Source organism: Pseudomonas khorasanensis, assembly GCF_014268505.2.
In the GTDB taxonomy this organism is placed as follows: domain Bacteria; phylum Pseudomonadota; class Gammaproteobacteria; order Pseudomonadales; family Pseudomonadaceae; genus Aquipseudomonas; species Aquipseudomonas khorasanensis.
On sequence record NZ_JABWQP020000009.1, the window covers coordinates 1 to 115043 of the forward strand.

Sequence of the window (115043 nt, forward strand, 5' to 3'; positions counted from 1 at the left end):
CGATTTGCAGCTAAATTACACATAAAAAACCCGGCCAATCGGGGCCGGGTCAGGAAGACGGTGGCTATATCACTCTTGTTCGGCAGGCTTGACCAATCGCTTCTCCAGTTCGCGGCAAGCGTCCTGGATCATGTCTTCTGTGATCGGGACTTCGCGGCCGTGCTCATCAATGATGGAGCAACCCAGGGACTGATCGGGCTGGGTGCGGATTACTTCAATCTTGTCTTCGCTGCTGTGTTGCAAGGACATGGCCTGTCTCCTCATCAGGTTGTGTGCCTAGGTTAAAACCGCCTCGTGACCAGGCTGTGACAACTCCCTGCGGTCTGTCGGCGGGCGGCATCTCTACTCAAACAGAAATGACCGCCCGTCTCAACCGCGACCTTAGACCAATCGTTTCTAGCAACCGGACATCACGGGCATATTTAACCTGACTCATTGTGATTTACAGAGTTCCACCCCATCTGAGTGTGTAGGCTGGCCCTATTCATCAGCGCAGACGTGAATTTCATGATTTCGATGCTTTCCTCCCGGCACCGGCGCGCCTTGCGCCTGACCAGTCATTTTCTCCTGCCGTACCGCTGGCATGCCTTTGGCGCCTTGCTCGCCCTGATCGTCACTGCCGGCATCACCTTGTCGATGGGGCAGGGCATCAAGTTGTTGGTCGATCAGGGCTTTATGACCCGGTCGCCGCATCTCCTCAACCAGTCCATTGGGATTTTCATGTTGTTGGTGTTGGGACTGGCGGTGGGCACTTTTGCCCGTTTCTACCTAGTGTCCTGGATCGGCGAGCGCGTGGTCGCCGACATCCGTCGTCAAGTGTTCAATCATCTTGTGTACTTGCATCCGGGTTTTTATGAGGACAACCGCAGTTCGGAAATTCAGTCGCGCCTGACGGCCGACACGACGTTGTTGCAATCGGTGATCGGCTCGTCACTGTCGCTGTTTTTGCGCAATCTGTTGATGGTAATCGGCGGTGTCGTGCTGCTGTTCATTACCAACCCCAAACTCACCAGCATCGTCGTGATTGCGCTGCCGCTGGTGATCGCGCCGATCCTGATTTTCGGTCGACGTGTACGCAATCTGTCGCGCCAGAGCCAGGACCGCATCGCCGACATTGGCAGCTACGTGTCCGAAACCCTCGGCCAGATCAAAACCGTTCAGGCTTACAACCATCAGGTGCAGGACGAGCAGCGTTTCGCCTCGACTGTCGAGCAAGCGTTCGAGACGGCACGTAAACGGATTTTTCAACGGGCATGGTTGATCACGCTGGTGATCGTGCTGGTGCTGGGCGCGGTGGCAGTGATGCTGTGGGTCGGCGGCATGGATGTGATGGCCGGGCGCATTTCTGCGGGAGAGCTGGCGGCGTTTGTCTTCTACAGCCTGATCGTCGGCAGTGCGTTCGGCACGTTGAGTGAAGTGATCGGCGAGCTGCAGCGCGCTGCGGGCGCCGCGGAACGGATCGCGGAGTTGCTGCGCTCGGAAAACATCATCCAGCCACCCATCACTGGACTGGTAACGTTGCCGGCGCGGGTCAAGGGTGAGATCGAACTCAGCGACGTGCGTTTTTCCTACCCGTCGCGTCCAGAAAGCTATGCGGTCGACGGTCTGAGTCTTACGGTCAAGGCGGGCGAAACCCTGGCATTGGTGGGGCCGTCCGGCGCGGGCAAGTCCACGGTTTACGATTTGTTGCTGCGCTTCTACGATCCGGGGGAGGGCCAGATTCTGCTCGATGGGGTGCCGCTGACCCGTCTTGATCCGCTGGATTTGCGTCGCTGTTTTGCGCTGGTCTCGCAAACGCCTGCGCTGTTTTTCGGGAGCGTGGAAGAGAACATCCGCTACGGTTGCCCGGCCGCCACGCTGGAGCAGGTCAAGGAAGCCGCGCGAATTGCCCACGCCCACGATTTCATCGAACAAATGCCTCAGGGCTACCAAACCCATCTCGGCGATGGCGGTCTTGGACTGTCCGGCGGGCAGCGTCAGCGACTGGCAATTGCTCGCGCTTTGCTGGTAGACGCGCCGATCCTGCTGCTGGACGAAGCTACCAGCGCCCTCGACGCGCAGAGCGAACACCTGATCCAGCAAGCCTTGCCAACGCTCATGGAAAATCGCACGACGCTGGTCATCGCGCACCGACTGGCTACGGTGAAAAACGCTGATCGTATTGCGGTGATGGATCAAGGCAAGTTGGTAGCGGTGGGCACGCATCAGGAATTGATTGCGAGCAATCCGCTGTATGCGCGGCTGGCGGCGTTGCAGTTCAATGATGGTCAAGCAGGCGACCTGTAGGAACGGCCGAAGGCTGATCTTTGACATAAAAATGCCCGCATGTAGATGCGGGCATTGTTTTGAAGCAACAATCGCAGCTTCTGCCTAACCGGACTACCGGTTACTGGTCATCAAAATAACGCTCATGCCAATCCACCAACGGCTGTGGCGAGTTGAGCTTCTGGCCGTAGATGACCGAATACGACAGCACGTTCTGCACATATTGCCGGGTTTCATCGAACGGAATGCTTTCCACCCACACGTCGAAACTCAGGTGGTCAGCGCCGCGCAGCCACTGGCGAACGCGTCCGGGGCCGGCGTTATAGGCGGCGGAGGCGAGCACGCGGTTGCCGTTGAACTGGCTGTGCACCTGGCTGAGGTAGGCGGCGCCGAGCTGGATGTTCTTGTCCGGAATGAGCACTTGCTGTGGCGAGGCCAGCGGAATGCTGAACTTGCGCGCGGTTTCCTTGGCGGTGCCGGGCATCAATTGCATCAGGCCGCTGGCGCCGACGCTGGAGCGGGCATCGTCCATGAAAGCGCTTTCCTGGCGAGTGATGGCAAACACCCAGCTCGAATGCAGACCACGCACCTTGGCTTCCCGCACGAGCGTGTCGCGGTGTGCCATCGGGAAGCGGATGTCCAGATCGTCCCAGTATTGCGCCTGGCTGATGGTGCGGATCGCGGGGAAGTACCACTTCAGGTCGTACGCCAGTTTGGCCTGGGCGACCATCTCATCGCGGTTGAAGTGGCGGCTGACGTGGTACCACTCGCGGCGCCCGTCAACGATCTGCCCGCGTGCATGAAACTCCAGAGCGCGGCGCACGCCGGGAGTGTTGCGCACTTTGTTGATCAGCGCCTGGCTGAGCACCAGCGGCTTGTTGTTCAGCGAATAGGGTGACTGTGAACGGTCGGCGGCGAGGAAACCGTAGAAATCCCGCTCCCGTGCGAGATTCTTGTACAGGGTCAACGCTTGCGGGTTCTTTGGCTGGGCCAGCTCCAGGCTACGCGCCTGCCAGTAGCGCCAGCGGTTGGTGGTGGCCAGGTCTTGCGGAAGACGTTTGGTCAGTTCGTAGGCGTCGTCCCAACGGGCCAGACGCAGCAACAGACGCAGGCGCCATTCCGAAACAGTGTTGTCGCGCAACTCTGGATCGTACTTCGTCATCACGTCCAGCGCGCGGCTGTCGAAACGGCGCGCCAGGGTCAGGCCGATTTCACGGGCGATCGCTACTTTTTCATCCCGTGAGAAATGCATGCTGCTGGCGTAACCGTCGAGCAGGGCCATCGCCTTGTCCGGATCCTGACGAGCCAGGCGGCGCAGGCCAAGGCTGACGACATCGGACATTGGCTCATCGGCCGGGCTGAAGCGCGAAGGCTGATTGAGCAACTCGGGTTTCTGCGCCACATCCACCAGCAAGCGACCGCGCGGGGCGAGGGTGGTCAGGCCGTTGATCAGGCTGTTGGCCAGCGGATAGTTACGCGCCTGCGCCGCGAGCTTGGTGCGCTCCCAGCGTTTCTGTTCGGTGAGCTGGCCGTCGGCGGCCCAAATACCGAAAAGCGTGTCACAGGCCGCGGGCTGCGATTTGCCGGTCAGCCAGAGCTTTTCGGCGTTGGCGTAGCCTTCGGCTTTTTTGTCGTGAGTGATCTGATACTGCGCATTTAGGCAGTCAAGTTCGGTGAAATTCAGTTTCGGGTCGTAGTATTTGACGAAGGTCGCCCAGTCGCCACGGTCGGCGAGCCAGCGCAACCAGCGCAGCTTCATCCAATTGGCCTGGGGCAGGTCACCGTGTTCGGCGAGGAATTTCTCGATCTCCGCATTGCTTGCGGTTTTCAGTCGCGCGGTGAGTTCGTCGTAAGCCAGGTACGGTTCCAGTGGGTAGTCGGCCAGCGCCTGGCTGTATCGAAAATACGGGCCGGTATCGCCCTTGGCCAGCGCGCGCTTGGCTTCATCGTAGTACTGGCGTTGAGTTGAAAGGTCCACCGCCTGGGCGGATTGAGCAGCAGCGGCGGTTAGTAGCAAGCAGGACAAAACACTGAAAAGGCGACTGCGCATGAGACATCCGGGCAGAGAAATCATGACAAGTGCTGACCGAAATCCGCACTGAATTGTCTGTAGCTTAGCCTTTTGCCAGCAAGCGGCGAAAGCTTTGCGAGCCTCCCTGAACAAGTTCGCAACAAATGTTGTGCAGAGTGCTCTGACAGACAAATTGCCGGCCTGCTGAAGCCTCAAGTCAGGTAGAATGCGCCCCCGGTTTTTGGAGAAGCTCATGACCCTGCTCAAATTCAGCGATGTGTCCCTTGCGTTCGGCGCTATGCCGTTGTTGGACAAGGTGTCCTGGCAGATCGCCCGTGGTGAGCGGGTGTGCATCATCGGCCGCAACGGCACTGGCAAATCCAGCATGATGAAACTGGTCAAGGGCGACCAGAAGCCCGATGACGGCTCGGTGTGGCGTGCCCCCGGTCTGAAAATCGGCGAATTGCCGCAAGAGTTGCCAGTGGCCGACGAGCGGACGGTGTTCGACGTGGTTGCCGAGGGACTCGACGGTGTCGGCGCCTTGCTCGCCGAGTACCATCACCTGAGCCAGAACATCGTCACCGACGCCGATCTGGACAAGCTGATGCACGTTCAGCACGACCTTGAAGCGCGTGATGGCTGGCGCTTGCAGACACTCGTCGACAGCACCCTCAGCCGCCTGCAGTTGCCGGCCGACAAGACGCTCGCCGAGCTGTCCGGCGGCTGGCGCCGTCGTGTACTGCTGGCGCAGGCGCTGGTGTCCGAACCTGATCTGCTGCTGCTCGACGAACCGACCAACCACCTGGACATCGGTGCGATTGCCTGGCTCGAAGAAGCACTGAAAGATTTCCAGGGCGCCGTGCTGTTCATCACGCACGACCGTTCCTTCCTGCAAAACCTCGCCACACGCATCCTCGAACTGGATCGCGGTGGCCTGATCGACTGGAACGGCGACTACGCCAGTTTCCTCGTGCACAAGGAAGCGGCGCTGGCGGCTGAAGAAACCGCCAACGCGCTGTTCGACAAGCGTCTGGCCCAGGAAGAAGTGTGGATCCGTCAGGGCATCAAGGCTCGACGTACCCGTAACGAAGGCCGCGTGCGTGCCCTGAAAGCCTTGCGCGTTGAACGCAGCGAACGTCGCGAGCGGACCGGCAAGGCCAACATTCAGCTGGAAACCGCCGACAAATCCGGCAAGCAGGTCATGGTCCTCGATAATGTGAGTTTTGCTCACCCGGGCGGGCCGTTCCTGATCAAGGATTTCTCGATGGTCCTGCAGCGCGGCGACCGTATCGGCCTGCTCGGTGCCAACGGCACCGGCAAGACCACGCTGCTGAAACTGATGCTCAGCGGTCTGCAACCGACCAGCGGCAAAGTGGAAGAGGGCACGCGGATCGACGTGGCTTACTTCGACCAGTTGCGCCATCAGCTGGATCTGGAAAAAACCGTTATCGACAACGTCGCCGAAGGTCGCGACTTCATCGACATCGACGGTCAGAGCCGCCATGTGCTCAGTTATCTCGGCGATTTCCTGTTCAGCCCGCAGCGCGCCCGCACACCGGTGAAGGCGCTGTCGGGTGGCGAGCGAGCGCGTCTGCTGCTGGCTAAACTGTTCAGCAAGCCGGCCAATCTGCTGGTGCTCGACGAACCGACCAACGACCTCGACGTGGAAACCCTCGAGCTGCTTGAAGAAGTGCTGCTGACATTCAACGGCACTGTGCTGATGGTCAGCCACGACCGGGCATTCCTCGACAACGTGGTCACCAGCACCCTGGTTTTCGAAGGGGAAGGCAAGGTGCGCGAATACGTCGGTGGCTATCAGGACTGGATCCGTCAGGGCGGTTCGCCGCGTCTGTTGGGCGTGACCGAAAGCAAGTCGGGCAAGGCAGACCTGAATTCGGCAGTGGTTACGGCTGAGCCGGCGCCGGTGGCAGCGCCCGCCGCTGCACCCGCTGCGAAGAAGAAGTTGAGCTACAAGCTGCAGCGCGAGCTGGAAGCCTTGCCGGGCGATATCGACGCCAAGGAACAGCAGATCGCTGCGGTTGAAGCCGAAATGGCTGAAGCCGGGTTCTATCAGCGTCCTGCGGCGGAAACGGCGAAAGTGATTGCTTCGCTGGAGCAACTGCAGGCTGAGCTGGATGCGTTGGTGGAGCGTTGGGCCGAGCTGGATGTCTGACTGATCCGGCGATAAAAAAGCCCGGCCTCATTTACGTGAGGCCGGGCTTTTCGCAGGCGTCGCCGACGGGCTCAGCGTTTGACCAGGTGCACTGCCAGCACATCGCAAGGTGCGCCATGCAACACGTCGTTTGCGGTTGAGCCCAGCAGTAGCGCCAGACCATGACGGCCATGACTGCCGACCACGATCAGATCGCATTGTTGTTCCTTGGCGAAGTGATGAATCTCCTGGCGTGGCTGGCCGTAAGTCAGGTGGCAGTTGGCGCCTTCGAGTTCAGGGTACTTGGCTTTCAGTTTTTCGAGGCGTTCCTTGGCCTGATCAAATTGCTGCTGTTGCAGTTGTGACAGATCCATCGGCACGTCGCCGCCGAAAGCCATCGCCATCGGTTCAACGATATGCACCAACGACAACTTCGCGCCGTTGCTCACCGACAGTTCGCGGGCGCGGTGAATGACGGGGTCGCACTCTTCGGTCAGGTCTACGGCGACCAGGATGTGGTGGTAGGGCATGAGGCGCTCCTCGCAAAGTTCAATATTGTTGAGTATGGCTGGTTTCAAGCACATTGGTTCCGAAGCGGCTCAATGGGCTCATCAAAAAACGGAGTACAGATATGACGGTCTGGATAGTGGTGTCAATCCTGTTGGTGGTTTTAAGCCCACTGGCGTGGTTGCGCCCATCACGCGCGCAGAGTGGTCGAATCGCCCTGCGCATGGAAGCGCGTCGTATGGGGCTGGCCATGCAACTGGCGCCGCAGGAGTGGCCGCACTGGTTGTCTCAGGAACCGCCGAACCCCTGCGCCCAATACCATCGCCCGCGCCGTGGCAGCCAGCCGGCATGCTGGTCCTATTGGCAGAAAACCCCGGGCGTGTGGGTCAACCAATGGCAGGAAATCTGTGAAGACCGGACGCTGCTCGATTATTTCGAAACGTTGCCGGCCAACGTTTTCAAGGTCGAGGCGGACAAGCAGATGATCGCCTTGTATTGGGGCGAGAAGGGCGAGGCGACGGTATTGCAGAATATCGACGCGACGCTGAAAGCGCTGGCGTGATACGTGGACTTTTCTCACTGCAACGGTGTGAAACGTCCGGCAGACACGCAATAAAAAGCCCGACATGATTCGTCGGGCGGGTTGGCCAGGCAGGCCGGAAACTTTTTCGCTGCTGGTGATTCTCTTCCTTCGCCAAATTTCCTTTAGCCTTTCCTAGCGTAGCCTTGTAAACGGGGCGCCGCCGGGGATTAGGGCGACTTTTCTAATTATTGATTCTATGAATGACTTGCCATGCGGGCGTGTGTTGTTGCTCATCATGGTGCAGAAATGACTGCAAAGTCGCTTTTCAGCCCGAATTTAGGGCGATTGACAATTGTCAGAAATTCCGTGAAGGTGACGTACCCGAATCAAACGGGCGTATGAATTGAGCGTTTGTCTTACAGACTGCTCCTACAGAATCCCGACTATCGCGTTGGCGGGTGTGCCGGGTGAATGGGTTATCAGCTTCGACGCCCAAGCGTCGTACTGAACCGTTTACTTGCGTCCGACGTGTACTGTTCAGCTTCCATATCGTGGAGATCAGTTGATGATTTACGAAGGTAAAGCCATCACGGTTAAAGCTCTTGAAAGTGGCATCGTCGAATTGAAATTCGACCTCAAGGGTGAGTCCGTCAACAAGTTCAACCGTCTAACCCTGAACGAACTGCGTCAGGCGGTAGACACCATCAAGGCAGATGCTTCGATCAAGGGCGTGATCGTCAGCAGCGGCAAGGACGTGTTCATCGTCGGCGCCGACATCACCGAATTTGTCGACAACTTCAAGCTGCCGGATGCCGAGCTGGTTGCTGGCAATCTCGAAGCCAACAAGATCTTCAGCGATTTCGAAGACCTGAGCGTGCCGACCGTCGTCGCCATCAACGGCATTGCCCTGGGTGGCGGTCTGGAAATGTGTCTGGCGGCTGACTATCGCGTCATGTCGAGCACGGCCAAGATCGGCCTGCCGGAAGTCAAACTGGGCATCTACCCAGGCTTCGGCGGCACCGTGCGTCTGCCGCGTCTGATCGGTGTCGATAACGCCATCGAATGGATTGCCGCCGGCAAGGAAAACCGTGCCGAAGACGCTTTGAAAGTCAGCGCCGTCGACGCCGTGGTTGCTCCAGAGAAGCTGCAGGAAGCTGCCCTTGAGCTGATCAAGCGCGCCATCTCCGGCGAGTTCGACTACAAGGCCAAGCGCCAGCCGAAACTTGAAAAAATCAAGTTGAACGCCATTGAGCAAATGATGGCTTTCGAAACCGCCAAGGGCTTCGTGGCAGGTCAGGCCGGCCCGAATTACCCGGCGCCAGTCGAAGCCATCAAGACCATCCAGAAAGCCGCGAACTTCGGTCGCGACAAGGCGCTGGAAGTCGAAGCTGCCGGTTTCGTCAAACTGGCCAAAACCTCGGCCGCGCAGAGCCTGATCGGTCTGTTCCTGAACGATCAGGAGCTGAAGAAAAAGGCCAAGGCCTACGACGAGATTGCCAAGGACGTTAAGCAGGCTGCCGTACTCGGCGCTGGCATCATGGGTGGCGGCATCGCCTATCAGTCGGCTTCCAAAGGCACGCCGATCCTGATGAAGGATATCAACGAGCACGGTATCGAGCAGGGCCTGGCCGAAGCCGCCAAGCTGCTGGTTGGCCGCGTTGATAAAGGCCGCATGACCGCCGCGAAAATGGCGGAAGTGCTCAACGGCATTCGTCCAACGCTGTCCTACGGCGATTTCGGTCATGTGGATCTGGTTGTCGAAGCTGTCGTCGAGAACCCGAAGGTCAAGCAAGCCGTACTTGCTGAAGTCGAAGACAAGGTCAAAGAGGACACCATCCTCGCATCCAACACATCGACCATTTCCATCAGCCTGCTGGCCAAGGCCCTCAAGCGTCCGGAAAACTTCGTTGGCATGCACTTCTTCAACCCGGTGCACATGATGCCGCTGGTGGAAGTGATCCGTGGCGAGAAGTCCAGCGAACAGGCGGTTGCGACCACCGTTGCCTACGCCAAGAAAATGGGCAAGAACCCGATCGTCGTCAACGACTGCCCGGGCTTCCTCGTCAACCGCGTACTGTTCCCGTACTTTGGCGGTTTCGCCAAGCTGGTCAGCGCCGGTGTGGACTTCGTCCGTATCGACAAGGTCATGGAGAAATTCGGCTGGCCAATGGGCCCAGCGTACCTGATGGACGTGGTCGGCATCGACACCGGCCACCACGGTCGTGACGTCATGGCCGAGGGTTTCCCGGATCGCATGAAGGATGACCGTCGCTCGGCCATTGACGTACTTTACGAGGCCAAGCGTCTGGGTCAGAAGAACGGCAAGGGCTTCTACGCCTATGAGGCCGACAAGAAAGGCAAGCAGAAGAAAGTCGCCGACCCGTCGGTGCTGGAAGTGCTCAAGCCGATTGTTTACGAGCAGCGCGAAGTCACTGACGAAGACATCATCAACTGGATGATGATCCCGCTGTGCCTGGAAACCGTGCGTTGCCTGGAAGACGGCATCGTTGAAACCGCCGCCGAAGCCGACATGGGTCTGGTTTACGGTATCGGGTTCCCTCCGTTCCGTGGCGGTGCGCTGCGCTACATCGATTCGATCGGTGTCGCCGAGTTCGTTGCCCTGGCTGACCAGTACGCTGATTTGGGCGCGCTGTACCACCCGACCGCGAAGCTGCGCGAAATGGCCAAGACCGGCCAACGCTTCTTCGGTTAAGTGCCCCCAACTAGAGTGAGAGTGAACGTATGAGCTTGAATCCTAGAGACGTCGTGATTGTCGACTTCGGTCGTACTCCGATGGGCCGCTCCAAGGGCGGCATGCACCGCAACACCCGCGCCGAAGACATGTCGGCGCACCTGATCAGCAAACTGCTGGAGCGCAACGCCAAGGTCGATCCGGCTGAAGTCGAGGACGTGATCTGGGGCTGTGTAAACCAGACCCTGGAGCAGGGCTGGAACATTGCGCGCATGGCGTCGCTGATGACCCAGATTCCACACACGTCTGCCGGCCAGACTGTGAGCCGTTTGTGCGGCTCGTCGATGAGCGCGCTGCACACCGCTGCGCAAGCGATCATGACCGGCAACGGTGACGTCTTCGTCGTCGGCGGCGTCGAGCACATGGGCCACGTCAGCATGATGCACGGTGTCGATCCGAACCCGCACATGTCCCTCTACGCGGCGAAAGCCTCGGGCATGATGGGTCTGACTGCAGAGATGCTCGGCAAAATGCATGGCATCACCCGTGAACAGCAAGACGCCTTCGGCGTGCGTTCCCACCAGTTGGCCCACAAGGCAACCGTGGAAGGCAAGTTCAAGGATGAAATCATCCCGATGCAGGGCTACGACGAGAATGGTTTCCTGAAACTGTTCGACTACGACGAAACCATTCGTCCGGAAACTACCCTGGAAAGTCTGGCGGCACTCAAGCCTGCCTTCAATCCAAAGGGCGGCACTGTGACTGCCGGTACTTCGTCGCAGATCACCGACGGTGCGTCGTGCATGATCGTGATGTCGGCGCAGCGTGCGCAGGATCTTGGTATCCAGCCGATGGCGGTGATTCGCTCGATGGCTGTGGCGGGTGTGGATCCGGCAATCATGGGCTATGGTCCAGTGCCAGCGACACAAAAAGCCCTGAAGCGTGCCGGCCTTGGCATCAACGATATCGACTTCTTCGAGCTCAACGAAGCTTTCGCCGCACAGGCCCTGCCAGTGCTGAAAGATTTGAAAGTGCTCGACAAGATGAACGAGAAGGTTAACCTGCACGGCGGTGCAATCGCCCTGGGTCACCCGTTCGGTTGCTCCGGTGCGCGTATTTCCGGCACTCTGCTGAACGTGATGAAGCAGAATAGCGGCACCTTCGGGGTGGCCACTATGTGCATTGGTCTCGGCCAAGGCATCTCCACGGTCTTCGAACGCGTTTAAGCGTTTCGTCGATGGAAGCCGGGGCCAAGTGCCCCGGTTTTTGTTTTTGCGGATTTATTTTGTTTTTATTTTTGAAAAAAATTTAGCGAGGGCCAAACCATGCCGATACAACCTGGGCTCTATCAACATTACAAAGGTCCGCAGTACCGCGTATTCAGTATTGCGCGGCATTCCGAGACCGAAGAAGAAGTGGTCTTTTACCAAGCCCTGTATGGCGATTACGGCTTTTGGGTTCGCCCATTGAGCATGTTCGTCGAGTCGGTCGAGGTTGACGGCGAGCAGGTGCCACGCTTTGCTTTGGTGCAGGCCGAACCAAGCATTTTTGACAAGGCATGAGGCGGGCGCGCAGACAACCCTGCGCTTGACCTCACCTTGTATCAACTATATATAGCGGTGCCGCGTCAGGCGCCAACCGCCTTTCACTTCTAGAATTCAGGAATTTTCTGATCCATGGGCAAATCGCTGGTCATTGTGGAATCCCCGGCTAAGGCCAAGACCATCAACAAGTATCTGGGCAACCAATACGTGGTGAAGTCGAGTATCGGCCATATCCGAGACCTGCCCACCAGCGGTTCGGCTAGCGCCAGCAAAGAGCCAGCCGCCAAGCGCGGCAAGGCTGCCGCGGGCGAAGGTCCGGTGCTCTCGCCGAAAGAGAAAGCGCGCAAGCAGCTGGTCTCGCGCATGGGCGTCGATCCCGATCATGGCTGGAAAGCCAAGTACGAGATCCTTCCAGGCAAGGAAAAGGTCATCGAAGAGCTGCGCCGGCTCGCCAAGGATGCTGACACCATCTATCTCGCAACCGACTTGGATCGCGAGGGGGAAGCCATTGCCTGGCACCTGCGCGAAGCCATTGGTGGCGACGACAGTCGCTACAAGCGTGTGGTGTTCAACGAGATCACCAAGAAGGCCATTCAGGAAGCGTTTTCCAAGCCAGGTGAACTCGACATTGATCGCGTCAACGCGCAACAGGCGCGCCGCTTCCTTGATCGCGTGGTCGGCTACATGGTTTCGCCACTGCTTTGGGCGAAAATTGCCCGTGGCTTGTCCGCTGGCCGAGTGCAATCGGTTGCCGTGAAACTGGTGGTTGAGCGTGAGCGCGAAATCCGCGCCTTCAACCCGGAAGAATACTGGGAAGTGCACGCCGATCTCGGCACCACCAAAGGTTCGACCGTGCGTTTCGAAGTCGCCCGCGAGAAAGGCGAGGCCTTCAAGCCGCTCAACGAAGCCCAGGCCATGGCCGCGCTGGAGAAGCTGAAGTCTTCGAGCTACAGCATCGTCAAGCGTGAAGACAAACCGACCAGCAGCAAGCCGTCAGCGCCTTTCATTACGTCTACCTTGCAGCAAGCAGCGAGCAACCGCCTGGGCTTCGGCGTGAAGAAAACCATGATGATGGCCCAGCGTCTGTACGAAGCCGGCTACATCACTTATATGCGTACCGACTCGACCAATCTCTCGGCTGATGCCGTGGCGATGGCGCGTACGTACATCGAAGACGAGTTCGGCAAGAAATACCTGCCGGAAACGCCGAACGTCTACAGCAGCAAGGAAGGTGCTCAGGAAGCTCACGAAGCGATTCGTCCTTCAGACGCCAATACGACGCCGGCCAAGCTGGCGGGTATGGAACGTGACGCTGAGCGCCTGTACGAGCTGATCTGGCGCCAGTTCCTCGCTTGCCAGATGCTGCCGGCGCAATACCTGTCCACAACCGTAAGCGTGGGTGCTGGCGACTTCGAGCTGCGCGCCAAGGGCCGTATTCTCAAGTTCGATGGTTACACCCGCGTCATGCCGCAAATAACCAAGCCAGGTGACGACGACGTTCTGCCCGATATGGCGCAAGGCGACGTGATGAAGCTGATCAAGCTTGATCCATCCCAGCACTTCACCAAGCCGCCGGCCCGTTACTCGGAAGCCAGTCTGGTGAAGGAAATGGAGAAGCGCGGTATCGGCCGTCCTTCGACTTATGCGGCGATTATTTCGACCATTCAGGATCGCGGCTACGTAACCTTGCACAACCGTCGTTTCTACTCGGAAAAGATGGGTGACATTGTTACCGAGCGTCTGTCGGAGAGCTTCTCCAACCTGATGGACTACGGCTTCACCGCCGGCATGGAAGAAAACCTCGATGACGTGGCCCAGGGCGAGCGAGACTGGAAAAACGTGCTGGACGAGTTCTACGGCGATTTCAAAAAGAAACTCGAAGTAGCGGAAAACCCGGACAGCGGCATGCGTGCCAACCAGCCGGTCATGACCGATATCCCGTGCACGACCTGCGGCCGTCCGATGCAGATCCGTACTGCATCCACTGGCGTGTTCCTCGGCTGCTCGGGCTACAGCCTGCCGCCGAAAGAACGCTGCAAGGCGACCGTCAACCTGGTGCCAGGCGACGAGATCGCTGCAGATGACGAGGGTGAGTCCGAGTCTCTGGTATTGCGCGGCAAGCATCGCTGCCCGATCTGCAGCACGGCGATGGACGCGTACCTGCTGGATGAGAAGCGCAAGCTGCACATCTGCGGTAACAACCCGGATTGCGCCGGTTATGAGATTGAGGAGGGCAGCTATCGCATCAAGGGCTACGAAGGTCCGAGCCTGGAATGCGACAAGTGTGGCAGCGAAATGCAGCTCAAGACTGGCCGTTTCGGCAAGTTTTTCGGTTGCACCAATCCGACCTGCAAGAACACCCGCAAACTGCTGAAAAGCGGTGACGCGGCGCCGCCGAAGATGGACCCGGTGAAGATGCCTGAGCTGAAATGCGAAAAGGTCAACGACACCTACATCCTGCGTGACGGCGCCTCCGGTCTGTTCCTGGCGGCCAGTCAGTTCCCGAAAAACCGTGAGACTCGCGCTCCGCTGGTGATTGAGATTCTGCCGCACAAGGACGAGATTGATCCGAAGTATCACTTCCTGTGCGAGGCGCCACAGAAAGATCCTGATGGCCTGCCAGCGGTTATCCGTTACAGCCGCAAGACCAAGGAGCAATACGTGCAGACCGAAGTTGATGGCAAGCCTACTGGCTGGAAGGCCTACTACGACGGTGGCAAGTGGACGGTTGAAGACAAGCGCAGCGCAAAGGCGAAGGCTGAGTAAGCGTTAGCCTGAAAAGCGAAAAGGCCGCATGAAACCTCCGGGATGTCATGCGGCCTTTTTGTTTTGTGCTTGCGGTGGCGACGGCTGTTCCATGACACTGTCCGGCCTGTATGAAGCAATTATTTCGTTGTGGAGGCTGCCGTCATGGCCCACGAACTCTATACCCGTACCAACCAGAAGATTTATTTCGCCGGCCTGTCGCTGGAAGCCCTGGCGCGCGCTGAAGAGGGGCGGGCGATGAATTCTTTGGCGTTGATTCAAGCCGGGCGCGAATCAGCGTTGTTCCATCTTTACGGCGCTTTGCTGGGTTTGTGTCATGAGATCGCCGGTTTCTACCGTCTGCCGCAGGCCAATGCGCCAAGGGCGGAGGAGCTGTTGAGGCGAGAGGTGCTGGAGTCGATAGCGATTCCGGAGCTCGCGGAAATGGTCGAGCTGGCCGGTAACCCGGAAACCTGGCTGGCCAAACTGCTGGCGGCGCACGCGGCGCTGTTTCAACCTCCAAGGGTGCCACACAAACCGAAAGGGGACGTGACGCAGCCGCTGATTCAGGCCGTCAATCTTGATGAAGAACAGGTTTCAGAAGAGCTCAGCCGAGAAGACCTCGAGAGCTGGATGCAGAACCTTAAAGCTTTGGCGATCCGCTTCCGTGAAGGCTTGAACGAATGCTGAGGGCGATTGACGCGGTGGCAATCGGAAACATGCTGCTGGTCAAGATCCTGAGCGAAGCTCGAATGATGTCTATATAATCGCAGCCTTTCGTGGAGAACAGACTTATATGCCAACGTCCTTTCTAGAAATTGTCGAGTTACCAGACGGCCGAATCGAACTGCGCAGGGCTGAGGACGAAGGTTCTCTGGTGACGCTGGATTTCTCCGAGGATGCCAAGGCGTTCCTTCAAGGTCAGCACGTCGAAATTGCCAAGGCGATGTTGAGCGTCGGCGTACAGATGGCGGGGCGTATGGTTGAGGGCGAGTTTGATAAGGAAGAGGGGCCGCGGGTTCTTCATTGATCCGCGCCTTGTTTTGTCTCGGTCGCTTGCGCTTCAGATCGGCTTCTCTGTCCTTGGAGAAGCCCTGCGCTTCAAACAGCGCGCATTATGAATCATCAACCCAAACGAATATTCAAACTCTGTGCGTCGCCCGTGCGTGCAGCGCTGATCAACTGCTGCCGCAAATTGGCATTCAGCGGATTGAGCCAGGTAACCACGGTGTGGCTGCGGCCCAGGCGCAAAGCTTCGCACGCCAGTTGCTGAGCACTTTGAGTGCCGCGCGGTTGCAGTAGCAGAATGCGCTCGCGGTTCAGTCCGGCCTCACGCAGCCAGATTTGAGTCAGGCTGGCGGGTGGTGCGATGAGTGTCAGCCACCGGGCGTCCTGATTTTCGCTGAGTTCGCGAAGGATCGGAGCAAGCAGATTCAAGCAGTTCCCGGCCGCGCCCCGCAGTGACAGCTCACTGAATGCGTCAGGTTTGGCATTCCATTCACGCTCGTCCACGTCTTTCAGGATCGGCGCCATGGGTTGCGCCAGAAACGCTTCGAATAAAGGCAGTTGTGTTTGCTGAGGTGTTTGTGGGAACTGCATAAAGCCTCCTTTAGCGGCGAATGACGCCGACGCTCAAGCCTTCGATCACCAGTTCCTGATCTTTCAGGTCGACTTCGATAGGGGCGAACTCGGGATTTTCGGCGATCAGCCAGACTTTGCTGCCTTCGCGCTTGAAGCGTTTGACCGTCACTTCGTCGCCGATGCGGGCAACGACGACCTGGCCGTTACGCGCTTCGCGAGTGGTGTGCACTGCCAGCAGGTCACCGTCGAAAATGCCGATGTCCTTCATGCTCATACCGTGAACACGCAGCAGGTAGTCGGCACGAGGATGGAAAAAGGTCGGGTTGATGTTGCAGGATTCTTCAATGTGCTGCTGGGCAAGGATCGGCGCGCCGGCAGCCACCCGGCCAATGATCGGCAGGGTGGAATCGTCGGCCTTGGCCTCGAAACCGGGAATGCGGATGCCGCGAGACGCGCCCGGGGTCATCTCGATCGCGCCTTTGCGGGCCAGCGCCTTGAGATGTTCTTCCGCCGCATTTGGCGATTTGAAGCCCAGCTCCTGAGCGATTTCCGCACGGGTTGGCGGGTAGCCGTTGTCTTCGAGGCAGCGTTTGATAAAGGCCAGAATCTCGGCTTGGCGTGGCGTCAGCTTTAGCATAATGATCGCTCTGTCTTTTTATACAGTGACTGGGATTATATACAGTGAAACGGTCTTGGCAATGGCCGTTTTTTCGCCGACCGCCGAGTGGTCGTCAGGCACGCTTATTAATGCTGCTGCCTTGTGTGGTTAAATAGCTGACCGACCATTCCCAAAACGGACTGGCAGGCTTGACAAGGCAAAGGCTGAAACGTATGTTTCAAACAAGTGTTTGTCAGGCGGAGTAGCCATGGCCCAGTCGGAAACCGTTGAACGCATTCTTGATGCTGCCGAGCAGTTGTTCGCGGAGAAAGGATTCGCTGAAACCTCATTGCGTTTGATCACCAGCAAGGCTGGCGTCAATCTGGCTGCGGTGAATTATCACTTCGGTTCGAAGAAGGCGCTGATCCAGGCCGTGTTCTCGCGTTTTCTGGGACCGTTTTGCGTCAGCCTCGATAAAGAGCTGGAGCGCCGTCAGGCCAAGCCTGAAAACAAGCCGACGCTCGAAGAACTGCTGGAAATCCTCGTCGAGCAAGCCCTTGTCGTGCAGCCACGCAGCGGTAACGACCTGTCGATCTTCATGCGTTTGCTTGGCCTCGCGTTCAGCCAGAGCCAGGGCCACTTGCGTCGTTATCTGGAAGATATGTACGGCAAGGTGTTCCGCCGCTACATGCTGCTGGTCAACGAAGCTGCGCCACGCATTCCACCGATCGAACTGTTCTGGCGCGTGCATTTCATGCTCGGCGCGGCGGCGTTCAGCATGTCCGGGATCAAGGCCTTGCGAGCGATTGCCGAGACCGATTTCGGCGTCAATACGTCCATCGAACAAGTGATGCGTCTCATGGTGCCGTTTCTCGCTGCGGGTATGCGCGCTGAAACCGGCGTCACCGATACAGCCATGGCCGCCGCGCAACTGCGTCCGCGCAGCAAATCCGCGCCAGTTGCCGCCAAGGTTTGACCTCGCACGGGTGGGCGTAGCGGGTTGTATCCGCTAAGCTAGCCGCCCATGCCGACTCCCGTACTGAACCCGATCCGCATGAACCCTGCTGACCGACCGGCCACTGCCCTCGATCGCGAGCTCATGCCGACCGGGTTCTTCGTTTTCAAGGAATGCTTATGACTGCTGGCCTGCAAGGCTCGTTGATGGTGGACGTCGCCGGTACCTGGCTGACGGCCGAAGATCGCCAACTGTTGCGTCAGCCCGAAGTGGGCGGCCTGATTATTTTTGCTCGCAATATCGAGCATCCCCGCCAGGTGCGCGAGCTCAGCGCAGCCATCCGCGCCATTCGCCCGGATTTGCTGTTGGCGGTGGATCAGGAAGGCGGGCGCGTGCAGCGTCTGCGTCAGGGCTTCGTCCGGCTGCCGGCCATGCGCGCCATCGCCGACAACCCGAATGCCGAATACCTCGCCGAGCAATGTGGCTGGATCATGGCAACCGAAGTGCTGGCGGTCGGGCTTGATCTGAGTTTCGCCCCGGTGCTGGATTTGGACTATCAGCGCAGCGCCGTGGTCGGCACCCGTTCTTTTGAAGGCAATCCCGAGCGCGCTGCGTTGCTCGCCGGCGCGTTCATTCGCGGCATGAACAGCGCGGGCATGGCTGCCACCGGCAAGCATTTCCCGGGACACGGCTGGGCCGAAGCCGATTCGCACGTCGCTATCCCGAACGACGAGCGCAGCCTTGACGAGATCCGCGCCAACGACCTGGTGCCATTCGCCCGTTTGAGCAAGCAGTTGGCGGCAGTCATGCCGGCGCACGTTATTTATCCGCAGGTCGATTCACAGCCCGCCGGTTTCTCCCGGCGCTGGCTGCAGGACATGCTGCGTGGCGAATTGCAGTTTGACGGCGTGATCTTCAGTGACGACCTGTCGATGGCCGGCGCCCATGTGGTCGGTGATGCTGCCAGCCGTATCGAAGCCGCGCTGAGCGCCGGTTGCGACATGGGCCTGGTGTGCAACGATCGCGCGGCGGCTGAACTGGCCCTGAGTGCCGCCCAGCGCATGAAGGTCAAGCCTTCCTCGCGCATCGCGAAGATGCGTGGTCAGGCCTTCGCCAGCACCGATTATCGTCAGGACCCGCGTTGGCTCACCGCCCTCGGCGCGCTCAAAGACGCTCAACTGATCGATTAAGGATTTTTCGTTATGACCGTTTACGCAATCATCGGTGGCACTGGCCTGACTCAGCTGGAAGGCTTGATCATTCGTCAGTCGCTGGCAGTCGATACCCCTTACGGCGCGCCGTCGGCCGAGGTGCAAATCGGTGAATATGCTGGCAAGGAAGTGTTGTTCCTGGCTCGTCATGGCCACCCGCACCGCTTTCCGCCACACAAGGTCAACTACCGCGCAAACCTTTGGGCATTGAAGCAGGCCGGTGCCGAAGCGATCATCGCAGTGAATGCCGTAGGCGGCATTCATCCGGCGATGGGTACCGGGCATTTTTGCGTGCCGCATCAGATCGTCGATTACACCAGCGGCCGCGAGCACACCTATTTCGCGGATGATCTGGAGCACGTCACTCACATCGATTTCAGCTTCCCGTACAGCGAGCCGTTACGTCAGCAACTGATTGCCGCCGTGGCCGCCGAAGGCTGCGAGTACAGCGATCGAGGCGTGTACGCCTGCACCCAGGGACCTCGTCTGGAAACGGTCGCCGAGATCGTGCGACTGGAACGTGATGGCTGCGACATTGTCGGCATGACCGGTATGCCGGAAGCCGCGCTGGCTCGCGAACTGAATCTGGATTACGCCTGTCTGGCATTGGTGGTCAATCCGGCAGCCGGCAAGACCACCGAAGTCATCACCATGGCCGAAATCGAACAGGCATTGCACGATGGCATGGGCAAGGTGAAGTCGACACTGGCGCGGGTGCTGGCCGGCTAAGGACTGTCCATGAGCATTCTCATCGAGCGGCTTAAAGGGCTGGAATGGACTCGGGCATTCAACAGCAAGGCGCTTGCCAAGGCCCGCGCTTATGCCACTGATGACCGGGTAGAGATCATCGAGATCGATGACAGAAAGATCGAGGCGTTCTGCGTCGGTTCAGAGCTTCAGGCGTATGAGCAAACCATTTACCTGTCCGAAGATCGGTTGGGATCGGTTAGCTTGCGATGCCTGTGCAGCTGTCCGGTTGCACTGGACTGCAAGCACAGCGCGGCGGTGATCTACCACCTGCTCGGCACGGGTGAGGATGCGTCTGACAATGACGCACAGGTTTCCCTGGGTCGGGCGCTGGAGCATTGGCTCTCAACAATTCCTGGGCCGGCCAAGCCCGCTGAAGAAAGTGCGCAAACCGCAGGCACGCGTCTGTTTTACAAACTCAAGCCGACGTCGGTGAGCGGCAAGTGGCTGCTCGATATTTTCAAGGTCAACCAGCTCAAGAGCGGCGAATTGCGCGAAGTCAAACCGATGTACTCGCTATCGGAAATGCTCATGCGCCAGCCCGGCTACCTGTCCGAGCTGGACCTGCGCATCGCCAGGCTGCTGGTCGCCATGCATTCCCATCACGCCTATTACAGCGGCTACCCGCTGGAAGGCAGCAGCGGTGCCGAACTCCTGGAAATGCTCCTGCGCACCTCGCGTCTGTTCCTCGACTTCGAAGACCTGCGGCCACTGACGCTGGGCGTGAAGCGCGTGGGCCAATTCGCCTGGGCTGAACAGGCTGACGGTGGGTTCCGAGCGCAATGGAGCAGTGCTGAAGCCGTGCGAGAAACGGTACTCGCGCTGGAGCCGCTTTATTACCTCGATCGTGAACAGCGACAGGTTGGACCTCTATTCACTGAGCTGGAAGAAAAACTCGCCTGCCACCTTGCCCTGGCACCGGACATTCCGGCCCGTCAGGCCATGCAATTCAGCCATCGCATGAGCGCGGCGACCAAAATCCCGCCGCCACATCAACTGACCGAACGAATCATCGATGACGTGCTGCCGCACCCGCAACTGACCCTGGTCAGCGGTCGAGAACGCTCACGCTGGGAATACGTATTGGAGCATCGCGCCGCTCTGGTGTTTACCTACAACGGTCATCCGGCGGTGGATCGCAACCCTGAAGTGATGATCCTCAACGGCAGCGAAACCCAGCGCATTCAACGCCAGCCTGAGCTGGAAAAGAAACTGCGCCAGAACCTGCAAAAACATGGTTTCAAGAAAGCCACGCGCAAGAGCACTCTGGATCGTCCCGGCGAGATGTTTACGTTGGCGGATGATTCGGCATGGCTCGGGTTCATGCATGAAGGGCTGGCCACACTGCGCGCCGCGAACTGGCAGATCGAGATCAGTCCCGGTTTCCATTTCAATGTGCAGCCGGTTGAGCAGTGGTACGCCGAGGTCGAAGAAGAGGCAGGGCATCAGTGGTTTGATTTGCAGTTAGGCATCGTCGTCAATGGCCAGCGCTACAGCCTGTTGCCGATTCTTCTGCACTTGTTACGCACCCAGCCGCGTTTGCTCGACCCGGTCAATCTGGCGCAACGCAGCGATGACGAAAAACTGCTGATCGAACTCAAAACCAACGGTTTTGGCGACTCGGCAGGCGCCAAGGTCGCGTTGCCGCTGAGTCGGGTCAAACCGTTGATGGCGACACTGGGCGAACTGTATCTCGGAGGTCAACAGGGTGATGCACTGCGCTTGACCGCCCCGGACGCGGCGCGCCTGAGTATGCTCGACGGTGTGCCGCTGGATTGGCAGGGCGGCGAACGGCTGCGCAACTTTGCCAAACGCCTGCAGAACTCCAGCCACAGCCACGTCGCCGCACCGGTCGGCCTTAACGCGCAGCTGCGTCCGTATCAGCTCGAAGGGCTGAACTGGATGCAGACCCTGCGCGAGCTGGAAGTCGGCGGCATTCTGGGCGATGACATGGGCCTGGGCAAAACCCTGCAGACCCTGGCGCATCTACTCGCGGAAAAACACGCCGGACGCCTCGATTGCCCGGCGCTGGCGGTCATGCCCACCAGCCTGATTCCCAACTGGCTCGACGAAGCCGAGCGCTTCACCCCGCAGTTGAAAGTATTGGCGCTGCACGGATCCGGGCGGCAAAAGGATTTCGCCAATCTGGCCGAATACGATCTGGTGCTGACCACCTACGCCTTGTTGCCCAGGGATCTGGAGGTCCTGCAGCCGCAGTCGTGGAGTGTGCTGATTCTCGACGAGGCGCAAAACATCAAGAACCCGCTCAGCAAAGCCGCTCAGGCCGCGCGCGACCTGCAGGCGCGACAGCGCTTGTGTCTGAGCGGCACGCCACTGGAAAACCACCTCGGCGAGCTGTGGTCGCAGTTCCATTTCCTCATGCCCGGCTGGCTCGGCGATAGCAAGTCCTTCAATCGTGATTACCGCACGCCGATCGAGAAGCATGGAAATGTGCAGCGTATGCAGCACCTGACAGCGCGGATAAAACCGTTTCTACTTCGCCGCAAGAAAGATCAGGTCGCCACGGAGTTGCCACCGAAAACCGAAATCATCCATTGGGTCGAGCTGAGCGACGGGCAGCGTGATGTCTATGAAACAGTGCGCGTGGCGATGGACAAAAAGGTCCGCGACGAAATCGCCCGCAGTGGCGTGGCGCGCAGTCAGATCATCATTCTCGATGCACTGTTGAAGTTGCGTCAGGTCTGTTGCGATCTGCGTCTGGTCAATATGCCACTCACGGCGAAGGCCTTGCGTTCAGGCAGCGGCAAGCTGATCAGCCTGATGGAAATGCTTGAAGAGTTGCTTGGCGAAGGCCGGAGAATTCTGCTGTTCTCTCAGTTCACGTCGATGCTGGCGCTGATTGAGCAGGAGTTGCAGCAACGAGGGCTTGGTTATTCGTTGCTGACAGGCGACACCACAGACCGTCGCACGCCGGTCAAGGATTTCCAGGGCGGCAAAGTGCCGTTATTCCTGATCAGCCTCAAGGCCGGGGGCACGGGTTTGAACCTGACGGCGGCGGACACGGTGATCCACTTTGATCCCTGGTGGAATCCTGCAGTGGAAAATCAGGCCACTGACCGGGCGTATCGTATCGGCCAGAACAACCCGGTGTTTGTATACAAGCTGATCGCCAAAGGCACGGTCGAGGAAAAAATCCAGGCGCTGCAGCAGGAGAAGGCTGCGCTGGCGGGGGCGGTGCTCGAAGGTGGCACGACGGGTGGCTTCAAGCTGGAGCAGGGCGATATCGAGGCGTTGTTTGCGCCGCTGCCGGTTTCCAGAGGTTGACGGGTTTGAATCGCGGTGTGGCCATTCGCGAGCAGGCTCGCTCCCACATTTGATCTTCAGTGAATCTGGATCGTGTGGGAGCGAGCCTGCTCGCGAAAGCTATCTAACCAGCAACGCCGATTTCAGCGCTTGTCGATCTTGTCCGGCAATGGCGCAAACAGCGCTTCAATATCGTCGCTCTGCAGCTTCCAGTCCCCGGCCTTGCGCCCGTCCAGCACGCCCGCCGCCAAGTCGGACTTTTCCTTCTGCAGGTGCTGAATTTTTTCTTCCACCGTGCCCCGGGCAATCATCTTGTAAACGAACACCGGTTTTTCCTGGCCGATCCGGTACGCCCGGTCAGTCGCCTGATTCTCGGTCGCGGGGTTCCACCACGGGTCGTAATGAATCACCGTATCCGCTTCGGTCAGGTTCAAACCCACACCGCCAGCCTTCAGGCTGATCAGAAAGATCTGACGCTTGCCGCCCTGGAATTCCTTCACGGGTGTGCGCCGGTCACGGGTCTGGCCGGTCAGCAAGGCATAGGCGATTTTGCGCTTTTTCAGCTCTTCCTCGATCAGTGCCAACATCGACGTGAATTGGGAAAACAGCAAGATCCGGCGGCCTTCTTCGAACAGCTCTTCGAGCATTTCCATCAGGCTGTCGAGCTTGCCCGAGGTGCTGCCGCGAGCCGGCAGGGTCGCGTCGTTGACCAGGCGCAAATCGCAGCAGACCTGGCGCAGCTTGAGCAGCGCTTCGAGGATGATGATCTGGCTGCGCGCCACCCCTTTGCGGGTGATCTCGTCGCGGACCTTCTTGTCCATGGCCAGACGCATGGTTTCGTAGACATCGCGTTGCGCTTCGTTGAGTTCGACCCAGTGGATGATCTCGGTCTTGGGCGGCAGTTCGGTGGCGACCTGCTCTTTGGTACGGCGCAGCAGAAACGGTTTGATCCGACCGTTGAGATGCTGAAGCCTGACTTCGCTACCGCGCTTCTCGATCGGAACGCGGTAATCGGCGTTGAAACTTTTGACATCGCCGAGCCAGCCCGGCAGCAAAAAGTGAAACAGCGACCACAGCTCGCCCAAGTGGTTTTCCAGTGGCGTACCGCTCAGGCACAGGCGCTGGCGCGCGTTCAATTCACGAGCGGCCTGGGCCGCTTTGCTGTTCGGGTTCTTGATGTATTGCGCTTCGTCCAGCACCAGCACGTGCAGCGGTTGTTGCGCCAGACGCTCGACATCCTTGGGCAGCAGCGCGTAAGTCGTCAGGATCAGGTCGTAATCGGCCAAATGCTCGAAGTGCTTTTTACGGGTGGCGCCATACAGCGCCAAAACCCTGAGCTGCGGCGTAAAGTGCGCCGCTTCATCGAGCCAGTTGGGGATCAGGCTGGTCGGCATCACCACCATGCAAGGACGATCCAGGCGACCGGCGTTTTTCTCGCTGAGAATATGTGCCAGGGTCTGTAGGGTTTTACCCAGGCCCATGTCGTCCGCGAGAATCCCGCCGACTTCCAGTTGCCGCAGTGATTGCATCCAGCTCAAACCGTCGAGCTGGTACGGACGCAGCGTCGCATTTAAACCTTCCGGCGCTTGGGCGTTGAAATCACGTATGTCGCGCAGACGTTGCGCAAATGTGCGGATCTGCTCGCCGCCTTCCCAGAGCAGAGGGATGCCTTCCAGCGAGTTGAGGCGGGTGGCGTCAGCCTTGCTCAGGCGCAGGGTGGTTTCGCCGGGCTCTTGCAAGTAGAACTCGCCAAGCGTGGTCAGCACCGGCTTCAAGCGGCCGAGCGGCAAAGCCACCTGAAGCGGGCCCTGCTCGCTGTTGCGTTGCGGAATGTTGACCAGAATCAGCTCATCATCACGGCGGCGCGCAAGGCGTTCCGGGTTTAGAATTTCGGTGTGCGAGCGCATCAGGTTGAGCAGGATCGGCAGCAGGCTGAGGCGTTCGCCGTTGACGATGATGCCCAGCTCCAGATCGAACCAGTCGCGTTCCGGCGCCTGCTCGACCGTGGCGTACCAGTCGTCCACGGCGGTCAGGTCGAAACCGAATTCCTCGTCGATCTGCAATTCCCAGCCTTGCGTACGGAGCTTGGGCAGATCATTGAGCGTGAAGGTCAGCCAGGCACTGTCATTGACCATCTCGTACAGCTCGCCAGCGCTTTCCGGCAGCGCTTTGCTTTGTCGTGTGGCGATACGAAAACCGAGGATTCGTAGCTGCTCGCGGTAGGACTGTTCGATGTCCGGATGACGTTTTATCCGCAGGGTCTGGGTTTCCTGGCGGATAAGAATGTCGCTGTTCTTCTGCCCGCTGACATATTCATCCAGATAACTGAACGACAGCGCCGCTCGGTGCTGAATGTAGCGCTGCATCTTGCCGTTGCGCGGTTCGAAGGCGCTGAACTCGACACTCGCCAGCCATAGGCGGGGCATCGGTTGCACATTGTCCACCAGCACTTGCGGCGGCGCTTTCGGGCCGCGGTTTTCCAGTACGGCCTGAAGTTTTTCCAGCAGCTCGGCATCTTGCGCGGCAGCGGGATACTCCAGCGTTTCCTGGATTTTCAGCAGCACGGCGGCGCAGTGTTTGCAGTTGCTGCGCACCGGGCAGGTGCAGGTGGCGTCGACCAGCAACAGAGTGGCTTTGGCTGATTCGCGCAGATGAATGGTCTGCCGATAGACGCTGCCGCCAGAGCCTTCGCAACTGGCGGTGATGGTCGCATCGCCGACCTGGGCGATGCGCACCCGATTCTCCAAAGCGTAGCGGCGGCCGCGCTCCAGGCTCTGCTCTTTGAATCGGCTGACCCACGAGGGGGCCAGCGGTTTGCTCAGGGGCGGGGACATAAGGACTTCGATCAGTCCGGAACGACTTCAGGCGCTTCCCGTGGGGCTGGGGCCGTCAGGGAAGTGATCTTGATAAGCAGGGCCAGGTGGCCGTTGTCGAGGTAGTTGAGCTGGCCGTTCTTGGTGTGGCTGTCCTGACGCAGGCGCTCGCTGGCGGTGACCAGACCATTGGCGTCGATTTGATTGACCCAGAAGTCGGCAGTCACGTCGGTGAAGCGGCCGAGTTTCATTTCCAGCGTGCCCTCGATGGGGAACTGGCCGAACTGCTCCTGGCCGTCGCTGACGGCGACTTTCGCCGGTGCTTCGCCCAAGGTCTGTTGCCAGGCTTTGTGCATCAGCACGGTGTACTCGCCGCTGGCGGTGAGTTTGGTGACCACATCATTCAGCGCTGGCGTGCGCTGGCTGTCGTCGGCCAGACGTTGGGCGCCCGCCGCCCAGTCTTCCGGCGCGGCGCGGCTGATGATGGCCGGCACGGCATTCTGGCGCACCAGAATCATTTCGACCTGATACGTATCATCGGCAAACGCCGTCGGTGCTACTAAAGTGAGTAGCAAAGTCAGAGAGCGGAACAGGCGCATTGGGCGTCCTTCAAGCGGATTTCGGGATGAGGCGCTCAAACAGCGCCTCCACAGTATTAAAGCGTTCTTCCGGGCGCTCCATCGGCACCTGGAATTTGAACATCGTCGCGCCTTCGAATTTGTAGCGTTTGGGCTGCGTCTGGATCAGCTTGATCAGGGTCATCGGGTCGACCGGCGTCTGGGCTTCGAACTCGATGCGCCCGCCCTGCGGCCCGCCATCGACTTTCTTGATGCCAAGTTTTTCCGCCTGCAATTTCAACGCGGTGATGCGTACCAGATTCTTTGTCGGCTCCGGCAACAGGCCGAAGCGGTCGATCATCTCGACCTGCAGATCCTTGAGCCCTTCTTCGTCGGTCGCGGACGCGATGCGTTTATACAGAATCAGGCGTGCATGCACATCGGGCAGATAATCTTCTGGAATCAGCGCGGGCACGCGCAAATTGACCTCCGGCCCACCGCCAAGCGGTTGATCGAGGTTCGGCTGTTCGCCCTTGCGAATCGACTTCACTGCGCGCTCGAGCATTTCCATGTACAGCGTGAAACCCACTGCCTGAATCTGCCCGCTCTGACCATCGCCCAGCAGTTCGCCGGCGCCGCGGATTTCCAGGTCGTTGGTGGCCAGCACGAAGCCGGCGCCAAGATCCTGAGTATTGGCGATCGCCTCCAGGCGCTTTTCCGCGTCCGAGGTAATCTGCTGGCGCGGCGGCGTCAGCAGGTAGGCGTAGGCCTGGTGATGACTGCGACCGACCCGGCCGCGCAACTGGTGCAGTTGCGCCAGACCGAACTTGTCGGCGCGCTCGATGATGATGGTGTTGGCGCTCGGCACGTCGATGCCGGTCTCGATGATGGTCGAGGCGATCAGCACGTTGAAGCGCTTGTGATAAAAGTCGCTCATCACTTGTTCGAGTTCGCGCTCGCGCATCTGCCCGTGGCCGATGCCGATGCGTGCTTCGGGCACCAGTTCGGCGAGGTCGGCGGCGCATTTCTCGATGGTCTTCACATCGTTGTGCAGATAATAAACCTGACCGCCACGCAGCAGTTCGCGCAGCAGGGCCTCTTTGACCGTGCTCTTGTTCTGTTCCATGACGAAGGTGCGCACCGACAGGCGTCGCGCCGGTGGCGTGGCGATGATCGACAGGTCGCGCATGCCCGACACCGCCATGTTCAGCGTGCGCGGAATCGGCGTGGCGGTCAGGGTGAGAATGTCGACTTCACTGCGCAGGGCCTTGAGCTGTTCTTTTTGACGGACACCGAAACGGTGCTCTTCGTCGATGATCACCAGGCCCAGGTTTTTGATCTTGACGTCGTCGGACAGCAGCTTGTGCGTGCCGATCACGATGTCGATCTTGCCCTCCGCCAGATCGGCGATCGCCGCATTCACTTCCTTGGCCGATTTGAAGCGGCTCATCACTTCCACAGTCACTGGCCAGTCCGCGAAGCGGTCGCGGAAGCTGTTGTAATGCTGCTGGGCGAGCAGGGTGGTCGGCACCAGAATCGCCACCTGACGACCGCCATGCACGGCGATGAACGCGGCGCGCATGGCCACTTCGGTCTTGCCGAAACCGACGTCGCCGCAGACCAGCCGGTCCATCGGTTTCGGCGCGAGCATGTCCTCGCGCACGGCTTCGATGGTCGATTGCTGGTCTGGCGTTTCTTCGAACGGGAACCCGGCGCTGAATGTCGCATAGTCGGCTTTGGGGTCAGCGAATGCGTAACCTTCGCGAGCGGCACGACGGGCATAGATGTCGAGCAATTCGGCGGCAACGTCGCGAACCTGTTCGGCGGCCTTGCGCTTGGCTTTTTGCCAGGTTTCGGAGCCGAGGCGATGCAGCGGAGCTAGGGAATCGTCGCTGCCGGTGTAGCGCGCAATCAGATGCAGGTTCGCGACCGGCACGTAGAGCTTGGCGTTCTCGGCGTATTCGAGGGTGAGGAATTCGGCGGCCTGGTTGTCGATTTCCAGAATCGTCAGGCCCAGGTAACGGCCGACGCCGTGATCGATGTGCACCACCGGCGCGCCTTCGCGCAGCTCGGTGAGATTCTTGATCACCGCGTCGCTGCTGACGTCACTGCGCTTCTCGCGACGGCGACGCTGCATGACTCGTTGGCCGAACAGCGGGCTTTCGGCGATCAGCGCCAGCGCTGGGTCGTCGAGCACCAAGCCTTCGTCGAGCGGCGCGATGGTGATCGCCAGGCGATCCTTGCTGGCGACGAAGTCCGGCCAGCTGTCGACGGTTTTCGGGCGCAGCTTCAGGCGTTCAAGCAGCTCCAGCAAAACCTCGCGACGGCCCGCCGATTCGGCGGTAAACAGCACGCGACCGGGGAACTCTTCGAGGAAGCCTGCCAGCGCCGCCAGCGGCTGCGTAGCCTTGGCTTCAATCGCCAGATCCGGCAAGGCGTGCGCCGGGAAGCGTTCGCGACCGACGCCACTTTCAACGTCCTGCTGACTGGCGACGACGCGTGGCCAGTTCTTCAGGCGCGCAAAGCAGTCTTCCACCGGCAGGAACAGTTCGGCAGGTGGTAATAAAGGGCGAGAGGGATCGACGCGGCGTTCTTCATAACGATTGCGCACGTCATTCCAGAAGTTCTCTGCCGCCTGTTCGATGCCCGGTAGCGAGAACACCTGGGTGTCCTGAGGCAAGTAGTCGAACAGGGTCGAGGTTTCGTCGAAGAACAGCGGCAGGTAGTACTCGATACCGGCCGGGGTGATGCCACTGCTCAAATCCTGGAAGATCGGGCAGCGACGGAAATCGACGTCAAAACGCTCGCGGAACCGTGCCTTGAAACGGGTGACCGCGTCTTTCTGCAGCGGAAACTCGCGGGCCGGCAGCAGTTTGACCGAGTCAACCTTGTCGATCGAGCGCTGGGTTTCCGGGTCGAAGGTGCGCAAGGTTTCTATTTCATCATCGAACAGGTCGATGCGATAAGGCAGTTTGCTGCCCATCGGAAACAGGTCGATCAGTGCGCCGCGTACGGTGAACTCGCCGTGCTCGTAGACCGTATCGACATAGCGATAGCCGCTGGCCTCAAGCCGGGCGCGCATTTGTTCGACGTCGAGCTTCTGGCCGATGTCCAGCACAAGGCTGCTGCCAAGCAGGAATTTGGTCGGCGCGAGTCGATGCAGGGCGGTGGTGATCGGCACCACCAGCACACCGTGGGCCAGCTCCGGCAGCCGATAAAGGCTGGCAATGCGTTGGGAAATGATGTCCTGGTGCGGCGAGAACAGATCGTAGGGCAGCGTTTCCCAGTCGGGGAAATGCAGAACGGGCAAATCCGGGGCGAAGAAACTCAGCTCCTGTTCCAGCCGTTCGGCGCTTTGGCTGTCGGCAGTCAGCAGCAGGGTGAAGCGCTTGGCAGCGCTGGCAGCCTCGGCAATCGCCAGGCTGAGGGCAGCACCGGGCAGATTGCCCCAATGCTGTTTACCTGCCTCGGCAGGGAGTAGCGGTAGACGCAGAACAGGCACGGAAGGTTGAGCTCCAGGCGTTGCGACAAAGTCGGTAATTGTAGCGGCCTCCGGTGCCGCCTGTCAGTTGCAGACTACGTCTATCTTTGTCGTTTGGACGAAATGTAGTGGTAACCATAAAAACGAGCACTTTTTTCAGGGTTATGTAGTGCCAAATCGAGACGGTGTTTCGGAGGGTTACAGACATCGTCTAACAGTCGTCGAAAAATTGACTGCGCTGAAAGCCCCGGTTTTATTGGGCTGGAGAGAGGCGTAAATTTTTTGAACGGGATTTTGTTACCGATTGCGCGACAAGCGCGCATTGCTGAAAGAGGTTGTGGGCGGCATAATGTAGCCCCTTTTTTCTGCCCCTACATGTGGAAGGTTACCGTGACTCAGAAGCCCGACCAGTGTCTTGGTGAATGGATCGACCGTGAAGCACTCGCAGAAGCGATGATCCCGCTTATCGGTCAGCTCTACCGCAATAACAACGTGGTGAGCTCGATCTATGGCCGCAGCCTGATCAACCAGTCTGTCATCGCGATTCTCAAAGCTCACCGCTTTGCTCGCCACCGTTCTTCCGACGACAGCGAACTCTCCGTCCACGAAACATTCCCACTGCTCAAGGCCATGAGCGAGCTCAAGCTCGGCGCGGCGTCGGTGGACCTGGGCAAGCTGGCGTTCAAATTCCGCAACGAAGGCAACGGCCGCAGCGCCGAGCAGTTCGTGCGTGAGGAAATGGCTGACGTGGTTGGCCAACAGAACGCCTCGGCCCGCAAAGGCACCGACGTTGTGCTGTACGGCTTCGGTCGTATCGGCCGTCTGCTGGCGCGCATCCTGATCGAGAAAACCGGTGGTGGCGACGGCCTGCGTCTACGCGCCATCGTTGTGCGCAAGGGCGCCGAAAACGATCTGACCAAACGCGCCAGCCTGCTGCGTCGCGACTCGGTGCATGGTTCGTTCAACGGCACCATCACTATCGACGAAGAAAACAACACCATCACCGCCAACGGTAACCTGATCCAGGTGATCTACGCGAAGAACCCGACTGAGGTGGATTACACCCAGTACGGCATCAAAGACGCACTGCTGGTGGACAACACCGGTGTATGGCGTGACGCCGATGGCCTGGGTCAGCACCTGGCATGCCCGGGTATCGACCGCGTTGTTCTGACTGCGCCTGGCAAGGGCAAGCTGAAGAACATTGTTCACGGCATCAACCACGGTGAAATTACCGCTGACGACAAGATCGTGTCCGCCGCTTCCTGCACCACCAACGCCATCGTGCCGGTGCTCAAGGCAGTCAACGACAAGTTCGGCATCATCAATGGTCACGTCGAAACCGTTCACTCGTACACCAACGACCAGAACCTGATCGACAACTTCCACAAGGGCGATCGCCGTGGCCGTAGCGCCGCGCTGAACATGGTCATCACCGAGACCGGTGCTGCCACCGCTGCTGCCAAGGCCCTGCCTGAGCTGGCCGGCAAGCTGACCGGCAACGCGATCCGCGTGCCGACGCCAAACGTGTCGATGGCCATTCTCAACCTCAACCTTGAGAAAGCCGCCACCCGTGAAGAGATGAACGAGTACCTGCGCTACATGGCGCTGCACTCCGAGCTGCACAAGCAGATCGACTTCGTCAACTCGCAGGAAGTGGTGTCCACCGACTTCGTTGGCTCGCGCCACGCCGGTGTGGTCGATGCTGAAGCGACCATCGTTCAGGACAACCGCGTTGTTCTGTACGTCTGGTACGACAACGAGTTCGGCTACAGCTGCCAGGTGGTTCGCGTGATGGAAGACATGGCTGATGTAAATCCGCCAGCGTTTCCGCGCTAAGCCTCAGGCTTGAATGAAAACGCCCCGACTGTGTCGGGGCGTTTTTCTTTGTGGTTCTTTCAGAGTTTTGTTGCCTGTACAGGCCTCTTCGCGAGCAGGCTCGCTCCCACAGGGGATTTTCTGAACGACACAGATCCAATGTGGGAGCGAGCCTGCTCGCGAAAGAGGCCTGTCAGGCGTTACCAGCCACAGCGGCATGCGCGGTGCGCAATTCATGCCGGTTGCCACGGAACAACACGAGCGTCGCAATCAACCCCAGCACCGCCGCACCACTGAGCCAAATGCCCGGTGCAGCCTTGTTGCCGAGCACATGAATCAGATACGTGCACGCCGCCGGCGTAAACCCGCCGAACGTCGCCGTCGCCAGGCTGTAGGCCAGTGAGAACCCGGTTGTACGCACCTCCACCGGCATGATTTCGGTCAGCGCCACCACCATGGCGCCGTTGTAGGAGCCGTAGAGGAATGACAGCCACAGTTCGACAATCAGCAAATGGCTGAAGCTCGGGTTCGCCACCAGCCACGACAGCGCCGGATAAGCCGTCAGAATCGCCAGAATAGTCGCCGCCAGCAGCAAGGGTTTTCGTCCGACTTTGTCAGACACGGCGCCCATCACCGGCAGCCAGAAGAAGTTCGACAAGCCGATGCACACGGTTACCAGCAATGCATCGAGGTCAGACAGATGCAACTCGGCCTTGCCGAACGTCGGGGTGTAAGCGGTGATCAGGTAGAACGACACCGTGGTCATCACCACCAGCGCCATGCCGGCGATGACGATGCCGAAGTTCTGGCCGATCGAGCGGATGATTTTCCGTAGGGTAGGGCGGTGGGTACGCGCCTGGAACTCCGGGGTTTCCTCCAGGGAGCGGCGGATGAAGAAAATCACCGGCACGATCATGCAGCCAATCAGGAACGGCACGCGCCAGCCCCATTCGCCCATTTGTTCCGCGCTTAGCCAATGGTTGAGGCCGACGCCGAGCAAACCGGCGAACACCACCGCCGCCTGTTGGCTGGCCGACTGCCAACTGACGAAAAAGCCTTTGCGTCCAGGTGTAGAGATTTCCGCCAGATAAACCGAGACGCCGCCCAGTTCCACGCCCGCCGAGAAGCCTTGCAGCAGACGTCCGAACAACACCAGCAGCGGTGCCGCCACCCCGAGCGTCGCGTAGCCTGGCACGCAGGCGATCAGCACGGTGCCGGCGGCCATCATCGCCAGGGTGATGATCAGGCCTTTGCGCCGACCGTGGCGGTCAATGTAGGCGCCGAGGAAGATCGCCCCGAGCGGGCGCATCAGGAAGCCGGCGCCGAACGTGGCCAGCGACAGCATCAGCGAGGCGAACGCGCTGTCGGCAGGGAAGAATGTTCTGGCGATGGCTGTGGCGTAGAAGCCGTAGACCATGAAGTCGAACATTTCGAGGAAGTTGCCGCTGACAACGCGAAAGATCGCTTTGCCTTTGCCCGTGGTCGAGGACATGGTCGGTTACTCACTGTTTCAATTTTTTAAAAGACATGCAGCCGTGCGGGAGCAAGCGGGCGCTGTAGTTCATAATGGCCGCCGCGGTTTTGCGGGGAGATGAAGAATTGTTAACTGGACGCTGGTGGGGGCTTGTGATGCTGGCGGCGCTGTGCGCCGGCTGTGGCAACGGCGATTCCATGGAAAGCATCGGCGGTCCGACGATGGGCAGTACCTGGTCGGTCAAGTACGTGCGCCATGCCGGCCTGGCCGATCCTGCGCAAGTGCGTGGCGAGGTGGAAGGTATCCTCGGCGAAGTCGATCGGCAGATGTCGACCTACCGCAGTGACTCCGATATTGAACGCTTCAATGCGTTGCCCGCCGACAGCTGCCAGACCCTGCCGGCAGCGGTGCTCAATTTGATCCGGGTCGGCGAACAGCTTTCAATCCAGAGCGAAGGTTCCTACGACCTCACCGTGGAGCCGCTGATGAATCTCTGGGGTTTTGGTCCGCAAGGGCGTGAAGAAACAGTTCCTGATCCAGCAGCCCTGGCCGAAGTCATGCAGCGGGTCGGCCACCAGCATCTGCGCATCGAGGGCGAGCGGTTGTGCAAGGACGCTGCCGTCGAGGTCGATTTCAACAGCATTGCCGCCGGTTACGCCGTGGATGCCATCGCTATCAGACTGCAAGCCATGGGGATCGACAATTACCTGGTCGAAGCCACGGGCGAACTGAAAGCCAACGGTAAAAAGCTCAACGGCTCGCCATGGCGCATAGCCCTCGAGGAGCCTCGCGATGACCGGCAAGTGGCCGAGCGCATCATTGATGTCGATGGCTACGGCGTATCCACCTCCGGCGATTACCGCAGCTATTTTCTGCAGGACGGTCGGCGTTATTCCCACACCTTGGATGCACGTAGCGGGCGACCGGTCCTACACGAGCTGGCGTCAGTCACGGTGATTCATCCTTCAGCGCTGATGGCCGATGGACTATCGACGCTGTTGCTGATTCTCGGGCCGGAAAAGGCGCGGGACTATGCCCAAAAAAATGACATTGCTGCATTCTTTGTCTTGCGTGCCGATACAGGTTTCGTCACCGGTACCAGTCAAGCGTTCGAGCAGCTTATGGCAGCAAAAAACTGAGCGCAGACAAGACGAAAGCTGGCGTTGTAGTGCAGGCAAAAGTAGCCTACGACGCGACCAAGGGTTAATGTGCGCGGCATTGACGCTTCTATAGACTGTGTCCGGGTTCTTTACTGGCCCCCAATTGTTCCTTCGCGCCGCCGTTCGGCGTGATTTAGCCGCCGGTGCTGCTGGCACTGCGGCCTGTTCTGAGGAGTACGCATGGCTGTCTACAACTACGACGTGGTGGTGCTGGGTTCCGGCCCGGCGGGAGAAGGCGCGGCAATGAACGCCGCCAAAGCAGGGCGCAAGGTCGCGATGGTCGACAGCCGTCGTCAGGTCGGCGGCAACAGCACCCACCTCGGCACTATCCCGTCCAAGGCATTGCGTCACTCGGTGCGGCAGATCATGCAATTCAACACCAATCCGATGTTCCGCGCGATCGGCGAGCCGCGCTGGTTCTCCTTCCCGGACGTATTGAAGAGCGCCGAAAAAGTCATTTCCAAACAAGTCGCTTCGCGCACCGGCTACTACGCCCGTAACCGCGTCGACGTGTTCTTCGGCACCGGCAGCTTCGCCGATGAGCAAACCATTGAAGTGGTCTGTGGCAACGGCGTGGTCGAGAAACTGGTGGCCAAGCACATCATTATCGCCACCGGTTCGCGCCCGTATCGTCCGGCCGACATCGATTTTCACCACCCGCGTATCTACGATAGCGACACCATCCTCAGCCTCGGCCACACCCCGCGCAAACTGATCGTTTACGGCGCCGGCGTGATCGGCTGTGAATACGCTTCGATCTTCAGTGGTCTGGGTGTGCTGGTCGAACTGGTGGACAACCGCGGTCAGTTGCTGAGCTTCCTCGACTCGGAAATCTCCCAGGCGTTGAGCTACCACTTCAGCAACAACAACATCACGGTGCGCCACAACGAAGACTACGACCGCGTCGAAGGCGTGGACAACGGTGTGATCCTGCATTTGAAATCCGGCAAGAAGATCAAGGCCGACGCCTTGCTCTGGTGCAATGGCCGTACCGGCAATACCGATAAGCTGGGGCTGGAGAATATCGGCGTCAAGGTCAACAGCCGTGGCCAGATCGAAGTCGACCAGAGCTACCGCACCTGTGTCGAAAACATCTACGGTGCCGGTGACGTGATCGGCTGGCCGAGCCTTGCCAGTGCCGCACACGACCAGGGTCGTTCGGCCGCCGGCAGCATCGTCGACAATGGCAGCTGGCGTTTCGTCAACGACGTGCCGACCGGCATTTACACCATTCCCGAGATCAGCTCGATCGGCAAGAACGAGCAGGAGCTGACCCAGGCCAAGGTGCCATACGAAGTGGGCAAGGCATTCTTCAAGAGCATGGCGAGGGCGCAGATCGCCGGCGAGCCGCAAGGCATGCTGAAGATCCTGTTCCACCGCGAAACCCTGGAAGTACTGGGCGTGCACTGCTTCGGTTATCAGGCGTCCGAGATCGTCCACATCGGTCAGGCGATCATGAACCAGCCAGGCGAACTGAACACCCTGAAGTATTTCGTCAACACGACGTTCAACTACCCGACCATGGCCGAAGCCTACCGGGTAGCCGCGTACGACGGCCTCAACCGGCTTTTTTGACGGGCTCCGGCCGGTGGCCTGAGCCGGCCGGGGAGACCGATTTCAGCAATTCTCAAGGGTGGCAGTGGCCAAACCGGGAAAGTCTGTAATCAGGCTGTCAACGCCGAAGTCGGCGAGTCTGCGCATCAGCGCAGGCTCGTTGACGGTCCACACCGACACGTGCAGGCCCTGACGCTGCGCCTTCTGCAGGCGTTCCGGCGTACACAGCGTCCAGTTCAACGCAAGAATCTCACAGCCATAGCTGGCCGCAACCTTCAGCGGATCGAGCCAAGCGTACTCGGCCACCAGGCCTCGCGACACGTCGGGCACCAGATCCACTGCCGCTTTCAGCACTTCGCGCGAACTCGAAGTGATCGTCACCTTGTCGAGCAGGCCGTGGCGCTGGGCCATTTCACGAATCGCCAGCACGGTAGTCGCAGCACGCGTGCGCGAAGCGCTTTTGACTTCCAGCTGCCAATGCTCGAAATCACACTTCTCGAACAACTCTTCCAGCGTCGGAATCGGGCACGGCTTGATCCAGCCCGGGCCACCCTTGCGCGCGTCGTAGGTCACCAGCTCTGCCGCCGTGTGTTCGACGACCTTGCCGCGCCGGTCGGTGGTGCGCTTGAGCGTCGGGTCGTGAATGACCATCAACTCGCCATCCTTGGACAGGTGCAGGTCCAGTTCGCAACGGCGCACGCCGTGCTTGAGACATTCCTGAAAACTGCTCAGGGTGTTTTCCGGTGCTTCGCCCTTGGCGCCGCGGTGGCCGTAAATGAGGGTCACGGTTCTTCCTTAATTTAAATGCCTGATTCGTTCTGCTCGCGGGCCAGACGTCGTTCCTGGGCCTGTTTCTGCAGGATATAGCGGGCTAGCAACTGGCGCTGGGCATCGGTCAGGTGTTCGAACTCGGTGCCGACGTCGTAGCCATCGCCCTTGGGATCGCAATGAGTGACGCGGGCGCGCAGCAGAAGACCGAGGGCCTGAGGCATCAGCACCAGTTTCACCGACAGGTGTGCACCGGTGGCAATCGGCGTCGGGTACTGAAAGTCGATTCCGCCTTCGGAAATGATCACTGGCTGCGGCTCGCCGATGTGGCCGAGCACGGTCAGCGCGACCACCTGGCTGAGCAGGTCGATGCGTTTGTTCTGAGATTTGAGGAACGCGGCGATGGCCCGGTCGCGCTCGCTGATCTGGCGCAACAGGTGTTGCGACTCGAATTCGCTCAGGTGCAGTTCACTGAGCAGGTTGAAGAGAGGGGAAGCATCCTGCAACACTTCCTGGCCTGCGGCTTCGGGAGCGGACAGGGGCCGAATTTCCAGTGCGATCGTGTCCTCGATACGGTAGTATTCGCGGCGATCTTCTTCATCTAATGTCGACATGGCGAACCCATGGTAGCGGCGGTGGTCTGAGTGTAAAGCTGGTTATCGACCCCCGCCACAAGGACGTTCCTTTTCCCTCCGAACAAGCCCCGACATGTTCAGACCTCTCTTCGTATTTATCGGCACGCGTTATACCCGTGCAAAGCGTCGCAATCATTTTGTGTCATTCATTTCCCTGACTTCGATGATCGGGCTCGCCCTTGGCGTGGTCGTGATGATCGTCGTGCTGTCGGTCATGAACGGCTTTGATCATGAAATGCGCACCCGCGTGCTGGGCATGGTGCCCCACGCTACTCTTGAGACCGGCGAGCCGATCAACGACTGGCAAAGCCTGGCCAGCAAGGTCAAGCAGAACCGGCAGGTGGCGGCGGTTGCGCCGTTCACCCAGATGCAGGGCCTGCTGACCAACAATGGTCAGGTGTCCAAGGTGTTGCTCAATGCCATCGACCCTGCGCTGGAACGTGATGTGTCGATCATCGACAACTTCATGAAGCAGGGCAAACTCGATGATCTGACGCCGGGCAGCTTCGGCATCGTCATCGGCGACAAGGCCGCGAAAAAGCTCGGCGTCGGCATCGGTGACAAGGTCACTTTCGTCGCTCCCGAAGTCAGCGTGACCCCGGCCGGGATGTTCCCGCGCATGAAGCGCTTCACCGTGGTCGGCATTTTCCATGTCGGCGCCGGTGAGCTCGACGGCTATCTGGGCGTCACCAACCTGCAGGATCTGGCGAAGATGCACCGCTGGAAGCCTGATCAGGTGCAGGGCTTGCGTCTGAAGTTCGACGACCTGTTCCAGGCGCCGCGCGAGGCGTGGAACATTGCTCAGCAACTTGGCGAAGACCGTTATTACGCCCGTGACTGGACCCGCACCCACGGCAACCTGTATCAGGCGATCCGTATGGAAAAAGCCATGATCGGCCTGCTCTTGCTGCTGATCGTCGCCGTGGCCGCGTTCAATATCATTTCCACATTGGTGATGGTGGTGAACGACAAGAAGGGTGATATCGCCATTCTGCGCACCCTCGGTGCGACGCCGGGTACGATCATGCGAACGTTCATGGTGCAAGGCACGGTGATCGGCGTGGTCGGCACGGCAATTGGCGCGGTGGTGGGGATTCTCGCGGCGCTTAACGTCAGCGCGGCGATTTCGGCGCTTGAAGGGCTGCTCGGTCACAAGTTCCTTAATGCTGACGTGTATTTCATTGATTATCTTCCCTCGCAGGTGCAGAGCCAGGACGTCGTCATGGTCTGCGTCGCTGCGTTGGTCCTGAGTTTCCTCGCCACCCTGTATCCCGCCTGGCGTGCCGCGCGCACCCAGCCGGCGGAGGCGTTACGTTATGAGTGAGTCGGGCATGAGTGAACAAGCAATTCTGAGCTGTCGTAACCTGGGCAAGTCCTACGAGGAAGGCCCGGAGTCGGTACAAGTGCTGGCCGGCCTGCAATTGGAGTTGCACCCGGGCGAGCGTGTGGCGATTGTTGGCAAGTCCGGATCGGGCAAAAGTACATTGCTCAACCTGCTCGGCGGCCTCGATACGCCGAGCCAGGGCAGCGTCTGGCTCGACGGTGAAGAACTCTCGGCGTTGAGCGAGAAGAAGCGTGGCCTGCTGCGCAATCGTGCCCTTGGCTTCGTTTATCAGTTTCACCACCTGCTGCCGGAATTCACTGCGCTGGAAAACGTCTGCATGCCGCTGCTGATCGGCAAGACTGCGATCCCTGAAGCCCGTCAGCGCGCCACGGCGCTGCTGGAGCGTGTCGGTCTGGGTCATCGCCTGGAACACAAACCGGCGGAACTGTCCGGCGGCGAGCGTCAGCGCGTGGCCATCGCCCGCGCCCTGGTCAACAACCCGGGCCTGGTCATGCTCGACGAGCCGACCGGCAACCTCGATCTGCACACCGCCGAAGGCATTCAGGACCTGATGCTGGAGCTGAGCACTTCGATGCGCACCGCGTTCCTGGTGGTGACGCACGACATGAACCTGGCTCGCCAGATGGATCGCGTCCTGCAGTTGCAGGAAGGCTGCCTGACCCCCATCTGACTGGCTGAAACCCGGCGCCCGTAAAGGCGTCGGGTCTTTTATTTTTATACGGTGCCCCAGCGAATGTTCAGACCGTTATCGATCTTTATCGGCACGCGCTATACCCGCGCCAAGCGCCGCAATCGCTTTGTTTCGTTCATTTCGATGACCTCGATGATCGGCCTCGCCCTCGGCGTGTTGGCGATGATCGTGGTGCTGTCGGTGATGAATGGCTTCCAGCGCGAAATGAGCTCGCGCATCCTCGGCATGGTGCCTCACGCGACCATCGTCGGCGTAAAGCCGATCGATGACTGGCAACCGGTGGCCGCCGCCGCGATGAAAAATCCCGAAGTGACCGCCGCCGTGCCGTTCACCGAAATGGAAGGCATGCTCTCTTACAAGGGCTCGATGCAGCCGATCCAAATCAGCGGCGTCGATCCGGCGCAGGAAGGTAAGGTGTCGATCGTGGCCCAGCACATCGTGCAGGGCCGTCTCGATGCGTTGAAGCCAGGCGAGTTCGGCGTGGTGATCGGTGAAATCACCGCGCGGCGTTTCCGTCTCAATGTTGGCGACAAAATTACCCTGATCGTCCCGGAAGTCAGCACCGCGCCGGGCGGCATCACGCCGCGCATGCAGCGCCTGAACGTGGTTGGCGTGTTCAAGGTTGGCGCCGAACTTGACGGTTCGATGGGCCTGATTCACGTCGCAGACGCCGCGACCATGCAGCACTGGCAGCCAAATCAGGTGCAGAGCGTGCGTCTGGCGGTGAAGGATCTGTACGCGGCGCCAAAGGTGGCCTCGGACATCGCCAGCGGGCTCGGGGCGCAGTTCAAGGCTGACGACTGGACCCACACCCAGGGCAGTCTGTTCAGCGCGATGAAAATGGAAAAAACCATGATCGGCCTGCTGTTGCTGATGATCGTCGCCGTGGCGGCGTTCAACATCATTGCAACGCTGATCATGGTGGTGAACGACAAGGGCGCAGACATTGCGATCCTGCGCACCATCGGCGCCACGCCTCGACAGATCATGGCGATCTTCATCGTGCAGGGCACGGTGATCGGCATTGTCGGGACCTTGATTGGAGGCGTACTGGGCGTGATTGCGGCGCTCAACGTCAGTGAACTGGTCGGCTGGTTCGAGCGTGTGACCGGCCAGCATATCTTCAGTTCGGACGTGTATTTCGTCAGCAATCTGCCGTCCGAGTTGCAGGGCGGGGATGTGCTGTTGATCTGCTCGGCGGGCTTCATTTTGAGCTTTCTGGCGACGGTGTATCCGGCGTGGCGGGCGGCGAAAATTGAACCGGCTCATGCGTTGAGATATTCGTAACCTTTAAATCGCCTTCGCGAGCAGGCTCGCTCCCACGGGGAAACGCATTCCAACTGTGGGAGCGAGCCTGCTCGCGAAGGGGCCCGACCTGCTGGCCTCACTTCTTCTTGGGCAACTCAATCACAAACCGTGTACAGCTCCCCTCCGATTCGCAACGAATCGTCCCGCCATGGGCACGCACGATCGAATGAGTAATCGCCAAGCCAAGTCCCGCATGTTCGCTGCTGCCTTCCTGACGCGCCGGATCGGCTCGATAAAACCGGTCAAACAAGCGTGGCAATAACTCTGCCGAAACTCCCTCACCACTGTTCTCGACGCAAATGCGCACCGCGTTCGGCTGATCGACAATGGCCAGGCGAACGTAACCCTCAGCCGGCGTAAACCGCAGCGCGTTATCCAGCAAGTTCGACAAGGCCCGGCGCAGCATGCCGCAATCACCGTCGATCTGCGCATTACCCTCGCGACTCAAACTCACGCCTGCGTCTTCCGCCAGCGGCGCAAAAAACTCCAGGAGCATATCCGCCTCATCCGCCAGGTCGAGCGGTTCACGTTTGGGTATCAGCAAACCGTGATCAGCCTTCGCCAGGTAGAGCATGTCATTGACCAGTTGCGCCATCCATTGCAGTTCTTCGAGGTTGCTGTGCAACGCTTCGCGGTAATCCTCGAGCGCCCGTGGGCGGGTGAGGGTGACCTGGGTGTGGGTCAGCAGGTTCGACAGCGGCGTACGCAATTCATGGGCGATGTCGGCGGAGAACGCCGACAGCCGCTGAAAGGAGTCGTCGAGGCGCGCGAGCATGGCGTTGAAGCTGTGGGCCATTTCAGCAAGCTCTGGCGGCATTTGCCCTTCAGGCAGTCGGGCGTTCAGCGAATCTGCGGAAATCCCACGGGCCACCGCGCTCATGCGTCTTAACGGGCGTAACCCGCTGCGTGCGGCCCAGGCGCCCAACAGGGCAGTGGCCAGCGCGGAGAGCCCAACGGTCAGCCAGATCAGATGCTGCATGCGCTGGAGAAAATGCTGGTGGTGCGTGATATCCAGCAACAAGGTCAGGCGCGGCGAGTCCGCCGCGTCCGGGTAGAGCGGGGCGTTGAGTACGCGGTAATCGGTGCCATCGCTGCTGATTGTCGACAAACCCGGTTGCAGCGGCAGGTTCTTCGGAATCTTCACCGAGCTGTCGTACCAGTGCTGGCCGTCGCCGCTGGTGATGCGCAGTGAAAGATCGGCCTGACGACTCAGTTCGTCGGCCAGCCGCGCTTCACGCTGGCCGGGCTGGAGGTCCTGCAAGGCGCGGCGCACGCCGATCAGTTTGCCGTCCAGTTGTTGCTGGTCGAGTTCGATGAAATGCGCCTCGCTGGCGCGATTGAACAATACGCCGGCGACCAGCGAAACCACGGCGGTGCAAGCGGCAAACAGCAGGGCAAGGCGCGAACTCAAGGACAGGCGGCGTATCACAGCGAACGCTCTTCAAGGACGTAGCCCATGCCGCGCACGGTGTGGATCAGCTTGTTGGGGAAGTCGTCGTCGATTTTCAGGCGCAAACGGCGGATCGCCACTTCGATGACATTGGTGTCGCTGTCGAAATTCATGTCCCAGACTTGCGAGGCGATCAATGATTTCGGCAGCACCTCGCCCTGACGACGCAGCAGCATCTCCAGCAAGGCGAATTCCTTGGCGGTCAGGTCGATTCGCTGGCCGCTGCGTTCGACCCGACGGCGGATCAGGTCCAGGCGCAGATCAGCCAGTTGCAGGCTGGTTTCCTGCGCGAGGGTATTGCCGCGACGCAACAGGCTGCGCACCCGGGCGAGCAGTTCGGAGAACGCGAACGGTTTGACCAGATAATCGTCGGCGCCCAGTTCGAGGCCATGAACCCTGTCCTCCACCGCGTCTTTGGCCGTCAGAAAAAGTACCGGTGTGTCGAGGCCCGCACTGCGCACCGCTTGCAGGATCTGCCAGCCACTGCGCCCGGGCAGCATGACGTCGAGGATCAACAGCGAGTAGTCCCCGCTCAACGCCAGTTGCTGGCCACTGTTGCCGTCGGCCACCAGTTCGGTATTGAACCCGGCCTCGGTCAGGCCCTGACGCAGGTATTGGCCGGTTTTTGTTTGGTCTTCGACAATCAACAGTTTCATGGGCGACTCAGCTGGCTCGGGATGCAGGAGGAGGCGAGGGCTTTATACCGTGAGACTGGACGATAAGCGCCAAGCTGACAAAGTTGTAATCTGCCTGTCAGGTCGATGCCAGCGCCGGGTGGCTAGAGTGTCCCACAAGCTCAATCCTCTCTTGTTGGAGCATGACCATGTTTTTGCGTACACCCCTGACGTTGGCTTTCTGTCTGCTGACGTTGAGTTCGCCCGCCTGGGCGACGCCGGCACACACCTATGCCTTCGGTCAACCGGCGCCGGCCAGCCAGGCCTCGCGCAGTGTCGAAATCGTCATGGGCGACATGAGCTTCGATCCAAAGAACCTGCAGATCAAGGCCGGCGAGACGGTTCGCTTTGTTCTGGTGAACAAAGGCCAGTTGTTGCACGAATTCAACCTCGGCGATGCGGCGATGCATGCCAGCCACCAGCAGGAAATGTTGCAGATGCAGCAAAGCGGCATGCTAACGCCGACCGGCATGAAAGAAACGTCCCACGACATGGCAGGCATGGATCACGCCGCGATGGGCCACGGCATGAAGCATGACGACCCCAACAGCGTACTGGTCGAGCCGGGCAAGACTGCCGAGTTGACCTGGACCTTCAGCAAGGCCACGAGCCTGGAGTTTGCCTGCAATATTCCCGGGCATTATCAGGCGGGCATGGTCGGCAAACTGACAGTCAGTCAGTAAGCACTCAAAGGCGCGGGCAAAGGCTGGTAGAATCCGCTGATTATTCAGTCAGGTTTCCGTCATGCATCCCGCAGCCGAACACTCGCCGCTGGGCAAATCCAGCGAATACATCGCCACGTACACGCCGTCCCTGCTGTTCCCGATTCCGCGCACCGCGAAATGGGCCGAGCTGGGCCTGACCGCCGAAACCCTGCCGTACAAGGGCGTCGATTTCTGGAACTGCTTTGAGCTGTCATGGCTGCTGCCATCGGGCAAACCGGTGGTGGCGATCGCTGAATTCAGCATTCCGGCTGACTCGCCGAACATCATCGAGTCCAAGTCGTTCAAGCTGTATCTGAACTCGCTGAACCAGACGCCGTTCGCCGACGTCGCGACGCTGGAAGCAACGCTGGTCAAGGATCTGTCTGCTGCTGCCGGCAAACCTGTGGGCGTGCGAGTTCGCAGTTTGAAGGATGTGGAGGCCGAAGGCGTCGTCGCGTTGCCGGGCGTGTGCATTGACGATCTGGATATCAGCGTCAGCAATTACGAACATCCGCGCCCGGAACTGCTGCGTTGCGATGAGTCGCGGATCGTCGAGGAGAGCGTGCACAGTCACCTGCTCAAATCCAACTGCCCGGTCACCAGCCAGCCAGACTGGGGCAGTGTGGTGGTGCAATATCGCGGCGCGGCGCTGGATCACGCCAGCCTGCTTGAATACATCGTCAGCTTCCGCCAGCACTCCGACTTCCATGAACAGTGCGTGGAGCGGATTTTCCTCGATCTGCAGCGGTTGTTGAAACCCGAGAAACTGACGGTATTCGCACGCTATGTGCGGCGTGGTGGGCTGGATATCAATCCGTATCGCAGCACTGAAAGCATACAGTTGCCGAACCATCGTCTGGTGCGTCAATAACTCCAGATGTAGAAAATCGAACGTGGGAGCGAGCCTGCTCGCGAATGCGTCAGATCAGCCGACATCTGCATCGAATGACACTCCGCTTTCGCGAGCAGGCTCGCTCCCACAAGGGGCTGTGCAAATTTTCGGAAACTAAAAAGCCCTGCCATCGCTGGCAGGGCTTTTTTTGTGCGCTGGGGAATCAGATCCCCATGCTGCCCAGTGTATTGACGATATTGCGCAGGGTGCCGGCAATGGTCGGGTGATCGACTTCGAAACGTTCGACTGCCAGATTCACCCCATCGACGATGCTGGCGTCCTGAGTCGCGGCCTCCAGTTGGATTTGAGATTCAACCTGCTCCATCAGCGCATGCAGATCCTTACGCTCGACTTCCGACAGCGGTGGATTCTGCTCCAGCTGATCGCGCAGGGTATCGAGCTGTTTTTGCAGTTCTTGAGCGGGCATGGTGGTTTCCTTTCATCAATAGGCACTGGCATTGACCGCAGCCGCGCGCCAAAGGTCTATGGCTGACCTTTAGATTAATCCACTCTCGATCACCCTGCATGATCCCGATCAGGGCTTTTCGCCTTTCTGGCGGCGCAAGTTGATGTCCGCAAGGCACGTCTCGAGCTCGCCCAGATGATCGATCACCGAATGCACGCCCAACGCAAACAGCTGCACGGTTGCCTTGCCGCGCAGATGTTCGCGTTCCTTTTGCGAAAGGGCCTGCCACTCGCTGGGGCTCAGGCCGCATAGCGAACCGCAGGAAGCGAGACCAATCGTCCATAAACCGGCGTTCAGGCCGGCCTGCAACAGGCGCGGCTCTCCGCTGACCAGTACGCAACCGTCGAGGCTGCCGACGTTTAATTCCATCAACGCTTGCCAGCAGGCATTCGGCGCTGGCCACGGATTCATTGTTGCCGAATGTTGCGCAGGTTTGATCCACGCCGGCAGTTGGGCTGACAAAGGTTGGGTGAGGGCAGGGGGAAGTTCATCGAGCCACGCGCAGGGAATCTGTTGGCGTTGCAAGCTTTTCAGACTGTCGAGCGCGCCCGGTGTAGCCTCGGCACTCTCCGGCAGCGCAATTTCCTGTCGCAGGGCGCGCGCACCGAAATCCACCAGGCAACCGCTCAGGCCGAACAGCACCGCAGTCAGAGTGGGTGCGTCGACGGGCAACGTTTCGGCGTGAGTCATGGCAGCGTCCCTGAAATAACGCTCAAGACTAGGACTTGGCGATGACAGTTGCGTGACAGGCCTGTGAAAGTGGGCGTAGGAAATTTCCCGCATATCCCTACAGCGACGGACTGCCCAAATCGCCGATTACGCTTATACTAGCGGCCTCAATGCCCGGGCCGAGAGGTCCGCGCCAGTATCAAATCCAAGGAGTTTTTCTATGCGCTGGAGCCCATCGCTCGCTCAGCTAAGTGTATGTGCCGGTCTGCTGCTGGCGCCGTTCGCCACCCAGGCGGCAACGGAAGAAGACCCTTGGGAAAGCGTCAACCGTCCGATCTTCCAGTTCAACGATTTCGTTGACACCTACGCCTTGAAGCCGCTGGCGCAGGGTTATCAGTTCGTCACGCCGCAGTTCGTCGAGGACGGCATCCACAACATGTTCCGCAACGTCGGTGACGTCACCAACCTGGCGAACAACATCCTGCAGGCCAAACCGGCTGCCGCGGGCGTGGATACCGCACGACTGATTTTCAACACCACGTTCGGCCTGCTCGGCTTCTTCGACGTCGGCACCCAGATGGGCTTGAACCGCAGTGACGAAGACTTCGGCCAGACGCTCGGCTACTGGGGCGTGGGCAGCGGTCCTTACGTGATGCTGCCGCTGATGGGACCAAGCACCTTGCGTGACGCACCGTCGAAATACGTCGACGGATTCACCGGCCCATACCGCTACATCAACGACGTGCCGGTGCGTAATTCGATTTTCGGCCTGAACATCGTCGACACCCGTGCCAGCCTGCTGTCCAGCGAGAAGCTGATCAGTGGTGACAAATACACCTTCATCCGCAACGCTTACTTGCAAAACCGCGAGTTCAAGGTGAAGGACGGCCAGGTCGAAGACGATTTTTGATCGCGATCGCTGAATGGAAAGGGCGACCCTCGGGTCGCCCTTTTTCGTCCACGCCAGAGCATCGCCAATCACCGCTGCTACCTTCCATCGGGTTACGCTTGGGACGGTTCTTATAACTCCCGGTGATTTGACAAACAAAGTCGTCAAGCGACAATCGGCGCACGCTTGAAACGCTCTGCGGATGGGAGTACCGTCTGCGCCTTAGAAGGGCACCTCTGCATAACCGCGTGCCAAGCCAAGGCTTGAAAACGGGGCAGCAGAGAGGCTAGAAAGCGAATCCAGTAGTGTGCGCAGGGCCGTTGCCCCGCCAGCTACGCCAACCTAATTCTGGCGCCGTTTGCCCACATGCCAAAAACCAGTGCCACGCTGCTGATAATCGATGATGACGAGGTAGTGCGCGCGAGTCTCGCGGCCTATCTGGAAGACAGTGGTTTCAGCGTTCTGCAGGCCGGCAACGGTCAACAGGGTCTTCAGGTATTCGAGCGCGAAAAGCCCGATCTGGTCATCTGCGATCTGCGTATGCCGCAGATGGGCGGTCTCGAACTCATCCGTCAGGTCACTGAGCGCTCGCCGCAGACGCCGGTCATTGTCGTCTCGGGTGCCGGGGTGATGAACGATGCGGTCGAGGCCTTGCGCCTGGGCGCGGCGGATTACCTGATCAAGCCTCTCGAAGATCTGGCTGTGCTCGAGCACTCCGTGCGCCGGGCCCTGGATCGCGCACGGCTGCTTCTGGAAAACCAGCGTTACCGCGAGAAGCTTGAAAAAGCCAATCGCGAGCTCGAAGCCAGCCTGAACCTGCTCCAGGAAGACCAGAACGCCGGTCGCCAGGTGCAGATGAACATGCTGCCGGAAAGCCCGTGGAGCATCGACGAATTCAACTTTGCACACCAGATCATCCCGTCGCTGTACCTGTCGGGTGATTTTGTCGACTATTTCCGCGTCGACGAGCGTCGGGTCGCGTTTTACCTGGCGGATGTTTCCGGTCATGGCGCTTCGTCAGCCTTCGTCACCGTGCTGCTGAAGTTCATGACCACGCGTTTGCTGTTCGAATCCAAACGCAATGGCACCTTGCCGGAATTCAAGCCTTCGGAAGTGCTCGGTCATATCAACCGGGGGCTGATCAGTTGTAAGCTGGGTAAACACGTCACAATGGTCGGTGGAGTCATCGACGAGGAGACCGGTTTGTTGACCTATAGCATCGGCGGGCATCTGCCGTTGCCTGTGTTGTACACGCCTGACAGTGTTCGTTATCTAGAAGGTCGTGGTTTGCCGGTGGGGCTTTTCAACGAAGCCACCTACGAAGACCACGTGCTTGAGCTGCCGCCGACGTTCAGCCTGACGCTGATGTCTGATGGCATTCTGGACCTTTTGCCAGAAGCAACGCTCAAAGAAAAAGAGGCTGCTTTGCCCGAACGGGTGAAGTCAGCGGGCGGCAGCCTGGATGGTCTGCGGCAAGTGTTTGGTTTGGCCACGCTAGGGGAGATGCCGGATGATATCGCCCTGTTGGTGTTGAGCAGGAATCTTTAATGAGTACCGGTAGAATCCAGTTCGCCGAGCAGGACGGCACCTTCGTCCTGAAGTTCGTCGGTGAAGTTCGCCTGACCCTGTGTTCGGCGTTGGATGCGACTATTGAGAAAATCTTCACCGCGTTGAATTTCAACGCGATCGTGATCGATTTGACCGAAACCCGCAGCATCGACAGCACAACCCTGGGCCTGTTGGCCAAATTGTCGATCCTGTCGCGCCAGAAGGTCGGCCTGTTGCCGACGGTTGTCACCACCCACGAAGACATCACCCGACTGCTGCAGTCGATGGGCTTCGAGCAGGTGTTCAACATCGTCAACCATCCGGTCCCATGCCCGGAGTGCCTGGACGACTTGCCGGACCAGGATCAGTCCGAAGAAGTGGTGCGGATCAAGGTGCTGGAAGCGCACAAGATCCTCATGGGCCTGAACGATTCCAATCGTGAGGCGTTCCATGACCTGGTGAATGCGCTCGAAAGACACTGATGGCTCTGTGGTGAAGGAGCAAGCTCCCTCACCACAGGTGATGCTGCCAGGGAGTTGCGAGTACACAAAAAAGGGCGAACCCTCACAGGTTCGCCCTTTGTGCATTTCACACCCTCAAATCACAGCTTGGCCTGCAACAGGGCCTCAAGCTTCTCCTGGTCGCGAGCAAACTGACGAATGCCTTCAGCCAGTTTCTCGGTGGCCATCGCGTCTTCGTTGGACAACCAGCGGAATTGCGCTTCGTTTAGGCTGACGCGGGCTTCGCCGGCATGACCCGGAGCCAGTTTGCGCTCCAGCTTGCCATTATCTGCGGCGAGCTTTTCGAGCAGTTCCGGGCTGATGGTCAGGCGGTCGCAACCGGCCAGTTGTTCGATTTGGTTGAGGTTGCGAAAGCTCGCGCCCATGACCACGGTTTTGTAGTCATTGGCCTTGTAGTAATTGTAGATGCGGGTCACCGACTGCACGCCCGGATCATCCGCGCCGGTATAGTCGTTACCGTTGGCTTTTTTGTACCAGTCGTAGATGCGGCCCACGAACGGCGAGATCAGGAACACGCCGGCATCGGCGCAGGCGGCGGCCTGGGCGAAGGAGAACAGCAGCGTCAGGTTGGTCTGGATGCCTTCCTTTTCCAGCACTTCGGCGGCGCGAATGCCTTCCCAGGTCGAGGCGATCTTGATCAGCACGCGGTCACGGCCGATGCCGGCCTTGTCGTACAGCTCGATCAGGCGATGCGCGCGCTTGAGCACTGCGTCCTTGTCGAACGACAGACGTGCATCCACTTCGGTGGAAATACGGCCAGGAATGACCTTGAGAATTTCGCCACCGACCGCAACGCCGAAACGATCGCTCGCCAGGCCGACATCGCCTTTGCAATCGCTGACGCAAGCGTTCAGCAACTCGGCGTAACCGTGAATGGCCGCCGCTTTGAGCAGCAGGGAAGGGTTGGTGGTGGCGTCGACCGGTTTGACCCGGGCGATCGCTTCGAAGTCGCCAGTGTCGGCAACAACGGTGGTGAACTGTTTGAGTTGTTCCAGCTTGGAAGTCATGGGCGTGCTCTATCCTATGGGTCTGATGACATTACCCGAGCGCTGACGGGCACTCAAGGGTGCGTAAGTGGATCGATGGCCCCTGCGGCAACAACCTGAAAACGATTGTTTGAAAGGCGGGGCGCGCTGTCGATGAATACGATGCCAAAACAGCCCACAGGTTCAAAGCAACCGACCTGTGAACAGGTCGGTTGCCCGTGACCTAATCGGCCTTCAACAACGGCTCGATCGACAATCTCGCCGGTTTTGCCTGTCCGTCGGACGTCAGCAGGCCGAAGTTCTGCTCGCGTTCGTTGCTGCCAGAAACACTGTTGCGCCATTCATAGATAGAGGTAAGAGGAATCTTGAGCCGTCTGACGTCGCCGATAAACGTGTTGATCCTGGTCGCTTGCCCCTCGATGCCGCCATTGGACGCGAGTGCCGAAACCCCCCATTCACTGATGACCCCTGGCAGATTGAAATTCTGTTGGATAAAGGTCTGCGCGTTGCTGATCTGCGTGGCGGTCATGCCATAGGGATGATAGGAAACCGCGTTCAGGCATTTGGGGTATTCGCTGACGATCCGGTTCATTGCCACTGTCGACGCCGAGCCAGCGGTTGGCGGCCGGGCGAAGCCGAAACCGACGCGCGGCGTTGATTGCGGTTGGCCTTCGAAGGCTTTGCACATACCGGCCATGAACGGCACGAACGTGGTGTCGAAATTGCGCGTCGGCCAGTAGGTTTCCAGGTCTGGCTCGTTCCAGATTTCGATCGCCACCAATTGCGAGCTGTAGGACTTTTCAAGGCCCGTCACCGCGTTGGCAAACGCCCCGCCAGCGGTCGCCAGCTCGGTCGGCGTAGTCGCCGGTATGGCCTTGATGGCGCGCACGGTCAGCAGCACGGGCAACCCGGCCGAACCGGCGGCGGCGAAGGCATCGCTGACCTGTTTCTGATAACTCTTGGCGGTCAGGCTGTCGCTCCATACGCCAAAGCGCACGAAACTGAAGCCTGCCGCTTTGATTTGTTCGGCATCGGCGGCGGTGAAGCTCTGGATCTTCACCTGAACGCCAATGGTCTTGGCTGGAAGATTAGGGAACAGCTCACTGGCGTGAACCTGACTGGTTGCGCCCAACGCCATCAGGGCGAGGGCGCCGAGTTTTTTCAGTTGTGCTGATTTCATGTCTGCTCTCCTGAAGAGAAATGACAACTACGAATATTTATCCCGTTACCCAATTTTCGATAAGGGTGATGGCACTTAGTGCATGAATGTTATTTTTTGTCAGGAAAGAGACAGCTGAAAATCACAGTTATTTTTAGTCCGCTAATTGTGGTTGGGGCGGCTTAAAACGCTGTGGTACTTAATGCTCCTGTACTAACAGGGCGAAGCTATTTCTGAGTGCAGGAAAGTCGTGAGGGTTCATTAACTTTCACCGCATGTTGGCTGTTTGATATTACACAGGAAAGCAAGACTTGTTCAAAAAGATCCTCGTTGTCTGCGTGGGCAATATATGCCGAAGTCCGACGGCAGAGTTACTGCTGCGCAACGCGCTGGGCTCGTCAGCCATCACGGTGTCCTCCGCCGGCCTCTCTGCACGCGTGGGCGAGGGCGTGGAAGCGTCGGCCCGCCAGGTTCTGGAAGAGCATGGCCATAGCGCTGAGACTTTCAAGGCCCGGCAACTGACGTCGGACATCGTTAATGACTCGGACTTGATTCTGGTCATGGAAAAAGCGCACGTAAATCAAGTGCTGAAGATTGCCTCTCACGCCAGAGGCAAAGTGTTTCTGCTCGGCAAGTGGCAGAGCGAGCGCGAAATACAAGACCCGTATCGTCAAGGCAAGGCCGCTTTTGTTCATGCCCACGCATTGATTGAAGATGCTGTTAGTTCATGGGCGCAGCGCCTCGGGCATTGATGAATATTCTTCAGAACAGTGAATGGTAAGAACAGACTTATGCAGTTACCGTCCGTAAACGGCACCCGCGACAGTGATCAAGACAGTATTGATCTGCTCGGCATCTTCGGCAGCCTGATCGACCAGAAATGGCTGATCGGTGCGCTCACCGGTGCCTTCATGGTCACCGGCGTCGCTTATGCGGTTCTGGCAACGCCGGTGTACCTGGCGAACGCGCTGGTGCAGGTCGAACCGAAAAAGAACGACATGCTCGGCTTCTCCGACCTCAACAGCATGCTCGGTGGGCAATCGCCGTCGGTGACCGAAATCGGCATCATCAAATCCCGCGCGGTGATCGGTAAAACCGTTGACGATCTGCGCCTTGATATCGATGTCACGCCCAATACCTTTCCGCTGATTGGCGGCTTCCTCTCACGTCGCTATCGCGGCGACAGCGAGTCCAGCGTTGCGCCGGCACGGTTCGGTCTGAGCAGCTACGCCTGGGGCGGCGAGCGGCTGGAGTTCAACCGGCTCGAACTGCCTAAAGATCTGCTCGGCAAGAAACTCACGCTGATTGCAGGCGAGCAGCAGCGCTTCCAGCTCTTCGATGAAAACGACAATCTGCTCGCCGAAGGCGTGGCGGGCGAAGCCTTTGCCAACGATGGCGTGGAAGGGCAGGTCGCGCACCTGGCGGCCAACCCCGGCACGCGTTTTCAAGTGGTGCGCAACCCGAGGATCGTGACGATTCAGGGCTATCAGGACGCGCTGGATATTTCCGAACAAGGCAAGGAGTCGGGGATTATTCGTCTGGCGCTGGCGAGTCCCGACGCGGCGGAGGCGGTGAAGATTCTCAACAAGATCGCCTCGCTGTACGTTGAGCAAAACGTGCGCCGGACTTCGGCCGAAGCCGCGCAGAGCCTGGCGTTCCTGCAAAGCCAGTTGCCCCAGGTCAAACGCGATCTGGCCAAGGCCAGCGACGCGTTGAATGCCTATCAGACGCGCGGCAAGACCGTGAACATCTCGCTGGAAACCCAGTCGGTGCTCGGCCAGTCGGTGGCCCTTGAAACACGCATTTCCGAGCTGAAAATGCAGCAGGCGGAGCTCGACCGCAAGTTCACCAAACAACACCCGGCCTACCGCGCGCTGATGTCGCAGATCGGCGAGCTGACCCAGCAGCAGAAGTCCCTCGAAGGCAAGGTTCAGGATCTGCCGGCTACCCAGCAGGAACTGCTTAATCTGACCCGCGACGTCGAAGTGGCCTCGCAGATTTACACGCAGTTGCTGAACAAATCCCAGGAGCTGGACATCGTCCGCGCCGGCGCCGTCGGCAACGTGCGTCTGATCGACACCGCCGATGTCGACCTGACCAGCCCGATCAAACCGAAGAAACCGCTGATCGTGCTGATCGCAACGCTGCTCGGTGCATTCGTCGGCGTGGCGCTGGTGCTGCTGCGCAAATCCCTGAGCCGTGGCCTTGAAGGCCCCGAAGGCATCGAGCAATTGGGCCTGCCGGTGTACGCGTCGATTCCCTACAGCGCCTTGCAGGAGGAAGAAGACAACAAAAAGGGCCGCGCCCGTGATGGCGTCGACAAGCCCGCCTATCTGCTGGCGCTACGCAATCCCACGGATCTGTCCATCGAGTCGATCCGCAGCCTGCGCACGTGCCTGCACTTCGCCGGTCTGGATTCGACCAACAACCGCATCATGATTTCCGGGCCGAGCCCGCAGGTCGGCAAGACGTTTGTCTCGTCCAACCTCGCAGCGGTCATGGCCCTGAGCGGTCAGCGCGTGGTGCTGATCGATGCCGACATGCGCAAAGGGCACCTGCACAAAACCCTCAACACACCGATCACCAACGGTTTGTCCGACCTGCTGGTCAAGCGCTGCACGCTTGAGCAGGCGATCAATAAAGTCGAAGTCGACAACCTGCATTTCATCAGCCGTGGCCAGGTGCCGCCCAATCCTTCGGAATTGCTGATGCACGCCAACTTCCGCGAGCTGTTGGCGCAACTCAGCGAACGCTACGACCTGGTGATCATCGACACACCGCCGCTGCTGGCGGTGACAGACGCCGCGATTGTCGGCCGTGAGGCCGGCATCAGCCTGATCGTGACCCGTTTCGGGGTGAACCCGGCCAAAGAGATCGAACTGACCATCCGCCGCTTCGCCCAGAACGGCATCGAGTTGAAAGGCGCGGTGTTCAACGGCGTCGAGAAACGTGCGGCCAGCTATTACGGCGGCACCGGTTATTACAACTACGAATACGCGTCCGACAAAACCTGATGGTTGCCGATTGTTCCTTCCTGTTTGAAGTGGGTGAGTTGTGAAAAAAATATTGCACGTGGCCGAGACGATCAAAGGTGGCGTCGCGACGGTGATCCGCACGATTTCGGCATCGCCCGAAGGTGACGCGGCGAATTACCAATGGGTCTATCTGGTCCCGGAGGATCAGGCCAGGGAACTGCACGGCATCGCGCCGCAGCAGGTGCGCACTTTTCCCCGCAGCGGGCGCAATGTGCCGTCGCTGCTGCGTTTCGCCTGGCGCCTGACCCAAGTGCTGATCAAGGAAAAACCTGACGTCGTGCATTTGCATAGCACCTTTTCCGGGGTGATAGGGCGCTGCGTGTGCGTGCTGTTGCGGCCGTGGCGCAAGCCGAAAATCGTCTACTGCCCGCACGCCTTTTCGTTCCTGATGGAAAGCTCGCCGACCAAACAGAAAGCCTATGCGTGGATCGAGCGTGTCCTGCAGAAGGTCACCGACGTGATCATTTGCGTCAGCCAGTACGAGCTGGATAAAGCGGCGCGGTTTGGCATCGAGCGCAAGCGCATGAAGCTCGTCTACAACGGCATTCATCGCAAGGAAGACATGCCGAAAAGCGCGGGGAGCGAGCCGATTCATCTGTTGTTCGTCGGGCGCCTCGACTATCAAAAAGGCTTCGACGTGCTGCTCAAGGCCTACGCCAAGGTCAATCGCAGCGACCTGAAACTGACGGTCGTCGGCAGTGCCGTCAACGAGGATTCGGTCGAATGCCCGCCGATGGACTCGGTTGAATATCTGCCGTGGGTAACGCCGACGGAAGTGCAGGCGCTGTATCAAAAAGCCGATGCGCTCATCGTGCCCAGTCGCTGGGAAGGTTTTGCCATGGTGCCGCTGGAAGGCATGGCGATGGGGCTGCCGGTGATTGCGAGCAACTGCACCTCGCTGCCTGAGCTGGTCACCAACGAGGTGTCCGGCTACGTCTTTCCGTCCGGCGATCACCAGGCGCTGGCCGATGTGCTGACGATCATCCAGAAGCCGCGCCTGCTCGACCTCGGCAATGAAGGCCGGAGCATCGTGCGCGAACGCTTCAGCGCCGCGTTGATGATCCGCCAGACCTACGATCTGTATCACGCTCCCACTTATTAAGTAGAACTCAGCTTATGAACGTAACGATTTTGCATGGCTACAGTGCGTCCAACTCCGGTGACGGTCTGCTTGTCGATCTGGCCATTGCCCTGGTGCAGCGCAACTTTGGCGAGGACACCTCGATCAACGTCGTGGCGTCCGATCCTGAGTCCTTCAGCTATTTGCCGCACCCGCGTTTTGATGCGCCGGTAATGGCCGCCAAAGGTCTGGGTCGGGTCAAGCAGGCTGTGTTCCTCAATCAGTCCTACGCGGGGCTGGCGGATCTGCTGAAAAAAACCGACCTGATCGTGGGCGTGGGCGGCGGCTACATGCGTTCAAAAAGCGCGTTCGAGCACATCAAATTGAAGCTCGGCCACGCCAAGCAACTGGAAACCGCGATCCTCAGCAAGGTGCCTTCGGTGTACCTGCCGCAGAGCATCGGCCCGTTCCATGGCGAAAGCGGCAAGATCGTCGAGCATTACGCCAGCGCCGATGCGGTGTTCGTGCGCGACAATCGCTCTTCGGCAATTTTCGACGCTTATGAAAACGTCTATCGCGCGCCGGACCTGGCCGTTCAATCACTGGCGAGCAAGATTCTTCAGCAACCGAAATTCACCCGCTGCGCGGCCTCGCCGGCGACGGTGTGTGTAGTGCTGCGCAAGCCGCCGGAGTGGAGCAAAGAGAAGAAGGTCGCTTACGTGGCCAATCTGAAATTGCTGCTGCAGCGCCTGAAGAACAAAAGCAAAGTGGTCTGCGCCGTGCAAAGCGCTGTACGCGGCAACGATGACGGCGCGTTCTACCGCGAGCTGGGCATCAGCGAAGACCTGTTGTCCTTGAAGGCGACCATCGCCAAATACCAGCCGGACCTGGTCATCTCGGTGCGCTTGCACGGCGCCATCGAATCGCTGCTCTCCGGCGTCCCGGCCTACCACATCAGCTACGAGCGCAAAGGCTTCGGCGCCTATCAGGACATGGGCGTGGAGGACTGGGTGATCAATGGCGGCGACATCGATGTCGACACCATCATCAATACGGTCTACGCACCGAATGCCCTGTCGGATTTCGGCAAGCGTCTGACTGACACCTGCCGAGAGATTGAAGCAAAAACCGTGGCCATGGACGAGATCATCAAGGGTGTCGTTCGATGATATTTCGGCTGTTGCTTCGCGGCGGAGCCTTGGGCGCGAAGTTCTTGCTGGTGTTGGCCATCACTCATTACCTGGGTTATGAGGCGTTGGGCTTTTACGGCGTGGTGGTCGCGGCGTCGTTGATCGCCTCGAAGTTTTACAGCGTCGGGTTCAGTTCTGAAATCAATCGGCTGATCAGTGTCGGCGGCAGTTCGCGGCGAGTGGTCGATAAAGTCCTGCTGCTGTATCTGGCGGTGGGGCTGTTGTTGTCGGTGCTGACCGTACTGATTTATTCCCTGTTCCAGTCGGTGGAAGCGACCGCCACGCTGATCCTTTGCGTGACGCTGGTGCTGCTCACCGAGCATCTGTCGTTCGAAATCAATTCCTTCGTGTTTTCGGCGCAGAAAGCCACGGCCGGCGCCTTGCTGTTCTTCATCAAGACCGGGCTGTGGGCGGTGTTGGCGGTAGGTGGAATGATGCTCGGCTGGGTCGCCGGCATAGCCAGTGTGTTGTGGCTGTGGGTGGCTGCCAACGTGCTGGTGATTGTCGCCGGTTACCTGATTGTGGCGAAGGTGCACAAGGGTCGCGAAGCGGCAGCGCTGGACACCGCGACCGTGTGGAAGGCCGGATTGCCGTTCTATCTCGGCACCGGTTTGATCGCGCTGAGTCAGTACGCCGAGCGCTTTCTGATCATTGATCTGGAACCCTATGCCAGCCTCGGTAAATACGTGTACGCGTGGTCGGCGGCCAACACCTTGCAGGCGTTGTCGTATGCGGTGGTGGCAGTGGTTGGCATTCCGATGCTCGCCAAGCGTTTTCAGGCTGATCAGCAGGCATTTACGGTCAAGCAACTGTTCGTGAATAAATGGGTGCTGCGCTCGCTCGCGGTGTCCGCCGTCGTGGCCGTGGCGATCTATGTGTTTTTCAACGTGGTGCTCGATTACGTCGCCACCAGCGTTCCGCGCCCCGATAACGCCATCCTCGCTGTGCTGATTTTTTCCTTCGCTTTGCGCGCGATCGGCGACATCGTCTGGGGCGGTTTGATTGCCTCGAAAAACAGCCGGGTATCGCTCGCCAGCGCGGCGATTTGTCTGCTGATTTCGGTGCCGGTCAGTTATTTGCTGATCAAGCATTACTCGATCTATGGCGCCGCGTGGGGCAACGTCTTTGCGGTCGTTGTACAGCTCGGCGTGATTGCGTTGTTGACCCATGTCAGCGGCAAGAAGAAGGCTGCCCTGTCATGGGCCTGAAGTTGCCGCGCATCGAATTTCGCGGGCGCGCATTCGATTCTTCGATCTCGTTTCTGATCCTCTTCACCGGGCTGTTTCTGTCCGTCGCGATGCCGCTGCTGGTGCCCCGCGATCCCGGGCCGGATGCGATGACCTTGTGGTCGTCCTATGCCCGTGCCGACAACTGCAATTTCTGGAACCCGTTCTCGCCGGATCGTTCGTCCTACGAGTGTTCGGCGTTCCTGCTGCGGCCCACCGGGATCAACCTGACCAATGCCTGGGCCTATGGCATGTTCTGCAATTTCTTCCTCACGGCGATACCGGTGGTGGTGTTTCGGCGCATGCCGCTGACCATCTTCGGCACCCTGTGCCTGTGGGGCATCGTGCGTTCGTTTTTCCTTGAGAACCTGACCAAGGAAATCATCGTGTCGGTGGCGGTTCTGAGCATTCTGCTCAGCTCGTTGACGCGCAAATATCGCGGCGGCTTTTTCTTTTCGGCGGTGATCTATGGCGTGCTGATCCGGCCGTACTGGATTCTGTTTTCGCTGTCGTGGGTCGGTGTTTGCGTGATGAAAAAATACGTGTCGCGCTTCACCTTCTTTTTGATGCTGTTCCTGTTCTACCTGGCGGTGGCGATGGCGATTCAGATCGCACTCGGCTTTCCCGTGTCGTCGATCCGTGCCAGCAACAACGAACTGCGCACGGCGGGCGAAGAGGGCTCCAAGTCGCTGATCGTTTCATGGCTCAGCGGCAGCGACTTCGTGTCTCAGGCGCTGGATTCGATGATTATTTTCTTCCGGCTGTCGTTCCCGGTGGAGCTGATTCTGTTGTCCGGGCCGGGGCAGGTGATCTTCGTCGCGCTGATGATCATGACCGCGCTGCTGCTGTTCAAAGTCATCACCTCGACCGATTACAAAGGCGCGCCGATCCAGACCAAACCCAAGGAACTGATCGCGATTCCGCTGGCGTTTCTGTTGGTGCAAGGCTTGTTCGAGCCGGACTTCGGCTCCTTCGCCCGACACTTCTCGATGGTGGTGCCGGTGTTGTTCGTGGGACTGGGGTTGATGCTGCGCGCAAACAAACCGACGCAGGTCGAATCAAGAATTCTCACTTAAGGCAGGTGCTCTATGTCGAGCAATAAAAAATCCCTGGAGATTGAAACCCTGCGCGGCCTGGCGTGCCTGCTGCTGGTGCTCTATCACGTCATCGGCCCGCTGGGTGGCGGCTTGAAAATCGACATCGGTTCGCCGTTCAGGGTGATCGCCGATTCGATGGTGTACGTGCGCATGCCGCTGTTCACCTTCATTTCCGGGTACATCTATTCGATCTACAAAATCCGCGGTAATGACTTTCCCTCGTTTTTCTCCGGCAAGGTGCGGCGCCTGATCGTGCCGCTGTTTTGCGTCGGCGTGCCGTTCTCGGTGTTGCAAGCCGTCGGGCCGGGGGTGAACAAGGACGTCGGCGTGATCGATGCCTTGTTGTCGTTCTGGGTGCCAATCAATCACTTCTGGTTTCTGCAGGCAGTGTTCATCATTTTCATGTTCGTCGGCTTGCTGGAATGGCGCGGCATGCTGCGTTCGGCAACGCGCCTGTATGGGCTGTTCGCGTTTGCGGCGCTGTTGTTCTTGCTGCCGCCGTTCCCGCTCGACGCGTTCGGCATCAACGGTGCAATTTACCTGCTGCCGTTTTTTGTCGCGGGGATGATTGGCCAGGAAAATGTCGATGCGTTGAAGCAGCGCTTCAAGGTGATCGGGCCGCTGCTGTTCGTGTTGATTTCGCTGACGCTGCTGTATGTCGCGGCGATCGATCGCGAGCTGATTGTTGACCGGCGCAGTGTGATAGGCCTGACTGTCGGCTGTGTGTCTTGCATAGCCTTGCTGTCGAGTGACATGCGTTCGAAGGCGCTGACCTGGCTGGGCGGGTATTCCTACGCGATTTTCCTGTTCCATGTGCTGTTCGCCGCGACTTCGCGGTTTGTACTTGGGCGGCTTGGCGTGAAAGATGAAAGCCTGCTGGTGCTCGGTGGTCTGAGTTGCGGTTTGCTCGGGCCGGTGGTGTTGGCGATGGTGTTCAGTCGCTTCAATTTCACCTCTGTGCTGTTCCTCGGAGAGCGCGCGACGAAGCGGAAACCGTTGGCGCCGATCACCCCGGTAGTACAAACGCAATCATCCCTGTAGGCGCTGCGGCACGCTGCGATCTTTTGCTGTTGCTTGCAAAGATCACAAGATCGCAGCCTCGTTTCACTCGTCAGCTCCTACAGTGGATCTGTGCAAGTCACGCCATCTCCGCTCGCGAAGAGGCCATCACAGACAAAGGAAATATTGAATGTTGCCAGTAGATGACGCGCAACCAGTCGCCGCGTCGGTAATCGAAGTCGGCGATGCCCGCGAGCGTTTCGCGCAGTGGCGCGAGGGCAAGGCCGGCAAGGTGTTGTCGGTCTCGGTGATCGGCGACAGTTATACCGCCGGGCAGGATTTCTACCTGAACAAGCTGGTGCAGCGGGTGGCGGGGGAGGTGGGGTTCGCCGGGCCCGGTTATATCGGTTTCAACCACGGCGCGGCGTTGGGCGGCACGCATTTCAAGTACACCCGCAGCAGCGAGAAATATTTCGGTGGCGACTGGAAAGTTTCAGGCCTGGGCCAGGCGAGCCCGGACAGCCGCACGGTGACCGGCAAACCGGGCGCCTGGTTGCAGGTCGACGCTGGCCCGACATCCACCCTCGATACCGCCGTCACGCAGGCGAAACTGCTCTATCTGGGCAACGGCGAGAGCAGCGAAATCCGCTACCGCTGGACCACCTCGCAAGACTGGCGGCCGTTAAAACTCGAAGGCTCGGGCGTCCAGGAGATCGCACTCCCCGGCGCACCCAGCGCCGCAGACTGGTCCTTCAAATTGCAAGTGGTGAAAGGCGCGCCCACCCTGTTCGGCCTGTGGATGAGCAACGATAAGGCGGGCGTGCGGGTGTCGAAGCTCGCGGCCTCCGGTGCGGCGTCCGCCGACTTTTATCACAAGGATCCGCAGTGGCAGACGCAGTGGAAAACCGTGGTGTCGAAAATCCCCGCTGACGTTTACCTGATCATGCTCGGCGGAAACGATCAGGGTTTTGGCGTGAAGCCAGCGCAGTATTTACAGAACGTGCAGGGGCTGGTGAGCATGCTGCGCGAGATTCAGCCGGCGGCGAGTATCAACTTGATCATGCGCCAGGACACGACGCGTTCCAGCGCTTATCCCATGTCGGCGTATGCGCAGGCGCTTGAGCCGTGGGCGCGCGAACAGCGTCTGGGTTACGCCAATCTGCAATGCGCGTTCGGCCCCGACGTCAAACGCTACGCCGCTGCGATGATCGGCCCGGACAAGATTCACCCGCTGCCGGCCACGGGCGGGAAGGTGATAGCCGATTATTTTTATGGCTGGATAACTGGCACGAGTACCGGGTGCGACGACTCGCCACCCTGATCATTCCCACGCTCCGCGTGGGAACGATCATTGTCGGCAGCTCCTACAGGGGGCTGAACGTGTCGACTTCATGCAGCAGCTCGTCGAGCTTCTGCGGCATCAACCGGGTATCGCAACGGGTTTCCACGTTGATGATGATCGCCGGGTCGTTGCAGCAGATCCGCACGCGAAAGCGCCAGTCGCTGAAGATGACTTTCAGGCCGTCGCGGTCATCCATTTCCAGCGCCCGGTCACCGTACAGCGCCTTCAGGTGAGCGATCAGGGGATAGGGGTCGCGCATCGGCCGACGAATATCTCCCGAGGCGGGAAACACGCCGATCCGCTCCACCAGCAGAATCGTGCCCAGCCAGGTTTCGTTGGCGCTGGGCAGCGGTTGATGGCGCGACAACCAGCTCATCACCCCGAGGTTGCCCACCTCACGTTCAATCTCTGTCGAATGTTGTGCAATGTTCATGGTTGCCTGCCTGTGGGGAGTGGAAAGCCGTCTCAGCGGCCCTTGAGGTACACGTTCTCGTAGCAGAAGTTGGTCGCCTGCAGATAACCCTCGGCGTCGCCGCAGTCGAAGCGCAGACCTTTGAACTTGTAGGCCAGCACGCAGCCGTTCTGCGCCTGTTTCATCAACGCGTCGGTGATCTGGATTTCGCCGCCCTTGCCCGGTTGGGTGTCGGCGATCAGGTCAAAAATATCCGGCGTGAGGATGTAGCGACCGATGATCGCTAGGTTCGACGGCGCGTCTTGCGGTGCCGGTTTCTCGACCATGTTGTTCACACGGTAGATGCCGTCGGAAATCAGCTCGCCGGCGATCACGCCGTACTTGTGGGTCTGGTCGGCCGGGACTTCCTGAATGGCGACGATCGAGCAGCGGAATTTCTTGTAAAGCTGGATCATCTGCGAGAGCACGCCGTCGCCCTCCAGGTTCAGGCACAGGTCGTCGGCCAGGACCACGGCGAATGGCTCGTCGCCGATCAATGGACGACCGCTGAGAATCGCGTGGCCCAGGCCCTTCATTTCCACTTGGCGGGTGTAGGAGAAGGTGCAGGTGTCGATCAGCTCGCGGGTGCCCGCCAGGAACTTCTCTTTTTCGGTGCCGCGAATCTGGTGCTCAAGTTCGTAGCTGATGTCGAAGTGATCTTCCAGCGCGCGCTTGCCCCGGCCGGTGACGATGGCCATGTGTTGCAGGCCGGCGTCCCGCGCTTCTTCAACGGCGTATTCGATCAACGGCTTGTTGACGATCGGTAGCATCTCTTTGGGCATGGCTTTGGTGGCCGGCAAGAAACGCGTGCCGTAGCCGGCAGCGGGGAACAAACATTTACGAATCATAAAAGCATCCTGGACAGTCAAGGAACACAGGCGACGGTTGCAGGCCAAGAGGAATGGCTGCAAGTTCAATGAAGTTGAAGGCTTACTTTAATACCTGAATCAGGTCGTTAATGGCAATTAGTTGCGGGGTTAAAAGGTGGCAATGTTAGTAGATGTCGGTCGCAGCGTTATCAGTTATTTTTAGTCGGTATCTGTTGATAGTGAAGAGTGCGCGGGGAGTGCTAATAAGTACCCGGCAATACAGTTTGCACTGGCAAAATATTTATTGCCAGTGGTTGAACTAATTTTGCTTGATGTTGTTGTCGCCTTGTTTGTGTGGCGTGCTCCACATATCCGCCAGGCAGGGCTTGACACGCTACCCGTACTTATTCAATGACGGACCGCGCTATGAAGATTCTGGTAACAGGTGGCGCCGGCTATATCGGCTCGCATACCACACTTGCATTGCTTGAAGCAGGTTATGAAGTTGTCGTTCTGGATAATCTCTGTAACAGCAGCGATGCGGCACTCCACGCGGTAGAAGCCATTTGCGGCAAAAGTGCCTGGATGATTCGCGGCGATGTCTGCGACCGGGCCTTGCTTGACCGCATCTTCCGAGAGCACAAGATCGACGCCGTCCTGCATTTTGCCGGGCTGAAGGCCGTGGGCGAGAGCGTGCGCAAGCCGCTCGAATACTACGAAACCAACGTCGGCGGCAGCATCACCCTGTGCCAGGCGATGGCGGCGGCGGGGGTGTTCCGGCTGGTGTTCAGCTCCTCGGCCACGGTGTATGGCGAACCCGAGGACATGCCGATCCGCGAGGATTTTCCTACGGGCAATCCGACCAATCCCTACGGCCAGTCCAAACTGATCGTCGAGAACGTGCTCCGTGACCTCAGCCAGGCGGAGCCGCGCTGGAGCATCGCGTTGCTGCGCTACTTCAACCCGATCGGCGCCCATGCCAGCGGGCATATGGGCGAAGACCCCAACGGCATTCCGAACAATCTGGTGCCTTATATCAGCCAGGTGGCGGTCGGCAGCCTGCGCGAGCTGTCGATCTTCGGCAACGATTACCCGACAGTCGATGGCACCGGCGTGCGTGATTACATCCACGTCGTCGACCTGGCGGACGGGCATTTGAAGGCGTTGCAGTCAATCAGTGAGCGCGCCGGGATCCACACCTGGAACCTCGGCACCGGCGATGGTTACAGCGTGCTGCAAGTGCTCCACGCGTTCGAACAGGCCTGCGGGCGGCCGGTGCCGTACCGGATGATGCCGCGCCGTGCCGGTGACATTGCCGAGAGTTTTGCCGATGCTTCGAAAGCGGCGAAAGAACTTGGCTGGAAAGCCACGCGCAACTTGCACGACATGGTTACCGATACATGGCGCTGGCAATCGAATCATCCCAACGGCTATTCGGGATGATGGCTATTTAGCTCAATGTTATTTTCAGTCAGCTTGTTAGATAACGTCGGGAAATTACACTGGCAATGCCTTTTGCAAGTCCGTAGATATAAACCTGCCGTTCGACTTTTATCAGTTGGGTAAGACTGTGAAAGAACGACGGATCTTGTTCGCGCTCTTTGCGGACTTGAACGCTACCACCTCTAACACAGACCGGTTTTTTAACAGGTCGAATGTTAGAAAGGAGTTGATATGAAAAAAGTGATGGCAGTTGCCCTGTTGACGATGTTGAGCAACTGGGCTGCCGCAGCTGAAGCGCCGCTGACAGCGGTGACCAATGTAGGTGGCAGTGTGGCGGCTTCGCAAGCGCCCGCCGCCAGTACTGCAATGGTTGCCAGTGCTGTAGCGGCGTCCAACAGCGGTGGCAGTGCCAACGGCGGTACCACCGGTACGACGGGTACCACCGGTACAACCGGCACGCAATAACTAACAGGAACATTTGTTAGTGCAGTACAGAGTCGCCCGACGCAAGTCGGGTGACTTTGTTTTTTGGATTCGCCCTTGAATAGCGTAGTGCCATTATGACTCGTAGTGTTTATCTTTTAATGTTGGCAAGTCTCGCTTTGCAAGGTTGCATGTTTTCCCCCGGCCAATACCTCAGCACCAGCGACATCACCCGTCAGGGCGCCAGCGAAAGCAGCCGGGTCGAGCTGATCCCGATCACCCCCAAGCTGATCGCCATGAACCGTGCCACACAAAAGCGTGAGTCGGTTCCGCCTGAGTTGCTGGTGACGCCGGCCGAATATCGCATCGGCAACAATGACGTGTTGTACATCACCGTTTGGGATCACCCGGAGCTGACCGCTCCCTCCGGCGCGCAACAACAGATCGATGCGAACGGCCGCCTGGTGCGCTCCGATGGCACGCTGTATTACCCCTATATCAAGGAAGTCCAGGCCGCTGGCCGGACCATCCAGCAACTGCGCTCCGACATCGAGCAACGCCTGTCGGCGTTCATCGCCGAGCCCCAGGTGGATGTCGCGGTGTTGCGCTTCGCCAGCCAGAAAGTCGTGGTCACCGGCGCGGTGTCCAAGGCTGGTCCGCAAGCGATTTCGACCAATCCGCTGAGCGTGGTCGAGGCCCTCGGTTCCGCCGGCATCGACACCAACAATGCCGATCTGTCTGGCCTGTTGCTGACGCGCAACGGGCGTGTTTATCCACTGAATCTCGACTCGCTCAACGAGCAGGATTCCGAACTGCAGAACATCTACCTCAAGGGCGGCGATCAGCTGTATCTGCCCTACAACGACAACAAGCGCATCTACGTCATGGGTGAGGTCAACCAGCCTCGTGCGCTGAGCTTCAAGACCGCGACGATGAACCTTTCCGACGTGCTCGGTTCGGTCGGTGGCCTGAGCCAGACCAGTTCCAACGGCAACGCCGTGTACGTGATTCGCGGCGTGGAAAACCTCGACGTCGAGCCGGCGAAAATCTACCAGCTCGAGGCCGAGTCGCCGACCGCCATGGCGCTGGCTTCGCACTTCCAGGTGCGGCCTCAGGATGTCGTGTATGTCGGTCCGGCCAACGTCACGCGCTGGAACCGTTTCATCAGCCAGTTGGTGCCGTCGGCGTCGATTGTTGGCACCGGGGCTTCGGCAGCGAAGAACTGGAGCGAATACAGCAACAACAGCAAATAAGGCCGCCCGACTGTGAACATCTTGAAAGTGGGCGTCTGCCTGATGGCGGCCTCGTTGCTGTGCGGCTGTAATCCGCTGATGAGCGCGTCGCTGAATAACCTCAAGGCCGCTGTTGTCGGCCCCGATGAGGTCGATGTGACGCCGGCCGAAGTGGCCGGGGTTAACTATCCGCAACTGAAACTGACCACACCGTCCGGCTCCGGGGTGCTGGCGCTGGTGCGCGAGCGTGAAGACCTGCAGTTCTGGGTTGCATCCGGCAAGCAGGTGTTGCTGCTACGCGATGGCCTCGCCGTGCGCAGCATCGGCCTCGGTCTGGAAGGCGATCTGGACGGCACGCGGCTGTCCGACGATTCGCCGTTCAAGCACGGCCTGCATCAAGTCGTCGATGGCTTCACCACGAAGCGCTGGATCGATCTCTACAAGGGCCAGGAAGTCGGCGTTATCGTCAACAGCCGCTTCTCGCGCCGTTCCACCGAGACCCTGGAAATTCTCGACAAGGCTTACTCGGTGCTGCGCGTCGACGAGCAAATTGACGCGCCCGCCATCGGCCTGAGCGCGACCAACCGTTACTGGGTCGATCCCCGTGACGGTTTCATTCTGCAGAGCGAGCAGCAACTGACCTCGCAACTGCGCGTCAAGCTTGTGCAATTGACCCCTGATCGCAGGCATCTGCCGTGAAGCGCCTCGGACTGTTATCGGCGTGCCTGGTATTGATCGTGGGTACGAGCCAGGCCGCCGTCACGGTGTCCGGCGACGTCGCCAATCCCGGGCCGATCGAACTGCCGCCAGGTGGGCGTCTGTTTGATGTGATCAGCGAGGCGGTGCCCAACGCCGAAGGTTACTGGCTGGCGGGCGGCTTGTTGCGCCAGTCGCTGGTCGAGGAACAGACGCGACTCAAGGTCGGCGTGCTGTTCGATCTAGACGTGCTGCACCGGATGGCAACCTTGTTCGACCGTCCTGGCCGCGCGGCACTGGCGCAGCGCATTGCCGAAGAAGTGCGGCAAATGCCGGTGACCGGGCGGCAAATTGCCGACCTTGATCCGGTGGCGGTGGAAGTCGGTTTCGCCCGCAACATTCGTCTGGATAACGGCGATCGCTTGATCTATCCGAAACGGGTCGACGAAGTGCAGGTGCTGGGCGCGGTCGCCGAGCCGTGCCGCCTGCCGTATCAGCCGTTGCGCGAGGCCCGGGAATACCTGCGAGGCTGCGCGGTGCTCGATGACGCCGAGGCCGATTACCTGTGGCTGATCCAGCCCAACGGCGTTTCTCGGCGCGTGGGCATTGCTCACTGGAATCGCGAATCAGGGCAGTTCCCCGTGGCCGGCAGCAAGATTCTGGTGCCGATAAAAAATGATGATCTTGATCCGCCTCTTCCTGAACTGAATCAGCAGTTGGCCGAATTTATTGCCACGCAGCTGGCCGAGGTGGTTCGTTGAAGTTTCGTTTTGCAGCTGTGTTTTTATTGCCCTGTGGCCTGGCTCACGCCGAGCCGCGCATTACCCAGAACGACTTCGGTGGCGCCGGCCTGTTGCAGACGCCGACGGCGCGCATGGCCCCGGCCGGCGAGCTGAGCGTCAACGCCAACCGCACCGACCCCTACAGCCGCTACAGCGTGTCATTGCAGCCGCTGGACTGGCTCGAAGGCTCGTTTCGCTACACCGCGATCACCAACCGGCCGTACGGCTCGGAGGCCCTGAGCGGCAGCCAAAGCTACAAGGACAAGGCGGTCGATGCCAAAGTCCGCCTGTGGCAGGAAAGCCACTGGGCGCCGGAAGTGGCGCTGGGCTTCCGCGATATCGGTGGTACCGGTTTGTTCTCCAGTGAGTTTCTGGTCGCCAACAAGCGCTTCGACAATTTCGATTTCAGCGCCGGTATCGCCTGGGGCTACATCGGCAATCGCGGCGACATCGACAACCCGCTGGGCTATGTCAGTAACCGCTTCGATACCCGGCCGGCGCTTGAGGGCACCGGTGACGTCAACTCCGGCTCGTACTTTCGTGGTCGGCCGTCGTTATTCGGTGGCGTGAGCTACCAGACACCGTGGGATCGCCTCAGTCTGAAGCTTGAGTTCGAAGGCAACGACTACAAAAACGAACCCAAGGACAACGAGATCAAGCAGGACTCGCCGATCAACCTGGGCGCCGTGTTCAAAGTCACCGATTCGATCGACCTGAGCGCCGCGTGGGAGCGTGGCAACACCGCCATGTTCGGCGTGACCTTTCATACCAATTTCGTCAGCCGCAAGGCCCCGGCCAAAACCTACGATCCAACGCCCGAACCGCTGCCGACGAAGGCGCCGGCGACGTCGATGGAACAGGTCAACTGGGCCGACGTGTCGCGACGCCTGCAGCAGAACGCGGGCTATAAGGTCGAGCGCATCAGTCAGCGCAATTCCGAGCTGATCGTTTATGGCGAGCAGCAGCGTTATTTCCATTCGTCCAAGGCCGTTGGGCGGGCGAGCCGGATTCTCGACAACAGCGTCAACGACGACATCGACTGGTTCACCGTGGTCAACAAGCGCTACGACTTGCCGCTGGAAGAAACCAGCCTGCCGCGCCAGACCTTTCGCGAGGTGATCAACAATGAGGAGCCGTTGCAGTCGCTGCACCGCACCACCGAGATCAACCCGGCGATGCCGCGCAACGAGAAAACCCTCTACACCGAAGCGCCACAACATTTCAGTTATGGCGTGGGTCTGGGCTTCAAGCAGAACGTCGGCGGCCCGGACGGTTTGCTCTATCAATTCAGCGCTGACGCGGATGCGGAATATCGCTTCAACCGCAACACCTGGTGGAGCGGTTTGCTCAGCACCAACCTGGTCAACAACTTCGACAAGTTCGTCTACGACGCGCCGAGCGGCCTGCCGCGTGTGCGCACGGATCTGCGTCAGTACCTGACCACGTCCAACACCACCATGCCGTTGTTTCAGCTCAGCCATGCCGAGCAGTTGGATAAAGATTTGTATGGCATGGTTTATGGCGGTTATCTGGAGTCGATGTTCGCGGGTGTCGGTGCCGAAGTCCTGTACCGCCCGGTCGGGGAGCGCTGGTCGGTGGGGGCGGATCTGAACTGGGTGCGTCAACGTGATTTCGACCAAGGCTTTGCATTGCGCGATTACTCGGTCGTGACCGGGCATATCACTGGCTATACCGATCTGCCTTTCGACACCCTGGCGGCAGTCAGTGTCGGTCGTTATCTGGCAGGAGACTGGGGCACGACCGTGGACATCTCGCGTGAGTTTTTCAATGGCGTGCGGGTCGGCGCCTGGGCGACGATCACCACGGCCAGCAGCGCCGAATATGGCGAAGGTAGCTTCGACAAGGGCCTGTATCTGTCGATTCCGTTCGACGAAATGATGAGCATGTCGACCATGCGCCGCGCCAACCTGGTCTGGGCTCCGCTGACCCGTGACGGTGGCGCCAGGTTGAGTCGCAGTTATCAACTGCACTCGATGACCGATAGCCGGGAAGGGGACATGTTCTATCGCAACTTCGAGAAGATCACCGAGTAAGCGCTGGCCTTCCAGACACGCACAAAACCTCTGTAGCAGCCAGACCCCAGATCTTGGCCGTGTACCGATGATCATTCCCACGCTCCGCGTGGGATGCCTCTCCGACGCTCTGCGTCAGTTCCGGGACGCAGAGCGTCCCTCGCTGCATTCCGTGGGAACGATCGGCGCGATGCCCCGTGTAGGAGCGAGCCTGCTCGCGATAGCGTCCGGTCAGCGACATCGTTGCCGCCTGGTACACCGCCATCGCGAGCAGGCTCGCTCCCACATTGGACGGTGGCGCACTACGGATCGTGGCCGTGCTCCCTCAACGGTTGTGTCGGCCCCAAGAACCTGACCCACCCCAAATCCCGCCCACAAAAAAGGGGACTTTCGTCCCCTTGCGGCCTGAAGCGCTAACCTCAGTAAATATCTTTCGACAGCAACGTAAACGGTGTCTTGACCAGGATCTTCAGATCCAGCCACAACGACCAGCTGTTGATGTACTGCAAGTCAATTTCCACTCGCTTCTGCATCTTGTCGATGGTGTCGGTTTCGCCACGGCAGCCGCTGATTTGGGCAAGCCCGGTGATCCCCGGTTTAATCCGGTGGCGCGCCATGTAGGCAAGGATTTTGCCCGAGTAGTAGTTGTTGTGCGCTACCGCATGGGGACGCGGACCGACCAGGGCCATGTGCCCTTGCAACACGTTGAACAGTTGCGGCAATTCATCCAGCGAAGTACGGCGGATAAAGCGGCCGACGGCGGTGATGCGCGAGTCATTACGGCTGGCCTGCTTTACTTCGCGGTCATCGTGGACACGCATCGAGCGGAATTTCCAGACCTTGATCACCTTGCCGTTCCAGCCATGGCGATCCTGCTTGAAAAACACCGGGCCGGGCGAGTTGATTTTCACCGCCAGGGCGATGATCAATAGCAGTGGGCTCAGCGCTATGATCGCCAGGAACGCCACGGTTTTCTCAACCAGACTTTTGCTCAGGGCAGCCGTCGGGCGACTGGTCAGCGGGCTTTCATTCAAGTAGATCGCCGGCAGACCGTCCACGACTTTCACCGAATGGTTGAGCAGGGTCAGACTGTTCAAGTCCGGAACCCACACCACATCGACGTTGGCCCCCAGCAGATCGACATACATCGCTTCGATCTTTGCTGCTTCGCTTAGCGGGAGGGTGATGTACAGACGGCGGATGTCGTGGGTTTCGATCAGTTGCAGCAACTCGTCCTGAGCGCCAACGACGCGCGGTGCATCCGATGCGAGAACAGGTTTGTCACCGTTGCTGACGAGGCCGATCAGCGGCAGGTTTTCCAGCTGGCTGAGTTTCTTCGCCAGGCCCAGAGCCAGTTCGCCCGTACCGACGATCAGCGTCCTGTGTTCGCTTTTACGTGAGCGCTGGTAGTACTTGGAAAACGCATGCAGCGGAGCGTACAGAAACGCCTGACCGAGGAAACCATACACCGCCCAGCTCAGAATCACCTGACGGGAAAACAGCTCATCGGCTTGGCAGACGAAAGCGATGCAGGCCAGCGCGGCCATGGTCATCGACCAACCCATGAACAGGCGGCCCAGACCGGTCAGGTAGTTGTCGCGTTTGCGATAAACACCGCTGAACGTGTAAGCCGGCACCGAGGCCAGGACGGCGAGGGTGGCGCACATTCGGTAGTAGAACGCGACAGTGCCGGTGTGCTGTTCGGCGAGGATGAACAGCAGCGTCACAATGAAGCCCTGTGCCAGCGCCCATTGGCCCCAAAAGGTCAGTCCCTTGAGGCCCGTGCTTCGATTAATACTAAGAGAAAGATCCATACGATATCCCCAAAAGACGTCCATTCAGGTTTCAACAGTTGAAAGCCGAGTTGTTATGCAGACTTATTGTTTTTGTTCTAGCGAGTGTCCTGAGGTAACAACATCGAGAGCCGAACTGTCGTCAGTCAATAGACTAAGTTATTGCCTGGAATGGTGTCTGACGAGTTCTAACAAGATGGCACAATGCCAACTTTTTAATATTTAAATAGAAGAGTGTTAGAAAAGGTCGCAGAGCGGGGGATGAAAAAACGAGGTTGTATTTGTTACTGTTTGGGGGTGGAGGCAGGGCGTTTGAACGATTGGGGAGGTGAAGCCAGATAGAGTGCTCTTCTTGTTGTTGTAATCGCACTTTATATCTGTACTTCCGGACTGGATGTCGTCGGTGATTACGCGACGATTTCCTGGATGAGGCAATAGCCGCGATTTCTTACTGCACGGAACAGTCGCTCGCCATTACTCGCGCCTTTGAATTTTTCCTGCAAGCGACTCAGGCACATTTCCAGGCCACGATATTGCTCGGGTTCCCGGCCGATACTCAAGATCAGGTCATCACGACTGACTACTCGCTCTTCATGCGTCAGCATTTTTCTGACCAGGGCCGTTTCCAGGCCTGTCAGGCTGATTGCAACATCGTCTTTGAGCAATACGCCCTGATCATCGTCAAGATGCCAGGTTTCGCTCTGAGGTTCGGAGCTTTCGGTGATATTTGAAATAGCGGCACGCTCGGCGGTCAGTGCCGGGATGCTTTGGAACGGATTACGTGTCTGGGCTGCCCGCCATTCATTTTCAAGGGTGGCCAATATGCGCTGGGTATCATGTTCGATACTGCGTGCGACATTCTTTCGGCTGAGGCTTGGGTAGCTGAACTCCATGACCATCGGGGCGGAAGAGGGCGAAGCAACACCTTCAACAAACATCTGTGCCTGCGACGTGCCAAACGAATTGAAACGTTCACTGGACAAAATGCTTTCCAGTTCACGCTGCGACGTTGTGCTGTGCGTCACAACAACAAAATATTTTCTGGGGAGGGTTGTACTCGTTTCCATGTCTCTCTCCTAAATACACACCAAAATTGGCTAAAAAGATAAATCGGCAGGCGAGCAATGACTTCCTCGGAAGTAATCGTAGGCAGGGTTCGGGCCCAAACTGGCCCTCGATAAATTCCACTCGATCTGCTGCTATGTTATGGAGTTTTATTGTTATGGGTCGTGTTGCCGCGCTCATTCAAAAGCTTGAGTTTTAGTAGGCGTGAAGCAGAACTGGAACGATATGGCTGCATCAGACGATCCTTCGTACGTATGCAAAAAGGGTGGCTGCCCGAGAGTCAGGCAGTCGATATCAGGCCCCGCATCAGGCGATAGCCGTAGCCGCGGATGCTCTGGATCGCGTTTGTACCATACATGTCCTTGATTTTTCCACGCAAGCGGCTGATTGATTTCTCCAGCGCCCGAGGATCGTAGAAATTGCTGTTGAGGCCCATGATGCTGGCAATTTCATCATGGCTCAGAATGTGATTGCCGCTTTGGGCAAAGGCTTCGAGGATCTTCATCTCGGCGAAAGAGATGTCGAGTTTCCTGCCGCTGTCCATCAGGCAGATGCGCGTCGGATCGAGCGTGAGACTGATATCTCGCTGCCATTCTTCGCTGGTGAAGAATTCGCTCAGCAACTCGTCGCTGTCATCGCCCAGCGTGTTGAGCTTGATACACGCATCCGCGCCAGCGAGATAATATTTGATCTTGTTGACCGCGCCGCGCCCGGTGACGACTGCGCAGATCAGCGGCTTGAAGTTGTCATCACGCCAGCTCTGCACCAGCGCAAGATTATCTTCGACGGCCTGAGGACTATCGATAATGAGGAAAATGGCGCGATAGGAGCCAATGTATCCGTTCTGTTTATATGAACTAGCGTACGCCCCTGTTTCCAGGGTGATATCAGTTTGCACGTGCCTTGCGATCAGGGTTGTAAAATGATCAGCCACGCCAAGGGTACGACCCAGCGTAAGAACACCGGATTCATCGTTTGTCGGGCGCGGACTTCTCGTCGCCAAGTTCCCTGAGAGCATCATGCATTGACTCGAATTAGGTGCTGACGTCGGGATGTTAAAGCACCGGTTCTCATCTGTGACTGACAATTGGTAACATTTACGCGAATTTTAGACGTGTCTCCCGAGTTTTCTAACAATAAATAAGCTTTTCAAGCTTTTAGTTGATTTTCTCGGGGTTGTGAACTAACGCTTAGATGGTGGCGATATGCAATGGTGCCACTATTTTGAGCTTACTGCGATGGCTTTGTCTATGTCCTTTTGCCATTCATTGGCCATGCCATTATTACGTGATGTCCGTCACATTTTCAATCTCACCTGAAATTTCTCTTCAGATACGTATAAATTTTTTCTGCGTAGTTCGTCGGCCGACGATTATTAACATGGCTTGAGTGTGGCTTCGGATAGACCCTATTCTTCGCGATCAAAAGTTAGACGCGTATTTAATTTCAGATACTCAACCCCTGAGTGTTAGTAACCGGTCGCTCGCCCAGAGTGCGCTGATGGAGGATTAATGGATTTCTGGACCCTTTTCCAGGTGTTGATATTAGGCGCGGTAGAAGGCCTGACGGAGTTCTTGCCGATCTCAAGTACCGGTCACCAGATCATCGTCGCCGACTTGCTCGAGTTCGGTGGCGAACGGGCCATGGCGTTCAACATCATTATTCAATTAGGGGCCATCCTTGCAGTGGTGTGGGAGTTCCGCCCGAAGATTGTCGACATCGTCAAAGGCTTGCGCACCGAGCGCAACGCGCAACGTTTCACCCTTAACTTGCTGATCGCGTTTTTCCCCGCCGTTATCCTGGGAGTGTTATTCGCGGACACGATTCACGAATTCCTGTTCAACCCGATTACCGTCGCAGTGGCACTCGTGCTCGGCGGCATTGTCATGTTGTGGGCGGAACAGCGCAGTCATGTTGTCAGCGTCGAGCATGTCGACGACATGCGCTGGTCTCACGCCCTGAAGGTCGGTTTCGTACAATGCCTGGCCATGATTCCGGGCACCTCGCGCTCCGGCTCGACCATCATCGGCGGTCTGCTCTTTGGGCTCTCGCGCAAGGCTGCCACCGAGTTCTCGTTCTTCCTCGCCATGCCCACCATGGTCGGCGCCGCCGTGTACTCGGGCTACAAATACCGCGACCTGTTCCAGCCCAACGACCTGCCAGTCTTCGCCTTGGGCTTCGTCACCGCGTTCATCTTCGCAATGATCGCCGTGCGTGGACTGCTCAAGTTTATTGCCAACCACAGTTACGCCGCGTTCGCGTGGTACCGGATCGGCTTTGGTTTGTTGATTCTGGCGACGTGGGTGTTTGGCTGGGTGAACTGGACGGCGGCTGCGGCGGTGTGATCACTGAGTGCTGATCAGCGCTGCTACGGCTAGGTCGTCCAACATTGACTGCGACGACTCTTGGCGAAAACGATGCAAGGCCGATGTGAAATATGCGGCTTGCAGCATGCCGTCGGTGGCGAGGAAATACCGCGCTGCTTCGATTTCTTTAACTGAGTAAACACGTTTTTTGCCGCCGGAAACGTCCGAGGTTGCATCAAACGATGCCATCGTAGTGGTGAAAGTCATGAAGCCGGACATTTGCGTCGACTCGAAAGGAGTGTCTTCACCGTCGCCACAGCCTTTCAAGAAATCGCAACCAGCGTAACTGCCAGCAGAAACGCTTAACAAAAAAGCGTAGAGGGTGAAACGCGGGAATAAAGCACAACAAAGCCTGGGCATAAAAAAGGACGTCCTGTCAGCACAACCAAGTCTCGGGCAACACTTGTGCGTTGCCCACCCAATCAAATTATCAATCAACGCCCTTCAAGCAACTCCGCCGCCTGATCCAGCAAAGCCAACGGATCCCTGGCCTTGTGAATATCCACCGACAGCAACTGACGGAATTTACGCGCTCCCGGAAACCCGGTGCCCAAGCCCAGTACGTGCCGCGTGATGTGATGCATCGCGCCACCCGCCAGCAAATGCTCGGCTATATAAGGACGCAGTTGCGCCAGTGCCTCGGCGCGGCTGATGACCGGCGCGGTGCTGCCGAACAACTGCTGGTCGACCTCCGCCAGCAAATACGGATTGTGATAAGCCTCCCGCCCCAGCATCACACCGTCGAACGTCTGCAGGTGCTCGTGGCAGGCCTCCATCGTCTTGATCCCGCCGTTCAACACAATCTCCAGCTCCGGAAAATCCGCCTTCAACTGCGCCGCGACGTCATAGCGCAACGGCGGAATGTCGCGATTCTCCTTCGGCGACAACCCCTCCAGAATCGCAATCCGCGCATGCACCGTAAAACTCGTGCACCCGGCGTCCCGCACCGTACCGACGAAATCACACAGCTCGGCATAACTGTCCCGCCCATTGATCCCGATCCGGTGCTTCACCGTCACCGGAATCGACACCGCATCGCGCATCGCCTTCACACAATCGGCCACCAACTGCGGATGCCCCATCAGGCACGCACCGATCATGTTGTTCTGCACCCGATCACTCGGACAGCCAACGTTGAGGTTCACCTCATCATAACCGTGCTCCTGAGCCATGCGCGCGCAAGCGGCCAGGTCGAGCGGCACGCTACCGCCCAACTGCAAAGCAAGCGGGTGCTCGGCTTCGTTGTGACGGAGAAAACGCTCGTGATCGCCGTTGAGCAACGCGCCGGTGGTGACCATTTCGGTGTAGAGCAGGGCGTTTTTGGACAGGAGGCGCAGGAAGAATCGGCAATGGCGGTCAGTCCAATCCATCATCGGGGCGACGGAGAAGCGGCGGGAGAGCGGGGCGGGTGTGGCGGTGATAGGGGACATTGGCGGTTCTGGATTGGGTGGGGCTGGAAAGTGGGCAGTTTATCAGGATTGAGGTTTGGCAGAGCTCCGGAAAGCCAATCCGATGGTGAAGTTCATTCACATGCTAAAAAGGGGATGGATGTAAAGAAATCCGTCCCCTTTTTCCCCACCAACTCAGTCTGCGCACTGCAGAATTGATGCTGGAAATCGTTGGCATCGTAGCCGCCGGATCGCAGGCGAAAAAAAACCGCCTTTGCGGGGCGGTTTTTTCTAGTCTCGGGTTGCGACCGAGACTGGTGCATCACTAGCTACATTGACGTGCGACCATGGTATGAATCTTTGCTCGCACATGCAACGTTATTTTTGACCGCGCTTGGGGCCTTGGAGTCATCGCGTAGGACTTTTCGACGGTATCTGTAGTTCGGCGCCAACAGCATCCACAGCAGCCTCAATCAATACAGCTCCGGCATGCTGCACGCCGACTAAGATCACTGCGCAGCAGGTACTGCAATCCACTCACTCAACGTCTGCTGATACTTGCCAGTGACCTTGCTCAAATGCAGCCACTGATCAACATACAGTTTCCAGCTGATGTCATCGCGCGGCAGCAAGTAAGCCTTTTCGCCGTATTGCATGTACTGATGCGGATTCACCGCGCACAGGCCGGGTTTGAGTTTCTGTTGATAGAGCGCTTCCGAGGCGTCGGTAATCATGACGTCGGCCTTGTTGTCGAGCAGTTGCTCAAAGATTGTGACGTTGTCATGCAGGGCCAGTTGGGCCTTGGGCAGGAAGGCGTGAACGAAGGCTTCGTTGGTGCCGCCGGCCGGTTCGACCAGGCGCACGTTGGGCTGGTTGATCTGTTCGATGATCTGGTATTTGGACTGGTCTGCGCAGCGCACCAGCGGGATCTTGCCGTCGGTGTCGAGGGTGTTGCTGAAGTAAGCCTTTTTCTGCCGATCGAGCGTAACCGAGATGCCGCCCATGCCGATGTCGCATTTACCGGCCTGCATGTCGGGCATCAAGGTTTTCCAGGTGGTCTGCACCCATTGCACTTTGACGCCGAGGCTGTCGGCAAGTGAGCGGGCCATGCTGATGTCGATGCCTTCGAAGTCACCATCGCTGCGCTTGAAGGTGTAAGGCTTGTAGTCGCCAGTGGTGCAGACGCGCAGTTGGCCCTGTTGCTGGATGGTGTCGAGGTGGGTTGACGGCTCGGCTGCCTGGGCGGCGAAAGGAAACGCGAGCAATGCACCGAGCAGGATTGTGGTTTTTGTCGTTGTCATCTGTCGGACTTTTCTCTGGGATGGACGGGGAGGACGTGTTCGAAGTTAAACACGTTCTCGCCGTTGATCCAGTCCGTTGACGCGTGTCAGTGCCAATCCCTTACAGCCCCAAACCGTCCTGAACCAGCTGCAATAGATTGTTTTCCGTCAAAGCAATCGCATCCAGCTCCTTGCCGGTCTCGACAGTTTGTAACCACCAGTGGCTTTCGCCATGCTCATCAACCGTGCGCAGCAATGACTGGTCTCGTGCCGGCCCCTTGATCTCCACACGCCCGCAACCATCTTCGGTAAACCGCGCAATGGGATCGAACGTCAAACTGTGGTGGTTGGCTTCGATCACCAACTGGTCGATGGAGTAGTCATGGGTTTCGCCATCCGGTGAACATTCGCAAACGTGCGTAGGATTTCGTCGAATCTTCAGTCCTACTTCGGTGACTGGCAGCAGCCACGCCTCGATGCGGTGGTACAAGGCATACACCTGAGCAGGCCAGCAATCGATTTCAAGCTCGGCGCAGGTGATGTCGTCGGCCTGGGTGTGCCGGGTTTGCTTGAGTTTGGCGGCGAGTTCGTCAGCTTTACTCATGTCGGTTCCCTTGTTGGATGTCTGCCTGTTCAGCGTAGACCTTTGAAAGGCGCAAGGTCTTGCCTTGCGTCATGCGCTTGCAATACAAGCGTGTCGAAATCAGCGTTGGCCAAGCCCGGCCAACAACGAAAACCACGGACGCAGGCGTCCCAAGGAATGGGTTAATGAAAAAGCTGTTTACAATTCTGGCACTGATCGCGCTGACGGCCGGTAGCATCGGCACGAGTTCGGCGCGTCAGCCGTCATCGAGTAAAGCACAGGCGGAATCGGTGGCAGGGGTGTTCGACTATTACCTGCTGGCGCTGTCCTGGTCGCCAACGTTTTGTCTGACGCACAAGGACGATGCGCAGTGCACCGGCAAGGGTTATGGCTTCGTTCTGCACGGCTTGTGGCCGCAATATGCCAAGGGCGGCTGGCCGCAATCCTGCCCGCCGCTGACCACGCTTTCGGCGGCGGAAACCAGCAAGGGTCTGACGCTGTTCCCGACGAAAAAGCTGCTTGATCACGAATGGTCCAAGCACGGCACCTGCAGTGGTCTCGGCGCGATGGGTTATCTGGACAAATCAGATCAGGCCCTTGCGGCGGTGAAGATTCCACAGGAACTGCAGCCGTTTGGCACGTCGTACTACTTCGAAGCGCAAGAGATTGCCGACCTGTTTCGCAGGGCCAATCCGGGTATTCCCGAGGACGGTATTGCCGTGGTTTGCAGCGGCCCGCAGCTGTCGGAAGTGCGAGTGTGCATGGGCAAGGATTTGCAGTTCGGCGCGTGTGGCAAAGGGGTGAAAACCCAGTGCCGCGTGGGGGATATCCGGGTGCCGCCGGCACGGTGAGGATGGGTAACGGTCGATGAAAAAAAAGGCGCTCCCATGAGCGCCTTTTTTTGCCTGACGGTTTGAAGCTCCCGACGATTTCACGCATGCTGCGCGCCCAAAGGATCTGCACGTCATGTAACTGAACGGGGGAACTCAGGCAAATCCCCCCGCATCCACCCCGAGTTCTCCACGCAAAAACGCCACCAGCCCGCGCTGCATTCCGCTCAAAACACCTTCACGGCTGACCAGGGCCAGTTCCGTCGGTGCCAACTCGGGTAAATCTGTACAGACTTGATGCTCCGACAGTACCGCCGACATCGGCAGCACCGAAACCCCCAACCCCGACGCGACTGCCGCTTGAATCCCGGTCAGGCTGTGGCTGCCGAACGCGATGCGCCACGGTCGCTGCGCAATATCGAGCAGGCGAATCGCGCGCTGCCGATACAAACAGCCTTGTGGAAACAATGCCAGCGGCAGCACCTCGCTTGCCGTATCGAGTTCGGCGCCTTTGACCCACACCAGCCGCTCCGGCCAAGTGGCCCACGCCGGGCCGCTGTCGGGTTCGCGTTTGATCAGGGCGATGTCGATATCGCCGGCGTCGAGGCGCTGACGCAGGTCGAGGCTCATGCCGCTGAAAGTTTCCAGGCGTGCTTGCGGATGGCTACGGGTGAAGCCAGCGAGGAGCAGCGCCATGCGCCGGGCGTCGAAGTCTTCCGGCATGCCGATGCGCAGGACCTGCAAATCGACATCGCTGGACAGTGCTTGCGTGGCTTCGGCGGACAGCGTCAGCAACCGGCGGGCGTAGTGGATCAGCAACTCGCCGTGCTCCGTGACCGCGATGTTGAGACCGGTGCGGTCACGCAGCAGCAAAGGATGGCCGACCAGGTCTTCGAGTTTGCGCACCTGCTGGCTGACCGTCGATTGGGTGCGGTGAACGCGCTCGGCGGCGCGGGTGAAGCTGCCTTCATCGACCACACAAACAAACGTTTTCAGCAGTTCCAGATCCAGCATGGCGGCGTTCTCGATAGTGGTTTTGCAAATGACAATCGGCTATTTATTTAATTTCACACTATCACCGTGCGCTCATAAGCTGAAGTCCTCACTCCGGAGGAAGCGACCGATGACCCTCACCCGCACACCGCGTCCCGAATGGTTGACCTTCGATTGCTACGGCACGCTGATTCAATGGGACGAAGGCCTCAAAGCCGTCGTCGAGAAAATACTGAGCGAGAAGGGCGAGCATCAGGTTGACGCCGGCCAGTTGATCGAAGTCTACGACCGCCACGAGCATCGCCTTGAGCAAACGCCGCCGCACCGTTCGTTTCGCGAACTGAGCACCCTGGGCCTGCGACTGGCCCTGGATGAACTGGGTTTGCCGAGCCAGCTCGAGGACAGCCAGCGCCTGGCGGGCGCTATTCCGAGAATGCCGCCGTTTCCCGAAGTGGTCGAAACCCTGGCGCAACTCAAAGCCATGGGGTTCAAGCTGTGCATCGTGTCGAACACCGACGACGACATCATTGCCGGCAACGTCGCGCAGCTCGGTGGGCATATCGACCGGGTGATCACAGCGCAACAAGCCGGCGCCTATAAACCGGCGCCACGGCTGTTCGACTACGCTCATGAACAGTTGGGTGTGACGCGCGGTGAGGTGGTGCACATCTGCGCCAGCCCCAGGCTCGATCACGCGGCGGCGCGGGACATGGGCTTTCGCTGCGTCTGGATCGATCGCGGCACCGGGCGCCAATTGTTGCCGGATTACCGTCCCGACGCGATTCTGAACACGCTCGATCAAGTGCTGCCCCTGTTCAGATCCCTCGGCTGGCATTAAGGAGAGTTGCGATGGCTCACACCTTGAGTGGCAGCGTTCGGGCCAGACCCGCATCGATGCTGAATCTTGAGACAGAGGCGATTATCACCGCCCGAAACGAACTCGCAGCGTGCTTTCAACTGGCGGCTTTGCACGGCCTGGAGGAGGGCATCTGCAATCATTTTTCAGCGATGTTGCCGGGGCATGGCGACCTGTTTCTGGTCAATCCGTACGGCTACGCTTTTGCCGAAGTGACGGCGCAGAATCTGCTGATCTGCGACTTCGCTGGCAACGTGGTCGACGGCGAGGGCCAGCCGGAGGCGACGGCGTTTTACATCCATGCGCGGCTGCACAAACAATTGCCACGGGTGAAAGTCGCGTTCCATACGCACATGCCGCACGCCACGGCGTTGTGTCTGCTGCAAGGCCCGCCGCTGCTGTGGCTGGGGCAGACCGCGCTGAAGTTCTATGGGCGCACCGCAGTGGACGAAAACTACGACGGCCTCGCTCTGGACGAATCCGAAGGCGATCGCATCGCCAGCGTCATGGGCGACGCCGATATCCTGTTTCTGAAAAACCATGGCGTGATCGTCGTCGCACGGACCATCGCCGAAGCCTGGGACGACCTCTATTACCTGGAGCGCGCCGCGCAAGTGCAACTGCTGGCCATGGCCACCCAACGTGAGTTGAAACCGGTGCCCCACGAGATTGCGCAGCGGGCCTACGAGCAAATGCGCGAGAGCGATGCCCAGAGTGCCCGCGCGCATCTGGCCAGTGCGATGCGGCGCCTGGCCTTTCCAGGCTGATCAGCCGAGAGGTAGTGATCAAAATAAATCGACGAATAGCGATCATCCAGACTCGCGACGCGCCGATACAACTGGATGGGAGGCGGGCGTTTGCCCCGTGCACCCCGGTGGGCTACGCTCACCGACACAAGGGTTTCGGGCTCGCGCCCCTGTCGTACCTGTCCAGGACATGCTTTTGCCAACCTCCATTCACGAACCGCAACAGGTCTCCGGCACGCTCAAACGTCTGCCGCTGCGCAAGGCGGCGGTGCTGTTTATCGTGGTGGTGAGCCTGTGCCTGTGCGGCCTTTTGTATTTGCAGCTGGAGCAGTCTCGGCGTCAGGATCTGGCGGTGGCGCAGATGGCCTCGACCAACCTGACGCGGGCCATGGCGCAGCAGGCAGAAGACACGTTCCTGGCGGCAGACCTGGTGATGTCCAGTCTGGTCGACTGGATTGAGGACGACGGTTATGGCGCCGCACAGCGACCGCGTCTGCAAAGAATCTTCGCCCGTCGCGCGCAGCAGCTGGAGCAGTTGCACGGCATATTCCTCTTCGACCGCGAGGGGCAGTGGGTCATCACCTCTTTTCCGGATCTGCCCCGCGGCAATGGCGTGGCCGACCGCGAATATTTCAAATTCCATCAGCAGAACGTCTCGACTGTGGCGCACATCGGTCCGGCAATTCGCAGCCGCGAGAACGGCGACTGGATCATCCCCATCTCCAGGCGCGTCAACGACCGCGCCGGAAATTTCCAGGGGGTGCTGATGGCCGGTATCCGCATGTCGTACTTCGACCAGTTTTTCAAAAGCTTCAGCCTTGATGACAGCGGCATCATGTTTCTGGCGTTGACCGACGGCACCTTGCTGGCGCGACGCCCTTTCGACCAATCGCTGATTGGCACCTCGGTGGCGCACGGTGAGATCTATCAAACCTTATTGCCCAACGCACCTGCCGGGACGGCAATGCTTGATTCGGTCGTCGACGGGGTCACCCGATTGTATGGTTATCGGCAACTGGCGTCGTACCCGCTGGTGGTGTCCGCCGCGACCTCGCGGGACACCATCCTGCAGGGATGGTCCGCGCGGGCGTTTCAGTCCAGCGTGATCGTTGCGCTGGTGATCCTCGGGGTCGGGCTGTTCGGCTGGGTGTTCATTCATCAGGTGCGCGACGGCGAGCGTATCGAAAAAAACCTGCGCAAGGCGCAACGGGCGCTGGAACAGATCGCCACCCACGACAGCCTCACCGGTCTGGCCAACCGACGCTTGTTCGAGCGTTCGCTGGATATCGAGTTCGCCCGTGGCGCCCGGCAGGTGAGCCCGGTCAGTCTGATCATGCTCGATATCGATTTTTTCAAGCGTTACAACGATGCCTATGGCCATGTCGCCGGCGATCAATGCCTTGCACTGGTGGCGCAAGTGGTGAAGACCTGCTGCCAGCGCAAGTCGGATCTGGCGGTCCGTTACGGCGGCGAGGAATTCGCCGTGCTGTTGCCGGATACCGACATCAACGGCGCGCTGGCGATTGCCGGGCAGATACGCCGCAGCGTGATCGACAAACACATCATCCACAGCGGTTCGCCTACCGGTTATCTCACGGTCAGCCTGGGTTGTTACGCGTTCATCCCGAACGGCAATGACAGCCCGCAGGTGTTCATCCAGCGCGCGGATGCGGCGCTGTATCACGCGAAAAATGGCGGGCGTAATCGGGCGGCGGTGTTTTCGCCAGAGGAAGGATTTGCCGAGCTGTTGCGCTCGGATCGCTGATCTTCAAGCGATGCAATCTAAATGTGGGAGCGAGCCTGCTCGCGAAAGCGGTGTGTCAGCTTGCATTGTTGTTGACTGACAGGTTGCGATCGCGAGCACGCTCGCGCCTGCATTAGAACTTCTTTGCCTGGGTTATCTGGGGTGGCTCTTGTTCGTTCAGCCGCCCGTGCCACCACCCGCCCCGCCAGTTCCGCCGCCGGCCGAACCGGTGCCGCCGCCAGCGCCTGAACCGGAGCCACTCGCGCCACCGTTGGTGCCAGTGCCAGAACCAGTCCCCATGCCTGAGCCGGTGCCCGACTTCGTGCCGTTATTAGTTCCGCCAGAACCGCTGCCACCGGAAGAGGATCCTGGGGTGTTGTCTGGCGGCATGGTCGAGCTGCTGGCGCCGCCGGACTTGGTGCCTGTCGAATCGGTGCTGTCATTGGCGGCGAAGCTGGCGGCGGAGGCCGTGGCGAGCAGACCGGCCAACACGAGCGAAGTGAACTTGCGCGTCATCATGGTACGTCTCCTGATTAAGGGGATTACCTCTCATTGGTCATGCGCGCCGAATCCTTGGTGCCGGCCGAGTGACGAGCGGTCGCTTCGCCCAGTGGCCTACCTGTCTTACGGGAAATTGGCTATTTGCCGAACCACGGCCCGGGACTAACGTAGCCACACATTCAATCCCTACCGCGGAGCTCCCCATGCAACCTCGTGCCGATTTCTACACCGCTTCCCCTGATGCGCTCAAAGCGATGATGGCGCTGGAAAACGCCGTCTCCAGATTGCCACTGGAAAAGAGTCTGATCGAACTGGTCAAGCTGCGTGCCTCCCAGATCAATGGTTGCGCATTCTGCATCGACATGCACACCGCCGACGCAATCAAGGACGGCGAAACCCCACGCCGCTTGTTCGCAGTCACCGCATGGCGTGAGGCGCCGTTCTTCAGCGAACGCGAACGCGCCGCCCTGCTGTGGACCGAATCGCTGACGCAACTGAGCCTGACCCACGCACCGGACGAAGATTACGAGGTAGTGGCTGCGCAGTTTTCGCCCAAGGAACTGGTCGACCTGACGGTTGCGATCAATACCATCAATGGCTGGAATCGCTTGGCGGTCGGCTTCCGCAAACTGCCGCAGGCTTAAGCCCAACGCATCACCCTCGTGGGAGCGAGCCTGCTCGCGAAGGCGCCCTGTCAGTCACCATCGCAGTTTTCTGAAGTACCGCTTTCGCGGGTAGGCTCGCTCCCACAGGTAAACCGTCCATGAACGGCGCCCCCGGCAATTTTTCCATGCAAAAGGAATGAATTGCTCGGCTTAATAGGAAGCATTACTATTCACGCCCCTTTCCTCGGCACGCCGCCCATCCTCATGCGCTCCCGCAGACCCGGCTTTTTCGAGCATTACGAAGAGTTGATCGGCACCTGGACTCGCCGCTTGCGTAACCGTTCGCAAGCCGAGGATCTGGCGCACGACACCTTTGTGCGGGTGCTTGAGTCCGATTCGGCGGCGGTACAGCAACCGCGGGCGTATTTGCATCAGACGGCGCGCAATATCGCAGTCGACGGCTATCGGCGCGAGGATCGGCGTGGCGCCATGGAGTCGGAGGCGATTGATGAACGTGCGTCGTCAACCGGCGACCCGGAGCATTACATGCACGCGATCCAGCTGGCCGATTCCATCGAACGCGCGCTCACCGAGCTGCCGCTCAACTGTCGCAAGATTTTTGTCTGGCAAAAGATCGAAGGCCTGACCCAGGCGGAAATCGCCGAACGGTTGGGGCTGTCCAAGAACATGGTCGAAAAGTATATGATCCGCACCCTGCGGCATCTGCGTGAACGCCTCGACGGATTGCAGTCATGAGCGCTCGCACCTTTTTATCCTCGGCCGGACAAGACATTCCATGATGGAAACTCGTGATTGCGCCTGTGGGCAAACAACGGTGCGTGATGAGGCGGCGGCCTGGTTCGTGCGGTTGCAGGAGCCGGCCATCGGTGCTGGCGAGCAGCAGCGCTTCGACGCCTGGATTAATGAACATCCGCAACACCGCGAAGAGTTCGAGGTGTTGCAAGGATTGTGGGCAGCGGCGGATTTGCTCCCGGCGCCACGCCTTGAAGCCCTCGCTCAAAACCCGCCACCTCGTCGCGAGCGACGTCCGTTGCTGCGATATGCCGTGGCGGCGAGCATCCTCGCTGTGGCGCTGGGATTCGGGCTGTTCAGCGGTTTGAATCATCCGCAAGGCTACAGCGCCGAGTTCGCCACGGCGCCAGGCGAGCGCAAGCACATCGCGCTGCCCGACGGGTCGGTGATCGACCTGAACAGCCGCAGCCGTTTGCAGGTGCATTATGAAACGGATCGACGCGTTATCGAATTGAGCGCCGGCGAAGCGATGTTCAGCGTTGAACACGATGCTTCCCGGCCATTCGTGGTCGAGGCCGGCAGCGGCAAGGTCACGGTTACCGGTACGCGTTTCGATGTGCGCCGCGATGTTATGCAGACCCGCGTGGCGGTGGAGCAGGGCACCGTGAAAGTGCAGGGGCGCGAGGCGCCGGATGATGAGTTCATCAGCCTGACCGCAGGCCTGGGCACTTCAATCGATACGCACGGAAAAGTTCTGCCGGCCTACGCGGTCAACCCGGCGGAGCTGACGGCCTGGCGCAACGGCAAACTGGTATTCAACAACGCCAGCCTCAGCGAAGTGGTGGCCGAAGTGTCGCGTTATCGCGACAAACCGCTGACCGTTTCCCAACCGGGCGTGGCCAGTCTGCGCCTGACCAGCGTGTTCAGAACCGACGACACCGACGCCTTGCTCAAAGCCTTGCCGAGCATTCTGCCGGTGGCCGTGCGCACCCTCGCCGATGGCAGCCAGGAAATAATTTCAAAATAGCATTCAGGTTTTTTTCGAGTTCATCGTCTTCCTGTTCAACTGCAACTGGTTTGTATTAACAGCCGCACACTCTTGCGATCCACAGGACTCCGTACGACGTGAACAACACCACAACCCACAATAAAAAATTCCCTTGGATACCGCTGGCCCTGGCGCTGGCGGTCAACTCGGCGATGCCGCTGGCGTTGGCGGCCGAAGCCATTCATATCCGCGCGCAGCCGCTGGGCCAGGCCTTGAGCGAGCTGGGTCAGCAAACCTCGCTGCAAGTGTTTTTCAGCCCTGAGCTGGTGGCTGGCAAACAGGCGCCAGCGGTTGAGGGCGACATCTCGCCGGAGCAGGCGCTGCGTCAGTTGTTGCAGGGCAGCGGTCTGGATTACCAGATCAACGAAGGCTCGGTGACACTCGCCCCTGCTGCGACTTCCGCCGCCAGTAACGGCCCGCTGGAGCTGGGCGTGACCGACATCAAGGTCGTCGGCGACTGGCTCGGTGACGCCAACGCCGCCGTGGTGCAAAACCACCCGGGCGCGCGTACGGTGATCCGCCGCGAAGCGATGGTCGAGCAGGGCGCGATGAACGTCAGCGATGTGCTCAAGCGTGTGCCGGGTGTGCAGGTGCAGGATTCCAACGGCACCGGCGGCAGTGACATTTCCCTCAACGTCGGCGTGCGCGGCCTGACTTCGCGCCTGTCGCCACGCTCGACGGTGCTGATCGACGGCGTGCCGGCGGCGTTCGCGCCGTACGGTCAGCCGCAACTGTCGATGGCGCCGGTCTCCTCGGGCAACCTCGACAGCATCGACGTGGTGCGTGGCGCCGGTTCCGTGCGTTATGGACCGCAGAACGTCGGCGGCGTGATCAACTTCGTAACCCGTGCGATCCCGGAAAAAACCACCGGTGAAATCGGCACCACGCTGGAAACCACGCAATACGGTGGCTGGAAACACATCGATACGGCGTTCCTCGGCGGCACGGCCGACAATGGGATGGGCGTGGCGCTCCTGTACTCAGGCGTCAATGGCCACGGTTATCGCGAACGCAACAATGGCAATGACATCGACGACGTGCTGCTCAAGACTCACTGGGCGCCGACCGATCAGGATGATTTCAGTCTCAATTTCCATTACTACGACGCCAGCGCCGACATGCCCGGTGGCCTGACGCAACGCCAGTACGACGACAAGCCTTACGAATCGGTGCGTGATTACGACCAGTTCACGGGGCGGCGCAAAGACGTGTCGTTCAAATGGATTCGCCAGATCGACGAGCGCACCCAGGCAGAAATCCTCACCTATTACACCGACAGCTTTCGCGGCAGCACGATTGCCGCGCGCGATCAGCGAACCCTCAGCTCGTACCCGCGTTCCTACTACACCCTGGGCATTGAGCCGCGTGTGTCGCGGGTGTTCGATGTCGGCCCGACCACTCAGGAGGTCAGCGTCGGTTATCGCTACTTGAAAGAAGCGATGCACGAAGAGTCGAGCCGTCTGGCGCTGGTCAACAATCAGCCCGTGGTCACGCCGACCTCCGACGGCCATGTGTTCCAGGATCGGACTGGCGGCACCGAAGCCAACTCGGTGTACGTCGACAACAAGATCGACGTCGGCAACTGGACCATCACCCCCGGCATTCGCTTCGAACACATCAGCACCGACTGGCACGATCGGGCCGTGCTCGACACCGCTGGCCGACCGGTGCCGGAGAAAAACCGCAGCATTGAAAGCAACGAACCGTTGCCGGCGCTGAGCGTGATGTATCACCTGTCGGATGCCTGGAAGCTGTTCGCCAACTACGAAACCTCGTTCGGCAGCCTGCAGTATTTCCAGCTCGGCCAAGGCGGTTCGGGGGACAGCACCGCCAACGGTCTGGAGCCGGAAAAGGCCAAGACCTATGAAATCGGCACGCGCTACAACGATGACGTCTGGGGCGGCGAAGTGACGCTGTTTTACATCGACTTCGACGACGAGCTGCAATACATCAGCAACGATGTCGGCTGGACCAACCTCGGCGCGACCAAGCATCAGGGCATCGAAGCATCGGTGCATTACGACATGGCCGCGCTCGATCCGCGCCTCGATGGGCTGACCGCCAACGCCGGGTTCACCTACACCCGCGCCACTTATGAAGGCGAGATTCCGGGCTTCAAAGGGCGGGATCTGCCGTTCTATTCGCGTCAGGTGGCCACGGTCGGTTTGCGTTACGAGGTCAATCGCTGGACCTACAACCTCGACGGCTTTGCCCAATCGAAACAGCGCTCGCCCGGTACCGGTGTGAACGCTGACGGCAGCTTCAACGGCAACTACATCACCGAAGGCACGGCGGACGGGCAGTACGGCGACATTCCGGGCTATATGACCTGGAACGTGCGCGGCGGCTACGATTTCGGCCCGCAAGTGTCGAATCTCAAGCTGGGTGCGGGGGTGAAAAACGTCTTCGACAAGCAGTACTTCACCCGCTCCAGCGACAACAACTCGGGGATGTATGTCGGCGCGCCGCGCACGTTCTTCGTGCAGGCCAGCGTCGGTTTCTAACCGCTGACGCTGTGGCGAGGGAGCTTGCTCCCGCTGGACTGCGCAGCAGGTCCCAAAACGCGGGGTCGCTGCGCAACCCAGCGCGAGCATGCTCCCTCGCCACAGATCAGACCTTCAGCACTTTCCCGCCAATGGCGACAGCCACCAGCAACACCGCCATCAGCCCAAAGGCAAAGCTCAAGCTGCTGGCATGGGCGACAAAACCGATCACTGCCGGCCCGGCCAGAATCCCGGCGTACCCCAGCGTAGTAATCGCCGGCACTGCGATGCTTTCCGGCATCACCGTCTGCTTGCCCACCGCCGTGTACAGCACCGGCACGATGTTCGAGCAACCCGCGCCAACCAGCGCATAACCGACCAGCGCCGCTTGCCAGCTCGGCGCAAATGTTGCCAGAAACAAACCTGCCGCAGCCAACAGACCGCCAAACAGAATGATCCGCGTGGCCCCCAATCGCCGGACGATTCGGTCACCGAACAAGCGTCCCACCGTCATGGTCAGGGCAAACGCCGCGTAACCCAGACCCGCGTACGCCGTGTCGATGCCGCGTTCCTGCGCCAGGAACACCGCGCTCCAGTCCAGCGCCGCGCCTTCGGTGAGAAAAACGATAAAGCACATCCCGCCGATAAACAGCACGATGCCGTGGGGTATGGCGAAGGCAGGGCCGGAGCTCTCGCTGCCGTAAGGCAGCATGTGCGGTACGCACTTGAGCAGGGCGCCGATCAACAAGACCACCACCACCAGCATCGCGGCAAGCGGAGTCAGGCCTAAACCGAGCAGAGCGCTGACGCCCGCCGCGCCGACGATGCCGCCCAGACTGAACAACCCGTGAAACCCGGACATCATGTGCTTGCCGCTGGCACGCTCGACGATCACCGCTTGCAGGTTCACCGTCGAATCCACGGTGCCGAGCCCGGCGCCAAACATGAACAACGTGGCGACCAGCGCCGGGATCGACGAGACCGTCGCCAAGAGCGGCAGCGCCACACAGATCAGCAATGTGCCGCCCGCGGCCACGCGTCGGCAGCCGAAGCGCGTGGCCAGAATCCCCGCCAGTGGCATCGCCAGAATCGAGCCGACCCCCAGGCACAACAGCAATAAACCCAGCGTGCCCTCATCCAGCCCGGCCCGCGCCTTGGCGTAGGGCACCAGCGGCGCCCAGGCGGCAATGCCGAGCCCGGCGATGAAAAAGGCGATGCGCGTGGACATCTGTTGCAGGCGTCCGGGGACGAACGTGTCTTGGGCGTTGAGGCTGGTCATATCGATCCTTGGCAAAAAAACAACTGCATCCCGAATGACATTCTGACCGCGATGAGGTTCGATCGCAGTCTGTCTGAGGGCTTGCAGCCGACATCGTAACCTGTGGGAGCGAGCCTGCTCGCGAAGGCGGTGTGTCAGGTGAAAAATTATTGCCTGACACACCGCCTTCGCGAACAGGCTCGCTCCCACACGGGATCGCGGTTTACAGTCGTGGTTTTGCCAGAATCTTTACGGAAGCAGTGATGACTCAGTTCTACGACGCACGCGGCAATGTCTATGGCGTGGTTTCGCCCCAAGCCTTGCGCCTGGCCGCAATTGACTTGCCGGCAAGCGCCGCCGAGTGCGCCTCGTCACGGCAGAAGTGGAGCGAAGCAGCCATCGCCCTGTGCTGCCACTGGCCCGAAGGCCAACGCCTGCCCGACAGCAAATCCCACCGCAGCGACGGCCTGCTCATCGGCCCGTTCCAGGGATCGGCGCCGTTTGACGTGCTGATCGTCAACACCGACGGCAGCCTCGCCGAGCGCAGTGGCAACGGGCTGACGATCTTTTCTCAGGCGCTCACCGAGCAAGGCTTGATGCCGGAAGAGGGCGCCGAGTTGCGTGTTCATCATGACAAGGGCGAACCGGTGGCAACCTCGGTAAAACCGGCCACGGTCGAAGGCATGCAGGGTTTCTGGCTTGACCTCGGCCAGCCCGGATTCGGGCCTCATGCGGTGGGTGCTGCCTCGTTTGAATACCGTGCGCGCAACGCCCGGGAAATGAGCCACATCCCGGCGCTGGCACAGCTCAATCCCGCGTGGGCTAGCAGCCAGTTCGTGCGCATCGGCAACCCGCATTGCGTCACTTTGCTGAACGATCCAGCCGCGTTGCCGAGTAACGAACAGATGCGTGAATCGCCGTTGAACGAGGGCCTGACCCGCATCGCCTATGCGATGCCCATCGGTGCGGGCGAACCTTGCCCGGCCGGTATCAATCTGCAGTGGGCCGCGCGCGATTCTGACCAGCGCATCGTTGCGCGAGTATTCGAACGCGGCGAAGGGCCAACCGCGTCATCCGGCACCAGCGCCAGCGCGGTCGCCGCAGCGGCGTGGCGAGCGGGATGGGTCGCGGCGGGCGAAGTGCGGGTGGTCATGCCCGGTGGCACTGCTCCGGTTTTGCTGGAGGTTGAAGAAGGGCAGTTGGTGCAGATCAAATTGTTTGGCACGGCGCGGTTGATGGAGTGAATCGGCGGGCGCCATCGCTGGCAAGCCAGACTCCCACCTGAATTTGCGCTCGGGCCCACTATCGGGGTCAACACAAAACACTGTGGGAGCTGGCTTGCCAGCGATGAGGCCATCCGCCCCGCCACAAACCTCAGGCGAATTGCACCACCGGCATCTGCCGCTTCATCAATACTTTGCCGTCACGAATCGAATACAGCGGCAAGCCCTGGCTGCGGATCACCTCATAATCGCTGTCCGCCGACAGAATCAGCAGGTTCGCCGGGCGTCCCTGTTCAAGCCCGTAGCGCTCGCCCAGGTGCATGGCTTTGGCGCTGTTGTCGGTGACCAGGTCCAGCGCGCTCTGCAGGTTGCGGTAGCCGAGCATGTGACAAATATGCAGCCCCGCCTCGAGCACGCGCAGGATGTTGCCGTTGCCCAGCGGATACCAGGGATCGACGATCGAGTCCTGACCGAAACACACGTTCATCCCGGCTTCGAGCAGTTCATTCACCCGCGTGACGCCGCGGCGTTTCGGAAAGTTATCGAAGCGTCCTTGCAGGTGAATGCTCTCGGTCGGGCACGAGACAAAGCTGATCCCGGAATGGCCGAGCAGGCGGAACAGCTTGGCGCAGTAGGCGTTGTCGTAAGAACCCATCGCCGTGGTGTGGCTGGCGGTGACGCGTGCGCCCATGTCGCGGCTACGGGCCTCTTCGGCGAGCACTTCGAGAAAGCGCGAATGCGGGTCGTCGGTCTCGTCGCAATGCACGTCCACCAGGCAACCGGTGCGCTCGGCCAGGTCCATTAGAAACTTCACCGAGCTGACGCCCTGATCGCGGGTGTACTCGAAATGCGGAATGCCGCCGACCACGTCCGCGCCCATGCGGATGGCTTCTTCCATCAACTCGCGACCGTTGCGGAATGACTCGATGCCTTCCTGCGGAAACGCGACGATTTGCAGGTCGATCAGGTGACGGCTTTCCTCGCGCACTTCAAGCATGGCTTTGAGCGCGGTGAGTTGCGGGTCGGTGACGTCGACGTGGGTGCGCACATGTTGAATACCGTGGGCGGCCAGCGCCTGGATGGTTTTTTTCGACCGGGTCTTGGTGTCTTCTTCGGTGATGGTGACCTTACGTTCGCCCCAGCATTCGATGCCTTCGAACAGCGTGCCGCTCATGTTCCAGCGCGGCTCGCCGGCAGTGAGGGTGGCGTCGAGGTGAATGTGCGGCTCGACGAAGGGCGGCACCACCAGATTGCCGCCGGCGTCGAGATCGTCCGGGCCGAGGGACGGCGCTTCGGTCTGGCGGGCGATGCTGTGGATCAGCCCGTTTTCGAGGTGCAATTCGTGCAGGCCTTCCTGGTTGCGCAGTCGGGCGTTGATGATGTGCATCAGGCAAATCCTTTTATAGGTCTTGTAGTGGTGCGCTGACGCGACGGGCGCCCAGCAGACCGGTGACGATGACATACGTTAGCGCGGCAGCGGCGATCCCTACCAGCGGCGCGACCCACGGCGAACTGAACGCGGCGACGGTGCCCACGCCGTAGGCCCCGAGCCCCGGCCAGTTGAACGCCGGCAACCGTGCGTCGGCCAGACGCGGGTAGTGACCGCGCCAGCGATAGAAGAAGTCGGCCATGATTACTCCGCCAATCGGCGGAATCACCGTACCGAGCAGGATCAGATACGGCACCAGCATGTCGTACATGCCCAGCAGGGCGAGCACGGTGCCGATCACCGCGCCGGCCAGTGTCACGGTCTTGCGCCGACCGGTGCGCAGCAGGTTGCAGCCCGCCACGGCGAAGTTGTAGATGGTGTTGTCCTGAGTGCTCCAGATGTTCAGCAAGAGCATCGCCATTGCGGCCATGGCGAACCCTTGCAACAGCAGCACTTCGACCACGTCGGGTTGCTGATAAACGATGGCGCCGTATGCGCCAATCAGCACCATCAGGCCGTTGCCGATGAAAAAGCCGATCAGGCTGGCCAGCACCGCCACCCGCGCCGAACGCGAAAAACGCGTCCAGTTGGTCGCTTGCGTCGCTCCGCTGACGAACGTGCCGAACACCAGCGTGATCGCCGTCGACCAATCCAGCGAACCGCTGGGCACTACGTTGAGCAGACCCTCAAAACCGCCGACTTTCACCGTCGCCACCCACATCGACAGCATCAGCAGCAGCATCATCGCCGGCACCGCGATGTAGGAAAGAATCTCCAGGCCGCGATAGCCGATGTATGCCGTGGCGCAGAAGCCCAGGCCGAACAGCACCATCAGGCCGAGCACGGTGCTTTCGTCGAGGTTGAAATACTTGCCGATCACCACCGCCGCGGTGGCGGTGCCCCAGGCGTACCAGCCGATCTGGGTGAAACCGAGAATGAGGTCGCTGAGCTTGCTGCCGACTTCACCAAAACAGAATCGGCCCATCAACACCGAGTTCAGACCGCTTTTGAATGCGATGTAACCCAGGCCGGCCGCGTACAGGCCGAGCAAAAGGTTGCCGACGATAATCACCGCCATCATCTCGGCGAAGCCGAAGGCCACGCCCAACTTGCCACCGGCAAACATGGTCGCGGTAAAAAACGTGAAGCCCAGTAACACCATCGCTGTCGACGCCAGGCCTTTGCGCGCATGCATCGGGACTTCGCTGAGCGGGTAATCGTTGCCGGGGGCGTTCTGCGTCATGGGGCAGTCCTTGCTGAAGGGGGGAAGATCGCAAGGGTTGCAGTGGTCGTGCCAAGCGGCAGATTGTCGGTAGGTATAGACGAGACAGTGAAGTCAGGCGCGAAAACAGTGCACCTCAACGCACCAGGGCCCAATCTGGGAGCGAGCCTGCTCGCGAAAGCGGACGAACATTCTAAATAGATGTCGATTGAAACACCGCGATCGCGAGCAGGCTCGCTCCTACAAGGGAAAGCCGTGTTGGTTATTCGCCGCGGTAAATGCAACCGCTGGTGCACGTCTCATGAATGCGGATCGCGCTCAGTTCGGGCAGCAGTGGCTTCATTTCATTCCAGATGAATTTGGCCAGCACTTCGCTGGTCGGGTTCTCCAGACCGGGAATGTCGTTCAGGTAGTTGTGGTCGAGGCGTTCGTACAGCGGCTTGAAAATCGCTTTGATCTCGGAGAAGTCGCGAATCCAGCCGGTGTGCGGATCGAGGTCGCCGCTCAGGTGCAACGCCACCTTGAACGAGTGGCCGTGCAGACGCCCGCACTTGTGGCCGTCCGGGACGTGCGGCAGGCGGTGGGCGGATTCGAATGTAAACTCTTTGAAGATTTCCACGGTATTTTCGGCTCTGTTCAGATGGCGTTCGCCGCAGCGATTCGGGCAGGCGGCGAGTTTATCAGCTTGTGTTTGGCCGTGCTGACTAAAGGGTCAGCAACCGGTCGGCGAGGTGACCGTTGGCCGCCAGCTCCAGAAACTCATCGCCCAGGCGCCGGCTCTCGTCCATCGCCGCGTGCCAGTATTTCTGCCGGCCCGGCGCATCGCCCATGAAGCGTTTGAAGTCGTTACGATCGGGCAGTTTACCGTAGGGAAGGCGCGCCAGATATTCCTTCGAGGGCGCGATCAGCACCACGTCCTGCAAGCGCTGCACCGACGCGCGGCGCCACGGCAGAGTCTTGTCGAACCAGCCTGGAATGACCCGGTCGGTGAAATGCGGATAGAGCACGATACCGTCGCCGCTGTAAGGCAGGTCGAGGTGATAGTCGAGCAGGCCGCCATCACGAAACGTTCCCGCGCCGGCGCCGGGCAAATCTCGCACGCCCTCCATGATCATCGGGATCGACCCCGACGCCAGCAAGGCCTGACGCAGGTTGCCGGTGTTGAGGGCGACGAAGCGCGACGGAAAGTCGGTCAACGCATTGAGCGGTGGCGCCAGGCGCGGATCGTGGACGATCAGCCGTTCGAAGTGCCGTGACAGCCGTGCGCGACCGCGCAGGTTATCGGCGATCACCGAACCCAGGGCCAGACCAAGTCGCCCGCGATGATCTTCAGCCAGCCGTCCCTGACTTTTCACCACCATGATGTTCAAGCGGTAATCGGCGTTGGCGAGAATGCTCGCGTCGCGGCCGTCGAGCAGGTCGTTGAGCATGCGCTGCGAGCTCTGGCTGATCTGCGCCATGGTCACGCCTTTGTTGAAATTCTGCTCGGCGTAGAGCTGGCCGAGACGACGGATGCCTTCAGCAGCGTCCGGCAGGCAGGCACTGGCGAAGCGCCAGGAACCAACCGATGCGCCGATCAGCGAACGTTCGCGCGGTGCGCTCGGCAGCCACTCGCCGAACAACGCCAGATCGAGCCCCTGAATGCCCAGCGCCTTCGGCCCGCCGGCAGCGCCGGGCAGGGTGCCGACGTCAGCGGCATGCAGCCCCCGTTCCCGAATCCGCGCCATGGCACGCGGGCCGGCCTTGAGCGTGAGGGCGGGGTATTTGATGTGAATGGCGGTCATACCGGTCTCGATCGTTAGCTAGCTGGCGATTATAAGCACACCACATGGACGTGTGGGAGCGAGCCTGCTCGCGAAAGCGGAGTGTCAGTTGCAAGATGATCCTGACCCACCGCTTTCGCGAGCAGGCTCGCTCCCACAAGGGACTCTGCACGAAGTAGGGCACAATGATGGCCATTCAGTTTCAGTTAAGTTCATCTCGTTAAGGTGCCCACCGTAAGCAACCTATAAGAATTCGGAGACACCCGTGAATACCCTGACTGCCCTGACCACTGCCTCGATCATCGGCCTCACCGCCAGCCTCGCCCACGCGCGCGATCTGGGACCTGACGAAGCGCTTCGTTTGCGCGACGCTGGTACTATCGTCTCCTTCGAGAAGCTCAACGCCATCGCGCTGGAAAAACATCCCGGTTCGGAAATCACCGAAACCGAGCTGGAAGAAGAGTACGGCAAGTTCATTTATCAGATCGAACTGCGCGACCCGAAAGGTGTGAAGTGGGATCTGGAATTGAACGCAGTCAATGGTGAAGTGCTCAGGGATCATCAGGATACGTAATGAAGTTTAATATTCGCGCCACCCGCCTGACGGCGCTGGCGCTGGTGTTTTTTTGCACCACTGCCGTGGCCCGCGACCTCGATCAGGACGAGGCGCTGGACCTGCGTCGCCAAGGCGTGATCCTGCCGTTGGAGCAAGTGCTGCAGCAGGCCATGGATCGCTACCCCGGCGCCAAATTGCTGGAAGTCGAGCTGGAAGAAAAACACGACGTGTACATCTACGAAGTCGAATTGCTGACGCTCGAAGGCGTGGCGCGCGAGCTGCACTTGAAGGCCGATACCGGCGAGTTAGTCAAAGACAAGGAAGATTGATCGATGCGTTTGCTTCTGGTGGAAGACCACGTACCGCTGGCCGACGAACTGCTCGCCGGCCTGCAACGCCAAGGCTACGCGGTGGATTGGCTGGCGGACGGCCGGGATGCGGTGTATCAGGGCAGCAGCGAGCCCTATGACCTGATCATCCTCGACCTCGGGTTGCCCGGTGTACCGGGCCTGGACGTGCTCGCGCAGTGGCGGTCGGCCGGGCTGGCGATTCCGGTACTGATCCTGACCGCCCGCGATTCCTGGGCCGAACGCATCGAAGGTTTGAAGGCCGGAGCGGATGATTACCTGACCAAACCGTTCCATCCCGAAGAGCTGTATCTGCGCATTCAATCGCTGTTGCGCCGCTCCAAGGGGCAGTCCAACCAGCCCACCTTGCAGGCCGCCGGATTGCATCTGGACGAGGGGCGCCAGTGTGTCGTTCGCGATGGCGCCGACATTCACCTGACCGCCGCCGAGTTCCGGCTGCTGCGCTATTTCATGCTGCATCCCGAACAGATCCTCTCCAAGAGCCACCTCGCCGAACACCTCTATGACGGCGAAACCGAGCGCGACTCCAACGTCCTCGAAGTCCACGTCAACCACCTGCGGCGCAAGCTCGGCAAAAGCGTGATCGAAACCCGTCGCGGTCAGGGTTACCTGTTCGGCGGGCAAGCTTCGTGAGATCGATCCAGCGCCGTCTGAGCCTGGGTTTGATCAGTGTGATGGTGATCGTCGGTCTGGTGCTGGCGCAAACCAGTCTGTGGTTGTTCGAAGTCGGCTTGCAGCGCTATCTGGAAGCCGGCCTGCGCAACGATAGCGAGAGCTTGCTGGTGGCGCTGGTGCGTGGGCCGCAAGGTCTGCAACTGGATGAGCGGCACCTGTCGCCGGCGTATCAGCGGCCGTTTTCCGGGCATTACTTTCGCATCGACTTCTCCGACAGCCACTGGCGTTCTCGCTCGCTGTGGGATCAGGATCTGCCCTTGCTCGACCACCCGGGGCTGCACAGCAACCTGCAACTGGGCCCGGGCGGGCAACGCCTGCTGGTGCTGCGCTCGGACTATCGCCGGCTGGGTCAGTCGATCTCGATCAGCGTCGCGCAGGACTACACGCCGGTGAGCGACAGCTTTCTGCGTATGCGCCAGATCGGCGTGGGCCTCGGTCTGGCGGCGTTGCTGCTGATTCTGTTCTTGCAGCGCCTGACCGTCCGGCGCGCCTTGAAACCGCTGGAAAGAGCCCGCGAGCAGATCGCTCAGCTGCAGCAGGGTCAGCGTTCGCAACTCGATGATCAGGTGCCGGTAGAACTGGAGCCGCTGGTGGCGCAGATCAACCATTTGCTCGCGCACACCGAAGACAGCCTCAAGCGTTCGCGCAATGCCTTGGGCAACCTCGGCCATGCGCTGAAAACCCCGCTGGCGGTGCTGCTGAGTCTGGCAGCTAGCGACAAGCTCGATGATCACCCCGAGCTGCGCAAGATCCTCAAGGAGCAACTGGAACAGGTGCAACAGCGCCTCAACCGTGAACTCAACCGTGCACGGCTCTCCGGTGACGCGCTGCCCGGCGCGCTGTTTGATTGCGACGCGGAATTGCCAGGTTTGCTGGCAACGCTGAACATGATTCACGGCGAGCATCTGGCCTTGAGCTACGTTGCGCCGGCGGGCCTGCAACTGCCGTGGGACCGAGAGGACTTGCTGGAACTGCTGGGCAACCTGCTCGACAACGCCTGCAAATGGGCGGACGCGGAGGTGCGATTGAGCGTGATCGAGCGTACTGATGGCTTCGCCTTGAGCGTGGAAGATGACGGGCCGGGCATTCCCGAAGAGCAGCGGGCTCAGGTGTTCAGTCGCGGTACGCGGCTGGATGAGCAGACCCACGGGCATGGGCTTGGGTTGGGTATCGTGCGCGATATTGTCGACACGTGGGGCGGCTTGCTGGTGTTGGGCGAGAGCGAGTGGGGTGGGTTGAAAGTGGTGGTTGAACTGCCTAAACGCTGACCGCGAAAACACCAGATTTTTCTTTGTGGGAGCGAGCCTGCTCGCGAAAAGGCAGGCTTAATCAACACCCCTGTTGACCAAGCTACCGCTTTCGCGAGCAGGCTCGCTCCCACATCGGAGCTGCGCGGTACCAAGTCTCGTCAAACGCGAAACTGATCCATCAATCGCTGCTGCTGATTCGCCAGGCTGTTGAGCGACTGGCTCACCCGCGCCGACTCGTTCGCCTGCCCGGACAATGACTCCGTCACATCACGAATCGTCGCCACGTTGTTGTTGATTTCCTCCGCCACCGCACTCTGTTCTTCGGCGGCGCTGGCAATCTGCAGGTTCATGTCGCTGATCACCGTCACCGCATCGCCGATCTGCCGCAACGCCGTCACGGCTTGTCCCACCTGTTCAACGCTGCCTTGTGCCTGACGATGGCTGTTGCCCATCGAGCCCACGACTTCTTGCGTGCCGCTCTGCAATTGCTCGATGACCTGACGGGTTTCCTCCACCGACTCCTGAGTGCGGCGGGCGAGGTTGCGGACTTCGTCGGCGACCACCGCAAAACCGCGTCCGGCTTCACCGGCGCGGGCCGCTTCAATGGCCGCGTTGAGCGCCAGCAAATTGGTTTGCTCGGCGATGGCGCGGATGGTTTCCAGCACGGTGCCGATTTTCTCGCTGTTTGTCGCCAGCCCTTCGACCTGCGCCATCGCCGCGCTCATGTCGGCGGCAAGGGTGTCGATGCTCGCGGTGGTGCGGTCGATCACGGTCAGGCCCTGGCGGGTGGCGCGGTCGGCATCCTTGGCGGCTTCGGCGGCCTGCGCGGCGCTGCGGGCGACGTCTTGAGCGGTGGCGCTCATTTCGTGGGAGGCGGTGGCGACCTGATCGACTTGACGGTATTGCTGCTCCATCCCGGCGCTGGTCTGCGTGGCGATGGCCGAGGACTGGTCGGCCGTGTTGCGTGCGTCCTGCACCGAGCGTTTCACTTCGGCGATGATCGGCTGCAGCTTGTCGAGGAAACGGTTGAACCAGCCGGCCAGTTGCCCCAGTTCATCCTTCTTGTTGTAGGCCAGACGTCGGGTCAGATCGCCTTCGCCGCTGGCGATGTCTTCGAGCATGTGCGCCACACCGAGGATCGGCCGGGTCACGCTGCGCGCCATCAGCCACACCAACAGCAGGCCAATCAGCGCGGCGAGCACACCGAGGCTCAGTTCGATCAGCGTGCCCGAGGTATTGCTCGCATCCAGTTGCTGCTTGAGCGCTTCGGCGCGACTGACCAGAACTTTCTCCGGCACATCCAGCAACACGCCCCACGCCGGCCCGTCGGGAATAGGCTGGAACGGCGACAGCACTTTCAACTGGCCGTTGCTGTGCAGGCTGGACACGCCGTTGCTCGACGCCAGAAGGCGCAGCAGTTCCTTGCCGCTGGCCGGATCCACCGCCTCCAGGCGCTGGCTGAGCTTGCCGGCATCCGGACTGTAGCCGGCGAGCAGGCCGGCCGGGCTGACGATGCTCACGGCGGTCTGGCCGTCATAAAGCTTGCGGCTGGCGTTCTGACTGATCGATTGCAGGCTGTTGAGGTTGATGTCGACCGACAGCGAGGCGATGACTTTGCCATTGACCTGTAGCGGGAAGACGATGCTGGTCATCAGTACTTTCTGGCCGTCGATGACGTAGAAGTACGGCTCGATCACACACGGTTTGAGCGTGGTGCGCGGGCAGGTGAACCAGGCGTTGGCGGCCTGACCGCTGGGCCCGGTGCTGATGTCGGTCATGTCGCTTTCCGGCAGCGCCATCGAGGTGACCTTGCCCGGGGTCGGTTGCGACCAGTACAGGGCGAAACGACCTTTTTCGTTGCTGCCCAGCTCAGCCTGATCGGCGAACAGTTCGTCCTTGCCGTCCAGCGCGTTGGCTTCGAACACCAGCGACAGGCCGAGCAGGTCCGGGTTGGCCTGCAGCGCGGACTTGACCTGACGGGTCATGTCTTCGCGCAGGTCGAAGGCATCGAGGAAACGCTTCTCGGCCTGTTCACGCAGGAACAGCACCTGACGCGAGAAACCATGACCGTACTGGTAGGCGTCCATGAACTGTTGACGAATGCCGGCCGCCTGCACCTCACCTTGCGACTCGATACGCGCCTGCGCCGATTCGGTGAGCATTTCCATGCTTGAGGCTTTCACCAGCGCGGAGCTGTGCTCCATGCGATACAGCGAAAGACCCACCAGCAACGTCACGATACCGGCCAGACACAGGCCGGCGAGCAGGGTGATCTTCCACTGGATGGAGAGGTGTCTGAGCGACATGGAAAACATCCTTATTCGATAAATATCTGAGGCTTTGCACTGTAGCGGCGCTAGAACAGGTTTCTTGAGCGGCAGGTTGCAAGCTGCAAGGCCGACCTGATCGTTCCATGCTCTGCGTAGGAACGATCAAGCTTGCCGCTTGCAGCTTGCCGCTGCTTCCTTCAAAGTGCGCGCCCTCTAATAAGACCCTTTTTGCAAATCCGCCGGTTAACTCCGGGCGGACTCATCCTGTCTGGCGGTGAATTGTCCATCGCAGTGTTTTTGAGGTAGTGAAATGAATGCAGTCATAGCAGCCGTCGGCGTCATGCTGATCCTCAGCCTGTCGCGCGTGCATGTGGTGATCGCGCTGATCGTCGGGGCGCTGGTGGGTGGCCTGACCGGTGGTCTGGGCATCGAAGCGACGCTCAAGGCGTTCAACAGTGGCCTGGGCGGCGGGGCGACGGTGGCGTTGTCTTACGCGTTGCTCGGCGCTTTCGCTGTGGCGATTGCCAAGTCCGGCCTGGCCCATGCGCTGGCGGACAAGGCCCTGGCAATGGTTGACCGCCAACATGCAACCGGCGGTGGCAACGTCAAATGGCTGCTGATCGGCCTGCTGTGGGTGGTGGCGATTGCGTCGCAGAATATTCTGCCGATCCACATTGCCTTCATTCCGCTGCTGGTCCCGCCGCTGTTATATGTGCTGACCAAGCTGCAACTCGACCGCCGCCTGATCGCCTGCGTCATGACCTTCGGTCTGATCACGCCGTACATGTTTCTGCCGGTGGGCTTTGGCAATATTTTCCTCAATGAAATCCTGCTGGCCAACGTGGCGCGCAGCGGCGTCGACATCAGCGGGATCAATGTTACCCACGCCATGGGTATTCCGGCGCTGGGCATGCTGGTCGGCCTCGGTATCGCGTTTTTCAGCTATCGCAAGAAGCGCGTTTATGACCTGGCCAGGATCGAACAGGTCGAGCAGACGGCGGTGCAATACAACCCGCTGAGCCTGATGATTGCCGGCGTGGCGATTGCCGCCGCGTTCGTTATTCAGCTGTTGCTGGACTCGATGATTATCGGTGCGCTGGCCGGGTTTCTGATCTTCTCGGCGTCGGGCATCGTCAAATGGCGCGAGACCGACGACCTGTTCACCGAAGGCATGAAGATGATGGCGATGATCGGTTTCATCATGATCGCTTCGTCCGGTTTCGGCGAAGTCATCAAAGCCACCGGCGAAGTGCAGACGCTGGTGGAGACATCGGCGGCGTGGATCGATCACAGCAAGGGCGTCGGTGCCTTGATGATGTTGCTGGTGGGGCTGCTGGTGACTATGGGCATCGGCTCGTCGTTCTCCACGGTGCCAATCCTCGCGGTGATTTTCGTGCCGCTGTGCGTGCAGCTGGGCTTCAGCCCGATCGCTATCGTTTGCATCGTCGGCACCGCCGGCGCGCTGGGCGATGCCGGTTCGCCAGCCTCGGACTCGACCCTGGGCCCGACCTCGGGTCTGAACATCGATGGGCAGCATCACCATATCTGGGACACCGTGGTCCCGACCTTCCTGCACTACAACCTGCCGTTGTTGGTGTTTGGCTGGGCGGCGGCGATGGTTCTGTAAAAATCCACAATTGCCATTGTGGGAGCGAGCCTGCTCGCGAAGGCGTCGTGTCAGTCGACACATACGTTGCTGACCCAACGCTTTCGCGAGCAGGCTCGCTCCCACAGGGGACTGGGTATTTCCCGGACTCAACTTTTGCCCCGGCGTGCCGTTAAAGCCTTTAACCACGCCAACAAAATCAAAAGAGTGAGCTCCCCGATGCGCCTGAGTCTCAAGGCTAAAGTCCTGTCCCTTGCCGTTCTGCCGGTGCTGCTCTTTGCGCTGGTCATCAGCGTGACCACGCTGTTTATCCTGCAGGAGCAGGCGCGCAAGGAAGTCGAACAAACCCGCGAGCGTCTGCTCGGCGACGCCAAGGCCACCCTGCAAAGTTACGTCGCCGTTGCCATGAGCACGATCAAACCGCTGTACGACGCTGCCGCCCCGGGCGACGACGCGGCGCGGGCACAGGCGATCAAACTGCTCTCGGGCATCCGCTACGGCAAGGACGGCTACTTCTTCGGCTACGACTCCGAGACCGTGCGCCTGTTCAAGGCCAACGACCCCGACGGCGTGGGCAAAAGCTTCAAGGACAACCGTGATCCGAACGGTGTCTACGTCAACCTCGGCCTGGTCAAAGTGGCCAAGGACGGCACCCACTATCTGCAATACAGCTCGCCGCTGCCGGGCAATGCCAAGGTGCTGGTGCCGAAACTCGGCTACACCCAATACCTGCCGAAGTGGGACATGGCGGTGGGTACGTCGGTCAACCTCGACGGTATCGAAGCGCAAGTGGCGCAGGTCGAAGCGCAAGTACAGGAGCGTGTGCAAGGCGTGGTGCTGAGTATCGTCGGCGTCGCGGTGCTGGTGCTGTTGGTGATCGCGGCAGCGGGCATGCTGCTGGCCAACACCATTCTGCGCCCGCTGACCCAAATGAAAGCCAGCCTCGACGATATCGCGGCGGGCGAGGGCGACCTGACGCGCCGCCTGACCATCACCAGCCAGGACGAACTCGGCGAACTGGCCGGCTCGTTCAATCGCTTCGTCGACAAGATTCATGGGCTGGTGCGGCAGATCACCGACATGACCACGCAACTGACCGGACTGGTCACGCAGGTGTCGGAGCAGGCCCAGCGTTCCGACCAGGCGATGGAGCGTCAGCGTCACGAAACCGATCAGGTCGCCACCGCGATCAACGAGATGTCCGCCGCCGCCCAGGAAGTCGCCAAGAGCGCGCAGAACGCTGCCGTCGCCGCGCAACAGACCGATGAAGAAGGCCAGAGCGCCAAGCGCGTGGTTGCGGGCAGCATCAAACAGATTCATGCACTGGTCGATGACATCCGCAGCAGCGGAGTGTCGCTGGACAGCTTGCAGCAGGACGTCAGTTCGATTGTCGGCGTGCTGGGGGTGATCCGCTCGATTGCCGAGCAGACCAATTTGTTGGCCCTCAACGCGGCGATCGAAGCGGCACGCGCCGGCGAGGCCGGGCGTGGCTTTGCCGTGGTCGCCGACGAAGTACGCGCGCTGGCCAGCCGCACGCAGATCAGCACTCAGGAAATCCAGGGCATGATCGACCGCTTGCAGGCGGGCACGCAGCAGGCGGTCGAGGCGATGCGCCGTTCCAGCGAGGCTGGCGATGGCACTTCACAGCAGGCCAATCAGGCCGGGGCGTCGCTGGATGCCATGGCGCAACTGATCGCGACGATCAACTCGATGAACGCCCAGATTGCCAGTGCGGCGGAAGAGCAGACGGCGGTGGCCGAAGAGATCAACCGCAGCGTTCATCAGATTGCGGTGGCGGTGGACAGTGTCGCGGATGAAACGCAGTTGGGTGCGCAGACGTCGCGCAGTCTGGCGGAGCTTGGCCAGCGGCTGGGCAAGCTTGTGGGCCAGTTCCGTATTTGATCGCCTGAAAGCCCCTCACCCTAACCCTCTCCCAGAGGGAGAGGGGACCGATTGTGGGATCTGGCAGGGATACGCCGACCTGAAAGTACTGCTTTGAATCCACTCGACTCGATCTTTCAGGTCGATGCAAGGTGCGGAACACCTCGGTCGGTCCCCTCTCCCTCGGGGAGAGGGCTAGGGTGAGGGGCTCTTGATCTTCAGGGCCTGTCCCAATAGGGAATCTCGCCAAAACACCCCACGAAAAAATCAATCACCGTCCTGACCTTCACCGACAACCGCCGACTCCCCGGCCACAACACCGCAATCTGCTGCGGCTCAAGACTGTTCGACACCTGATAGTCGCCGAGCACAGGCACCAGCGTGCCTTCGCGCACCGCTTCGCCAATCAGCCACGACGGAAACATCACCAGCCCCAACCCTTGCTGAGCGGCCTGGGTCAGGGTGTCGGCGTGGTTGCCGGTGATCGGACCTCTGACCGAATGGGGCGTCCAGTCCTCACCATCACGGCGGAAAAACCAGCGTTGTTGCCCGGTCGCGCCTTTGTAGGCCAGGCATTGATGCTGCACGAGTTCGCCTGGATGCTGTGGGATGCCGTGGCGCTTGAGATAGGCCGGACTGCCGGCGACCTGAAACCGGTGCGGCGCCAGAATCCGCGCCTGCATGCTCGAATCGTGCAGCGGGCCGATGCGAAACAGCAGGTCGGCGCCTTCCTGCAGCGGATCAACATAATGGTCGGTTTGCTGGATATCCAGTTGCAACTTCGGATAGCGCGCGCAGAGCTGGCCGAGCCACGGCGTCAGATGGCGTTGGCCGAACACTACTGGCGCGTTGATGCGCACCAGCCCTGTGGGTTCGCTTTGCTGCTCCTGCAATGCTTGTTCGGCTTCTTCCAGTTGCACCAGCAGCAGGCGCGCATGGTGTCCGAGCAGGCGACCGGCTTCGGTCGGCGTGACGGCGCGGGTGTGGCGGTAGAGCAATTGCTGGTTCAGCGCCTGCTCCATCAACTGGATCTGACGAGAGATGGACGAGGGCGCCACCCCCTCACGCCGCGCGACCTCGGAGAAACTGCCGTGGTCGAGGACCGCCACAAACAGCCTGAGTGCCTTGAATCCCAATTCGTTGAGTCCGTGCATGCCGCGTCTCTCTGTGCGTGTTGCGCAAAAGTGTTGTCCGGATGCTCCCATTTATCGCACAGCGCCGCCAGTCGATAATCCGCGCCATCGTTTATCAGTGTGGAAGGTTTTTTATGCAGGCGTTGGATGAAAGGGCCGTCGCGGCACCGGTGAAGAAATCGGTGTTGCGTCTGTTGTTACTGCCGCTGGTGATTCTCGCCGGCATGGGCTTGTCGGTGGAGGCCGGGTTGCTCGGGCCGTTGGGTGAGCAGGTCGGGCATCTGTGGGCGACGTTGAGCATCTTCGGCGTGGGCTCGGCCATTCTGTTTTTGCTGCTGCTGTTCGCCGGCCCGCAAAAAGGCCCGGCGCTGACCGAGCTGCCGCGCTGGCAGCTGATTGGCGGTTTTCTCGGGCCGATGTATGTGGTGGTGCTGACGCTGGCAACGCCGCATATCGGCATTGCCATGACGATGATTGCGATTTTGTCCGGGCAGGTCGGCAAGAGTGTGTTGATCGACCACTTTGGCTGGTTCGGCGCGACGCGCAAGAAGGTCAACGGCGAGCGCTGGCTGGCGTTGGGCTTGATTGTGGTGGCTTTGGTTCTGATTGCGCGGGGGTGAGTGATGAGTCTGTTTATTTTGTTGGCGGTGGTGGTGTTGGCTGGCGCGGTGTTGAGTGTTCAGGCGGCGATTAATGGACGCCTGGGCGAAACCGTAGGCGTTTTGCGTAGCAGTCTGCTGACGTTTGCGGTGGGCGCGGTGGTGACCGGGTTGTTGATTCTGTTTTTTGAGCCGGCGCAGGCAGTGAGTCTGCTTGAGGTGCCGAAGTGGCAATTGACCGGGGCGCTGTTTGGCGTGGTGTACATGATGGTCATGGTCGGCGCGGTGCCGGTGGTGGGGACTGCCGTGGCGACGGTGGCGGTGATTGTCGGTCAGTTGGGGATGGGGATGTTGATCGATAATTTTGGCTGGTTGGGGAATCCGGCGATTGAGTTGTCTTGGAGCCGGATGCTGGCGATGGTGTGTTTGGGGGTGGCTTTGGTTTTTATGTATCGGAGCAGTTTGCGTTCTTCTGAGTGATTGGGGGCATATCCGGTTCTTCGGGTGCGGCCGCTGGCGGTTTCGCTCTTACAGCGAGTCACTTTGGCAAACGCCCCAAAGTAACCAAAAGGCTGGGCCCCGGCGTTCGGCCCGCTCGCCGGGGCTCGGGGTTCCTTCGTTACGGGATCGATCCGGGCGCAGCGTCTCCGGTTTGCTTCGCTGCACCTCCTCTCGCTGTGTACGACTTCGTCGTACGGTCGCTGCGCTCCCACGCCCGGATCAAACCCTTCACTCAGCCTGCCGATGGGGCCGGCACGGCAAGATCAAGAGCTGTAGCCGAGCTTGCGCTCATCCTGTTGAGTGGTGAGAAGCGGGTTTGGTTTGGTTTTGGTTTTCTCACGGTGGCGGCTGACCAATCTCTTTAAAACGTGCGTGGTCCCTGTGGGAGCGAGCTTGCTCGCGAAGGCGATCTGTCCGTCGCTCAATCCTCCAGCAGATCCCTCATCCTGCAAAACCACCCCTGCGCTGTCCCTTTAATCAGGCTCCACTTCCATTTTAAGGCTGTCGTCATTCTGTCGCTCGACGTGTCGAACAGTGCCTTGCAGCGTCCGCCCCTCGACCTTGACGACGACGATTTTTGCCTGGTCCAGGTCGTCCGGCACTGGCGCCTTGACGCACAAGGTAAAGCGGTAAGGGTCGTCGGCGACGGTTTCAAGCCCGACCTCGCATTCCACCGTTTTGGTGATCTGACCAAAGAAAGTGGTCAGGCCGTAGTCCAGTCGGGCCGGGTGGTATGTGTCGTTCATCAGGCGATTCCCCCTTGTCCGGTCAGGCCGATGCGTTTGTCAGGTCTGGCGCCAGGTGACGTTTTCCAGGCCGAATTTTTCCGCCATCGGTTTGCTGGTTTTTTGCACCTTCTCGCGTCCGAAGCGGGGGATTCGACCCACGCCAGCGTCGCAGCTCGCCCAGTGCCAGGCTTCGGCGTTGTCCATTTTGTCCGAGCGGATAATGAACGACTTGGGGCTGCCATGAAGGGTGTAGTCGATGACGTAGAGTTTTGCGTTGTTCATAAAGCCCGTATTCCTCCCTGTGGTACTAAACGGATCGCGGTGACTGCAGAAAATTCATTCGGATTGTCCGACGGTATCTATCATTGGCGACGCCGGGGCGCGCTGGTTACCATGGCGGCTTCGCCAACCCCCGTGAATGTTCGCCATGGCCCTCGCCGCGCCCCCTGATCTGAGTGACACCGATGTGCCCGTGCAACCGCTGGCGCGCACGTATCCGCGTGGGCTGTTTATCGAGCCGCACGAGCATGTCTGGGGGCAGTTGTTGTATGCGATGAGCGGGGTGATGTGGGTCGAGACGCCGCACGAGGCGCTGGTGGTACCGCCGCAGCGGGCGGTGTGGTTGCCGCCCGGAGTGCCGCACGGGATTCGTGTGGTGTCTGACTTGCAGATGCGCAACATCTACTTGCGCCCGGCGCTGGCGGCGACGCTGGATGCGACGGTGCAGGTGATTGAGGTCGGCGGTTTGCTGCGTGAATTGATCGTCGGGCTGGTGGAGCAGGGCGATGACGGCGAGCCTGCGTATTACGACGCGCTGGTCGGACTGGCGCTGTTGGAGCTGCGGCGCGCCAGGCGTTCGCAGTTGAAGATCCCCATGCCGGATGAGTCCGACCGGCGCTTGATGAATCTGTGTCAGGCGGTGATGGCGTCACCATCCCTGGATATCCCGTTCGAGCAACACGCCGAGAACGCCGGGGCCAGCGTGCGAACGCTGGCGCGGTTGTTCAAGGACAGTCTCGGCATGGGCTTCGCCGAATGGCGGCGGCAGGTGCAACTGGCGACGGCGGTGGCGGCGCTGATTCAGGGCGTGGCGGTGAGCGTCATCGCCCGCGAGCTGGGTTATTCACCCAGTAGCTTCAGCGACATGTTTCGCCGGGAGCTGGGGGTGGCACCCTCGCAGTTTTCGGCAACTTGAGCACATCCCACAGGGCAGCGCCGGCCGAGTGGGTTTGTCCGAAATTCAGAAGTCCTTGGCCGATGCCCCCGTTCCCGTTTCCCTAGACTCTGCCCATCAATTTCAGACGGCAGAGTTCCCATGAATTACCTCATTTCTTTGGCCATCGGCCTGGGCGTCGGCCTTCTCTACGGCGCGCTCGATTTCCGTTCTCCGGCACCGCCAGCCATCGCGCTGGTCGGTCTGCTCGGCATGTTGGCCGGTGAACAGTTGTGGCCGGTGGGCCGGCAGCTGGTTGCTGGCTGGCTGTCCTGAGTTTCCCTTTTTTGTCTTGGTGGAGGTGTCCATGAAAGCGCTGCAATTCGATCAAACCGGCGACCTGTCTTCCTTGCGTTTCGTCGACGTCCCGACCCCAATGCCCGGCGCCGATGATGTGCTCGTGCAGATCAAGGCCGCTGGCCTCAATCCCAGCGATGTGAAAAACGTCCTCGGTCGTTTTCCCTACACCACGCTGCCGCGCGTTCCGGGGCGGGATTTCGCCGGGGTGGTGGTTGATGGCCCGCAAGCGTTGATCGGCCAGGAGGTTTGGGGCACCGGTCGCGAACTGGGCTTCTTCGCTGACGGCGCCCATGCGCAGTTCGTCAAGGTGCCGGCCAGCGGTGTGGCGCACAAACCGACTCATTTGAGTTTCGCCCAGGCGGCCAGCCTCGGCGTGCCGTACACCACGGCGTGGGATGCGCTGGAACGCAGCCTGGTCAACGCCGACACGCGCTTGCTGGTGATCGGCGGCGGGGCGGTCGCGACGGCGGCTTTGGCGCTGGCCAAGGTACGCGGTGCGCAGTTGTTGGCGGCGGCGCGGCGGCCCGAGCAGGTGGCGGATCTGCAGGCGCAGGGCTATCAGGCGATTCAACTGGAAAAGCCTGAAGAGCTTGGCGCACAGGTCAACGCGATCTATCGCGGCGGCGCCGATGTGATCTTCGACACCACCGGTTTCTGGCTGCCGGCTTCGGTCGCGGCGCTGGCCACCTTCGGGCGCATCGCAATCATCGCAGCGCCGGTCGACGGCCATGTGCAATTGCCGGCGCTGGCGCTGTATCGCAAGGGCGGTTCGGTGGTCGGGATCAACTCGTTGTTGTATGGCGTTGAAGCGTGCGCGGCGATGCTCGAGCAGTTTGGCCGGTTCTTCGATGAGGGCCGGCTGCCGCTGCCGCAGGGTCTGGTGCAAGTGCCATTGGCCGAAGGGCTGGCGCGCTATGAAGAGGTCAATCGGGGTGGTGGCGACAAGATCATTTTGATTCCCTGATCGACACCAATCTTTCAGACACCCCGCATACCTGTGGGAGCGAGCCTGCTCGCGAAGGCGGGTCGTCAGCCGGCGTCCGTCCGGGATGAAGCCTCGGGCGTCGGCGGCTCTGATAGAATCCGCCCCATTAATTGCCAGAGACTCCCCCATGAGCGAGCCGATTCGTCTGACCCAGTACAGCCATGGCGCCGGTTGTGGCTGCAAGATTTCCCCGCAGGTGCTGGAAGTGATTCTTGCCGGCAGCGGCGCGCAGAACCTCGATCCCAAGTTGTGGGTCGGTAATGCCTCGCGCGACGACGCGGCGGTGTATGAGATTGACGCCGAGCGCGGCGTGGTGTCGACCACTGATTTTTTCATGCCGATTGTCGATGATCCGTTCGACTTCGGCCGCATCGCCGCGACTAACGCGATCAGCGATATTTACGCGATGGGCGGCGATCCGTTGATGGCGATTGCGATCCTCGGTTGGCCGGTGAATGTGCTGGCGCCGGAGGTCGCGCGTGAGGTGATTCGTGGCGGTCGCGCGGTGTGCGACGCGGCGGGCATTACGTTGGCCGGTGGGCACTCGATTGATGCGCCGGAGCCGATCTTCGGTCTGGCGGTGACCGGTCTGGTGGAAAAGCGCCACATGAAGCGCAACGACACGGCGACCGCCGGTTGTCTGTTGTACCTGACCAAACCCCTGGGCATCGGCATCCTCACCACCGCCGAGAAAAAGGGCAAGCTACGCGCCGCCGACGTCGGTGTGGCCCGTGACTGGATGTGCACGCTGAACAAGCCCGGCAGCCGTTTCGGCAAACTCGCCGGCGTTACCGCGATGACCGATGTCACCGGTTTCGGCCTGCTCGGGCACCTGGTGGAAATGGCCGATGGCAGCCAGTTGACCGCGCGCATCGCCTACGATCGCGTGCCGCGTCTGGACAGCGTTGAGTATTACCTCGATCAGGGCTGTGTGCCGGGCGGCACGCTGCGCAATTTCGACAGTTATTCAAGCAAGATCGGCCGCGTGCAGGAGCTGCATAAACGCGTGCTGTGCGACCCGCAAACCAGCGGTGGTTTGCTGATTGCGGTGACCCCGGAAGGCAATGACGAATTCCTTCGCGTCGCCGCCGAACTGGGGCTGAACCTGACGCCAATCGGTGAGCTGGTTGAGCGACAGACGAACGCGGTCGAGGTGATCTGATGCTCCGCGACTGCACCGACTACCGCGATATTTTCCTCAACGACCGGCCGATGATGGACGCCCGCGCCCCGATCGAGTTTCACAAAGGCGCGTTTCCCGGCGTGGTCAATCTGCCGCTTATGAATGATCTGGAACGGCAGAAGATCGGCACTTGCTACAAACAGCACGGCCAGCAAGCGGCGATCGAGCTTGGCCATCAAATGGTTTCCGGTGATGTGAAGGCCGAGCGCATCCAGGCCTGGGCCGAGTTCGCCAAGGCTCATCCTGAGGGTTATTTGTATTGTTTCCGGGGTGGCTTGCGCTCGCAGATCACCCAGCAGTGGCTGCGTGACGAGGCGGGTATCGATTACCCGCGCGTCGGCGGTGGCTACAAGGCGATGCGCAGCTTTCTGATCGACACACTTGAGCAAGCCATCGCGCAATGTGATTTCGTCCTGCTGGGCGGCATGACCGGCACCGGCAAGACCGAAGTGCTGGTGCAGTTGCGCAACGGCCTGGACCTGGAAGGGCACGCCAACCATCGCGGTTCCAGTTTCGGAAAACGCGCGACCGGGCAGCCGTCGAATATCGATTTCGAAAACAATCTGGCCATCGACATTCTCAAGAAGCGTGACGCCGGCATCGAGCAGTTTGTGCTGGAGGATGAGAGTCGGGTGGTCGGCAGTTGCGCATTGCCGTTGCCGCTGTATCAGGGCATGCAGCAGTATCCGATGGTCTGGCTGGAAGACCGTTTCGAAGACCGCGTGGAGCGGATCCTGCGCGATTACGTGGTGGATCTGTCCGCGGAATTTGCGGCGTTGCACGGGGAGAACGGTTTTGCCTTGTTCTCCGAGCGACTGCTGGAAAGTCTGAACAACGTGCAGAAACGCCTGGGCGGCGAGCGCCATCAGCGGATGCTGGTGCTGATGGAGCAGGCGCTGGCTGAGCAGGGGCGCAGTGGCGCGGTGGATCTGCATCGCGGCTGGATCGAGGCATTGCTGCGTGAGTATTACGATCCGATGTACGTGTTTCAGCGCGAGAAGAAGGGCGGCCGGATCGAGTTTGCCGGGGAGCGCGGGGCGGTGAGCGAGTATCTGCGCGAACGGGTGAGTCAGAAGATTTGAGATGGAAGCGAATGGCCTCTTCGCGAGCAGGCTCGCTCCCACAGATGAAATGCGTTTCCCTGTGGGAGCGAGCCTGCTCGCGAAGGGGTCCGATCAAGCAACACAACACTCAGGTCGGGCAGGTTTGCTTGCCGTTGTCCAGTCCCTGCTTGTAGCTCTGGCTCTGCAAACTGGCCTTGCCGTTGTGCCACTTCAGGGTCAGCACGTATAACGAATCGAAGTCGTCGCCGGCCCAGTCATCAGTAATTTTCTGGCGCTCGCCGACCGCATTGCCGGCCACTTTGTTGATCAGCTCCGGCAGGTAGCCGTGGGACCAGGCGGTGTAGATCGTCGAGTCGTGGTACTTCTCGTCCAGCAGCTCGCGGGCCAGATCGCTGGTGTCATTGGCGGAGAACTCGATGTTCACCGGCAGACCGAGCTTGATCGCGGCCGGGCTGATGGTCATCAGCGGGCGAATGTAGCTGTAGGAATTGTCCAGCTCGCCTTCCTCGACGTTGCGCGTCGGGTTGGCAGCGAACACGTAATCGGCCTTGCCGAATTTTTCCGGCAGCAGCGTCGACAGGTCGATGGCGCGGTTCAGGCCCTGGCAGTTGAGCTGGCCGAGGCCGCCTTCTGGCTTTTCAGCGTGGCGCAGAAACACCAGCGTCTGCGTGCCGTCCGCCGGTTGTGCGCGGCTTTCACTGGATTCCAGCGACAGAAACAGCGCGCTCACCGCCAACAGGGAGGGCAGGGCAACGTACGCGCGATGTTTGAAGCGTTTGGCGAAACTCATCAGATTCGTCATTTAGTAAAGAATTCTTCAGCTTGGATCGGTTAAGGCTGACAAACCTTGGCACCTCGGGCTCCCAGCACCGGGTGTTTCCCTGTCTTCAACAGCTTCCTCTGCGAGAAAGGCATAGCTCAGAGTCCTTGAGGCCCGTTTGGTTCGATCCGGGCCAGTGCGCAGCACTGTAACGGCAACCTTTGCGGGCTTGAGTGCAGGTTAGCGACAGGATGTTACGGTTCGTGTAGGCGCGGCTGCGGGCCTACATTATGATCGGCATTCAATTTGTGACTGGATGCTTCCAATGACCGATCTGTCTGCATTCCCGATAACCCAGAAGTGGCCGGCGCAGTACCCGGACTGGATTCAGCTCTACTCCTTGCCGACCCCGAACGGCGTCAAAGTGTCGATCATGCTCGAAGAAATCGGCTTGCCGTACGAGCCGCATCGCGTTGGTTTCGACACCCAGGACCAGACCTCGCCGCAATTCCTCTCGCTGAACCCGAACAACAAGATCCCGGCGATTCTCGACCCCCATGGGCCTGAAGACAAAGCGCTGCCGCTGTTTGAGTCCGGCGCGATCCTGATTTATCTGGCGGACAAGAGCGGCCAATTGCTTGCCCAGGAAGGCGCGCTGCGTTACGAGACCATCCAGTGGCTAATGTTCCAGATGGGCGGCATCGGCCCCATGTTCGGCCAGCTCGGTTTCTTCAATAAATTCGCCGGCAAGGATTACGAAGACAAGCGGCCGCGTGATCGCTATGTCGAGGAGAGTAAACGTCTGCTCAATGTCCTCAACACCCGCCTCGAAGGCCGTGACTGGATCATGGGCGAGCGCTATACCATCGCCGATATCGCCACGTTCCCGTGGGTGCGTAATTTGATCGGCTTCTATGAGGCCGGTGATCTGGTCGGCATTCAGAATTTCCCCAATGTCACACGGGTGCTGGAGCGCTTTTTGGCTCGTCCGGCGGTGATCAAAGGCCTGACCATCCCTTCCTGACTCCCCACATACCCTTGTGGGAGCGAGCCTGCTCGCGAAGGTGTCGTGTCAGACAACGTATATGTTTCTGTCACTGCGCCTTCGCGAGCAGGCTCGCTCCCACAGGGAAGCTCAGTCGTCAGCAGGATTATTGCACCTGCGGTAACGCTCTCTTGATTGATCCAGGTTTGTACCCCGCCCGCCGCAAGGCATAAGCTTCGCCCCCTACGACTTTAGTATCCTCCGCCGTTTTCAGGAAAGCCCATGTCCAGTCAGTTCCCCGAAGCACGTCCCCGCCGTCTGCGCCGCAATGCGAGCCTGCGCAGTCTGTTCCAGGAAACCGAATTCAGCCTGAGCGATCTGGTGCTGCCGATTTTCGTCGAGGAAGAAATCGACGACTTCGTGCCCATCACCAGCATGCCCGGCGTGCAGCGTATTCCCGAGCGCAAACTGGCCAGTGAAATCGAGCGCTATGCCCGCGCCGGCATCAAATCGGTGATGACCTTTGGCGTGTCCCATCACCTGGACGCCAACGGCAGCGATACCTGGCGTGAAGACGGCCTGGTCTCGCGCATGTCGCGCATCGCCAAGGACGCTGTGCCGGAAATGATCGTGATGTCCGACACCTGCTTCTGCGAATACACCGATCACGGCCACTGCGGCGTGATGCACAACCACGAAGTCGACAACGACCAGACCCTGATCAACCTCGGCAAGCAAGCCGTGGCCGCGGCTCGGGCCGGCGCTGATGTGATTGCACCGTCGGCGGCGATGGACGGCCAGGTTCGGGCGATTCGCCAGGCGCTGGATGCGGCCGGGTTCACCCAGATTCCGATCATGGCCTACTCGACGAAGTTTGCCTCGGCGCTGTATGGCCCGTTCCGCGAGGCCGGTGGCAGCGCGCTCAAGGGCGACCGCAAAAGCTATCAGATGAACCCGATGAACCGCCGCGAAGCCCTGCGTGAATCCTTGCTGGATGAGCAGGAAGGCGCCGATGCGCTGATGGTCAAACCGGCCGGTGCGTACCTCGACATCATTCGCGACATTCGTCAGGCCTCGAACCTGCCGCTGGCGGCGTATCAGGTCAGCGGCGAGTACGCGATGATCAAGTTCGGCGCCCAGGCCGGCGCGATCGATGAAGATCGGGTGGTGCGTGAAAGCCTCGGCGCGATCAAGCGTGCGGGTGCGGACCTGATCTTCACTTACTTTGCGATGGACCTGGCGCTCGCCGGGATCTAAGCAACGCTTGTCCCCTGTGGGAGCGAGCTTGCTCGCGAAGAGGCCGGGTCAAGCACCGCAAAAAAACCAAAAGGCCCCGCAACCATGAAGCTGCGGGGCCTTTTTTACAGCGCGATGATGCTTAGAAATCGATCGTTCCGGACAACTTCGCCACGCGCGGTTCACCTTGCGTCAGGTACCCGCCCTGAGCCGATTCCCAGTACTTCTTGTTCGCCACGTTTTCAACGCCCAGGCGCACCGTTACGTCTTTCTGCGACACCTTGAATGCATAACGCGCACCCGCGTCGAAACGGTTCCAGGTCGGCAGGCTGAGGTTGTTCGCCGCGTCGGCATACTGCCCGCCCGTGCGCAGCATCCGCGCATTCAGCGCTACGCCTTGCAGGCCGGGCACGTCCCAGTCCACGCCAGCGTTGAACTGGAAGGTCGGCACGCCAATGGCGCGATTGCCGTCGTTGGCGCCGTTGAGGGTGTTTTTCAGTTCGGTGTCCATCAGGGTCAGGCCGCTGATCAGGCGCAGGCCGTCGATCGGCTCGCCAAACACGTTCATTTCCACGCCTTTATTGATCTGCTCGCCCTCACGCACGTAGGTGCAGGTGGTGGCGCTGTTGATTTCGCAGTAGCCGTCGCTGGGTTGCTCGATGCGATAAACACCGAGGCTCGCGCCGTAGGTGCCCATGTCGACTTTCACGCCGAGTTCGGTCTGTTTGGAGCGGGCCGGCGAGTAGACTTCGTTGCCGTTGGTCACGCGAAAACCGCCGGAGCTGGTCGGTGAAGTCGGACCTTGCGCCAGGCCTTCGATGTGGTTGGCATAGAACGACACATGCTCCCAGGGCTTGAACACGATGCCATACACCGGCGTGGTGATCGATTCGTCGTAGCTCGACTTCCGATCGCCGCTGCCCCAGCTGGCGTAGTTGTAGCCTTGTACGACCAATTGCTGACGGCGCAGGCCGGCGGTCACCAGCAGGCGATCGTCGAAGAAACCGAGGGTGTCGGAAATCGCCAGGCTGCGGTTGAAGGTTTTGCCGACGATGCCCGGATCGTTGAGGTCGCCACCAGCGAAGTTGCCGACCGGCGCCGGCGTAGTGACCGGGTGATTGATGTTGTTGGCGTAACGAGTCAGGTCGAAATCGTAGGCACTGCGCTGTTCGGCCCAAATCCCGGTGAGGCCGACATTCAGCTTGTGGCTCACCGGACCGGTAATGAACTTGCCATTGAGGCCGGCCATGACGCTGGTGTTGTCTTCGTCATGGGGAACGAACGAGCCGGTGGTAAACGACGCACCGCTGTTGCCGACCAGCGTGGTCGAGTTATAGCGCCCGACTTCACGGGTGTGCTTGGCACCGCCAGCCGCGTAGGCCGTCCAGTTGTCGCTCAGATCGTACTCGGCGCGCAGCATGCCGAAGGTGTCTTCGATGTCGGTGTAACCCCACTTCGGCGCGTAGTTGGTGTCGGCCGATGGCGCGTCCGGAATATGCGTGGCGGTGCCGAGGTTGACCGAGCTGCGGCCGCCGTTGACGCGTTCTTTCTGGTAGGCGAAGTCACCGGAAATTCGCAGCGCGTCGCCACGGTAGTCCAGGCCGATCGCGAACAGTTTCGAGCGCTGGTTCTCGTGATCGATGCCG

At 59.8% G+C, this 115043-nt stretch carries 102 protein-coding genes and 1 pseudogene (1 of these 103 running past the window's edge); 63 read left to right on the top strand and 40 right to left on the bottom strand.

Going from position 1 to position 115043, the window contains the following annotated elements; all coding sequences use genetic code 11:
- Window positions 1-69: 69 nt before the first annotated feature.
- Window positions 70-249, bottom strand: a complete 180-nt coding sequence (locus HU727_RS18015; RefSeq protein WP_186533560.1) for a PA1571 family protein — start codon at window positions 247-249, stop codon at window positions 70-72.
- Window positions 250-507: 258 nt separating this feature from the next.
- On the opposite strand from HU727_RS18015, the gene HU727_RS18020 reads away from it, so the two are divergent.
- Complete coding sequence (locus HU727_RS18020; RefSeq protein ID WP_186533559.1) at window positions 508-2286, top strand: ABC transporter transmembrane domain-containing protein; 1779 nt, start codon at window positions 508-510, stop codon at window positions 2284-2286.
- A gap of 100 nt (window positions 2287-2386) precedes the next feature.
- Here HU727_RS18020 and HU727_RS18025 read toward each other — a convergent pair whose 3' ends face one another.
- On the bottom strand, window positions 2387-4315 hold the full coding sequence (locus HU727_RS18025; RefSeq protein WP_186533558.1) for a transglycosylase SLT domain-containing protein: 1929 nt from the start codon (window positions 4313-4315) through the stop codon (window positions 2387-2389).
- A 214-nt stretch (window positions 4316-4529) separates the two neighbouring features.
- Between HU727_RS18025 and HU727_RS18030 the strand changes: the two genes are divergently transcribed.
- On the top strand, window positions 4530-6449 hold the full coding sequence (locus HU727_RS18030; RefSeq protein WP_186533557.1) for an ATP-binding cassette domain-containing protein: 1920 nt from the start codon (window positions 4530-4532) through the stop codon (window positions 6447-6449).
- A gap of 71 nt (window positions 6450-6520) precedes the next feature.
- On the opposite strand, the gene HU727_RS18035 is transcribed toward HU727_RS18030, so the two are convergent.
- Entirely contained in the window at window positions 6521-6958 is a 438-nt protein-coding gene (locus HU727_RS18035) for a universal stress protein (RefSeq protein WP_186533556.1), read from the bottom strand.
- A gap of 101 nt (window positions 6959-7059) precedes the next feature.
- Here HU727_RS18035 and HU727_RS18040 point away from each other — a divergent pair, with 101 nt between their 5' ends.
- From HU727_RS18040 to HU727_RS18070, 7 genes are all read left to right on the top strand, one after another.
- Window positions 7060-7497 (top strand): hypothetical protein, encoded by a 438-nt coding sequence (locus tag HU727_RS18040; RefSeq protein WP_186533555.1) that lies wholly within the window; start codon window positions 7060-7062, stop codon window positions 7495-7497.
- A gap of 526 nt (window positions 7498-8023) precedes the next feature.
- Window positions 8024-10171, top strand: a complete 2148-nt coding sequence (gene fadB, locus HU727_RS18045) for a fatty acid oxidation complex subunit alpha FadB (RefSeq protein WP_186533554.1) — start codon at window positions 8024-8026, stop codon at window positions 10169-10171.
- Window positions 10172-10200: 29 nt separating this feature from the next.
- Complete coding sequence (fadA, locus tag HU727_RS18050) at window positions 10201-11376, top strand: acetyl-CoA C-acyltransferase FadA (protein WP_007910465.1); 1176 nt, start codon at window positions 10201-10203, stop codon at window positions 11374-11376.
- Between the two features lie 99 nt (window positions 11377-11475).
- Window positions 11476-11712, top strand: coding sequence for a DUF1653 domain-containing protein (locus HU727_RS18055; protein ID WP_186533553.1), 237 nt, complete (start codon window positions 11476-11478; stop codon window positions 11710-11712).
- A gap of 114 nt (window positions 11713-11826) precedes the next feature.
- Complete coding sequence (gene topA, locus HU727_RS18060; protein ID WP_186533552.1) at window positions 11827-14460, top strand: type I DNA topoisomerase; 2634 nt, start codon at window positions 11827-11829, stop codon at window positions 14458-14460.
- Between the two features lie 144 nt (window positions 14461-14604).
- Window positions 14605-15129: a DUF6586 family protein gene (locus tag HU727_RS18065; protein ID WP_186533551.1), complete on the top strand. Its 525-nt coding sequence runs from the start codon at window positions 14605-14607 to the stop codon at window positions 15127-15129.
- A gap of 106 nt (window positions 15130-15235) precedes the next feature.
- Entirely contained in the window at window positions 15236-15469 is a 234-nt protein-coding gene (locus HU727_RS18070; protein WP_003226592.1) for a hypothetical protein, read from the top strand.
- Window positions 15470-15564: 95 nt separating this feature from the next.
- On the opposite strand, the gene sulA is transcribed toward HU727_RS18070, so the two are convergent.
- Both sulA and lexA read right to left on the bottom strand, forming a co-directional pair.
- Window positions 15565-16038: an SOS-induced cell division inhibitor SulA gene (gene sulA, locus HU727_RS18075; RefSeq protein ID WP_186533550.1), complete on the bottom strand. Its 474-nt coding sequence runs from the start codon at window positions 16036-16038 to the stop codon at window positions 15565-15567.
- 10 nt (window positions 16039-16048) lie between these two features.
- Window positions 16049-16657, bottom strand: a complete 609-nt coding sequence (gene lexA, locus HU727_RS18080; RefSeq protein ID WP_016775490.1) for a transcriptional repressor LexA — start codon at window positions 16655-16657, stop codon at window positions 16049-16051.
- Between the two features lie 229 nt (window positions 16658-16886).
- Here lexA and HU727_RS18085 point away from each other — a divergent pair, with 229 nt between their 5' ends.
- From HU727_RS18085 to HU727_RS18100, 4 genes are all read left to right on the top strand, one after another.
- Complete coding sequence (locus HU727_RS18085; protein WP_186533549.1) at window positions 16887-17594, top strand: TetR/AcrR family transcriptional regulator; 708 nt, start codon at window positions 16887-16889, stop codon at window positions 17592-17594.
- A gap of 170 nt (window positions 17595-17764) precedes the next feature.
- A complete protein-coding gene (gene nagZ, locus HU727_RS18090; protein ID WP_186533564.1) occupies window positions 17765-18763 on the top strand; it encodes a beta-N-acetylhexosaminidase in 999 nt (332 codons plus the stop codon).
- Between the two features lie 12 nt (window positions 18764-18775).
- On the top strand, window positions 18776-19513 hold the full coding sequence (locus HU727_RS18095) for an S-methyl-5'-thioinosine phosphorylase (RefSeq protein ID WP_186533548.1): 738 nt from the start codon (window positions 18776-18778) through the stop codon (window positions 19511-19513).
- Between the two features lie 9 nt (window positions 19514-19522).
- On the top strand, window positions 19523-22816 hold the full coding sequence (locus tag HU727_RS18100) for a DEAD/DEAH box helicase (protein WP_186533547.1): 3294 nt from the start codon (window positions 19523-19525) through the stop codon (window positions 22814-22816).
- A gap of 122 nt (window positions 22817-22938) precedes the next feature.
- On the opposite strand, the gene HU727_RS18105 is transcribed toward HU727_RS18100, so the two are convergent.
- From HU727_RS18105 to mfd, 3 genes are read right to left on the bottom strand one after another with little or no spacing between them, the layout of a single operon-like run.
- Window positions 22939-25629, bottom strand: coding sequence for a DEAD/DEAH box helicase (locus HU727_RS18105; protein ID WP_186533546.1), 2691 nt, complete (start codon window positions 25627-25629; stop codon window positions 22939-22941).
- Between the two features lie 11 nt (window positions 25630-25640).
- Window positions 25641-26207 carry a CsiV family protein gene (locus tag HU727_RS18110; protein ID WP_186533545.1) on the bottom strand — a complete coding sequence of 189 codons (567 nt, stop codon included), beginning with the start codon at window positions 26205-26207 and terminating at the stop codon, window positions 25641-25643.
- A 10-nt stretch (window positions 26208-26217) separates the two neighbouring features.
- Window positions 26218-29667, bottom strand: coding sequence for a transcription-repair coupling factor (gene mfd / locus HU727_RS18115; RefSeq protein WP_186533544.1), 3450 nt, complete (start codon window positions 29665-29667; stop codon window positions 26218-26220).
- A 354-nt stretch (window positions 29668-30021) separates the two neighbouring features.
- On the opposite strand from mfd, the gene HU727_RS18120 reads away from it, so the two are divergent.
- Complete coding sequence (locus tag HU727_RS18120) at window positions 30022-31485, top strand: glyceraldehyde-3-phosphate dehydrogenase (protein WP_016775482.1); 1464 nt, start codon at window positions 30022-30024, stop codon at window positions 31483-31485.
- Between the two features lie 172 nt (window positions 31486-31657).
- On the opposite strand, the gene HU727_RS18125 is transcribed toward HU727_RS18120, so the two are convergent.
- Window positions 31658-32956 carry an MFS transporter gene (locus tag HU727_RS18125; RefSeq protein WP_186533543.1) on the bottom strand — a complete coding sequence of 433 codons (1299 nt, stop codon included), beginning with the start codon at window positions 32954-32956 and terminating at the stop codon, window positions 31658-31660.
- Window positions 32957-33030: 74 nt separating this feature from the next.
- Between HU727_RS18125 and HU727_RS18130 the strand changes: the two genes are divergently transcribed.
- Complete coding sequence (locus HU727_RS18130; protein ID WP_186533542.1) at window positions 33031-34077, top strand: FAD:protein FMN transferase; 1047 nt, start codon at window positions 33031-33033, stop codon at window positions 34075-34077.
- A 201-nt stretch (window positions 34078-34278) separates the two neighbouring features.
- A complete protein-coding gene (sthA, locus tag HU727_RS18135; protein WP_186533541.1) occupies window positions 34279-35673 on the top strand; it encodes a Si-specific NAD(P)(+) transhydrogenase in 1395 nt (464 codons plus the stop codon).
- Window positions 35674-35715: 42 nt separating this feature from the next.
- On the opposite strand, the gene HU727_RS18140 is transcribed toward sthA, so the two are convergent.
- Window positions 35716-36438: a glycerophosphodiester phosphodiesterase gene (locus HU727_RS18140; RefSeq protein WP_186533540.1), complete on the bottom strand. Its 723-nt coding sequence runs from the start codon at window positions 36436-36438 to the stop codon at window positions 35716-35718.
- A 14-nt stretch (window positions 36439-36452) separates the two neighbouring features.
- Window positions 36453-37034 carry a PilZ domain-containing protein gene (locus tag HU727_RS18145; protein ID WP_186533539.1) on the bottom strand — a complete coding sequence of 194 codons (582 nt, stop codon included), beginning with the start codon at window positions 37032-37034 and terminating at the stop codon, window positions 36453-36455.
- A 94-nt stretch (window positions 37035-37128) separates the two neighbouring features.
- Between HU727_RS18145 and HU727_RS18150 the strand changes: the two genes are divergently transcribed.
- From HU727_RS18150 to HU727_RS18160, 3 genes are all read left to right on the top strand, one after another.
- The gene (locus HU727_RS18150) at window positions 37129-38379 is read left to right on the top strand and encodes a lipoprotein-releasing ABC transporter permease subunit (RefSeq protein WP_186533538.1); all 1251 of its coding nucleotides are present in this window, start codon (window positions 37129-37131) and stop codon (window positions 38377-38379) included.
- Window positions 38372-39070: a lipoprotein-releasing ABC transporter ATP-binding protein LolD gene (gene lolD, locus HU727_RS18155; protein WP_437180423.1), complete on the top strand. Its 699-nt coding sequence runs from the start codon at window positions 38372-38374 to the stop codon at window positions 39068-39070. Before HU727_RS18150 ends, lolD begins: the two co-directional genes overlap by 8 nt.
- Before the next feature lie 63 nt (window positions 39071-39133).
- Window positions 39134-40378 (top strand): lipoprotein-releasing ABC transporter permease subunit, encoded by a 1245-nt coding sequence (locus tag HU727_RS18160; protein ID WP_186533536.1) that lies wholly within the window; start codon window positions 39134-39136, stop codon window positions 40376-40378.
- Between the two features lie 97 nt (window positions 40379-40475).
- On the opposite strand, the gene HU727_RS18165 is transcribed toward HU727_RS18160, so the two are convergent.
- Window positions 40476-41825 carry a heavy metal sensor histidine kinase gene (locus HU727_RS18165; protein ID WP_186533563.1) on the bottom strand — a complete coding sequence of 450 codons (1350 nt, stop codon included), beginning with the start codon at window positions 41823-41825 and terminating at the stop codon, window positions 40476-40478.
- Window positions 41825-42505, bottom strand: a complete 681-nt coding sequence (locus tag HU727_RS18170; protein WP_186533535.1) for a heavy metal response regulator transcription factor — start codon at window positions 42503-42505, stop codon at window positions 41825-41827. Before HU727_RS18170 ends, HU727_RS18165 begins: the two co-directional genes overlap by 1 nt.
- A gap of 167 nt (window positions 42506-42672) precedes the next feature.
- Here HU727_RS18170 and copI point away from each other — a divergent pair, with 167 nt between their 5' ends.
- Window positions 42673-43206 carry a copper-resistant cuproprotein CopI gene (gene copI / locus HU727_RS18175; RefSeq protein WP_186533534.1) on the top strand — a complete coding sequence of 178 codons (534 nt, stop codon included), beginning with the start codon at window positions 42673-42675 and terminating at the stop codon, window positions 43204-43206.
- A gap of 61 nt (window positions 43207-43267) precedes the next feature.
- Window positions 43268-44098, top strand: a complete 831-nt coding sequence (queF, locus tag HU727_RS18180; protein ID WP_186533533.1) for an NADPH-dependent 7-cyano-7-deazaguanine reductase QueF — start codon at window positions 43268-43270, stop codon at window positions 44096-44098.
- A gap of 184 nt (window positions 44099-44282) precedes the next feature.
- Here the strand turns inward: queF and HU727_RS18185 are convergent, their stop codons facing one another.
- The gene (locus HU727_RS18185) at window positions 44283-44546 is read right to left on the bottom strand and encodes a DUF4404 family protein (protein WP_186533532.1); all 264 of its coding nucleotides are present in this window, start codon (window positions 44544-44546) and stop codon (window positions 44283-44285) included.
- Window positions 44547-44654: 108 nt separating this feature from the next.
- Complete coding sequence (gene pcrP, locus HU727_RS18190; RefSeq protein WP_186533531.1) at window positions 44655-45275, bottom strand: HAD superfamily inactivated hydrolase PcrP; 621 nt, start codon at window positions 45273-45275, stop codon at window positions 44655-44657.
- A gap of 199 nt (window positions 45276-45474) precedes the next feature.
- On the opposite strand from pcrP, the gene HU727_RS18195 reads away from it, so the two are divergent.
- From HU727_RS18195 to rssC, 3 genes are all read left to right on the top strand, one after another.
- Window positions 45475-46164, top strand: coding sequence for an MlaA family lipoprotein (locus tag HU727_RS18195; protein WP_186533530.1), 690 nt, complete (start codon window positions 45475-45477; stop codon window positions 46162-46164).
- Window positions 46165-46509: 345 nt separating this feature from the next.
- The gene (gene rssB / locus HU727_RS18200) at window positions 46510-47691 is read left to right on the top strand and encodes a two-component system response regulator RssB (protein ID WP_186533529.1); all 1182 of its coding nucleotides are present in this window, start codon (window positions 46510-46512) and stop codon (window positions 47689-47691) included.
- Window positions 47691-48173 carry an anti-sigma factor antagonist RssC gene (gene rssC / locus HU727_RS18205; RefSeq protein ID WP_003226553.1) on the top strand — a complete coding sequence of 161 codons (483 nt, stop codon included), beginning with the start codon at window positions 47691-47693 and terminating at the stop codon, window positions 48171-48173. Before rssB ends, rssC begins: the two co-directional genes overlap by 1 nt.
- A 119-nt stretch (window positions 48174-48292) precedes the next feature.
- On the opposite strand, the gene tal is transcribed toward rssC, so the two are convergent.
- Both tal and HU727_RS18215 read right to left on the bottom strand, forming a co-directional pair.
- Entirely contained in the window at window positions 48293-49219 is a 927-nt protein-coding gene (gene tal, locus HU727_RS18210) for a transaldolase (protein WP_186533528.1), read from the bottom strand.
- Window positions 49220-49421: 202 nt separating this feature from the next.
- Entirely contained in the window at window positions 49422-50378 is a 957-nt protein-coding gene (locus HU727_RS18215; protein ID WP_186533527.1) for a cellulase family glycosylhydrolase, read from the bottom strand.
- 290 nt (window positions 50379-50668) lie between these two features.
- Between HU727_RS18215 and HU727_RS18220 the strand changes: the two genes are divergently transcribed.
- The 8 genes from HU727_RS18220 to HU727_RS18255 all read left to right on the top strand — a co-directional run bounded on the left by HU727_RS18220 (window position 50669) and on the right by HU727_RS18255 (window position 60285).
- Entirely contained in the window at window positions 50669-51109 is a 441-nt protein-coding gene (locus HU727_RS18220) for a low molecular weight protein-tyrosine-phosphatase (protein ID WP_186533526.1), read from the top strand.
- 39 nt (window positions 51110-51148) lie between these two features.
- Entirely contained in the window at window positions 51149-53371 is a 2223-nt protein-coding gene (locus HU727_RS18225) for a polysaccharide biosynthesis tyrosine autokinase (RefSeq protein ID WP_186533525.1), read from the top strand.
- Between the two features lie 40 nt (window positions 53372-53411).
- Entirely contained in the window at window positions 53412-54494 is a 1083-nt protein-coding gene (locus tag HU727_RS18230) for a glycosyltransferase (protein ID WP_186533524.1), read from the top strand.
- 14 nt (window positions 54495-54508) lie between these two features.
- Complete coding sequence (locus HU727_RS18235) at window positions 54509-55621, top strand: polysaccharide pyruvyl transferase family protein (protein ID WP_186533523.1); 1113 nt, start codon at window positions 54509-54511, stop codon at window positions 55619-55621.
- Window positions 55618-56850 (top strand): MATE family efflux transporter, encoded by a 1233-nt coding sequence (locus HU727_RS18240; RefSeq protein WP_186533522.1) that lies wholly within the window; start codon window positions 55618-55620, stop codon window positions 56848-56850. The genes HU727_RS18235 and HU727_RS18240 overlap by 4 nt, the downstream gene beginning before the upstream one ends.
- The gene (locus HU727_RS18245; protein WP_186533521.1) at window positions 56841-57944 is read left to right on the top strand and encodes a hypothetical protein; all 1104 of its coding nucleotides are present in this window, start codon (window positions 56841-56843) and stop codon (window positions 57942-57944) included. Before HU727_RS18240 ends, HU727_RS18245 begins: the two co-directional genes overlap by 10 nt.
- A 12-nt stretch (window positions 57945-57956) precedes the next feature.
- Window positions 57957-59006: an acyltransferase family protein gene (locus tag HU727_RS18250; RefSeq protein WP_186533520.1), complete on the top strand. Its 1050-nt coding sequence runs from the start codon at window positions 57957-57959 to the stop codon at window positions 59004-59006.
- A gap of 148 nt (window positions 59007-59154) precedes the next feature.
- The gene (locus tag HU727_RS18255; protein ID WP_186533519.1) at window positions 59155-60285 is read left to right on the top strand and encodes an SGNH/GDSL hydrolase family protein; all 1131 of its coding nucleotides are present in this window, start codon (window positions 59155-59157) and stop codon (window positions 60283-60285) included.
- Between the two features lie 43 nt (window positions 60286-60328).
- Here HU727_RS18255 and HU727_RS18260 read toward each other — a convergent pair whose 3' ends face one another.
- Window positions 60329-60739: a mannose-1-phosphate guanylyltransferase gene (locus tag HU727_RS18260; RefSeq protein WP_186533518.1), complete on the bottom strand. Its 411-nt coding sequence runs from the start codon at window positions 60737-60739 to the stop codon at window positions 60329-60331.
- A gap of 32 nt (window positions 60740-60771) precedes the next feature.
- Complete coding sequence (gene galU, locus HU727_RS18265) at window positions 60772-61605, bottom strand: UTP--glucose-1-phosphate uridylyltransferase GalU (RefSeq protein WP_126364920.1); 834 nt, start codon at window positions 61603-61605, stop codon at window positions 60772-60774.
- 387 nt (window positions 61606-61992) lie between these two features.
- Here galU and galE point away from each other — a divergent pair, with 387 nt between their 5' ends.
- From galE to HU727_RS18295, 6 genes are all read left to right on the top strand, one after another.
- Window positions 61993-63009 (top strand): UDP-glucose 4-epimerase GalE, encoded by a 1017-nt coding sequence (gene galE / locus HU727_RS18270; protein ID WP_186533517.1) that lies wholly within the window; start codon window positions 61993-61995, stop codon window positions 63007-63009.
- 231 nt (window positions 63010-63240) lie between these two features.
- Window positions 63241-63474, top strand: coding sequence for a hypothetical protein (locus HU727_RS18275; RefSeq protein ID WP_186533516.1), 234 nt, complete (start codon window positions 63241-63243; stop codon window positions 63472-63474).
- 95 nt (window positions 63475-63569) lie between these two features.
- Complete coding sequence (locus HU727_RS18280) at window positions 63570-64685, top strand: polysaccharide biosynthesis/export family protein (protein WP_186533515.1); 1116 nt, start codon at window positions 63570-63572, stop codon at window positions 64683-64685.
- Window positions 64686-64697: 12 nt separating this feature from the next.
- A complete protein-coding gene (locus HU727_RS18285) occupies window positions 64698-65363 on the top strand; it encodes a YjbF family lipoprotein (protein ID WP_186533514.1) in 666 nt (221 codons plus the stop codon).
- A complete protein-coding gene (locus tag HU727_RS18290; protein WP_186533513.1) occupies window positions 65360-66121 on the top strand; it encodes a capsule biosynthesis GfcC family protein in 762 nt (253 codons plus the stop codon). The genes HU727_RS18285 and HU727_RS18290 overlap by 4 nt, the downstream gene beginning before the upstream one ends.
- Entirely contained in the window at window positions 66118-68196 is a 2079-nt protein-coding gene (locus HU727_RS18295; RefSeq protein WP_186533512.1) for a YjbH domain-containing protein, read from the top strand. The genes HU727_RS18290 and HU727_RS18295 overlap by 4 nt, the downstream gene beginning before the upstream one ends.
- Before the next feature lie 398 nt (window positions 68197-68594).
- Here HU727_RS18295 and HU727_RS18300 read toward each other — a convergent pair whose 3' ends face one another.
- The 3 genes from HU727_RS18300 to HU727_RS18310 form a co-directional block, all read right to left on the bottom strand.
- Window positions 68595-69989, bottom strand: a complete 1395-nt coding sequence (locus tag HU727_RS18300) for an undecaprenyl-phosphate glucose phosphotransferase (protein ID WP_186533511.1) — start codon at window positions 69987-69989, stop codon at window positions 68595-68597.
- A 386-nt stretch (window positions 69990-70375) separates the two neighbouring features.
- On the bottom strand, window positions 70376-71035 hold the full coding sequence (locus HU727_RS18305; protein WP_186533510.1) for a winged helix-turn-helix domain-containing protein: 660 nt from the start codon (window positions 71033-71035) through the stop codon (window positions 70376-70378).
- Between the two features lie 278 nt (window positions 71036-71313).
- The gene (locus HU727_RS18310; protein ID WP_186533509.1) at window positions 71314-72054 is read right to left on the bottom strand and encodes a winged helix-turn-helix domain-containing protein; all 741 of its coding nucleotides are present in this window, start codon (window positions 72052-72054) and stop codon (window positions 71314-71316) included.
- A gap of 490 nt (window positions 72055-72544) precedes the next feature.
- On the opposite strand from HU727_RS18310, the gene HU727_RS18315 reads away from it, so the two are divergent.
- Window positions 72545-73378, top strand: coding sequence for an undecaprenyl-diphosphate phosphatase (locus HU727_RS18315; protein ID WP_186533508.1), 834 nt, complete (start codon window positions 72545-72547; stop codon window positions 73376-73378).
- Here HU727_RS18315 and HU727_RS25765 read toward each other — a convergent pair whose 3' ends face one another.
- The 4 genes from HU727_RS25765 to HU727_RS18335 form a co-directional block, all read right to left on the bottom strand.
- Window positions 73379-73606, bottom strand: a complete 228-nt coding sequence (locus tag HU727_RS25765; RefSeq protein WP_225919864.1) for a DUF2388 domain-containing protein — start codon at window positions 73604-73606, stop codon at window positions 73379-73381.
- Between the two features lie 227 nt (window positions 73607-73833).
- Complete coding sequence (gene dusA, locus HU727_RS18325) at window positions 73834-74829, bottom strand: tRNA dihydrouridine(20/20a) synthase DusA (protein ID WP_186533506.1); 996 nt, start codon at window positions 74827-74829, stop codon at window positions 73834-73836.
- A gap of 467 nt (window positions 74830-75296) precedes the next feature.
- Window positions 75297-76088 (bottom strand): transporter substrate-binding domain-containing protein, encoded by a 792-nt coding sequence (locus tag HU727_RS18330; RefSeq protein ID WP_186533505.1) that lies wholly within the window; start codon window positions 76086-76088, stop codon window positions 75297-75299.
- A gap of 100 nt (window positions 76089-76188) precedes the next feature.
- Window positions 76189-76671 (bottom strand): hypothetical protein, encoded by a 483-nt coding sequence (locus tag HU727_RS18335; protein ID WP_186533504.1) that lies wholly within the window; start codon window positions 76669-76671, stop codon window positions 76189-76191.
- Between the two features lie 164 nt (window positions 76672-76835).
- Between HU727_RS18335 and HU727_RS18340 the strand changes: the two genes are divergently transcribed.
- Entirely contained in the window at window positions 76836-77501 is a 666-nt protein-coding gene (locus tag HU727_RS18340; RefSeq protein WP_186533503.1) for a ribonuclease T2, read from the top strand.
- 135 nt (window positions 77502-77636) lie between these two features.
- On the opposite strand, the gene HU727_RS18345 is transcribed toward HU727_RS18340, so the two are convergent.
- On the bottom strand, window positions 77637-78494 hold the full coding sequence (locus tag HU727_RS18345) for a LysR substrate-binding domain-containing protein (RefSeq protein WP_186533502.1): 858 nt from the start codon (window positions 78492-78494) through the stop codon (window positions 77637-77639).
- 109 nt (window positions 78495-78603) lie between these two features.
- On the opposite strand from HU727_RS18345, the gene HU727_RS18350 reads away from it, so the two are divergent.
- The 3 genes from HU727_RS18350 to HU727_RS18360 all read left to right on the top strand — a co-directional run bounded on the left by HU727_RS18350 (window position 78604) and on the right by HU727_RS18360 (window position 81840).
- Window positions 78604-79311, top strand: coding sequence for a haloacid dehalogenase type II (locus HU727_RS18350; protein WP_186533501.1), 708 nt, complete (start codon window positions 78604-78606; stop codon window positions 79309-79311).
- Window positions 79312-79322: 11 nt separating this feature from the next.
- Window positions 79323-80096: an aldolase gene (locus HU727_RS18355; protein WP_186533500.1), complete on the top strand. Its 774-nt coding sequence runs from the start codon at window positions 79323-79325 to the stop codon at window positions 80094-80096.
- A 169-nt stretch (window positions 80097-80265) separates the two neighbouring features.
- Window positions 80266-81840, top strand: a complete 1575-nt coding sequence (locus HU727_RS18360; RefSeq protein ID WP_186533499.1) for a sensor domain-containing diguanylate cyclase — start codon at window positions 80266-80268, stop codon at window positions 81838-81840.
- A gap of 156 nt (window positions 81841-81996) precedes the next feature.
- Here the strand turns inward: HU727_RS18360 and HU727_RS18365 are convergent, their stop codons facing one another.
- A complete protein-coding gene (locus HU727_RS18365; RefSeq protein ID WP_186533498.1) occupies window positions 81997-82338 on the bottom strand; it encodes a hypothetical protein in 342 nt (113 codons plus the stop codon).
- 185 nt (window positions 82339-82523) lie between these two features.
- Between HU727_RS18365 and HU727_RS18370 the strand changes: the two genes are divergently transcribed.
- The 4 genes from HU727_RS18370 to HU727_RS18385 all read left to right on the top strand — a co-directional run bounded on the left by HU727_RS18370 (window position 82524) and on the right by HU727_RS18385 (window position 87230).
- Window positions 82524-82964: a carboxymuconolactone decarboxylase family protein gene (locus tag HU727_RS18370; RefSeq protein WP_186533497.1), complete on the top strand. Its 441-nt coding sequence runs from the start codon at window positions 82524-82526 to the stop codon at window positions 82962-82964.
- Window positions 82965-83189: 225 nt separating this feature from the next.
- A complete protein-coding gene (locus tag HU727_RS18375; RefSeq protein WP_186533496.1) occupies window positions 83190-83681 on the top strand; it encodes a sigma-70 family RNA polymerase sigma factor in 492 nt (163 codons plus the stop codon).
- 40 nt (window positions 83682-83721) lie between these two features.
- Complete coding sequence (locus HU727_RS18380) at window positions 83722-84705, top strand: FecR family protein (protein WP_186533495.1); 984 nt, start codon at window positions 83722-83724, stop codon at window positions 84703-84705.
- 98 nt (window positions 84706-84803) lie between these two features.
- Window positions 84804-87230, top strand: a complete 2427-nt coding sequence (locus HU727_RS18385) for a TonB-dependent siderophore receptor (RefSeq protein ID WP_186533494.1) — start codon at window positions 84804-84806, stop codon at window positions 87228-87230.
- Between the two features lie 106 nt (window positions 87231-87336).
- Here HU727_RS18385 and HU727_RS18390 read toward each other — a convergent pair whose 3' ends face one another.
- Window positions 87337-88488 (bottom strand): MFS transporter, encoded by a 1152-nt coding sequence (locus HU727_RS18390; protein WP_186533493.1) that lies wholly within the window; start codon window positions 88486-88488, stop codon window positions 87337-87339.
- Between the two features lie 242 nt (window positions 88489-88730).
- Between HU727_RS18390 and HU727_RS18395 the strand changes: the two genes are divergently transcribed.
- Entirely contained in the window at window positions 88731-89711 is a 981-nt protein-coding gene (locus HU727_RS18395) for a diaminopimelate epimerase (protein WP_186533492.1), read from the top strand.
- A gap of 130 nt (window positions 89712-89841) precedes the next feature.
- Here HU727_RS18395 and codA read toward each other — a convergent pair whose 3' ends face one another.
- The 4 genes from codA to HU727_RS18415 all read right to left on the bottom strand — a co-directional run bounded on the left by codA (window position 89842) and on the right by HU727_RS18415 (window position 94125).
- Window positions 89842-91077, bottom strand: a complete 1236-nt coding sequence (gene codA, locus HU727_RS18400; protein ID WP_186533491.1) for a cytosine deaminase — start codon at window positions 91075-91077, stop codon at window positions 89842-89844.
- A gap of 13 nt (window positions 91078-91090) precedes the next feature.
- Window positions 91091-92362, bottom strand: coding sequence for a cytosine permease (gene codB / locus HU727_RS18405; RefSeq protein WP_186533490.1), 1272 nt, complete (start codon window positions 92360-92362; stop codon window positions 91091-91093).
- Window positions 92363-92603: 241 nt separating this feature from the next.
- A complete protein-coding gene (gene queD / locus HU727_RS18410; protein WP_007915588.1) occupies window positions 92604-92960 on the bottom strand; it encodes a 6-carboxytetrahydropterin synthase QueD in 357 nt (118 codons plus the stop codon).
- Between the two features lie 85 nt (window positions 92961-93045).
- Window positions 93046-94125: a patatin-like phospholipase family protein gene (locus HU727_RS18415; protein WP_186533489.1), complete on the bottom strand. Its 1080-nt coding sequence runs from the start codon at window positions 94123-94125 to the stop codon at window positions 93046-93048.
- A 244-nt stretch (window positions 94126-94369) separates the two neighbouring features.
- Here HU727_RS18415 and HU727_RS18420 point away from each other — a divergent pair, with 244 nt between their 5' ends.
- From HU727_RS18420 to HU727_RS18435, 4 genes are read left to right on the top strand one after another with little or no spacing between them, the layout of a single operon-like run.
- Window positions 94370-94678 carry a PepSY domain-containing protein gene (locus tag HU727_RS18420; protein WP_186533488.1) on the top strand — a complete coding sequence of 103 codons (309 nt, stop codon included), beginning with the start codon at window positions 94370-94372 and terminating at the stop codon, window positions 94676-94678.
- Window positions 94678-94989 (top strand): PepSY domain-containing protein, encoded by a 312-nt coding sequence (locus HU727_RS18425; protein WP_186533487.1) that lies wholly within the window; start codon window positions 94678-94680, stop codon window positions 94987-94989. The genes HU727_RS18420 and HU727_RS18425 overlap by 1 nt, the downstream gene beginning before the upstream one ends.
- 3 nt (window positions 94990-94992) lie before the next feature.
- Window positions 94993-95661, top strand: coding sequence for a response regulator transcription factor (locus tag HU727_RS18430; RefSeq protein WP_186533486.1), 669 nt, complete (start codon window positions 94993-94995; stop codon window positions 95659-95661).
- Window positions 95658-96971 carry a sensor histidine kinase gene (locus HU727_RS18435; RefSeq protein ID WP_186533485.1) on the top strand — a complete coding sequence of 438 codons (1314 nt, stop codon included), beginning with the start codon at window positions 95658-95660 and terminating at the stop codon, window positions 96969-96971. Before HU727_RS18430 ends, HU727_RS18435 begins: the two co-directional genes overlap by 4 nt.
- 140 nt (window positions 96972-97111) lie before the next feature.
- Here HU727_RS18435 and HU727_RS26135 read toward each other — a convergent pair whose 3' ends face one another.
- Window positions 97112-97867, bottom strand: a complete 756-nt coding sequence (locus HU727_RS26135) for a methyl-accepting chemotaxis protein (protein WP_437180426.1) — start codon at window positions 97865-97867, stop codon at window positions 97112-97114.
- Window positions 97868-97969: 102 nt separating this feature from the next.
- A pseudogene (locus HU727_RS26140) lies at window positions 97970-99268 on the bottom strand (cache domain-containing protein); the annotation flags it as partial.
- Between the two features lie 265 nt (window positions 99269-99533).
- Between HU727_RS26140 and HU727_RS18445 the strand changes: the two are divergent.
- A complete protein-coding gene (locus HU727_RS18445) occupies window positions 99534-100850 on the top strand; it encodes a Na+/H+ antiporter family protein (protein ID WP_186533483.1) in 1317 nt (438 codons plus the stop codon).
- 198 nt (window positions 100851-101048) lie between these two features.
- Window positions 101049-102731: a methyl-accepting chemotaxis protein CtpM gene (ctpM, locus tag HU727_RS26245; protein ID WP_186533482.1), complete on the top strand. Its 1683-nt coding sequence runs from the start codon at window positions 101049-101051 to the stop codon at window positions 102729-102731.
- A 197-nt stretch (window positions 102732-102928) separates the two neighbouring features.
- On the opposite strand, the gene HU727_RS18455 is transcribed toward ctpM, so the two are convergent.
- Window positions 102929-103864, bottom strand: a complete 936-nt coding sequence (locus HU727_RS18455) for a LysR family transcriptional regulator (protein WP_186533481.1) — start codon at window positions 103862-103864, stop codon at window positions 102929-102931.
- A gap of 113 nt (window positions 103865-103977) precedes the next feature.
- Between HU727_RS18455 and HU727_RS18460 the strand changes: the two genes are divergently transcribed.
- Both HU727_RS18460 and HU727_RS18465 read left to right on the top strand, forming a co-directional pair.
- On the top strand, window positions 103978-104463 hold the full coding sequence (locus tag HU727_RS18460) for a DMT family transporter (RefSeq protein ID WP_186533480.1): 486 nt from the start codon (window positions 103978-103980) through the stop codon (window positions 104461-104463).
- Between the two features lie 3 nt (window positions 104464-104466).
- Window positions 104467-104922, top strand: coding sequence for a DMT family transporter (locus HU727_RS18465; RefSeq protein WP_186533479.1), 456 nt, complete (start codon window positions 104467-104469; stop codon window positions 104920-104922).
- Between the two features lie 494 nt (window positions 104923-105416).
- Here HU727_RS18465 and HU727_RS18470 read toward each other — a convergent pair whose 3' ends face one another.
- Both HU727_RS18470 and HU727_RS18475 read right to left on the bottom strand, forming a co-directional pair.
- On the bottom strand, window positions 105417-105689 hold the full coding sequence (locus HU727_RS18470) for a hypothetical protein (RefSeq protein ID WP_186533478.1): 273 nt from the start codon (window positions 105687-105689) through the stop codon (window positions 105417-105419).
- 39 nt (window positions 105690-105728) lie between these two features.
- Window positions 105729-105953: a DUF6555 family protein gene (locus HU727_RS18475; protein WP_186533477.1), complete on the bottom strand. Its 225-nt coding sequence runs from the start codon at window positions 105951-105953 to the stop codon at window positions 105729-105731.
- A 145-nt stretch (window positions 105954-106098) separates the two neighbouring features.
- On the opposite strand from HU727_RS18475, the gene HU727_RS18480 reads away from it, so the two are divergent.
- From HU727_RS18480 to mnmH, 5 genes are all read left to right on the top strand, one after another.
- Window positions 106099-106866, top strand: a complete 768-nt coding sequence (locus HU727_RS18480) for an AraC family transcriptional regulator (RefSeq protein ID WP_186533476.1) — start codon at window positions 106099-106101, stop codon at window positions 106864-106866.
- A 120-nt stretch (window positions 106867-106986) separates the two neighbouring features.
- Window positions 106987-107160: a DUF1427 family protein gene (locus HU727_RS18485; RefSeq protein WP_186533475.1), complete on the top strand. Its 174-nt coding sequence runs from the start codon at window positions 106987-106989 to the stop codon at window positions 107158-107160.
- A gap of 31 nt (window positions 107161-107191) precedes the next feature.
- Window positions 107192-108148 carry a quinone oxidoreductase family protein gene (locus HU727_RS18490; RefSeq protein WP_186533474.1) on the top strand — a complete coding sequence of 319 codons (957 nt, stop codon included), beginning with the start codon at window positions 107192-107194 and terminating at the stop codon, window positions 108146-108148.
- A 148-nt stretch (window positions 108149-108296) separates the two neighbouring features.
- Complete coding sequence (gene selD / locus HU727_RS18495) at window positions 108297-109331, top strand: selenide, water dikinase SelD (protein ID WP_186533473.1); 1035 nt, start codon at window positions 108297-108299, stop codon at window positions 109329-109331.
- Window positions 109331-110434 carry a tRNA 2-selenouridine(34) synthase MnmH gene (gene mnmH, locus HU727_RS18500; protein WP_186533472.1) on the top strand — a complete coding sequence of 368 codons (1104 nt, stop codon included), beginning with the start codon at window positions 109331-109333 and terminating at the stop codon, window positions 110432-110434. The genes selD and mnmH overlap by 1 nt, the downstream gene beginning before the upstream one ends.
- 109 nt (window positions 110435-110543) lie before the next feature.
- Here the strand turns inward: mnmH and HU727_RS18505 are convergent, their stop codons facing one another.
- Window positions 110544-111218 (bottom strand): histidine phosphatase family protein, encoded by a 675-nt coding sequence (locus tag HU727_RS18505; protein WP_186533471.1) that lies wholly within the window; start codon window positions 111216-111218, stop codon window positions 110544-110546.
- Between the two features lie 283 nt (window positions 111219-111501).
- Between HU727_RS18505 and HU727_RS18510 the strand changes: the two genes are divergently transcribed.
- Both HU727_RS18510 and hemB read left to right on the top strand, forming a co-directional pair.
- The gene (locus tag HU727_RS18510) at window positions 111502-112200 is read left to right on the top strand and encodes a glutathione S-transferase family protein (RefSeq protein WP_186533470.1); all 699 of its coding nucleotides are present in this window, start codon (window positions 111502-111504) and stop codon (window positions 112198-112200) included.
- A 243-nt stretch (window positions 112201-112443) separates the two neighbouring features.
- Entirely contained in the window at window positions 112444-113418 is a 975-nt protein-coding gene (gene hemB, locus HU727_RS18515) for a porphobilinogen synthase (RefSeq protein ID WP_186533469.1), read from the top strand.
- A 121-nt stretch (window positions 113419-113539) separates the two neighbouring features.
- On the opposite strand, the gene HU727_RS18520 is transcribed toward hemB, so the two are convergent.
- Window positions 113540-115043, bottom strand: partial view of a TonB-dependent receptor gene (locus tag HU727_RS18520; RefSeq protein WP_186533468.1) — the 3' portion only. Its footprint extends 701 nt past the window's final position; the window shows 1504 of its 2205 coding nt (coding positions 702-2205); the start codon falls outside the window, past its right edge; the stop codon is at window positions 113540-113542.

Bases quoted from the DNA above. Each gene is read 5' to 3' on its own strand.
- HU727_RS18015 (WP_186533560.1), bottom strand. From the start codon at position 249: ATGTCCTTGCAACACAGCAGCGAAGACAAGATTGAAGTAATCCGCACC.
- HU727_RS18020 (WP_186533559.1), top strand. From the start codon at position 508: ATGATTTCGATGCTTTCCTCCCGGCACCGGCGCGCCTTGCGCCTGACC.
- HU727_RS18025 (WP_186533558.1), bottom strand. From the start codon at position 4,315: ATGCGCAGTCGCCTTTTCAGTGTTTTGTCCTGCTTGCTACTAACCGCC.
- HU727_RS18030 (WP_186533557.1), top strand. From the start codon at position 4,530: ATGACCCTGCTCAAATTCAGCGATGTGTCCCTTGCGTTCGGCGCTATG.
- HU727_RS18035 (WP_186533556.1), bottom strand. From the start codon at position 6,958: ATGCCCTACCACCACATCCTGGTCGCCGTAGACCTGACCGAAGAGTGC.
- HU727_RS18040 (WP_186533555.1), top strand. From the start codon at position 7,060: ATGACGGTCTGGATAGTGGTGTCAATCCTGTTGGTGGTTTTAAGCCCA.
- fadB (WP_186533554.1), top strand. From the start codon at position 8,024: ATGATTTACGAAGGTAAAGCCATCACGGTTAAAGCTCTTGAAAGTGGC.
- fadA (WP_007910465.1), top strand. From the start codon at position 10,201: ATGAGCTTGAATCCTAGAGACGTCGTGATTGTCGACTTCGGTCGTACT.
- HU727_RS18055 (WP_186533553.1), top strand. From the start codon at position 11,476: ATGCCGATACAACCTGGGCTCTATCAACATTACAAAGGTCCGCAGTAC.
- topA (WP_186533552.1), top strand. From the start codon at position 11,827: ATGGGCAAATCGCTGGTCATTGTGGAATCCCCGGCTAAGGCCAAGACC.
- HU727_RS18065 (WP_186533551.1), top strand. From the start codon at position 14,605: ATGGCCCACGAACTCTATACCCGTACCAACCAGAAGATTTATTTCGCC.
- HU727_RS18070 (WP_003226592.1), top strand. From the start codon at position 15,236: ATGCCAACGTCCTTTCTAGAAATTGTCGAGTTACCAGACGGCCGAATC.
- sulA (WP_186533550.1), bottom strand. From the start codon at position 16,038: ATGCAGTTCCCACAAACACCTCAGCAAACACAACTGCCTTTATTCGAA.
- lexA (WP_016775490.1), bottom strand. From the start codon at position 16,657: ATGCTAAAGCTGACGCCACGCCAAGCCGAGATTCTGGCCTTTATCAAA.
- HU727_RS18085 (WP_186533549.1), top strand. From the start codon at position 16,887: ATGGCCCAGTCGGAAACCGTTGAACGCATTCTTGATGCTGCCGAGCAG.
- HU727_RS18095 (WP_186533548.1), top strand. From the start codon at position 18,776: ATGACCGTTTACGCAATCATCGGTGGCACTGGCCTGACTCAGCTGGAA.
- HU727_RS18100 (WP_186533547.1), top strand. From the start codon at position 19,523: ATGAGCATTCTCATCGAGCGGCTTAAAGGGCTGGAATGGACTCGGGCA.
- HU727_RS18105 (WP_186533546.1), bottom strand. From the start codon at position 25,629: ATGTCCCCGCCCCTGAGCAAACCGCTGGCCCCCTCGTGGGTCAGCCGA.
- HU727_RS18110 (WP_186533545.1), bottom strand. From the start codon at position 26,207: ATGCGCCTGTTCCGCTCTCTGACTTTGCTACTCACTTTAGTAGCACCG.
- HU727_RS18120 (WP_016775482.1), top strand. From the start codon at position 30,022: ATGTGGAAGGTTACCGTGACTCAGAAGCCCGACCAGTGTCTTGGTGAA.
- HU727_RS18125 (WP_186533543.1), bottom strand. From the start codon at position 32,956: ATGTCCTCGACCACGGGCAAAGGCAAAGCGATCTTTCGCGTTGTCAGC.
- HU727_RS18130 (WP_186533542.1), top strand. From the start codon at position 33,031: ATGGCCGCCGCGGTTTTGCGGGGAGATGAAGAATTGTTAACTGGACGC.
- sthA (WP_186533541.1), top strand. From the start codon at position 34,279: ATGGCTGTCTACAACTACGACGTGGTGGTGCTGGGTTCCGGCCCGGCG.
- HU727_RS18145 (WP_186533539.1), bottom strand. From the start codon at position 37,034: ATGTCGACATTAGATGAAGAAGATCGCCGCGAATACTACCGTATCGAG.
- HU727_RS18150 (WP_186533538.1), top strand. From the start codon at position 37,129: ATGTTCAGACCTCTCTTCGTATTTATCGGCACGCGTTATACCCGTGCA.
- lolD (WP_437180423.1), top strand. From the start codon at position 38,372: ATGAGTGAGTCGGGCATGAGTGAACAAGCAATTCTGAGCTGTCGTAAC.
- HU727_RS18160 (WP_186533536.1), top strand. From the start codon at position 39,134: ATGTTCAGACCGTTATCGATCTTTATCGGCACGCGCTATACCCGCGCC.
- HU727_RS18170 (WP_186533535.1), bottom strand. From the start codon at position 42,505: ATGAAACTGTTGATTGTCGAAGACCAAACAAAAACCGGCCAATACCTG.
- copI (WP_186533534.1), top strand. From the start codon at position 42,673: ATGTTTTTGCGTACACCCCTGACGTTGGCTTTCTGTCTGCTGACGTTG.
- queF (WP_186533533.1), top strand. From the start codon at position 43,268: ATGCATCCCGCAGCCGAACACTCGCCGCTGGGCAAATCCAGCGAATAC.
- HU727_RS18185 (WP_186533532.1), bottom strand. From the start codon at position 44,546: ATGCCCGCTCAAGAACTGCAAAAACAGCTCGATACCCTGCGCGATCAG.
- pcrP (WP_186533531.1), bottom strand. From the start codon at position 45,275: ATGACTCACGCCGAAACGTTGCCCGTCGACGCACCCACTCTGACTGCG.
- HU727_RS18195 (WP_186533530.1), top strand. From the start codon at position 45,475: ATGCGCTGGAGCCCATCGCTCGCTCAGCTAAGTGTATGTGCCGGTCTG.
- rssB (WP_186533529.1), top strand. From the start codon at position 46,510: ATGCCAAAAACCAGTGCCACGCTGCTGATAATCGATGATGACGAGGTA.
- rssC (WP_003226553.1), top strand. From the start codon at position 47,691: ATGAGTACCGGTAGAATCCAGTTCGCCGAGCAGGACGGCACCTTCGTC.
- tal (WP_186533528.1), bottom strand. From the start codon at position 49,219: ATGACTTCCAAGCTGGAACAACTCAAACAGTTCACCACCGTTGTTGCC.
- HU727_RS18215 (WP_186533527.1), bottom strand. From the start codon at position 50,378: ATGAAATCAGCACAACTGAAAAAACTCGGCGCCCTCGCCCTGATGGCG.
- HU727_RS18225 (WP_186533525.1), top strand. From the start codon at position 51,149: ATGCAGTTACCGTCCGTAAACGGCACCCGCGACAGTGATCAAGACAGT.
- HU727_RS18235 (WP_186533523.1), top strand. From the start codon at position 54,509: ATGAACGTAACGATTTTGCATGGCTACAGTGCGTCCAACTCCGGTGAC.
- HU727_RS18240 (WP_186533522.1), top strand. From the start codon at position 55,618: ATGATATTTCGGCTGTTGCTTCGCGGCGGAGCCTTGGGCGCGAAGTTC.
- HU727_RS18245 (WP_186533521.1), top strand. From the start codon at position 56,841: ATGGGCCTGAAGTTGCCGCGCATCGAATTTCGCGGGCGCGCATTCGAT.
- HU727_RS18250 (WP_186533520.1), top strand. From the start codon at position 57,957: ATGTCGAGCAATAAAAAATCCCTGGAGATTGAAACCCTGCGCGGCCTG.
- HU727_RS18255 (WP_186533519.1), top strand. From the start codon at position 59,155: ATGTTGCCAGTAGATGACGCGCAACCAGTCGCCGCGTCGGTAATCGAA.
- HU727_RS18260 (WP_186533518.1), bottom strand. From the start codon at position 60,739: ATGAACATTGCACAACATTCGACAGAGATTGAACGTGAGGTGGGCAAC.
- galU (WP_126364920.1), bottom strand. From the start codon at position 61,605: ATGATTCGTAAATGTTTGTTCCCCGCTGCCGGCTACGGCACGCGTTTC.
- galE (WP_186533517.1), top strand. From the start codon at position 61,993: ATGAAGATTCTGGTAACAGGTGGCGCCGGCTATATCGGCTCGCATACC.
- HU727_RS18275 (WP_186533516.1), top strand. From the start codon at position 63,241: ATGAAAAAAGTGATGGCAGTTGCCCTGTTGACGATGTTGAGCAACTGG.
- HU727_RS18280 (WP_186533515.1), top strand. From the start codon at position 63,570: ATGACTCGTAGTGTTTATCTTTTAATGTTGGCAAGTCTCGCTTTGCAA.
- HU727_RS18300 (WP_186533511.1), bottom strand. From the start codon at position 69,989: ATGGATCTTTCTCTTAGTATTAATCGAAGCACGGGCCTCAAGGGACTG.
- HU727_RS18305 (WP_186533510.1), bottom strand. From the start codon at position 71,035: ATGGAAACGAGTACAACCCTCCCCAGAAAATATTTTGTTGTTGTGACG.
- HU727_RS18310 (WP_186533509.1), bottom strand. From the start codon at position 72,054: ATGATGCTCTCAGGGAACTTGGCGACGAGAAGTCCGCGCCCGACAAAC.
- HU727_RS18315 (WP_186533508.1), top strand. From the start codon at position 72,545: ATGGATTTCTGGACCCTTTTCCAGGTGTTGATATTAGGCGCGGTAGAA.
- HU727_RS25765 (WP_225919864.1), bottom strand. From the start codon at position 73,606: ATGACTTTCACCACTACGATGGCATCGTTTGATGCAACCTCGGACGTT.
- dusA (WP_186533506.1), bottom strand. From the start codon at position 74,829: ATGTCCCCTATCACCGCCACACCCGCCCCGCTCTCCCGCCGCTTCTCC.
- HU727_RS18330 (WP_186533505.1), bottom strand. From the start codon at position 76,088: ATGACAACGACAAAAACCACAATCCTGCTCGGTGCATTGCTCGCGTTT.
- HU727_RS18335 (WP_186533504.1), bottom strand. From the start codon at position 76,671: ATGAGTAAAGCTGACGAACTCGCCGCCAAACTCAAGCAAACCCGGCAC.
- HU727_RS18340 (WP_186533503.1), top strand. From the start codon at position 76,836: ATGAAAAAGCTGTTTACAATTCTGGCACTGATCGCGCTGACGGCCGGT.
- HU727_RS18345 (WP_186533502.1), bottom strand. From the start codon at position 78,494: ATGCTGGATCTGGAACTGCTGAAAACGTTTGTTTGTGTGGTCGATGAA.
- HU727_RS18350 (WP_186533501.1), top strand. From the start codon at position 78,604: ATGACCCTCACCCGCACACCGCGTCCCGAATGGTTGACCTTCGATTGC.
- HU727_RS18355 (WP_186533500.1), top strand. From the start codon at position 79,323: ATGGCTCACACCTTGAGTGGCAGCGTTCGGGCCAGACCCGCATCGATG.
- HU727_RS18360 (WP_186533499.1), top strand. From the start codon at position 80,266: ATGCTTTTGCCAACCTCCATTCACGAACCGCAACAGGTCTCCGGCACG.
- HU727_RS18365 (WP_186533498.1), bottom strand. From the start codon at position 82,338: ATGATGACGCGCAAGTTCACTTCGCTCGTGTTGGCCGGTCTGCTCGCC.
- HU727_RS18370 (WP_186533497.1), top strand. From the start codon at position 82,524: ATGCAACCTCGTGCCGATTTCTACACCGCTTCCCCTGATGCGCTCAAA.
- HU727_RS18375 (WP_186533496.1), top strand. From the start codon at position 83,190: ATGCGCTCCCGCAGACCCGGCTTTTTCGAGCATTACGAAGAGTTGATC.
- HU727_RS18380 (WP_186533495.1), top strand. From the start codon at position 83,722: ATGATGGAAACTCGTGATTGCGCCTGTGGGCAAACAACGGTGCGTGAT.
- HU727_RS18390 (WP_186533493.1), bottom strand. From the start codon at position 88,488: ATGACCAGCCTCAACGCCCAAGACACGTTCGTCCCCGGACGCCTGCAA.
- HU727_RS18395 (WP_186533492.1), top strand. From the start codon at position 88,731: ATGACTCAGTTCTACGACGCACGCGGCAATGTCTATGGCGTGGTTTCG.
- codA (WP_186533491.1), bottom strand. From the start codon at position 91,077: ATGCACATCATCAACGCCCGACTGCGCAACCAGGAAGGCCTGCACGAA.
- codB (WP_186533490.1), bottom strand. From the start codon at position 92,362: ATGACGCAGAACGCCCCCGGCAACGATTACCCGCTCAGCGAAGTCCCG.
- HU727_RS18415 (WP_186533489.1), bottom strand. From the start codon at position 94,125: ATGACCGCCATTCACATCAAATACCCCGCCCTCACGCTCAAGGCCGGC.
- HU727_RS18425 (WP_186533487.1), top strand. From the start codon at position 94,678: ATGAAGTTTAATATTCGCGCCACCCGCCTGACGGCGCTGGCGCTGGTG.
- HU727_RS18430 (WP_186533486.1), top strand. From the start codon at position 94,993: ATGCGTTTGCTTCTGGTGGAAGACCACGTACCGCTGGCCGACGAACTG.
- HU727_RS26135 (WP_437180426.1), bottom strand. From the start codon at position 97,867: ATGGAGCAGCAATACCGTCAAGTCGATCAGGTCGCCACCGCCTCCCAC.
- HU727_RS18445 (WP_186533483.1), top strand. From the start codon at position 99,534: ATGAATGCAGTCATAGCAGCCGTCGGCGTCATGCTGATCCTCAGCCTG.
- ctpM (WP_186533482.1), top strand. From the start codon at position 101,049: ATGCGCCTGAGTCTCAAGGCTAAAGTCCTGTCCCTTGCCGTTCTGCCG.
- HU727_RS18455 (WP_186533481.1), bottom strand. From the start codon at position 103,864: ATGCACGGACTCAACGAATTGGGATTCAAGGCACTCAGGCTGTTTGTG.
- HU727_RS18460 (WP_186533480.1), top strand. From the start codon at position 103,978: ATGCAGGCGTTGGATGAAAGGGCCGTCGCGGCACCGGTGAAGAAATCG.
- HU727_RS18465 (WP_186533479.1), top strand. From the start codon at position 104,467: ATGAGTCTGTTTATTTTGTTGGCGGTGGTGGTGTTGGCTGGCGCGGTG.
- HU727_RS18470 (WP_186533478.1), bottom strand. From the start codon at position 105,689: ATGAACGACACATACCACCCGGCCCGACTGGACTACGGCCTGACCACT.
- HU727_RS18475 (WP_186533477.1), bottom strand. From the start codon at position 105,953: ATGAACAACGCAAAACTCTACGTCATCGACTACACCCTTCATGGCAGC.
- HU727_RS18480 (WP_186533476.1), top strand. From the start codon at position 106,099: ATGGCCCTCGCCGCGCCCCCTGATCTGAGTGACACCGATGTGCCCGTG.
- HU727_RS18485 (WP_186533475.1), top strand. From the start codon at position 106,987: ATGAATTACCTCATTTCTTTGGCCATCGGCCTGGGCGTCGGCCTTCTC.
- HU727_RS18490 (WP_186533474.1), top strand. From the start codon at position 107,192: ATGAAAGCGCTGCAATTCGATCAAACCGGCGACCTGTCTTCCTTGCGT.
- selD (WP_186533473.1), top strand. From the start codon at position 108,297: ATGAGCGAGCCGATTCGTCTGACCCAGTACAGCCATGGCGCCGGTTGT.
- mnmH (WP_186533472.1), top strand. From the start codon at position 109,331: ATGCTCCGCGACTGCACCGACTACCGCGATATTTTCCTCAACGACCGG.
- HU727_RS18505 (WP_186533471.1), bottom strand. From the start codon at position 111,218: ATGACGAATCTGATGAGTTTCGCCAAACGCTTCAAACATCGCGCGTAC.
- HU727_RS18510 (WP_186533470.1), top strand. From the start codon at position 111,502: ATGACCGATCTGTCTGCATTCCCGATAACCCAGAAGTGGCCGGCGCAG.
- hemB (WP_186533469.1), top strand. From the start codon at position 112,444: ATGTCCAGTCAGTTCCCCGAAGCACGTCCCCGCCGTCTGCGCCGCAAT.